The organism is Microcoleus harperi Pol14_C6, from assembly GCF_036701295.1.
GTDB lineage: Bacteria > Cyanobacteriota > Cyanobacteriia > Cyanobacteriales > Microcoleaceae > Microcoleus.
On sequence record NZ_JAUBQN010000002.1, the window covers coordinates 173,014 to 288,356 of the forward strand.

The following is a 115,343-nucleotide window of genomic DNA, read 5'->3' on the forward strand; positions in this document are numbered from 1 at the left end:
CTAGATACACCTTCCACGGCTACTGTTACCGAAGACTACATTAACAATCTGCCAGTTACTATCAACTTTGCCAGCGGCGAATCCTCCAAAACTGTATCAATTCCTATTGTGGGAGATACGATTGTCGAACCAGATGAACAGATTAAAGTGAAATTGGTGAATCCTGTAGGCAGGGTAACTTTAGGAAGTCAGCAAACAGCTAGCTTCACTATTATTAACGAGGACTTTTTGCCAACGGTCAGCATCGCTGCTATAGATGAGGCAGCATCAGAAACAGGCAACAATCCAGCCACTTTTCGCATCAGTCGCACTGGTGAGAGTCGCGGCAACTTAACAGTCAACCTAGCAATAGACGGTAGTAGCAACAATCCCACTAAACCTAGCGACTACACCCTCAGCGGTGGCGGCCTTTCTATCAACAGTTCAAATGTCAGCGTCACCATCCCGGAGGGACAAAATTTTGTAGATGTGAACCTCACCGCTGTCGATGATATCCAAGCTGAGGCACAGGAGACGCTGAAGCTGAAACTAGCAGATGGGAATTACCAAATTGATGCTAACCAAAACAATGCTACTGTCGCGATCGAAGCCAATGATACCGCAGTTGTCAATAGCAATGACAGCCTGACAGACTACAGTCTGGCAGAAGGTTCGTTTCGACAAGCATTGCTGAATGCTAACGCTTTTGCAGGGAATGATACTATTACTTTCAATCTGCCAGCCGGACCGCAGACAATCAATCTCACAGGAGTATTACCTGATATTAGCGGCGATGTCACTATTACTAATAGCACTGGTTCTAGCAACCTGACAGTGCGGCGGGATACGGGCGGAGATTACCGGATTTTCAAGGTAAACAGTGGAGTCAGCGCGACTTTTGACGGATTCACGATCGCCGATGGTTTGATAAGTGACGACGGCGCCGGCATCTATAACGGCGGTGGCACAGTCAATCTGAGTAACAGCACTCTCTCTAACAACACTGCGAAAGATGGCAGCAGCGGTGGTGGCATCTACAACAATGGCGGCACAGTAAATGCGACCAACAGCACTTTCTCTAGCAACCGTTTGAGCTATTTCTTGGACTTCACTTTGAATCCCATCCCCAGTGGTGGTGGCATCCACAATGAGGGCGGCACAGTAAATGTGACTAACAGCATTTTCTCAGGCAACAATGGCTGGGCACCAAGCAGAGGCGGTGCTGTCTCAAACAATAGCGGCACAGTAAACGTGACGAACGGCACTTTCTCAGGCAACAGCGCTACCGCAGGCGGTGGCATCTCCAACAATGGCCCCGGCACAGTCAAAGTAGCAAACAGCACTTTCTCTGACAACGTTGGAGTGCATTTTACCCTAGGGCTTCCGGCATCAGTAGATGGTGCTGCCATCTTTAACCAAGGCGGTACTGTGGAGGTGACAAACAGCACTCTTTCTGGCAACAAAGCGGGCGCTGGCCGTGGTGGCGGCATTCATAACCGTGAGGGTGGGACACTCAAAGTGACGAACAGCACTCTTTCTGGTAACACACTGCAGAGTTTTTTGGTGGGAGATTTGCTTTTGGGCGGTGGCATTTATAACGATAACGGCACAGTAGAGGTGACGAACAGCACTCTCTCTGGAAACGAAGCAACCAGCCAAGGTAGCATGGGTGCTGGCATCTATAACAAAGCTGGCACGGTAACGCTGACCAACAGCACTATCTCCGGCAACAAAGCAAACCCCAACACCGAGAACCCATTCCCGGACGTCCTTCCGGACCGTATAAGTAGCGGTGCTATCTGGAATGGCGGCACGCTGAATGTCAAAAATACGATCGTCGCTCAGAACATTGCCGCCACTAACCCTGACGTTGTCGGCAGCTTCGCCAGCGGTGGCTACAACTTAATTGGCGACGGTACTGGCAGCACTGGTTTTACGGCTGTCGGCGATCGAGTTGGCACTGCAGCAGCACCTATTGACCCCCTACTAAACCCCCTGGCAGATAACGGCGGTTCGACTCAGACTGTGGCACTGCAACCGGGTAGTCCCGCTATTAATGGTGGCGACCCAGCTTTTGTTTTAACGTCTGGACCTTTTATCGGTCCTCCCTTCTACGACCAGCGGGGTATCTCTCCTTTTAATCGCGTTAGCGGGGGAATTATTGACATCGGCGCTTACGAGTTCGAGTCTCCTCTGGTTCCTTAACCCCTGTAGGATGCGTTGCAATGCCGAGATCTGTCAACTTAAGAGTGACGGCATAGCTCACCCACAGAAAGCAACGCTATGGGCTTTGGGGCCGATCGAGAATTAAGATTTAGTAGGGTGCGTGATTCTCAATCATCTCGTTGGGAATTAAAGAACTCATAGTCACGCACCTTACTCAATTAGTCTTGGACGCAGAAACCAGTTTTTTTTAGGAAGAGACTGAACGGTTAATTTTTAACAAGAGTAAAAAAAAACGTTTATAAAGGTATTTATGCGTCCAGGACTATGAATTAAATTAAATCCGGTACTTTAGGTTTAATTCGGCGTTCGTACCAGTTCATTAGCGGGGTGGAAGTAATGCCGTGCAAAACCACAGAAATTATGATTGTTGAAAAAGTGATCCAGGCAATTCTTTCGGCGATTTCGCCTTCCAAACCCTTAGCGAAAGCATAGGTAAGGTAATATATAGAACCGACCCCACGAATGCCGAACCAACCGTAAAGCCAGCGGTTAGCGGGATGCAAAGGACTGCCGATCGTACTTATCCAAGCTCCCACAGGCCGGATTAAAAAAATTAACAATCCAGCTACTAAGAGGGAGTACCCTCCATAGGCTAACATAGGCTCTAGGCGCAAAAGTGAACCTAATAGTAAAATAGTTGCTACTTCCATTAACTTTTCAATGCGCTCGGTAAAGTGCAGTTGGGAAAGCGGTTTTTCTGGGTTGCGATAACTCCGCTGGTCCACAATTCCTGCTACAAAAACTGCGAGAAATCCGTAGCCATTGACTACTTCTGTGAGGGAATATGTGAGCAGAATTGTGCTCAGAGCAATGAAATCTTCCATTAATTGATCGGCGGGTCGATAGCGTTGGAGTTGGCGATCGATCCAGGTGACGGCTTTAGCTACTAAAATTCCCATAACGATACCTGCGGCGATCGCCCAAATCAAGTCAACTGCTACCCACTGCGAAAACCAGTTCGGCCAGTTGTTATCTTTTAGCGCATAAATGCCGAAATAAACAAAGGGAAAAGCTAAAGCATCGTTTAAACCGCCTTCCGATGTTAAACCAAAACGCAATTCATCGTGATCGTCTAGATTAGCTAACTGAACTTCTGAGGCTAAAACTGGATCGGTGGGAGCGAGAATTGCTCCTAATAAAATCGCAGCCCCCCAATCTAATTTCACGAACCAATGACCGATCACAGCCACAGCAAAAATCGAAATTGGCATTAAAAAACCGATCAGCCGCGCTGTGGAATTCCAGGCCCAAAGTTGCAGCGGGCGATTCATTTTTAAGCCGCAACTGAACAGAGAAACAATAACTACAAATTCTGTGAGTCTTTCTAAAAATTGAGCTTCGGGACGCAAGTCAATCAGCTTGACGCCATAAGGCCCTAATCCGATACCGACAATGAGATAAATTAAGGCATAAGATATAGGCAAGCGCGAAATCCATCCCGAACCCAAAGTGACTGTCAGTAGGAGGATGCCAATAACTAGCAAGTTGAGAATGTAATTATCCACAGGAGCGATCGCACTTTTAATCAGGTTGAACAAATGCGATTTTGACACGTAAAAGCTTCTGACGCATCCACCGCCCGCTAGATTCATCTATCCTCCGAAAGTTGCAGTTTTTATGCAAAATGACTAACCATTCACAACTCACAACTACTGACTGCTGACTGCTGGCTACTCACTAATGACTAATGACTGCTGACTAATGACTACTGACTTTTTTCGGTAGCGATGATGTGCAAATCTACGTGTTTGAGCTATCACACTAACTGTTGAGTCAAAGAACCCCGCAGCAGCAAATTCCAGTGGAATTGCTGGCTTTCACCTATCACAATTTGACTAATGCGATACTTTTTAGCTACCTCCGAAATCGCTTTGGCTTAGTGTCATTTACCCGCAAAAATTGCCTCTTAAATTATTGATAAAGTTTCTCACAAGTTTCAACGTGCAAGCTTTCTGCTTTTGTTAAAAATCGGTCTGGATCGTTGACTAATACAGCCTAAAATTGGGCATTCATATAGCTAGCAATCCTCGCGCCCCGCAGCAGCAGTTGCAAGGAATTCGGATAAGTCGAGATGGACATTGAAACTCGTTGGTAAATGTTGCAAAATTGACTTTTTAAAATGGCGGGATCGTCTTAAACATTGTTTGGGACTTCTCCCAGCGGGAGTTCTCGCAAAGCAATTAAATGACTGTTTGGTAGGAATTAGTGGCATTGAAGCGTGCCGCCAAATTAAACAAGTGCCTCCACAACTTCCAGTTTTAATTTTAATATATCCCGCCCAATTTTCGTTAACTTAAAGATTGATTTCAGCCATAACTCAGGGATATTGCCTTAATCGAATTGCGGCGGAAACTTTGGTTTTGGAAATTCGATAGGTAGCAGCGGGTGCTTTGTGGTCGGATAAGGCTGCAACTACGGAAATTCCTGCGGTTTTGGCTAATCCTGAACCTGTGAAAGTTGGGTCAAAATCAGAAGTTTTGGAAAATCCGCTGACGAAGCGAGAACAGGAAATATTACCTTTAGTTGCGGGGAAAAAGCAATCAGGAAATTGCTCAAATATTGTACGTTGATCGGGGTACGGTACGCGTGCACGTGCACGCGATTTTGCAAAAGTTAGAAGTCGCGATCGCACTCAAGCAGCAGTGCTTGCTATTGAGAAAAAATTGGTAGCAGAAGAACTTTTGGCGCTCGAACCTTGATAAGGCGGGTGTTGTACCGGAATTATCGGTTTTTTAAAGGAATTCTTGGCTAAACCCGCCCCTATTAAGATGCCTCTGTTGCAGGTTCATGGGAAATTAGTATTCGTCTTGATTGTTAATTTTACTGATGACATTTAATCTTTAAATTTGCTAAGGTCGATACGCCTTAATTTTCCTACGGTCATCTAACCAAAGGTGTATTATGCCAAATTTTATCAGTTCAGTTTTTAGTTCGATCGCCTTTCTCGACTCTGCCCTTCCCGACACCCAAACTCTCCGCAACGGCATCGCACCGGGGACAGAAGTAATTACCCTTGATGCGGCTGGGGATGGAGTAGCACAAATTACGGAAGTGCTAGCTAGTCGCAGCAATATTAAAAGCATTCATATCCTCTCCCACGGTCGCCCCGCGAGTTTGCTGCTAGGCGCGATCGATCTAAACTTGACAAATTTAAAAACTTATGCTATACAATTGCAGCGTTGGTCGCGATCGCTGGCAGACAGTGGAGAGATTTTGCTTTATGGGTGCGATGTAGCGGCGGGGGAGAAGGGCGCTAACTTTGTGCAGCAACTGAGTCAGCTAACCAAGGCAAAAATTGCTGCTTCTAGATAGCCGATCGGCAGTGCAGCTATGGGCGGAGATTGGGAATTAGATTATACAACGGGAGCGGTGTCATCTGGGCTGGCGATCGACCCAGCCACAATGGCCATCTATCAATTTGTGTTCGGCCTACAATTTTTGGGACTAGGAGTTCCCGCAAATACAACTTTTGGAGGAACTCAGGTAGGTGGACTGTCTGGCCTTACCTACGCGGCCCACAACAGTAAACTTTCAAGTGGTGGGGAATGACAATACTGGTTTATTCAGCGTACCACCCGCGATCAAATCTTGATGACAACTGATTTTTACGTCGGCGGGGGCTGCGATCGGCCGTGCTACTATTAGTTTAAACTTCAGAGACAATGGTGGTATAGCTAACGGCGGTATCGATACTTCGGCTACCCAGACTTTCGTCATTAACGTCACCAACCAGCAACCAGTGGCACAACCAGACACTTACAGCATTCCCCACGATCAGGTATTCAACCTGCCAGCCCCCGGAGTCTTAGCCAATGACGACAACCCCAACGGCGACCCCTTGACGGCCAAACTGGTATCAGTCCCCAACTTTGGCAAGGTCAATTTCAACCCTGATGGTTCCTTCAGCTATACTCCCAATCCCGGTTTTGCAGGCCCAGACAACTTCACCTACAGCGTCAGCAACGGGGCATCGCCGTCTCCCCCCGTTCCAGTGAACCTGAATGTCATTAACCAGCCGGTAGTGGGACAGCCAGATAGTTACAGCATTCCCCACGACAAAGTATTCAATCTGCCAGCCCCCGGAATCTTAGCCAACGACGACAACTTCGACGGCGACCCCCTGACTGCCAAACTGGTATCAGTCCCCAACTTTGGCAAGGTCAATTTCAACGCTGATGGTTCCTTCAGCTATACTCCGAATCCGGGTTTTGCAGGCCCAGACAACTTTACCTACAGCGTCAGCGATGGGGTATTGCCGTCTCCTTCCGTTCCGGTGAACCTGAATGGGCGTTGCTGAATCAAGGTATGAATACTGCTGGAACGGGAACATCCTGAAATTTTAGGTAATGTATTAATACTTTAATAGAGTGCCTGAGCATTTGGGCGCACTTAGAATAACAAAGAGTCTTGCGATGTAGTCTTGCCAGATAATGTCTCAACCTCGTATTTTCCCCTTCTAAGGAGTGTCATATAAGTCTTGCTGATGATGTGATATTCATCAGGAATAAACATCGGATAGACTGGCCATCCATCCGTGACATAAAAATAGCATTTCCAGGCACTTACCGTGTCCCACAACGATTCAAACGTCTCGGAACTATGATCTCCTAATACCCATCCTAAAATTCCTGACCGAAAGTGGTCAACGGCTGTCCACAGCCAGATTTTGTGTTTTTTTTTTCACATAAGTCTGTAATTCATCAAGCTCACCGACTTCTGGCATGACTTCGGGGTCATAAGCATCTGGTAACAGTTTTCCGACTTGTTTTATCCAATTTATTACCGTGGTATGATGAACTCCCTTAACTCGTTCTATCGCCCGTAAACCCATACCATTGACGTACATTTTTAGGCAATCACGTTTGATGCTCTCGCTATAACCTCGATGGGGTTCATACTGATTGATGAATTGACGACCACATTGGACACAAATGTGATTCTGTTTTCCTTTCTTCTTACCGTTTTTACGGATATGGGTTGATTTACATTCGGGGCATTGCATAAATTATTCCTCCTATTCATACTCTAACTCAGCAACGCCAATTCCGACTCCGACACCTGCGGAAACTCCGACCCCAATTCCGACGCCGACACCTGCGGAAACTCCGACCCCAATTCCGACGCCAATTCCGACGCCAATTCCTGCGGAAATTCCGACTCCGACACCTGCGGAAACTCCGACCCCAATTCCTGCGGAAATTCCGACTCCGACACCTGCGGAAACTCCGACCCCAATTCCGACGCCAATTTCGACGCCAATTCCTGCGGAAACTCCGACGCCTGCAAAAACTCCAATTCCGACACCGACGCTAATTCCTGGGGAAATTCCGACACCAATTCCGACGCCAATTCCGATATCTGCGGAAACTCCAATTCGGACGGCTAAACCTGGGGAAACGCCGATCGCCAATCAGAATTCGATCGCCCCAACCACATCTCCAACAACCGAAACCCCCGAACCTGCACTAATTCCTGCTGTTTCGGAAGACTGTATGTGCGATCGAATCACTTTACCCGATCACACTTCCATTTCCGGCCCCAATATCCCTGAAAATATCCTCAACGGTACTGACGGTAAAGATACTCTAACCGGCCGCGAGATTAATGACATCATCAACGGTTTCAAGGGCAGCGACTGGCTAAATGGCTTATTCGGCAACGACAATATTTACGGTGGCCTTGCTAGCCCAGTTACTGTTGGCGCGGATGCAGACAGCGACACTATATTTGGCAACGAAAATAACGACTATCTCATCGGTCACGCTGGGAATGACATTATTTATGGGGGTAAAGATCGTGATGTGGCGATCGCAGGCAAAGATAATGACGTAGTTTGGGGCGACAAAGGCAACGATACCCTACTTGGCGATGAACGTAATGACAGTTTATTTGGCGGCACCTCTGATGCGTCTGAGGGTGACTTGACAGGAAAAGATTTGCTTTTTGGCAATAACGGCAACGACGTTTTGTACGGACAAGAAAGCGAAGATACTCTAAGCGGCGGCAAGGACAACGATACCTTACACGGCGGCAAAAATAACGATATAATTTGCGGTGATTCTGGCAACGATTTGCTGTTTGGAGATTTGGGAAATGACAGCATCTGCGGTGGCGATGGCGAGGATACGATTTTCGGAGATATTGACAATATCGCGACGGATGCTAGCAGTCAACAAGATTATTTGTGCGGCGGCAGCGGGAATAATTTAATTTTTGGTAATCAAGATGCCGATCAATTGTGCGGCGGTGACGGTAGCGATACTCTGTACGGTGGTAAGAGTGATGATAATTTGATTGGGGGAATGGGCAACGACTGGTTGATGGGAGACTTCGGAAACGATACGCTGCAAGGGGGAAGCGGGCGCGATTACTTTTTATTGACTGCGGGTGAAGGCCCCGATGTAATCACTGATTTTACGCAAGGTGAAGATGTATTAATTTTAACGGGAGGGTTAACAGTCGATCGACTCAGCATATTTGAAGAAAACACTACAACTTTTATCCAAATTGCCAACACCAATCAAATCTTAGCTAGCCTCAAGGGTGTGCCAGCTAATCTCATCACTCAACAGGATTTTACAGTAATTGGGTTCCCTGGTTTGTAGATCATATCGCCTCCCTCCGGTTGTATTAGAATAATAACTAATAGGTCGTAATATTAAATGAACCGCTTTTGTCGCGTCTGATGCGAAGGAAAGGAAAGAAGAAGATGCAGTCCTTCTTTGACCCTTTACCCTACAGAATTTATAGATAAGACGACGGTTTCAACCGCGACACAAAGTTTAATCTGCGAAAAATATTTGCTTTGACGAACGTTCTTCACGGACTAAATAATTAATGGGATATCAAAGCCTGATTTGGTATTAGGTAAATAAATAACTGAAGTTCTTACTACAAACCGCACTACTTGTAGGAACGAGTTTTACCAATAATCTTTCCTTTCTCTCGCTCTATGAGACACAACTTAAATCGTTCCTATAACGTCGGCGAATAGTCCTATCGCATTGATTTATCCTATCCTATCCTATCTACAATTAAGCTACCCTGCCTTTTGAAGGCAGGCTAGGGCGATCGGGAGGAGTATGGAATCAAACACAATATTGCTACTACATTTGGGGTAAAGTTGAAACTAATGGTGCGAAATACGCACCCTAAAGTTTTTCGCTTTCCGGCTCTGAGTATTCTTTAAACTGTCAGGAGATTCGGCTCCAAAGTGGCCACTAATTTGAGATTGTACTCATCTTCAAAAAACGGCTTTTTATAATCCAAACTCCACAGTTCTAGAGCGCAATCGTCTTCGGAATTGAGCGGTTGTAGCCGCAAGTGAAACTCTCTAACTTCCGGGCGGTGTTGGCATTTAAAATCAGAAATTGCGCCTATTTGCCGCCTATCTAAAGCCACAGCCAACCGCAGAAAAGGATGCAATTTACTGACTAATTCTCGGTAATTTTTAGGAAGGATGATAAAATTTTCGTGCTTCTTTTTAGGAGGATTCTTCCGGTGATAGCGAGCCAAATTGGCAATTACTTCAATCTCTGTTTCAGTGTAGCCCAATAACTCACCATTGCGAATTAAATAGTAAGAATGCTTGTGGTGCGCTGAATGACTGACGTACAAACCGCAGTTGTGCAGAATCGCGGCAGCCCACAGCAACTCCCGTTCTTCGGTTCCCCAATTGTGTAAAATTCCTTGAGTTTGATCGAAGAAATTGAGCGCAAATGCTGCGGTTCTTTCGCTTTGTTCTAAATTGACTTGATATTTGTTAGCCATGTGCAGAATGCTGCGCTGGCGGATTGAACCTTGATAGCGCAAGCGGTTTTCAATTAAACCGTGGGCCAGCATCCAGTCAACTATTACACCTTCTCTCAGAGATCGATCGCACACAGTCAGCGATTCAATTCCTAATAGTGTCATAGCTTCCTGCAAAATCAAAGCGCCTGCCAGAATAATTTCCGCCCGCTTGTCCGACATTCCTGGAATTGCCAACCTTTCGGCATAAGAAAGTTTGCGAAAGCGATTGACTAAATCGCGTAAATCTTTTAAACTTAACTGATATCCAGCCAGCGGACTCGGAACTGTTCCCAACTTTTCGCGAGCGTTAATAGCAGCCAGAGTTTCGATGGTTCCAGCAGTGCCAATCAAGCGCAAAGTTTCGCCATCATGAAATTGGGTTCGCAATTCGTCGATCGGTCTTTCCAGCGAAATCCGAATATAAGCTTGCAAATAAGCAAACTCCTCCCTGCTAATCGGGTCAGTTTTGACAAATTGTCCTGTTAAGCGAACAGCACCAATTTTTGTACTGGTGAGACAGCGAGGCTCAGAACTGTCTCCTAAAATCAACTCCGTAGAACCGCCCCCAATATCAATAATCACCTGCGACTCATTGTTAAACTCCATCCCCGAAAGGACACCGAGATAAATTCTCCGCGCTTCTTCCTGACCGGAAATTAAACTAACATTCAGGTCTAATTCTTCAGCAACTTGTTTGAGAAAATCCCGCCCATTAGGAGCTTCCCGAACCGCACTCGTAGCCACAGCGATAATTTGTTCGGCATTGAAAGTTTTAGCAATATCTTGAAAACGGCGCAGAGTGGCGATCGCCCTTTCCATAACCTCGGACTTCAAGCACCCTGTTTTTGCCTCGCAATCGCCCAACCGAACCGTATCTTTTTCTCTAGCAATAATCGTAAAGGCGGGCAATTTCGGATCGATGCGCGCCACCACCATGTGAAACGAGTTAGTACCCATATCAATAGCAGCAATAATACGATTTGACTCCGTAGAAGCAAGTGAATTAACCATTGGAGTATCGGGGTTGACAGATATTTATGATTATTTCACGAATCCAGTGAGGCATTCTATTAAATGAGCAAAAATCTGGAACTACTGACTGGCCAAGACTTTCACCTGTTTGAAATTTGGGCAGAAGTGCGATAGGCAGCAGAGATAGTAAGTGATTGTGCCTAAAATTTGATAAAATTTAGAGTTAAAAATCTCAAATCTAGAATTGAAATGCTTAAAGAGCCCGATCGCCAACCCGAATCCACATTGCTAACCGTCGTGAGGCTTTTGAGATGGGACAAACCAGCAGGAAGGCTCATTTTAATGATTCCAGCCCTCTGGGCCGTCTTTTTAGCAGCAGACGGGAGGCCGCCCGCAGCATTGGTGGGCGTGATTGTGTTGGGTACCTTAGCCACGAGTGCGGCTGGATGCGTCATCAACGACTTGTGGGATCGCGATATCGATCCCGAAGTAGAAAGAACGCGATCGCGCCCCCTAGCATCCCGCGCCCTCACCGTGCAAACTGGAATAGGAGTTGCATTAATTTCCTTGGTATGCGCGGCGATTCTCGCTTTTTATCTCAATCCTTTAAGCTTCTGGCTGTGTGTCGCCGCCGTACCAGTAATTATCTGCTATCCCCTAGCAAAAAGATTCTTTCCAGTGCCGCAATTAGTGCTATCAATTGCCTGGGGTTTTGCAGTTTTAATTAGTTGGAGCGCTGCCGTTAACCAATTAGAATTAGCGACTTGGCTGCTGTGGGGTGCAGTCGTGCTGTGGACATTAGGATTTGATACAGTTTATGCGATGAGCGATCGGGAAGACGATTTGCGTTTGGGCGTTAATTCGAGCGCTATTTTTTTTGGGGAAAATGCTGCTAATGCTGTGGGGTTTTTCTTTGTTGGTACTGTCGGTTTATTGGCGGCAATGGGAATTAATCTGCACTTGCACATAGGTTTTTGGATGGCAATTAGTGCGGCGACGATTTTGTGGTTTTTGCAATATAGTCAACTCCGAAATACGGATATTCCAAACCCTGTTTACGGTCAAATCTTTCGCCAAAATGTTTGGGTGGGTTTTGTCATATTAGCGGGGATGATTGTTGGGGAGATTTTTTAGACTCCGGCTAAGTGGGTGACAGAAGTTAAATCAACTTGTAAGGTGCGTCAGTCATTGATTTTTCTATTTCAACAGGTTTGAATGGTCTGATGCACCCTACGTGCTATTGCAAAACTAGGTATTTGTAGAAAAAATTGTTGATTGGCAAACCGAGGTTCAAGATTGCTATTTTCTTGGAATTTTAACCCGCAGCGACTGACAATATTGCGATCGCCACGATCGATACCGGCATAAGTTTATTTCCGGCTTTCCTCTGTGGCGGTAAAATCTCCAGAATTTTGTCACAATAGGGTGCAGATAAAACCGAGAGTATTTTACCGATCCTCTGCTGCTATGAACCAATTCTTGCTGTACCTGGTCTCTGGGGTGATTACCGTGTTGGTGGGGTATTTTATCAACCAGTTACCGAATTTGCCGGATAACTTGAAACCGTGGGTTCCTTTGGCAGTGGCGGTTTTGACATTAGCGGGCTCGATTGTGCTGATTCAACAAAGCCACTCTGGGAACTCGTCAACCAAGACGGTGATTCGGGGGAATACGCTGAAGGGGAAACTGAGTAGCATCAAAGCTACGGATGCTTTGGTAGAACGAAATCAACTAACTGGAGAGAGTTCTAGCATCAGCACGAGGGATAGCGATTCGGGGACGCAACCATGACGCGCTTTGCGAATCGCACGCGGGAGTTGCACCTGTTTGACCAGATGTTGCGGCAGCAGGTGCCAGAACGGATTTTGTTGATTGAAGCACCGTCGGGTTATGGGAAAACGGGTTTGATGGGGCGGTTTGAGAGAGTGTGTTCCCCGAGAATTCATCCAGTTTTAATCGATCTCAAGGGGGCGCAAGCTGGTATCGCTATTGTGTTTTCCCGGATTCAGCGCGTACTCGGGAAACCACGCTTTCCGAAGTTTAATGCCCAGATCGATCGCTTCCTCAATTCTGGTGTTGAGATTCAGAACAATCGTTTGACGGGAGAAGGCAGCCAAATTCAGGTGATTTTGGATGTGCCACCAGAGGAACGAAAGTATCGTTTAACTCAACTTCAACAGGTTTTTTTTGAAGATTTAGAACGGTTCGATCGCCCGATCGCATTTATTCTAGATACATACAATGGTGCGACGGAAGAACTGGCAGGATGGATCGAGAGTCAGTTTTTGGCAGAAGTGGCACTCAACCCAAAGCTATTTGCGATAGTGGCAGGACAAATTATTCCCCAACCCACTATCGAATGGGAAAACTGGCATCATCGCTGCAAGCTCGATCGGATTATGGAACGCGAAGCCTGGTACGGTTACGTTAAGGACGTTGGCTTCGACTGCTTCAGTTGCCAAGAGATTGATGTTTTAATCGATGCGGTAGGAGGTGTACCGTCACAAGTCGTTGCCTTGTTAGAAGGTGCAGCACGGACGAGGCAGCAGATATGAACGCCGAGTTTTTAGCGCGATTGGTACAGGCGCAGACTGAGGAAGAAAAGGATTGGCTGCTGGCAGAACTTTCCCTGTCGGTGCTGTCGCCAGAGAGGGCAATGGCGCTGGCTGCCGCCGTGCCGCATTGGTTTGATGCCAATATCTTAGCGGCGTTACAGCCAGATTTAGCTCAACAGGCAGAGGCGCTGTATCTGGAACTCCAGCATCTGCCATTTGTGGAAGGGTTTGCCGACAGAGGACACAATATCCACGAACGGACTCGGAAGGCGATGCTTCGGCATCTCTGGGAAACGGAGGAAGAAGCGTTTAAGCAATTTTCCCAGCGTCTGGTTGACTATTTTGGTGCAGAGAATACGAATCGGATCGAACAGATTTATCACGCTGTGATGGCTGATTTTGAGGCTGGCAGCAGTCAGTTTGAGCGCTACATCAGAAGTCTAGACCATAATTTTCGTCGGGGGGAAGCGGAGGCGCTGCTAGCAGCCGTGCAGGAACTGGTTGAGGCTAAACGAGTGCCAGAGAGTTTCGCCGCAGATGTGGTGTATTGGTTCGGGCGAATCCATTTCCGATTTTATGAAGCGCAGGAGGCATTGTCCCGCTACGATACGGCTTTGAAACTCTACGAGCAAGTAGGAGACAATCTGGGCAAAGCCAATACCCTGCGTGCCATCGGCGATGTTTTGCAATTCCTCGATCGCTGTGAAGAAGCCCTAGAGCGCTACGATACGGCTTTGAAACTCTACGAGCAAGTAGGAGCCAATCTGGGCAAAGCCAATACCCTGCGTGCCATCGGCGATGTTTTGCAATTCCTCGATCGCCGTGATGAAGCCCTAAAGCGCTACGATACGGCTTTGAAACTCTACGAGCAAGTAGGAGACAATCTGGGCAAAGCCAATACCCTGCAAGCCATCGGCGATGTAGCATTAGCTAACGAGCAGTATCCGAAAGCACTTGAGCATTACCGACAGGCGTTAGCTTTACTCGAACAAATTCACGATCTATACAGCACAGCCCGCGTCTGGTATTGCATCGGCACAGCTTACGCGAAACAGGGCGACAAGCCTCAAGCAATTTCAGCTTTCACTACCGCCGCCAGCATATGTCGGAATATCAAGTTAGAGGATTTGGCTCAGTTTTGCGAAGGAGCGATCGAGGAAATAGAATAACCCCAAAAACATCAAATCGCAGGCGAATTATCCAATCCTGTATCCGCATTAATCTGCGTTCATGTGCGGTCAAAAAAGATCGAAAGCCCTTTCTAATAATTGAGAAGGGATCTCGCCCATAATTCATCAAACGAGCGATCGGCCTTCTTACATCCGCGTTAATCAGTGTCCATCTGCGGTCAAAAAAGAGCGAGATCCCTTTCTCACCCATATCCAGAGTAGATAGTGTGCAAACAAACTAGCAAGTATTAATAACACCATATCCAGCCCAAAACTATGAAAAAAATCATCATTGGCATCATGGGCCCCGGCGAAAGTGCCACATCAACCGACTTAGAAAACGCCTATCAACTCGGACAACTCATCGCCGAAGCAGGATGGATATTGCTAACTGGCGGCAGGAATGTCGGCGTCATGGATGCGGCCAACAAAGGAGCAAAATCAGCTAACGGTTTAACAGTCGGCATCCTTCCGGGAAACGACACTCGCGGCATTTCTGAAGCTGTAGATATTGCCATTGTCACCGATATGGGAAACGCCAGAAATAACATTAACATTCTTTCTTCAGATGTAATAATTGCCTGCGGTATGGGGACGGGTACTGCTTCGGAAATAGCCCTCGCTCTGAAAGCTAACAAACAAGTTATCTTGTTAAATGACAGCGCCGAAAGTCAAGTTTTTTTTAAAGGTTTAGCACAATTTAACATCTTTGTGGTAAACAATGCTGTAGAGGCGATGAATCAAGCTCGCAAAATCCTAGCAAATCCAAGATGAAATCCAAGATGAGAGTAAGTAAATTCAACAGTTGTGCGATCGGCATTTTTCTGACTTTGGGGATTTTCGTCACTACCAAAGCAGACGGAAGAATTGCACAGTTCAGTTTCCGCAACAAATCCACTCAAAAATTAGCACAGACCCTCCCTCCTCCTCCTCCTTTCGCACAGCCTGTTACCGAACAAGAAGCGCCACCTATTCGCAGCGAATCCGCGCCGGATCAAATAGCTTTAGCAACCCATTTGCAGAGCATCAAAGCTAGAATGTACGGTGCTTACTGGTGTCCTCACTGTCACGCGCAACAAGAACTTTTCGGCAAAGAAGCATTTACCGCGATTACTTACATTGAGTGCGATCCCAGAGGCAAAGATGCTCAACCGGATTTGTGCAAAGCTGCCAATATTAAAGCTTATCCCACTTGGGAAATTCGGGGGAAATATTACACGGGCAGGCAATCTTTGGAAAAACTGGCTATTTTATCTGGTTATAAAGGCAGCAGCAATTTTCTGTCGCCAGTTCCCTCTCCTTAAAACAATCTAACTGACAAGGCTAACATTCTTAGCGACAGTACCGAAACTCACCTAAATCAAATGATTTCTGATTTTAGTTGTTTTACCTCGCAAATCGACCTATGAAGCTCAACAAAAAACTCATCTGTAACTGGTAATTAAGATAAATTAGTCAGGGTAAAAGCTTCCAGATTGAGCTGTTACAGTAATTTTAAATAGAGCGAGCGCATGATAATTCTCCAAGCACATCTCTCATAATTATCATGCGCTCGCTAACTATTCATATCAAACAGCATCACAAAACGTGGCGCTCGATTTATTGCAAATTTTAATTATTTAGTATAAAATTTAGGAGGGGTAAAATCAACCATGAGATATCATTTTTTTCTCCTAAGAAACCAAAAAATATTGAGTGAGTTGCGAGCGCGATAAAATACTCAAAAACTCGATTTGTGAGTACCCCAATCATCTTTAATAGCAAAAGATAATAGGAGTATAGAACTTTTAACATGAAACAGAATTTACTTACTTTAGCTTTAACTGCGATCGCCCTCCTAGGGCTGCCCAGTTGCAGTACGACGACCAGCACTGCCACCACGACAACAGCGCCCACGACTGCCGCAACGCAAACCCAAACCTCGATTAAATTTGGGGCGTCAAGCAGCACGTTGGGTCTTATGAAGGTGCTGCAAACCAACTACGAAGCTACCGCAAAAAACGTTAAAATTACCAACCTAGAACCAGGGCAGTCCGAAAATATAATTGATGGGGTTAAACAGACATTAGTCGATGTAGGTGCAATATCGAGAACATTAAAGCCAGAAGAAAATGATGGCACTTTAGAGTCTCGTGATGTTGCCCACGATGCCCTTTTAGTGGCCACTCATTCCAGCGTCACAGGGGTGAAAAACCTTACTACTGAAGACCTCAAAGGCATTTATAGTGGCACTATTACCAACTGGAAGGAACTCGGAGGAGCCGATGCTAAAATTGTACTGCTCGATCGCCCAGAAGATGAATCTGCCAAGCGGCTCTTGCGGAAATATTACCTAGGAGCAGATTTAAAAAATTCATTAGAAGCAGTAGTCTTTCGGAAAGAAGGAGAATTGATCGACGCAATTCAAAGCACTCCTTACAGCATCGGTACCTTTTCCCTGGCTCACGCCATTTCCGATAAAATACCTGTCAACCGCCTCAGCCTCAACGGGGTTGAACCAACACTAGAAAATGTCAAAGCGGGCAAGTATCCGATGGTTCGGACAATTTCAATTCTCTGGCACAAAAAACCTTCAGAGGCTACCCAAGCGCTACTTCAATACATCTCTAGTCCGCCAGGAATCAACGCGATGGAGCAGTCTGGCTTTATTTCCGTGACCCAATCCGCCAAGAATTAAGAGCTGTGGCCATCCAATCCAGATACGCGCGGTTACCCGTTTCCGCCAAGTTGTTATCACCTCTGTTGTTGGCATTTCTGAGTCTATGGACTGTCGGAACCTTGGGCTTTGGTTATTTTGCTAGAAACAACTTAGAACAAGTGGGGCGAAGGGAGATCGTGGATCTGGCTAGTATGCTGCAGGAAACTCTAAAGCAAAGGCAAGAATCACTTCGTGTGAAAGCCCGTTCGGTGAGTGAAAATCATGATGTCATCACAGCAGTAATAAAGGGCGATCGCCCTTTATTACTGCGGACAGTATTACCAATCCAAGCGGGTTTTAAACTGGATTTGATCAGAATAGTTGACGCTGATGGTCAAGTCTTAGTGTCTTCACAGTTGGGAGCAATAAGACAGGCGAGATTGCAGGATGGCTCTGTGAACCGTGCCGCCCGAACCGGACTAGAGTTACCGGGAGTTCTCCTGGCAGAAAACTGGGCTCCGGCTTCCATGATTGGGTTAATATCCATCAAATCATCTCAAAAGATCCTAGCTGGTTTGGTTGCGGGATTAGCCATGGACGACACAGCGCTCCAGTCGCTTCGCGGCGACACATCCATACATTTGGTGGCTTTTGACGGCGAGAAGGTAACGGCTGCTACTTTGCCACTTAACCGCGATCGGTCTTGGCAATTTCCCCAGCCAGACGGGTTGCCCACTAAGATCGGGATTGCTGGTGAAGCATACCTGATCAAAACAATCAAGCTACAAAGTTTCGATGGGGCAACTCTCAAAATTGCTGTACTGCATTCTGCCAAGGACATCGAGCAAGCACAACAGCGGTTGTGGTTTGTGGTGGGTAGCTTTGGGCTATTGGGAAGTGTCCTGATCGCAGTCGTTACGATCGGAGGTTTCCGTCTGACCCAAGCTCTAAGCCATCGCATTCAAAGACTGACTAAGGCAACCCAGGAATTGGCCAGAGGCAATTTAGCCATTGCTATTCCGGTTGATAGTCAGGATGAAGTGGGGCTTTTAGCTGAGGGATTTAAGAGTATGGCAGAGCAACTGATGGCTCGCGATCGGCAACTGAACCAACAGGTGCAACAACTAGAGAGTACCCTTGAAGAACTGCACCGCACCCAGAGTCAGATGGTGCATAACGAAAAAATGTCGGCACTGGGGCAAATGGTGGCGGGAATAGCGCACGAAATCAACAACCCGGTCAGCTTTATCTACGGCAACCTGTCTCATCTCAACGATCACATCCATGACTTGCTGCGATTACTAGATGCCTATCAACAGCACTATCCCAACCCGTCCCCATCACTTCAAGATGACCTAGACGATGTGGATCTAAACTACTTAAAAGAGGATCTCGCTAAGATTCTTAAGTCGATGAAAATGGGCACCGGTCGCATTCGGGACATTGTGCTTTCGTTGCGTAGCTTTTCTCGTCTGGATCACTCGGAATTCAAGGCTGTCGATATCCATGAAGGCATTGATAACACCTTGATGATTTTAGAACATCGCCTTCAAGCCCTGCCAGAACGCCCAACCATTGAAGTAGTCAGACAATATGGCGAGTTACCGTTGGTAGAATGCTATGCAGGTCAACTTAATCAGGTGTTTATGAACTTGCTATCAAATGCGATCGATGCTTTGGAAGAGAGCAATGAAGGACGTAGTTTTGAGGAGATTGTTGACCAACCGAATCGGATTTTGATTAAGACTACCAAAACAAAAAAACAGTGGGTGCAGATTGCGATCGCCGATAACGGTACGGGCATTCCAGAGAAAGCGCGATCGCGCCTATTCGATCCCTTCTTCACTACTAAACCCGTAGGCAAGGGGACAGGATTAGGCTTATCCATTAGCTATCAGGTGGTGAAGGAAAAGCATGGAGGAAAACTCTGGTGTGATTCCACCCTGGGCAAAGGCACGAAGTTTGTGATTGAGATTCCCATAGATCGGACTCAGCCAACAAATACTTGAGAAGGGGTTTTCAGTTGTTCGACTCACTCTCAACCGTCAACCGTCAATTGTATTCTCACTAAAATACTCTTCAACAATTTTCAAAATCCGCGACGCTGCCAAACCGTCACCAAAGGGATTAATTGCCATTGCCATTGCGTTGTATGCTTCGGAATTGCTGAGCAATTGTGCCGCTGCTGTGAAAATTGTATCAGAATTCGTACCCACAAGTTTAGCTGTGCCTGCGGAAATTGCTTCTGGTCTTTCTGTGGTTTCTCGCAATACTAAAACAGGCTTGCCCAAACTAGGTGCTTCCTCTTGCAAGCCACCGGAATCTGTGAGGATTAAATGACATCTCTGAATCGCTCCTACTAATTCTGCGTAATCTAAAGGTTCTGTTAAAAATACTCTTGGATGGTCGCCCAAAAGAGCTTGCAAAGGTTCTCTAACAGTGGGATTTCGGTGCAGGGGTAGCAGTAAAGCTGTGTCGGGAAATTTATCTAAGATTTGGAGAAAGGCGTCAGCAATTCCTTGTAAGGGTTCGCCCCAATTTTCGCGGCGGTGAACTGTTGCTAAGATAATTCGATATTTGCTCCAATCTAAATTGGGAATGTTGCATTCTGGTTCGCGTTTGGCGACAGAAAGCAAAGCATCGATTACTGTGTTGCCTGTACGGTGAATTTCTCCCAAAACGCCCGATCGCCCTAAATTCTCCGCAGCCAGCTCTGTTGGGGCAAAATGCAGCCGTGTGAGCTGAGATATCAACCGTCTGTTAGCCTCTTCGGGGTAAGGATTGAATACGTCATCTGTTCGCAATCCGGCTTCTACGTGACCTACGGGTATTTTCTGGTAAAATGCAGCCAAAGTAGCGGCAAATGCAGTCGTTGTATCGCCCTGAACTAAGACGATTTCGGGCTGCAATTCTTTAAACAAGGCTTCCAAACCCTGCAAACTCCGGGATGTAATATCTGTCAAGGTTTGCTGGTGCTGCATAATTGCTAAATCCCGATCGGCTTTTAGATCGAACATTCGCATTACTTGCTCGACCATTTCTCGGTGCTGACCGGTTAAAATTACTTGGGTGTCAAAGGTTGGCGAATTTTTGAACCGTTGAATTACTGGGGCTAGTTTAATCGCTTCCGGGCGAGTTCCTAAAACGATGCAAACGCGGTGAGTGGCTTCGGGCATGGTAAAATATAGTTAAGTTTATTGATAAGCAAACTGCAGATTAAGGCAGATTAACACAGATTAAGGCAGATAATTTCAATATCTGCCAGCTATTGGCAACCCGGAGCGGGAATTGCTCGCCCGCGTACCTTACTTAATTGAGGAACGCTATACCAACTTAGTTAATATTAAAACTAGCTCGTACCTTTGGAATTTTTAATCTTTGATTTGTCATGCCCTATCGCTACATTCTATTTTACAAACCCTACGATGTTTTAACTCAGTTCACTGATAATTCGAGCGAGACTAAACGCAGCACTCTCAAAGACTATATTCCGATTCCTGACATTTATGCGGTGGGAAGGCTCGATCGCGATAGTGAAGGTTTGTTACTGTTAACGGATGATGGACAAATGCAACACCGCCTCAGTGACCCGAAATTCGCTCATCCCCGCACTTACTGGGTGCAAGTTGAACGAATTCCTGATGCAAGTGCGATCTCTGCTTTGCAGACAGGTGTCACAATTCAAGATTATCGGACTCGATCGGCAAAAGTGCAATTATTGTTAGAAGAACCCCCTTTGCCGCCCCGCGAACCGCCGATTAGATTTCGCAAAAACGTGCCCACAGCTTGGCTGGAAATGACTCTCACAGAAGGCCGGAACCGCCAAGTGCGCCGGATGACCGCAGCAGTAGGATTTCCGACGCTGCGGCTAGTCAGGTGCGCGATCGGGCATTTGCGTCTGGAAGGCCTAAAACCCGGTGAATGGCGCGAACTAACTCAAGCTGATTTTAGATTTTAGATTGGGGAATTACAGTCAACAGTCTTAACATTTAGGACATTCTTGATAACTGAAACTATTACTGTGGCTGCATTTCCCTTCTTCCTTCTTCCTTCTTCCTTCTTACTTTCGAGGGGGCAAAATAAAACTCTCGTTTCCATCCCGATCTTTTTGCACCTGAGCTCCCAACTTGACAAGAGCTTGCTTCGCCCTTTGACGCACCACCTTATCAGTTGTTTGAGCATAAACCGTACTCCAAGCAGTAAACCGCACCGGCACGCTATCGGGATCTCGGCGCAAATACTCAGCAGTTGCTCGAAACATCTGCGCCAATTTCTGCCCTTCCGACGTTTTTTCCACCCAATCAGCGGCCATTTCGTGAGAGTTAATTGACTCTGGAATATCCCCCAACAGCAGCAACTCATCAAGACCTTTAGTTCGCCACACTATCCACGATTGAGAATGAAGTTGCGGCGAAACGGCAAGGGCCCTAGTACCACGCTCTATAAAGTTAACAGCGGTTTCAGGCTTTCCTTGATAAAAAGAAATAGCTGTGGAAAGAAACAGGTAGATGTCAGCCCACCGCGGGTCGCGCTGCGTAACTATGTCAAAATAATCTTGGCTCAGATTGTAGCCCGTCACATCTCGGGCTTCGTCGTCGCCAAAATACTGCAAAAATTTTAGAAATGTCCAATCTGCAATTAAATTGTCAAATCCAAAACTAGGGATAGTTTTGACCATTTTTAGCCGCAGGGCTTCTTGCTGCGCTTCTTGCTGTGCGGCTTGCTTGAAACTGGCAGCAGACACTGCAGACAGCGGCTTTTGCCCCTGAACGCGAACTGGGGACATTCCGCCCAACTCCCCGCTCGACTGCATGGCGACGACCCCCGCCAGCGCTGCTAGACCGATAGCTCCATTAACGAGCAGGCTCAACCACTTACGTGAAAATTGTTCGATTTTAGCTTCCACGGCACTTTATAAATCCAAGTTTTAAATTAAGTTTATTGAAAGAGAGTAATAATTGGTTGGCGATCGACTATGAATCTCGTTAAACTGTCCAAAGGGATAGTGGAGCCTCCACACAATAGTTTAAGTAGTAGTTTGAGATTTTTTAGCAATATAAAATCTCACATCAAAAATCTAAAATCGAATTGAGCCAAATTCAATGAATCAAGCCCGCAAACGCTTTTCTAAATTACAGGCAGCCCTGTTCAGTGGGGCGATGGCAACAACCGCTTCGATATCTTTGCTCGTTCCCGGCCTGAGTCAATCAGTCCGCGCCGAGCTTCAAGATAGCCCCAAAGCTGTCTTAGACGAAGCTTGGCAAATTGTGAACCGAGACTATGTTGATGGCAGCTTTAACAAGACTGACTGGCAATTGACCCGCCAAGAACTGTTGAGCAAAAACTATACCTCTCGCGAAGCAGCCTATACCGCTCTCCGTAAAGCTCTAGAGAAATTAAACGACCAGTACACGCGCTTCATGGACCCGAAGCAGTACGAAGCGCTGACGAATCAAACCTCTGGGGAACTGACAGGGGTGGGGATGAGGCTCGAAGAAGACGAGAAAACGAAAGTGATTACTGTAGTCGAGCCGATGGAAAATTCCCCCGCCCTGAAGGCCGGGATTCTAGCGGGCGATAGAATTTTGGTGATAGACGGCAAAACTACCAAAGGCATGACTGTCTCGGATGCGGCTCAGATAATTCGGGGCGACGAAGGCACAAAAGTCACGCTGCGGATTGCTCGTGAGGGCAAAAGCGAATTTGATGTAACTCTGACTAGGGCGAGAATTGAGGTAGCAGCGGTTCGCTACAGCCTCAAGAAAGAAGGCGGTCAGAATGTCGGTTACATCCGTTTGCAAGAGTTTAGCTCCCATGCCGGGGAACAAATGCAGGCGGCGATTAAAAAGCTCTCGGATCAGAAAGCTGACGCTTTTGTTTTGGATTTGCGGGGCAATCCCGGCGGGTTGCTGCGAGTGAGCATTGATATCGCTCGGATGTGGATGGATAGCGGGGCGATCGTCCGTACAGTCGATCGCACGGGAGATTCTCAGGAAATGCGGGCAAACCGAACTGCAATCACTGACAAGCCTTTGGTGGTGCTCGTGGATGATAACTCGGCCAGCGCTAGCGAGATTTTGGCCGGTGCTCTGAAGGATAACAAGCGCGCAACTGTGATGGGCGGCCAAACTTTTGGCAAAGCTTTGGTGCAGTCGGTACATTCTTTGGCTGACGGTTCGGGATTGGCAGTGACGATCGCTCACTACTATACTCCCAACGGTACGGATATCAGCCACAAGGGGGTTACTCCCGATGTTAAAGTCGAAGTAACAGACGAACAAAAGCTGAAATTAGCTAACAAACCGATGTTGGTTGCGACTAAGGACGATCCTTGCTACGCGCAGGCGATCGCACTTTTGAAAACTACCGCTTCCTCGGCCCGTCCCGTTGCCGCTCATGAGGTTGTCGTTCCTCATAAGTAGTTAAAACCGTCAGTCCTTAAACAATTAGCTTTAAGATAAAACCCGCTCCGGCGGGTTTTGTTTTTGTAGTTTGATTTAGCCTCAGATTGTTAGAAAATGGTTTGTAATAACAGCCAACTATTTAATCCTACTATAATACTAGCCACTAACCAAGCTAAGGCTTTCAGCCAAAATGGATTTACAAAATCTCCCATTAAGTTGGGGTTTGAGGTAAACATTACCAAGGGAATTACTGCAAAGGGTAATTGCAAACTGAGAATCACTTGACTGAAAATCAGTAAATTAGTTGTACTACCTTCCCCAAACAAGATAATTACGATCAAAGCCGGCACAATTGCAATCAGTCGAGTTAGCAAGCGCCGCAACCAAGGTCGCAGTCGAAAATTTAGAAATCCTTCCATCACAATCTGTCCTGCTAAAGTTGCTGTCAAGGTTGAATTCTGCCCGGAAGCCAACAAAGCAAAGGCAAAAATTGCACTGGCAGAACCCACGCCCAGTACCGGAGAAAGCAGTTTGTAAGCATCTTGAATTTCTGCTACTGCTTGATAGCCGGAAAAATGAAAGCTGGCAGCAGACAAAATCAGAATAGCTGAATTAATAAACAAAGCTATTGACAGCGCTACGGTAGAATCAATTGTGCCAAATTTAATTGCTTCCCATTTTTTATCAGCAGTTTCTTCCCAAGAGCGAGTTTGCACAATCGATGAATGCAGGTAGAGATTGTGCGGCATCACAGTTGCCCCCAAAATACCAACCGCAATATAAAGCATTGCCTGATTTTGCAAAATCTCTAGGCTGGGAACATAACCGAGTAAAACTCCTCCGGCATTTGGTTTGGCAAAAATTATTTCTGCGATAAAGCAAGCGCCAATAATTGCAATAATTGTAATCACTAAAGCTTCGATATAACGAAAGCCTTTTCCTTGTAGAAATAACACCATTATCACATCTAGTGCAGTGATGCACACTCCCCAAACTAAGGGTATGCCAAATAGCAATTGCAGTCCGATGGCACTGCCAACAAGTTCAGCTAAATCGCAAGCAGAAATAGCAATTTCACAAAGTATCCACAGCAAAAAACTGACTCGTGGACTGAAATATTCTCGACAAGCTTGTGCCAAATCTCGTCCCGTTGCCACTCCTAAACGCACGCAGAGTGATTGCAGCATAATTGCCATCAAATTAGATAGCAAAATCACGCTTAATAGCGCATAGCCAAACTTTGCTCCCCCTGCTAAGTCAGTCGCCCAGTTTCCGGGGTCCATGTAACCCACTGAAACCAAATATCCAGGCCCTGCGTATGCCAGCATTTTACGCCAGAAACCTTTGCTGTTGGGAACGGGGATGCTGCGGTGGACTTCAGGAAGGCTGGGCCTATTTTCCGAGTCAGTCATTGGTTTTACCGTTCAATATTTTTCATATTTTTTTCATAATATGACAAATTCCGCTAAATTTGATCTGTCGTATAGCTCAAAATCCGGCGGAGTCACTGTATAGATTAAGTTGTGTATATTTTGAGGTTGAACTGAGGTGCGCGCGATCGACTATGATGAGGTCGATCGGCAAAAATCACTCTTATCTGCGAATACTCTATTTCAAAACTCTAGTCGCATTGAAAATAGCTGCTAAAGCCACCCCAACATCGGCAAAAACTGCTTCCCACATTGTCGCTAACCCAAAAGCACCCAAAGCAATAAATATGCCTTTGACTAACATAGCAAAAATGATATTTTGCCAAACAATATTGTGAGTTTTTCGGGCAATTTTCATGGCTTCAGCCACCTTAGACGGTGCATCTGCCATAATTACAACATCGGCAGTTTCGATCGCCGCATCGGAGCCCAAACCCCCCATCGCTATGCCCACATCAGCTCTAGCAAGCACGGGTGCATCATTAATTCCGTCCCCGACAAAGACAATTTTATCGCCTTTTTTAGATTGACCGATCAATTTTTCGATGGCCTCGACCTTTCCTTCGGGTAGTAATTCCGCTAAATAGGAATCTAAACCGAGCTTTTTCGCAACACTATCAGCTACAGATTGATTATCTCCTGTAAGCATCACGATTCGCTCAACACCAAGTTTCTTGAGGTCGCGAATAGCCTGTACAGCGTCTTCCTTCAGCTCGTCAGCAATCAAAATATAGCCAGCGTAGCGGTTGTCTACCGCTAAATGCACGATCGTACCTTCAGCATGGCAGACATCGTGAGCAATGTTTTCTCGGTGCAGCAAACGGTCATTTCCCGCCAGCACAATTTGATTATTTACTTGGGCTCTGATGCCGTGTCCCGCTATTTCTTCGTAATCTTTCACATCCGATAAATCTATCTTTCCGCCGTAAGCTTCCATAATAGATTTCGCGACTGGGTGATTTGATTGAGATTCTACTTTAGCGGCTATTTCCATTAACGCTATTTGGGAAAAACCATTCTGAGGCACAATTTGTGCTACTTGAAAAACTCCTTTTGTCAGAGTTCCTGTTTTGTCTAAAACAACTGTCTTGACTGCTGTCAGGGTATCTAAAAAAGTCGAGCCTTTAACCAAAATACCGCGCTTGGCTGCACCGCCAATTCCCCCAAAGTATCCCAGAGGAATGCTAATCACCAATCCGCAAGGACAGGAAATAACTAACAAGACAAGGGCGCGGTAAACCCATAAAAAGCGATCGGCATTAGTTGCTCCTGAAATGAACAAAGGCGGAATTAAAGCGACTGCTAGCGATGCAAATACTACAAACGGCGTGTAGTATTTGGCAAATTTGGTGATAAATTTCTCAGTTTCAGCTTTTTTGCTTCTGGCATTTTCTACTAATTCCAAAATTCGGGAGATTGAAGATTCGCCGAAGAGTTTGGTAACTTTGACGGTGAGAACTCCTGTCTGGTTAATTGTTCCTGCTAAAACTGTTTCTCCAACTTTCACGGTTCGAGGTACAGATTCTCCAGTTAGTGCAGATGTGTCAATCTGAGAGTTGCCGTCGATAATTTCACCGTCTAAGGGAATTTTTTCTCCCGGTTTGACAAGGATGATATCGCCGACAGCTACGGTTTCTGGCGAAACTTTTTTGATGTCGCCGTTGTCCTTGAGGTTGGCATAATCTGGGCGAATTTCTAAAAGCGATTTGATCGATTGACGCGATCGCCCGATCGCAAATTCTTGAAAAAGTTCTCCGATTTTGAAAAACAACATCACCCCCACTGCTTCAGGGAGTTTGTGAATAGCGACAGCGCCGAGTGTTGCTACAGTCATTAAGAAATTTTCATCAAACACTCGACCTCGCAGAATATTGCGACCCGCACTGGTTAAAACGTTCCATCCGCTTAAAAGATAGGCTGGGATGAAAACCAGATATTCAGCTATAGAATAGGGCGTGTTGTGGAGTTTTTCTTCAAAAATTAAACCGCCGACAAATAGTACAACCACCAATATCACAGGAATCAATTCTTGCTTGAGGTTAAAATCTCCGTTCCCGTGGTCGTGGTCGTGGCCGTGGTGATGGTCGTGATTATGATTCTCATGACTGTGTTCGTGGTGGTCGTCGTGACTACAGCAGCCGGAATCGCTCGACTTGGCTTTTTGCATGGTTTTTCCTGGGTTTTGGCTTACGTCTGATCGTATGAATATATATTCATATTATACTCAAAAATAAAATCTACTAGATTTTGAGTTAAAAATCTAGTAGATTTTATAAAAATATTGTTAAGTTGGTAGGGAACGTTATGAGGGATTAAGAGTAATAACTATTCTCAGTTTCCGATTGAGAGAGACAATGATTATCCACAGTCGTTAGTAATTAACTAATTAAGCCGCCGGATAAATTCTAAAGGCAAACCATCAGTATCGGCAATAAAAGCTACTTCGTAAACATTTTGCCCGATCGCCTGTTGAGTCGGTTCTAATAAAACTTTCAAAGCTTGAAACTGGTTTGGTTGGTCTTTAGCAGCTTCCTCAAACCGATCTTTCAGAGACTGCAACCAGCTAGGCAAGTCAGTTGTCGCCTCAGTTAAATCGAAAGATAAATGATAATATCCAACATAATGCTCGTCTCCGAAAGCATCCGGTGCGGGTTTTGGTTCCGGGATTTGAATGAGTTCGATGCGTCCGTTAAGACCTTCCATCCAACAGGCTAGGGTGTAACCTGTGGTAAAGCGATCGCTCACAGTAAATCCCAACTGTTCGTAAAAGGCGATCGCCCGGTGTATGTTAGCAGTGCGAATCGAGGCGTGGTGCATTCGATTTTAAATTTTAGATTTTAGATTTTAGATTTTAGATTTTAGAAGGAAAGTAGGAATTCCGGTTTGGAATTTTAGATTTTAGAGGGTAAACTCGGAAGTCGGAATTAAAAACGATCGCATCTTTAGCGCGACAGCAATAGAGCCTTCTTCCCTCTTCCCTCTTTCTTCTTCCTTCTTCCTTCTTCCCTCTTCCTTCACTTATTCACTTATTCAAACAACCGAAAATAGGGATATCTAATCGGAACTCCCGGCTCTTTTTCCAAATCAAAATTAATCACTTCCCAACAAGGGTCTTCTTGGGGATCGGGGCTAAAATCCACAGGCAAACCGTACAGCCTCGGTCGTGGCGATTCCGACTGGCCCCGCCAAGGCGTGCTGCGTTCCAAATAAGCGCTGATTAAGTCGCGATAGCGTTGGGCAACGATCACGCGAGTTGCTCGGTAGCCTTGAGTATAGAGTCGATCGAGCGCTTCGTGAATTTCAAACCGAATTCCGTCCGGGTGGGTGTGCTGGCGATACCATTCATTCTCCCAGCGGCGCCAGTGCCGCCCAGACTGAAGGTGAACCAGTTCCCCCGTTTTTGGATCTGCCTCAAATGCCCCGTGACGCGGACACAAATAGGTATCCGTGAGCGTTAGAGCCGGAATTGTTTGGCGACAGTGGGGACACTGAATTTCCGGGCCAAACATCGGGTATTGCAAGGCAACTTCAATCATTTATTTGCGTCCCAGCATATTTTCTCTGCAAAAGTCCCAAATACTTTTATTATATCCCGTATCAACAACCAGCTAATCTGCTTGAAGTATAACGATCGACCAACTAATGAGCAATCTCAACGAATCTCAGTCTGCACTTCCTTCCTATTGGCCCAGACCAGATCTATCCCAAGCGGCTTTTGTCGCTGAAGGTGCTGTTGTGATCGGCAGGGTAGAGGTGGCGGCGGGCGCTAGTATCTGGTACGGGGCGGTGGTGCGGGCGGATGTAGAGCGAATTGCGATCGGCTCAAGTACCAATATCCAAGATGGAGCAATTCTGCACGGCGATCCTGGGAAACCGACTGTTTTGGAAGATTTCGTGACCGTCGGACACCGAGCGGTGATTCACTCAGCTTACATTGAACGGGGCTGCCTGATCGGGATTGGGGCGATCGTCCTCGATGGGGTCAGGGTGGGAACAGGCTCGATCGTCGGTGCAGGGGCTGTTGTCACCAAGGACGTTCCCCCTCACACGCTAGTTGCGGGAGTGCCTGCCAAACGAATGCGGGATGTCTCTGAGGAAGAAGCTGCGGAGTTGGTGGAACACGCTAAGCGTTACGAAAAGTTGGCTTTGGTACACGCGGGGAAAGGTTCTGATTTGGGGTTTGGTGAGTTGATAGAATAAGATTTTAAGCAAAAAACTATTAGTTTCCAATGGCTTACACCGCGCAAAAAATCCTAACTTTTGAAACATTCCTCGATCGATATTGTGACAACTTTCGCTACGAGCTCGCTGACGGAGAATTAATTGACATGGAACCAACAGGCCCGCACGAAACCGTCAGCGGTAAACTAGCGACTCAAATTGGCATCGCCATCGCATCCGAAAAACTACCCTGGTTCATTCCCCGCACTTGTTTGATCCGTCCATTTTCAGATGCAGCTACTGCCCGCCGTCCTGATATTGTCGTATTAGATGAAACTGCTATTGTCAGCGAACCTCTGTGGGAAAGAGAACCTGTGATTACGCTGGGGCGATCTGTTAAATTGGTGGTAGAAGTAGTCAGCACTAATTGGGAAACAGATTACGCCCGAAAAGTTGAAGAATATGCTCTGTTAGGAATTCCCGAATATTGGATAGTTGATTATCGCGGATTGGGCGGCGTGGCTTTTATCGGTAAACCAAAACAACCTACTATCACCGTTTGCCAACTGATTGACCAAGATTACACCCAGCAGCAATTTCGCCTCGGTCAAGCGATTATTTCTCCTCTGTTAAAAAGCTTGCAACTTCGCCTGGATGATATTCTGCCCCGTTAGGCGATCACCCAACCGATTTGGGATTTGAGATTTGAGATTTGAGATTGGATAATTTATGAAGCCGGCCGCCCTAAACCCAATTGCTTTACCTCAACAATCAACAGTCAACAATAGTCGGAAATATCGGGATTAGTTCGCACAATAAAAGTTTAAACTTAAATAAAAAAAATTGTCAAGTCTCGATCGAGCGCTAAGATTAATCACATGAATAACGATCGCACATCTACTCCAAACATCCCCCCACACACCTGGAAACGTCCCATCGGCCTGGGTTGGGAGAATCCCTATACAGTCCGCTACGCAAGCAATCTCGACGACGGGCCCTGGCACGGAATGCCTCTGGGCGGGTTCGGTGCCGGCTGCATCGGGCGATCGTCCCGCGGCGACTTCAACCTCTGGCACATTGACGGCGGCGAGCACATTTTTCGCAGTTTGCCCGCTTGTCAGTTCAGCGTTTTTGAAGAAACTCAAGGCAAGAAACAAGCTTTTGCACTCTCTACAGAACCGCCTACCGATGGTAGTTTATCTAGTTGGAAATGGTATCCTTGCGAAGGAAGAAGGAAGAAGGAAGAAGGAAGAAGGGAAGAAGAAGAAAGAACCGGGGAAGAGTGTAATTCTTCGGGAAGTTATCATGCTTTGTATCCGCGCAGTTGGTTTGTTTATGAAAATGTGTTTGAGGCTAAATTAAGCTGCGAGCAATTTTCGCCAATTTTGCCTAACAATTATCAGGAAAGCAGTTACCCAGTTGCTATGTTTGAATGGGTAGCGCACAATCCTACAGATGCGCCGATTACTCTCAGCATCATGCTGACTTGGGAGAATATTGTCGGTTGGTTTACTAATGCCAATAAGTCGCCGAAAGTGATGGTGCGAGATGATGGTAGTCCATTTTATGACTATCAACCCAGGTGGGGAGAAAGTGCCGGAAATTTGAATTTGTTGGTGGAAGATTTTCACCGGATCGGTTGCGTGATGACGCGGTTGACTGCTGAGGACGAACCGCAAGAGGGGGATGGACAATGGGCGATCGCAACTATTACTAATCCGGCGGTAGAAGTATTCTATCAAACTCGCTGGAACCCGGCGGGGAACGGTGATGATATTTGGCGCAACTTTTCTGCTGAAGGTTTCTTGTTGGATGACAAAGACGAGACAGCCGCAGCAGCAGGAGAACAGTTGGCTTGTGCGATCGCAGTTCGCTTTACTATTCGACCGGGAAAAACTCGCAAAATTCCCTTTATTATAGCTTGGGATTTGCCCGTTACTGAGTTTGCATCGGGAGTTTGGTATTACCGCCGCTATACAGATTTCTTCGGCCGCAACGGCAAAAATGCTTGGCCGATTATTCGCACTGCAATGAAGCATTCCGATACTTGGCGCGAAAATATTGAAGCTTGGCAAAAACCGATTTTAGAACGGAAAGATTTGTCAGATAGTTTTAAAATGGCGCTGTTTAACGAGTTGTACGCCCTGACTGACGGCGGTACTATTTGGAGTGCGGCTGACGAACGCGATCCCAAGGGTCAATTTGCGGTTTTGGAGTGCCTTGATTACCGCTGGTACGAAAGTTTGGACGTGCGGCTTTACGGTTCTTTTGCTTTGTTGATGCTGTGGCCGGATTTGGAAAAGTCGGTGGTTTTAGCGTTCGCTAGGGCAATTTCTGCCGGAGACGATACGCCGAGAATTATTGGCTGGAATCAAGCTTCTGCTATTAGAAAAGCTGTCGGGGCGACGCCGCACGATTTGGGTGCTCCTAACGAACATCCTTGGGAGAAAACCAATTATACTAGCTATCAAGATTGCAATTTGTGGAAGGATTTGCCTTGCGATTTTGTGTTGCAGGTTTATCGTGACTTTTTGTTGACTGGCGGCACAGATTCTGAGTTTTTGAAAGAGTGTTGGCCGGCAATTGTTGAGGCTTTAGCTTATCTCAAAACTTTTGATGAGGATGGGGACGGAATTCCGGAGAATTCGGGAGCACCGGATCAGACGTTTGATGACTGGCAAATGCGGGGGATAAGTGCGTATTGCGGGGGTTTGTGGTTGGCGGCGCTGGAGGCTGCGATCGCGATCGGCGAAATCTTGGAAGATGCAGCACCGGAGATAATTCCTAACCCTCAAGCAAAGATTGCATTATATCACAGTTGGCTGATACAAGCAAGACCGAGCTATCAAGAAAAACTGTGGAACGGTCAATATTACCGTTTGGACAGCGAGAGTAATTCCGAAGTGGTGATGGCTGACCAACTGTGCGGTCAATTTTACGCGAAGCTGTTAGGATTGCCGGATATTGTGCCGCCGGAATGTGCAGCCAGTGCTCTAGAAACTGTGTACGAATCTTGCTTTTTGAAGTTCAACGATGGCGAGTTCGGTGCGGCGAATGGGGTGATGCTGAACGGTTCGCCGGAAAATCCCAATGCAACTCATCCTTTGGAAGTTTGGACGGGGATTAATTTTGGGTTGGCAGCTTTTTTGGTACAGATGGGGATGGAGGATAAAGCGTTTAAATTGACGGATGCGGTGGTGAAGCAGATTTATGAAAATGGATTGCAGTTTCGCACGCCGGAAGCGATTACGGCGGGGGGGACTTTTCGGGCGAGTCACTATTTGCGGGCGATGGCGATTTGGGCAATTTACGGAGTGTTGACCAAATTTAAATAGGGAAAAAGGTAGATAGCAATCCTTGCAGGAGTTGTAAATTTTTTACCCCACCCCCACCCTCCCCGAACCCCCTGGGAGTCCGTAATAAATTCACAAATGATGCCAGGATTGCTATATTAGCTGGTGAATCCCACTTAAATTTAAAAAAATTAAGCCTTTACCCCCATTTTTAGCAAGGAAAACGGTTAATTTAACTATCACTAAAATTGACCGTAAAAACTTTTCCGCTTCGAGGAAGACATTAACGTTTCATGATCTAATTTCAGAGTTGCTAAAATTTGAGCATGAAAAATCCCGGAGATGCGAGGGGTATCGAACTCGGCTATAAATGAGGGAGACAAAGGGTATGAGGCAATTGTTGACACCAATGCAGTCCGCACGTTGCCCGTATATAATTTGGAGCGATCGACAATTTCAAGATAAAATATAAAAATGTCAAATCCCTTACTTTCCCTCAACTACGAACCCGCCCTCGAATCCCTCGGCGGCGACTATTTTGATGAAGTCCCTGCTGCCGATTTTCCGCAGCACATTCTCCGCTTCCGCAATGACCAATTATTGCCGACATTAGGTTTAGATCCCGCACAAGTAACCGACCAACATTTCATCGAAGCGTTTGGCAAATTTCATTGTGTCCGTCCCTTTCTCGCACTGCGTTACCACGGCTATCAATTCAACGAATACAACCCGAATTTAGGTGACGGTAGAGGATTTTTGTACGGCCAAGTTCGCGGCACTGACGGCAGACTTTACGACTTCGGCACTAAAGGTTCGGGCCGCACGCCCTACTCGCGGCACGCTGATGGTAGACTCACTCTCAAAGGGGGAATTCGCGAAGTTTTAGCAGCCGAAGCTTTGCACCGATTGGGAGTTCGGACATCTCGGTGTTTTAGTTTAGTTGAAACGGGCGAGGCTTTGTGGCGGGGCGACGAACCATCACCCACGCGATCGTCCGTAATGGTGCGTTTCAGTCATTCTCACATCCGGTTTGGAACTTTTGAAAGATTGCACTATATCCGCAGACCGGATTTAACTAAAAAACTTTTAGATTTTGTTATTGAATATTACTATCCAGAACTGCATTTAGAAGCAAGCAATGCTGGTTTTTCGCCGCAGGAAAAGTATGCGCTATTTTATGCAGATTTAGTCCAGCGAGTAGCCGAATTAGTCGCTCAGTGGATGGCAGCAGGATTTTGCCACGCTGTGCTGAATACTGATAATATGTCGATTACTGGAGAAAGTTTCGATTACGGGCCTTTCGCTTTTATCCCAACTTACAAGCCGGAATTTACCGCAGCTTATTTCGACCATTACGGTCTTTATTGTTACGGCAATCAACCCTTTATTTGTAAGGGGAATTTAGAGAAGCTCCAGCAACCGCTAGCAGCAGCGATTCCTCAAGCTGATATGGATGCTGCTTTGGAAAAGTTTGGCGAGTATTATAATGCAGCTTATCGGCAGTTGATGCTAAATAGATTGGGATTTGAGCATTTGCCAGAGGCGGAGGGAGATGAGTTGTTGAAGGTGACAATTAAAATGCTGGCGGAGTCTCAAGTAGGCTATCACGATTTCTTTTTTGAACTGCGAAGACAGTTCGATCGCACTTGGCGAGATGATGCTAGTCTAATTTTTGCTGAGGCGGAACCGGCGGACTTGATAGCGCCTTGGCGGCAGTTTTATTATCACGTTTTGCAAAGTTTGTCTGCGGATGATATGGATAAAATGGCGGACAGGCTGCTCCGGCACAATCCCGAACAATCCCTGTTGAGACCGACGATTGAGGCTGTTTGGGAAGCCATAGCTATTGAGGATAATTGGGAACCGTTTTATGAGTTGGTTAAACGACTTCAAGACCCAGAAAATTGATTGATAATAGCTGGATTAATAGCTCTCCGGGGCGGGTTCACCTGCATTTTTTCTTGGTATTAAAGATTAGCGTGACCCAGCCCCGGAGCCATCTGAGATTATAAAAATCTGCCACATAAGAAATATAACACCCAGAAATAATGACTAATGACCAATGACCAATGACTAATGACTAATGACTACTTGAGCTTTTCAATCTCAAATTGTGCATCTTTGTAACCGCCAGTAAGTCCTTGATCTAGAAACATTTTGCCGGCTTTTTCTAAATCGCTAATTGCTCCTGCTTTGTCTCCCAAGGAGCGGCGAACTATGCCTCTACCGTAGTAAGCAGCAGCATAATTCGGACTGATCCGAATAGCTTGCACGTAATCGGCGATCGCACTATTGTAATTCTTTAACTCCTGATAAATCTTAGCCCGATTGGCGTAAGCTTCAGCATTGTTGGGATTGAACCCGATTGCTGCTGTAAAATCTGCGATCGCTCCCTGCGCGTCACCCCCTGCGCTGCGAGCTAAAGCACGATTGTTATAAGCATTATAATCATTCGGATTCACTTTCAGTGCTTGAGTGCAATCGGCAATTGCTTTCGGATAATCCTTCAAATTTAAATAAGCAATGCAGCGATTGTTGTAAGGAACCCCATCCTCATCGCTCAGCGAAATTGCCTGAGTGCAATCGTCAATTGCCGCTTGATGCGCTCCCAAATTCAACTGCGTACTGCAACGATTAGCGTAAGCATCTGCACTCTTCGGATCGATCGCAATTACCTGAGAATAATCCGCCAAAGATCCCTGATAATCTCCTAGGTGAAAGCGAGCTCTCCCCCGACTGTAAAAAGCATCAACATTCTTAGCATCAAGTTTAATTGCCTCAGTATAATCTCCAATCCCGCCCTGCAAATCGCCGCTTCCAGCACGAGCCAACCCCCGCGAATGATAAGCTTTAACAAGGTTCGGCTGCAACCGAATTACTTCGGTAAAATCCTGAATAGCCATCTTGTAGTCTTGCAGCTCTAAATAAGTAACTCCTCTTTCATAATATGTATCAGCATCCTTGGGCTGGAGATTCAAAGCCTGAGTGTAATCCTCAATCGCCCCGCGCTTGTCGTTAAAATCGTGACGGGCTAGCCCGCGGTTAAAATAAGCCTGAACATATTTAGGATTGAGAGCGATAGCTTGAGAATAATCCGCAATAGCTTCTTGATATTTTTTTAAATCATAATTAGCATTACCGCGCTGGTAAAAACTCTCAGCATTTTTAGGATTCAATTGAATTGACTTATTAAAAGCCTGTAAAGCTGCCTCCGCATCTTTATTGCGAGACTTTTCTACTCCCTGTTCGTAATATTCCTTAGCTTTAATCGGATTCGGGCGGCTCCAATAACTAAACAGAAATATCAGAACTATTGCCGCCCCGACGCCTGCCAAAATCAGCAACCAAAATCGACTTCCCAAACGTGAATAAAAACGCTCAGAAGACAATAAGCTGGGAGCCATAGTTTTCTTGTTAGCCGTATTCACAGGCTCTTGGCGGTGTCTCAACTTGCTGAGAGCTACCAAAACTTCCTCTGCAGATTGATAGCGCTTGGCAAATTGGTGACAAACCATTTTGTCAATTATATTTGCTAATCCCACTGAACATTGAGATCGGTTTCGCCAAACAATTTCCCCCGTATGAGAAGGACTCGGATCTTGCAATTTTGGCAAATCCGTACCGGGTAAACCAGTGATAGCTTGGACTGCCATCATCCCGACTGCATAGAGGTCACTGCTAAATTGCGGGTTGCCTTGAAATTGTTCGATCGGCATATAAGCGGGAGTTCCCGTAGCAATGGTGCGCGGAAATTCTGTATCGTAGTCACTGACGTGACTCGCAACTTCTTTAACCGAACCGAAGTCAATTAAAACTAATTTGCCGTCTGGTTTGCGACGGATTAAGTTGGAAGGATTAACATCGCGGTGAATCACTCCCTGAGAGTGTACAAAGGCGAGAACTTGTAACACTTCTTGCAACAGATCCAGCACACGTTCTTCTCGCCAAGGTTGACCGGCTACAATTTCCCTATTTAGGGCGTGTCCGGGGACAAACTCTTCGACGAGGTAGAACTGATTGGCTTCTTCAAAATAAGCTAGTAAAAATGGAATTTGATCGTGTTTTCCCAGCTTTTCTAATATTTCTGCTTCTTGTTTAAATAAGCGGTAAGCGGTTTTGAGAACTGTGGAAGTGTTGCTGGGAGGGCGCAGTTGTTTGACTACACATTGAGGGTGGCCCGGTCGGCGAGTATCGACAGCTAAATAAGTTTGTCCAAAAGCTCCTGAACTGAGAATTTGCACTACGCGATAACGCCTGTCTAAAAGTTGACCAACCATGTTCATATCTATAAGTGAGAATTGGTAACGGGGAGGTGGTAATTTGGAATTGGTAACGGGGAGTTGGTAACGAGAAGTTGGCAATTGGGAATTGGTAATTGGGTCTTTTTGTTTCTTCCTTCTTCCTTCTTCCTTCTCCCTTTTTTCTTCTTTTTTTAACATCTGAATGGTGACTAATATTTTATTTAGGGTCGTTGATTTGTGCTTGTGCGTTTTGGAAACCATCGGCTCTTCCTTGTTCTAGAAAGAGGGTTGCAGCTTTCTGAAAATCCTCGATCGCCCCGGTACGGTCTTTGAGTTGGCGGCGGACGAGGCCTCGGCTGTAAAAAGCGCTAGCATTGTTGGGGTTGAGCCGCAGCGAGTGAGCGAAATCCTCAACCGCTAAAGGGTAATTTTTTAGTTCTGAGTAAATAGTACCGCGATTGCTGTAAGCTACTGCATCGCTGGGATTGAGTCGAATTGCTTGAGTAAAATCTTCTAAAGCTCCCTGCTTGTCTCCCGAAGCCGATCGAGCTAACCCTCGATTGCTGTATGCTTTGGCATTGTTGCCGTTGAGCCCGATCGTCAAACTGCAATCTTCGCTGGCCTTTTGAAATTGTTTTAAATTCAGGTAAGCAATGCAGCGGTTGTTGTAAGCTGCTTCATCTTTTGGAGCGAGGCGAATTCCTTCGGTGCAATCTGCAATCGCTTTGTCGTAGGTGGCCAAATTCAAGTAAGCGCTGCACCGATTGGTATAAGCATCAGCGAGATCTGGTTGCAATTCGATCGCCTTAGTATAATCTTCCATCGCTCCTTGATAATCTGCCAGATTAAACCGCGCTCGACCGCGACTGTAGTATACGCCAGCTTGTTTGGGGCTAATTTGAAGGGCTTTAGTAAAATCTGCCATTGCTCCTGTTTTGTCGCCTGCAGCCGATCGAGCTAAACCCCGATTGCTGTAAGCTGTAGCATCGTTGGGACTGAGCCGAATTGCTTGAGTGTAGTCTTCAATTGCCGTGCGGTAGTCGCCCAAATCGTAGTAGGCTAAACCCCGCTGAGAGTATGCCTCACCGTCGCTGGGATTGAGTCGCACTACTTGGGTGAAATCTTCCACTGCCCCCCGCTTGTCCCCGATGTCGAGGCGGGCCATACCTCGATTGTAGAGAGCTTTGGTGTGGTTAGGATTGACTTTAATTGCTTGCGTGTAATCCTGTATTGCTTGCTCAGTTGCGCCCATGTCGTAGCGAGCGTTTGCCCGCTTGTAGTAAGTTTCCGCGTCGCTGGCATTCAGGGCGATCGCTTGAGTATAATCGGCGATCGCGCCTGTTGTGTCACCTTGCTGCGCCTTGGTAACGCCGCGGGCTAACAATTCTTTTGCCCTCGCGGGACTTTGACTCTGCCACAAGTAAATTATCAGTGCCGTGAGGATTAAAGCTGCCGCTGTTGCAGCCAAAAGCAGCAGTTTGGTTTGGCTTTGTCTTCGCGGTTGACTCATAGCGTGCGTGATGATAGTGGCTGGCGGCGGCTCAACCTCAAATTTTACGGCGATTTGTTTGAGGTCTGCTAAAACTTCGGCGGCCTCCTGATAGCGTTCCTCGCAGTCGGGGCGCACCATTCGATCGATAATATCTGCTAGGGCAGGTGAACAAGTTGCCCGGTTTCGCCAGGGAATTTGGCTTTTGTTGCTTTTTAAGGCACTCAATTCGTTGGGTGAGAGTCCCGTCACGGCAAGCTGAGCGATCGTACCTAGAGCGTAAATGTCGCTATTGTACCGGGGGTTGCCGTTCAATTGCTCGATCGGCACGTATAACTCCTGGGCCGCCAAATCCTGCTTTTTTGCCTCATGCCCTTTAACAGAATTCGGGGAAGTTTGCGACAACAAATGACAGTTAGCAAGTTCCGGGTTAATTTCTTTGTCTAAGCTAAAGTCTACCAATACAAATTTGCCGTCTGACTCCCGCCGAATCGCTCTGTCTGGTTGAATTCTGCGGTGAATGAAACCTTTCTCGTGTATGAACACCAAAATTTCTAATATTTCTGATAGCAGACCAATTACTTGGTCTTCATCCCAAGGTTGACCGGGTATTAGTTCTTGACTTAAGGGTAATCCTGCAATAAATTCTTCAATTAAGTATAAACTTTGATTTTCCTCAAAATACGCCAATAATTCGGGAATTTTGTCGTGTTTACCCAATTTTTCAATTATTTCTGCGTTTCTTTGAAATATAACTTTGACTAATTCTGGAGTTTGCGAACTTGTGCCGGGTAGCCGCATTTCTCTAACCGTGCATTGCGGATACCCGGGACGGTGAGTATCTGCTGCTAGATAAGTTTTTCCCACCTCACTTGAGTCTGTGACTTTAATGATGCGGTAACGTCTGTCTAGAAGTTGACCAATCATGCTTTGCCCTCTACCCTGTCAATGTTCCATTATCGCATGAAATCAGAATAGCCAAAATATTTGGCTGAGTAATTTAAGTTCGATCGAGCCGTGACTCCCACCCAAAAACGGATAGTTGCTTTCCCACAGGAGTCGTTAGCCTCCCCAAATTTTAGACCTGAGTTGAATATCCCCGATTCATTTGTGGAGTCAATCTAAAATCTAAAATCTCAAATCTCAAATAGACTGACTGAGCAAACGGCTGATGGGAATGGCGAGCCAAGTCCAGCGCTGTAGCCACGCTCTTCTAATATCTTAGAAAAAAAATGCTGAAATTGTTTATCCTCTCAATGAAAACTGTATAATTTAACAACCGGGGCAGAGGTGGCTCAAATGAACGTACAACTGGTTGAATCCCTAATTCAAGTTATCCTGTGTCTCCAAGCCGGCGAGCAATTAGCGATCGCAGGAAAAAGATTAAAAAATCTCCCTTGCCTTTTGACTCAGAAACTCGTACAGCTTACCCAAAAGGCCGGAAATTTATTTTTTTTGAATGACGCACCAGAATTTTATATCTTCGAATACCGAGAAGCAATTGCCTGATACTCAAAAACAGGAGATTGAGAGAACTTTTAAAGGTGTGAACAATAAAAATGTCTGAATCATTAACAAAAGGAGGAACGATCGCTGCGATCGCCACCGCCATAGTTCCCCAACAAGGCAGCGTCGGCATTGTGCGAGTTTCCGGTTCCGCAGCCTTAAAAATTGCCGAAACTCTGTTTTGCGCCCCAGGACGGCAAATGTGGGAGTCTCACCGCATTCTTTACGGCCACATCCGCCGCCCCAAAACTCAAGAATTAGTCGATGAAGCTTTGCTGCTAATCATGAAAGCACCGCGTTCTTTTACTCGCGAAGATGTGGTGGAATTTCACTGTCACGGCGGCATTATGGCGGTGCAGCAAGTCTTGCAGTTGTGTTTGGAAAATGGGGCGAGATTGGCACAGCCGGGAGAGTTTTCACTGCGGGCTTTTTTGAACGGGAGGCTGGATTTAACTCAAGCTGAAAGTATTGCAGATTTGGTGGGAGCAAAATCGCCCGCTGCTGCACAAAGTGCTTTGGCTGGTTTGCAGGGAAAATTAGCGCAGCCAATTCGCCAATTGAGAACAACTTGTTTGGACGTGCTGGCAGAAATTGAGGCGAGAATTGATTTTGAGGAAGATTTGCCGCCTTTAGATGAAGCTAAAACTTCTTGGGAAATAAGTCATGTTTTGGAGGAATTGTCAACAATTTTGGCAACCGCAGATCGTGGAGAATTGTTGAGAACAGGTTTGAAAGTAGCGATTGTCGGGCGGCCGAATGTGGGAAAATCGAGTTTGTTGAATGCGTGGAGTAAGAGCGATCGGGCGATCGTCACGGATTTGCCCGGTACGACGCGGGATGTGGTAGAGTCGCAGCTAGTTGTGGGCGGCATTCCGGTGCAGGTGCTCGATACTGCGGGAATTCGAGAAACCGAAGATAAGGTAGAAAAAATTGGCGTTGAGCGATCGCGCGCAGCAGCAAAACAAGCCGATTTAGTGTTGTTGACAATTGATGCGGAATCTGGTTGGACAGAGGGCGATTCGGAAATTTACGAACAAGTAAAGCACCGCCAGCTAATTATAATTATCAACAAAATCGACCTAGTAAACACCATCCCCGAACTACCTTTACCCCCTGAAGTTCACCCCATAGTTACCGCAGCAGCCGCCCTGGATCGAGGCATAGAAGACTTAGAAACAGCAATTTTAGATGCCGTCAGCGGGGGAAATTTGCAAGCAGCCAACTCAGACTTAGCAATCAACCAGCGGCAAGCAGCAGCCTTAACCAAAGCTAAAATTTCTCTGGAACAATGCACGGATACTATTAGCAACAAATTGCCTTTAGATTTCTGGACAATAGATTTGCGCGGGGCAATTCAAGCATTGGGGGAAGTTACGGGCGAAGAAGTGACCGAATCAGTGCTCGACAGAATATTTAGCAGGTTTTGCATTGGTAAATAGTCATAAAAAAAGAGTAAATTAAATAGGTAAGCTGTCTCGCATTTAAGTTGTATTTTTAGGGCGGGCGTCCCGCCCACCCCACAATAATTGCACTCTTTGTGGAACAGGCATCTTGCCTGTTCTTGAGAATGGTTTAAGATGTTAATTTCATCAAACTTGACTGTAAAATTTAGATGCGCCTGGGCTTAGTGAAGCAATACTACTGACAAACAACAACTAAGTCATTCTCACGATCGAGGTCTACCCAGACTTGTAATATAAAGCACAGCTTCACCTGCGGGAATACCGAGAACGTCATTGACGCGATCGTCAAAAAAGCCCCCGATACCGCTGACACCCAAACGCAGTTGCATAGCTGCTAAATTCAACCGCTGGCCCAAATGACCCGCGTCCATGTGCAAATAGCGGTAAACTCGATCGCCATATTTTGCTACAGCCCTGTTCAAATCCGCCGTGTGAAATAACAGCGCCCCCGCATCTCTGCCCAAGTCTTGCCCCAAACACAAAAAATGCAACTCCCGGCGGAAATTTTTAAACCGAATTTGCCGCAATTCTTGAGCTTTCGGAGCGTAATAGTAACAGCCTTCTTCTAACCCATTCACTCCCGAAACAGCAATAAAAGTCTCGATTAAACTTAGATCGAAATAGTCTGGAGAACCGTCTAATCCTTGGTCGATATAGTGCTGGGGCTGGTAAGTAAAATCGAGCATAGCTAGCAGTTCGCCCAAGCTCAAAGAAGCACCTGTATAAGCACGGGTAGAACGTCTTTTTAGCATAGTATTTTCTAAACTTTCCAGGTTCACTCCCCAAGGAATCGAAGGAGTGACCGTCGAAACTTTAGTACAAAATGGAAAGTTATATTTATCCTCTAATTCCCCTTCACTTTCCTCAAGTTTCCAGCCGTCTGCTCCGGTAGGGTCTGAGTCTAAATGCGTGGCTTTGTGGAGGTATTTTAACAGTTGACCGTCGGAAATTTTAGGGTAATCTGTGGTGGTGTTTCCGGGCAAAGCTGTTTTAAATTTAGGCAAGTTTTGGTCAATATCTAGCAAGTCGGCTAAAGCAACTACACAAATAGCTCCTTCTTGCTCCGAGTCAATGTACAGTAATTCATTGACAGCTTCATCGGCGAATCCTCCAATCAGGTGAGGTCGGTAATCGTTAACGGCGCAAGCTAACTCGATATTGCTCAATAAATGACCGGTGTCTAGAAAAATTCGCCTATAAGCTCGGTCTTCGTAACGCCAAGAAGAACGGAAAAAAACAGTGGTAATGGCGATCGCCAATTGGGTATTTTCTAGCGCTGGCGACTGGAAACAAGCTGCTTGCAATGATGGCCAAACTTGACTGTCCCAAAAATGAACAAGTGAATGAGTTCTGCACTGATAGTTGTAGAGTCCGGCCGGCAACTGGGCAGTGCCGCGGGAGATTAAATAAACCTCTGCTGGGTAGAGTCCACCCGCCGACGGTGCAGATCGCAAATACAGATAGCTGTCGTCTACCGTCTGCACTTTCGCCGTCAACCCGTAGCTGCACAGCAACAAGCTAGATAACCGATGCCACCAAGCGGCATCGGACTCGGCATCGGCATCCTCCGAGGGGTCTTTTAGATAAGGCTTGAGGTCAAAATACGCTCCAATTTTATATTCTTTGAAAGGCACAGGTTGCTCTGTCCAATCTAGCTGTTTACTTTTAGCAGCAATGGTTTCAGGGTCGTATTTTGTCCGTTCGTGGTAGTGCTGAGCAATGGAGAGAGGATGTTCTGGCATATTTCAGTAGAGGATTCGCTTTGGTTTCTAGATCGATCTTGACATTACTAACCGTTTACTGGTCGAGCAAGGCAGAAATTTACAAATATAAAAAAAATCTTAGAAAAAATGCGACTGTTGTTACACAAGCTTAACATAATAAGAGACATAAGTATAAATACGCAGAATAATAACCATTAATTACTGTTATGGATTGGCTGCAGTAGCTGTCGTCATGAGGAATGAAAATGCAAAAGCTAAGCGCTGAGGAATTGCTTGCTCAGTATGCTGAGGGCCAGCGAAACTTTAACGCCGTTGACTTAAGTGAACATAACTTGTTTCAAGCAGATTTAACAGAAATAAATCTTTCTGGTAGCGTTCTGAGGCGAGCTTATTTGCCCTACGGAAATTTGACTCAAGCCAATCTTTATAAAACTGATTTGCAAGATGCTGAATTGGGCGACATTCAACTTTATCAAGCTAACTTGTCGGAAGCAACTTTATCAAGAGCAAACTTATCAAGAGCAAATTTGCGTCACGCCAATTTGCAAGGTGCTAATTTGCAGAAAGCCAATTTGCAAGGTGCGGATTTGTACAATGCAGATTTGACAAATGCCGATTTGAGATATGCGGATTTGAGCCGAGCTAATTTGGAGAAAGCAAAGTTAAGCAAAGCTCAATTAGCGGGCTGCAACTTATTTCGATCGCGCTTGGTTGATTTGTCGGAAGCGGAGTGCGATCGCACGACTATCGGACCCGAAGGCTATTGATGATTTGCAGGGCTGCGGGCGATCGGCTTAATTGGTCGTGAAGCGTCGCTATCCCGTAGGGAATCGCCCTTTTTTACATTTCTTAACATCTATCGACACAGCGGAAAATGTGAGTTACAGTTGTAAAAAAATTATCGCTCCGCAACATTGACAATAAATAACACACTTTGCCACCGGCCAACCGGGTAAAATTTATGAATTCTCCCGACGAAAAAGCCAGAGAACTCCGGCACAAAGAACAAGAACTGCGGAAGCGCGAACAAGAAATTCGGCTCCGCGAACTAGAATCCGAAATCGATCGCTCCGTGCCAGAACATCTAACTAGCAAGTACCAAGAACCAGACAGCCAAGTTAACGGCAAACTCAAACAGTGGCGCCGAAAAATTATAGCAGCAGCTCAATTTACAGGCATTGTCATTGCTGTTGTTGTAGCAGTTCGCATAGCATCTTGGCTGGCAGCCGCCCTGATAGTGGGAGGCATTGCTTTGATAGCTTACAAAATGTTTATTGAAGAAGACAGAAGTTGAAAAGCCCAAGCCGGGAAATATTAGGAAATACCCATGAACCTTAAAGTAGAAACTAGCAACTTTCTAAATGATTTAGAGCGGGTAGCCGCCGTCCGCCGAGAAATTGCCGCTCGCCTCAGCAACATCGCGACAGCCATCAACCTATCAGAATTAGCAGCAGGAGAAGCATCTGGAAAACTCGGTTTAGAAACAGACAACGCTGATATCAATGTCGCCAGTAAAAAATTGCGTCAAGGAGTTTTTCGGCTGCTAGTGCTAGGCGACATGAAACGCGGAAAAAGCACTTTTCTCAATGCGTTAATCGGCGAAAACTTACTGCCCAGCGACGTAAATCCCTGTACAGCTTTACTGACGATTTTGCGCTACGGTTCAGAAAAAAAAGTCACCGTTTATTTCAATGACGGCAAAAGCCCCAAACAGCTAGATTTTAAAAGTTTTAAACAGAACTATACAATTGACCCCGCTGAGGCAAAACGCTTAGAAGAAGAAAAGAAACCAGCATTTCCAGATATCGATTGTGCCGTAGTAGAATATCCCTTACCTTTGCTGGAAAAAGGCATAGAAATAGTAGACAGTCCCGGACTGAACGATACAGAAGCCCGCAACGAATTATCTCTCGGTTATATCAACAACTGCCACGCTATTTTGTTTGTACTCAGGGCAACTCAGCCTTGCACAATGGGTGAAAGACGCTATCTAGAAAATTACATCAAAAATCGCGGATTGAGCATTTTCTTTCTGATTAATGCTTGGGATCAAGTGCGAGAAAGTTTGATTGACCCGGATGATCCTGAAGAATTGGCAGAAGCCGAAGGGAAACTGCGGCGGGTTTTTCAAGCTAATTTGGCTGAATATTGTTTAACAGAAGGGCACGATATTTACGACGAGCGAGTGTTTGCAATTTCCTCAATTAAGGCACTCAGGTTGCGGATGAAAAACCCGGATGCGGATTTGGCAGGAACTGGTTTTCCCGAGTTTATGGCCGCACTGAATACGTTTTTAACCCAGGAAAGGGCGATTTCGGAATTGCGTCCGGCGAGGACTTTGGCGCGTCAAATTTCTGCTCGCGTCCGCGAAGCTGTTGGACGCCGTTTACCATTACTCGATCGCGATGTCAATGAGTTGAAGGAAAAGATTAATTCAGTTGAGCCGGAGTTTAAAAAGCTGACTCACATTCGCGATGAATTTCAACAAGAAATTATCGAAGTTAGAGATAGTAAATCGCGGGCGATCGCAGATTCTTTCCGCGCCTACGTTCTCAACTTAGAAAATACCTTTGAAACAGACTTTTTGCGGTATCAACCGGAGCTGAGATTTCTGGATTTCTTCAGCCAAGGCAAGCGAGAAGCCTTTGAATCATCGCTAAAACGAGCATTAGAGCAGTACATCAACGACAAATTAGCAGCTTGGACTCTCACAGCAGAACAAGAGATGAATTCCGCATTTTCGCAGCTATCTAAAAGTGCGGCAAATTACGGGGCATCTTACACGAAAGTGACAGAAAAAATCACAGAAAAACTGACTGGGCAAAAAATACCAGCAGCAGTCAGCAACTCCAACGAAGATAACTCGCCCGCTTGGGCAAAATGGGCGATGGGATTGTTCTCTTTAACGACCGGAAATCTGGCGGGCGTAGCAATGGCAGGAGCGGGTTTTGATTGGAAAAATATCCTGCTTAATTTAATCACTGTGTTAAGCGTTAGTACAATTCTTGCTAGTTTGACGGGGATTGTTTTGGGACCGTTGTACTTGGCTTTATTGGGGATGGGTGTTGGGTTTTTGCAAGCAGACGGAGCTCGCAAAGAGTTGGTGAAAGCCGCGAAAAAAGAGCTGGTGAAATATCTGCCGCAGGTGGCTCAAGAGCAGTGGCAACCGATTCACGATGCTGTGAAAGAGTGCTTTGATGTTTACGGGCGGGAAGTGGGCGATCGCATGAATGCGGATATTAATTCTCGGAAAGCTGAGTTAGATAATTTGCTGGAACAAAAGGAATCTCGCGAGATTAATTGTCAGGCTGAATCTGAGCGGTTGAAAAAATTGGAGGCTGATGTTTCTGCCGAGTCGCAGAGTATTGAATCGCTATATCAAGCTTTCCTAGCATCCGCTAAATGAAATAAAACAGCAATATGCAACAACCCGAAATTTATCAAAACCTGACCGACTATCTCAAATCAGCACTCGGTATTCTCGAACTTGACAAAAACTCCCAACTGTATCGAGATACCACCTCAATTTGCGACTATCTCGCCAAACCAACTTTTCAAATTGCTGTCTTTGGCCCGTTTAATTACGGCAAGTCAACTTTGCTCAATGCTTTGCTGGGAAATCGTGCTTTGCCGATCGACCTTGTGCCCACTACCGGTGCTGCCATTTATGTCAACTATGGCGAGGAATTGCGCGCAAAAATTACCCTGAAAGACGGCACGGAAGTTAGCGAAGCGGGGACTGATGTTTTGAAACGCTACGCCATCCTTGACGACGCGAGACAAATGCGGGATGATGTGGCCGCTGTTAATGTTTACTGTCCCCATCCATTTCTGCAAACGGGTGTGGAATTGCTGGATTTGCCGGGAACCAATGATCGGGAAGAACAGGATAATTTGGTTCGGGATAAATTGCTAACGGCTGATTTGGTTGTGCAGGTTTTAGATGCTCGCAAATTGATGACTTTAGGGGAACGGGAGAACTTGAGAGATTGGTTGAGCGATCGCCACATCAACACTGTCGTCTTTGTTGCCAATTTTCTCAATCTACTCGAGCCAGACGACCAAAAACAAGTTTACAATCGGTTGTTGTTTGTTGCCGAAAGTTTTCGCTCGAACTTGCCGAACAATATTAGCAATATCTACCGCGTCGATGCTTTACCGGCTTTGAGGGCGAGGCTGAAAGGAGATGTGGCTGCAGCCCAAACTACAGGAATTGCGATGTTTGAATCGGCTTTGCAAAGTATTGTAGCTGCTCAACAGGAACAACTAGCAGTTAAGTTGCCCAGAATTGAAGCTATAGCTACTAAAATGTGCCAATCTCTCCGAGCCAAATCTGAAAATGTCGCCGCAGAAATAGCCGCAGCTCAACAAAAGCACAAGCACAGAATTGAAATTAAACAAAAAGCAGAAAAATTGATATCAAAAGGCTTTCAAGCCAGCGTTTCCGATTTCGAGATTTGGCTTTACCAGCCCACACTGTTGCAGCGGTATCAATCGGAAATGGCGCTGTCGCTTCAGGAAGGGAGTTTTGATGCGTGGAAGCTAAAATTTCAGCGAGAGGCGTTACATCAGCAGCAAACCATCGCAGAATGGGTAAATAAAGCTTGCGAATTCTTTGAGAAAGAACAGCCGATCGCACTTTTGATTTCGTTTCCTCCATCCCCGCAAGTCAGTTTACCGGAGCCGCCACCACCTCCCGCTCAAAAGTCGAACGACAGTGAAGTGGCTCCTGTGGCGATCGCAACAGGTTTAGGTTGGCTGCTGGGCGGGCCTGTGGGAGCAGCAGTAGTCGGCGGTGCTAGCTATATTTTGAATAAAAGAACTGGGTATGAAAAGCCGCCTGAATCGTCAGAAGCTTATCTAAATCAAGTAACGGAAATTTGCAGCGAGGCTGCTAAAAACTACCTCGCTCGCTTCAGCACCGATACTTTTTCCATGGTGCAACACTACAAGGAAATCGCCGGAAAAGTTATCTGTTTTCAAGACAGCAAAGAGCCGCTACAGACAAATATTCAGCAATACCAGATACAGTTAATCAATAATTTGTTAGAAAATATCGAATCCTGCCTTCAAATGACCAAATCTGTAATTAACGGCAAATGATCCGAACCGAAATTAGGGCTAGTATTAATTTTGAGAATACCAATTTATTGGCTGAGCAGAAAGCGAGTGCTGGGAATATAAATCAGCAGCATAAACGTTTGTCAAGTCGGTAAAAAATGAGATGTTGCACCATTATTGCACGGGAGAGATCACCATCGCTTTGGAAGCTGTGTCGGGCTAACTTCCACACGGACTATATAACCACAAGTTACACTAGACATCGTGCAAAATTCTATGTTTCTATGTGTTTTAAACACTTTGCATTAGGGCTTTTGTATTCCCGAACACATGGAGACTTAGCAGTGATTTATTCCTTTAGACAGTTGGATAACTCAAGCACCTCCGACCAAGGTTAGAGAAAAAATTGCTTCTAGCTCTTTAGGATTATTTCTGTGACCTACTTTGATAGAGGTTTTTTGCATCTGTTCCTCTAATACTGTGAGTAAGTCCTAGTTATTTCTTAAAGGAGACATTTATGGGTATCAGCAGACGCGATTTGTTAAAAGTAACTTCTGCTTCGGGTTTGGTTGCAGCAGGACTCGCTGCTTCCGAAGGGTTTTTCAAACCTTTGTTAGCTCAAGATGAACCGACCCAAGCCACTTCTCAAAGTGAAGTTGCCCAAGGTCAGACTCAAAGCGGCCAGATGAGTTACAGGACGCTGGGACGCACGGGAGAGCGAGTGTCTGCCATTGGCTTGGGGGGACACCATATCGGACGGCTTCGAGAGGAGCAAGAAAGTATTAAGCTCATTCGCAGTGCGATCGACCGCGGCATCAATTTCATGGACAATTCCTGGGACTATCACAACGGGCGCAGCCACCGCTGGATGGGTGCAGCGCTCAAGGATGGCTACCGACAAAAGGTTTTTTTGATGACCAAGATCGACGGTCGCACCAAGGGTGCTGCCATGATGCAGATTGACGAGTCGTTGAAGGCGTTGCAGACCGATCGCATCGACCTGATGCAGCATCATGAAGTTATTCGGATGGAAGACCCCGATCGCATCTTTGCTCCCGGCGGGGCAATGGAGGCTCTGGTGGAAGCGCAGAAAGCGGGCAAGATTCGCTACATCGGGTTTACGGGACACAAAGACCCTTTAGTTCACCTGCGAATGCTGGAACTTGCCGCTCAAAACAATTTTCGTTTCGACGCGGTACAGATGCCGCTGAATGTGATGGATGGTCATTTTAGAAGTTTTGAGCAACAAGTTCTACCCGTGTTGGTGAAGAACCAAATCGGTGTATTGGGGATGAAATCTATGGGCGACTCGTACGTGCTTAGAAGCAATACTGTCACCCCGATCGAATGTCTCCACTATGCGATGAATCTGCCTACTTCAGTTGTGATTACTGGCATTGATAGCATGCAACTCCTCGATCAAGCGTTTGAGGCCGCTCGCACGTTTAAGCCGATGGATCGAGCACAAGTTGCCGCGATGATGAATCGCACTCGCGAGGCGGCGGCAAAAGGGCAATACGAACTGTATAAAACTAGCAACCAATTTGACAGTACCGCAATGAACCCATCGTGGCTAGGATAAGTGCTTTTGTATTCATCAGCACATCTAGACTTGAGGCCGAGCAAACGCAGCCTAGTGGCGAGCACTTGGGAAATCTTCCCCAATTTTTTTCGCATCTGGCTGCGATCGGGGCTGCCTAAAATTTAGATAAAGCACTACAAAGTTTATGAATAAGGCTCCTATCCAAGTGCAAAAAATCCGAGCCATTGGATTGACTGTGACAGATGCCGATCGCTCCAAGAATTTCTATACGAAAGCCCTCTCGTTTGAACCTGTTTCGGATATTACGGTTGAAGGGCAAAATTACAGCTATCTCGAAGGCGTTGATGGGGCAAAAATCCGCATTGTTACTTTGCAGCTTGGAAATGAACTGATTGAGCTGATGGAGTATCTTAACGTTGAGGGAAAACCCATCCCAAAAGACTCCCAAAGTAATGATTTGTGGTTTCAACACCTGGCAATTGTGGTCAGTGACATCGATCGCGCCTATGCACACCTGTGTTCTTTTCCCATTGACCCCATCTCCACTGAACCGCAGACAATACCGCCTGAAAATAAAGAAGCTGCTGGCGTGCGAGCTTTTAAATTTAAAGACATTGACGGCCACAATTTAGAGCTAATTTGGTTTCCTCCCGACAAAGGACAAGACAAGTGGCATCAAAAGCGCGATCGCTCCTTTTTAGGAATCGATCACAGCGCGATCGCGATTAGCAACACCGAGCAAAGTCTCAAGTTTTACCGCGACTTACTGGGAATGCAAGTTGATGGAGGCAGCCTCAACCAAGGGGAAACGCAAGTTCGCCTCGATAATTTGCCAGAAGCTAAAGTCAAAATTACCGCACTACGACCGATTCAAGGCGGTTTAGGAATTGAACTATTAGACTATCTAGTTACTCCAAAAGGCCGCCCCATACCGAGGGATTGGAAAAGTTGCGATATTGCCCATATGCAAGTGGAACTAATTGTTAACGATCTCGAGCAACTATTGGAAAAGTTGCGACAAAATGGGGTTGAGTTTGTCTCGCCTGGACTTGTGCATTTCTCAGATAATTCCAGTTCTTATCGCCAATGTTTTCTGGTCAAAGATCCTAACGGACACGCAATCTTACTGACATCCCAAGTAGCCAATTATGGCACTTATAATCACGACTGACAAATTAGATTTTTTCCCAAATTTTCTGAACTTGAGCCCCTAAATATCTGTCTTGTCTTTGTTATCTCCTAACATTTGCATCAATTTTCTAGCGACGACAAGACCGACTACTGCACCGCCGACCCATTTAATAACCTCCCCAGTTTGAATCGGGTGCAACTGCTGCTCAAAAATTTCATCTTTTAACCATTCCCTTGTTACTTTAAAATTATGAATTGGAGTAGGTAATAACTCTAAATAAGTACCTTGGCGGATTAAGTGACCGACTTCGCCGGCAACTTCAAAGCTATTGTAAATGTTAGCCACGCTTTCTTCTATCCCAAGTTTGAGCAGCGTTCCTCGCAGGTTAACTTCAGCAGGTTTTAGGCTATTTCCTAAAGCGAGAGCTTTCAAATTGTGAGCAATTGCAGCTCCCTGCTGATAAGCAACTTGAGCGGTGGCAGGTAAAGAATTGCCTTGAACTGTTGCACAATCACCGGCTGCAAAAACTTCTGGAAAATCTAGCAGTTGTAGTGTAGCGTTCACTAAAGGATTGCCGTGTTTGTCTCGGCTTTCCTCAGAAATTGCTAAACCTTTAATAAGCGAGTTAATGTTAGTCCCTGTCGTCCAAATTACTGTTGATGTAGGTAAGGTTTCTCTCTGTTCGTGGCGCTGATATTCAACTTCGTTGACGCGAATAGCAGTCGCTTTTGCCTCCATCATAAATTCTACGGGTACAGTGCGCTTTTGCAGAGCATTTTTCGCAGTTTCGCGGAGGTGACTATTAATATCGTTGTCAAGAATTTCCTTGCCGTGATTGAGTAAAACGACCCGTACTTCTGCTGAATTGCCACCCATTGCAGCAAACCAATTAGGTAGTAAATCGCCTAATGTACCTGCCATTTCCACACCGGAAGCTCCAGCACCTACTACGGTGACTGTCAGGAATTTGCGACGCTGTTCTGCATCTGGAATCTGAAGAGCTTGCTGGAAGCAATCGCGTAGGTGTTTATCAATGGCGATCGCATCTTCTCCGGTACGGAAAGGGAACGCATTTTCTTGAGCTCCCTCTATACCAAAATATCCTGTAACGCTGCCTAAAGCTAAAACTAAATTGCTGTAATTGTAAGAATCCCCTGATGTTACTTTCACTTCGCGCTCGTGCAAATCAATGGATTGAACGGCATCTTTAACAAAGATGACACCGCTACCTTTTAGCAATTCATCATAGCGCGGCCAAACTTCTTCTGCACCCATCTCCCCGCTAAAATATTCATAAAGTAACGGCTTAAAGCAAAAGCGATCCTCTTTTTCTATCAAAATTACAGAACGGGGATAGTGTTGATGGCTCAAGTGCAAAGCTGTAAATAGCCCCGCAAAGCCGCCACCTACAATTACAGTTTGATAGATTGTGTTGTTCATAATACTGTTCGTTAAGCTTGATAATTCTTGACGTAATAAAATTGTAGTTTCGGTAAAAACGGAGGAATCTGTTAACCAATTTAGTGCTTTTAAAACAAAATTTTTCCGCCTGACAAGCTGTTTTATAAAGTCGGATAAAAACCGTCTTTTGACAGAAAATTTTTATTTTAACACCCTTACTATTTATTCCTCAATTATACAAAAAGGCAACTAAATTATAACTAATTTTAACGTAGAGGTAATGATTATTCAGAAGCATCTGTCTTAAGAAAGAGATAAATTTAACAAATATACTTCTTAAGATAGAAATATATTTTTTTGCCAAATGACTAGACGGTATAATTAGCAAGAGTTTGAACTAAATAAATGTATATTAGCTACATTGGTCACAACTTTGACACAAACTTGTTATCAACTTGACAAGTAAAATCTCTAGAAGTGTAAAATAAATAAAAAAAATGACGGAGAAAAAATTATGAGCTTTTCCCCTGAGCTTCTGAAAGGCCAAAAAGCTCTCGTAACGGGCGCAAGTTCTGGTATCGGCGAAGCGATCGCTCGTTCTCTAGCTGCTGCCGGTGCATCTGTTGCAGTCAATTACCACTCGGAAGCTGAAGCGGCGCAGAAAATTGTGGCCGACATTAAAGCTGCGGGCACAGAAGCGATCGCTCTTGGTGCCGATGTCAGCAAAGAAGATGAAGTTAAAACTATGTTCAGCCAGATGTTCAAGGAATTTGGTACGATCGACATCTTGGTTAATAACGCAGGTCTGCAAAAAGATTCGTCCTTAGTAGATATGACAATCGATCACTGGAACATGGTGATTGGAGTGAACCTAACGGGACAGTTTTTATGTGCCCGCGAAGCTGCCAAAGAATTTATGCGGCGGGGCGTACAACCCCATATTTCATCGGCTGCTGGGAAAATTATTTGCATGAGTTCAGTACATGAGGTAATTCCTTGGGCGGGTCACGTCAACTATGCTGCTAGTAAAGGCGGTATTAATATGATGATGCGGAGTATGGCTCAAGAACTCGCACCCCATAGAATCCGAGTCAATAGTATTGCGCCAGGGGCTATCAAAACCCCCATCAATAAATCAGCATGGGAGACGCCAGAAGCCGAAGCAAAGTTATTAAAACTGATTCCTTACGGTCGAGTAGGGGAAGTAGAAGATATCGCTAAAACTGCTGTTTGGCTGGCTTCTGATGACTCGGATTATGTTTGCGGTGCGACGTTGTTTGTGGATGGCGGGATGACATTGTATCCAGGCTTTGCCACAGGTGGCTAATCGAGATTCTGGAATCTGAAATTGGGTGGGATCAGTTAAATGGATGCTGAACAGAAACGAATTCAAGAAAATGCTGAAATGAAAGCCCATTGGAACCGCTGGGGCTCTTATTTAAGCGATCGCCAGTGGGGAACAGTCCGCGAAGATTATTCGCCCTACGGTACGGCTTGGGAGTATTTCCCTCACGATATGGCGCGATCGCGTGCCTACCGATGGGGTGAAGACGGGTTAGGGGGATTTTGCGATCGCCACGGTCAAATTTGTTTCGCCCTAGCACTGTGGAACGGCAAAGATCCCATTTTGAAAGAGCGTTTTTTTGGGCTTACGAACAGTCAAGGAAATCACGGAGAGGATGTCAAAGAATACTACTTTTATTTAGACAATACGCCAACTCATTCTTATATGCGCTGGCTGTACAAATATCCCCAGCAAGAATATCCTTATACTTTGTTGGTTGAGGAAAATGCGAGGCGCGACAAATCTCAACCTGAATTTGAGTTGCTGGATACAGGAATTTTTGAGGGCGATCGCTACTTCGATATCGTTGCTGAATATGCCAAAGCCTCCCCAGAAGATATTTGCATCCGCATCAGCGCCACTAACCGAAGTTCGGAAACAGCAACCCTTAACTTATTGCCGACTTTATGGTTTCGCAATACTTGGTCATGGACGGGTAGCGAAAAACAAGCGCAGGTTTCTCAAGTAGCCGATGGAATTATTAAAGCTCACCATCAAAAATATGGCGATCGCTGGCTGTTTTGTCAAGGTCGTCCCCCCCTGTTATTTACAGAAAATGAGACTAATCTACAGCGTCTCTACAGTGTCGCCAATACCTCACCGTATGTTAAAGATGCTTTCCACGAATTGATCGTTCACAATCGCAAAGATGCTGTCAATCCCGCTCAGATTGGCACGAAAGCGGCCGCGCACTATCACCTAGAAATCGGTCGAGGAGAAACGGCAGTTATCCAACTCAGATTTACGGATTCTTACACCGAGAATCCTTTTAGCCAAGAGTTTGCAGACACATTCATTCAAAGGCAAAAAGAAGCCGATGAATTTTACGAGTCGCTGACTCCAAATCTTGATGAAGATGTCCGCAACGTACAGCGTCAAGCCTTTGCGGGATTATTGTGGACTAAACAGTTTTATGCCTACGATGTCCGCACTTGGTTGCATGGCGATCGCGCAGAACCCACACCCTCAGCTCAGCGTTTTAATAGTCGCAATGCTGACTGGCGAAATTTATATGCAGAAGAAGTCATTTCCATGCCCGATAAATGGGAATATCCTTGGTTTGCGGCCTGGGATTTGGCATTTCACTGCATTCCGATGGCCTTAATTGATGCTGATTTTGCCAAGCGGCAATTGCTACTGCTAACTCGCGAGTGGTATATGCACCCAAATGGTCAAATTCCAGCTTATGAATGGGCATTTGGAGATGTCAACCCACCCGTGCAAGCTTGGGCCGCCTGGCGAGTTTATAAAATTGAACAAAAGCGAGTAGGTAAAGGCGATCGCGACTTCCTCGAACGGATGTTTCACAGACTGCTGCTCAATTTTATTTGGTGGGTAAACCGCAAAGATCCTCAAGGTGCAAACCTCTTTCAAGGCGGCTTTTTAGGTTTAGATAATATTGGGGTATTTGACCGCAGCAAACCCTTGCCAACTGGCGGCTATTTAGAACAAGCAGACGGGACTGCTTGGATGGGAATGTTTGCACTGAATATGTTAGCGATCGCCTTAGAACTTGCCAGGGAAGATCGAGTTTACTCGGATATGGCGCTCAAATTTTTTGAACACTTCCTCTATATAGCTGATGCTGTTAACCATGTCGGCCCAGAACAAATTGCTTTATGGGACGATGAAGATGGATTTTACTACGATGCTCTGTCCCAGCCTAACGGTCAATGTTGCTTGCTAAAAGTCCGTTCAATGGTAGGGATGACGCTGCTATTTGCTGTCGATACTCTGGAAGCTGACTTATTAGAAACAGTGCCCGGATTTAAAGAGCAAATCGATTGGTTTTTCAAGAACCGCCCCGAACTCGCCAAGAATATTGCTAGTATGGAAATTAAAGGAGTGGGTCAGCGGCGGCTGCTTTCAATTACCACCCCCGAAGCATTGCAGCGCGTCCTCAAAAGGCTGCTTGATGAAAACGAATTTCTCTCGCCCTACGGCATCCGCTCCCTCTCTCGCTATCACTTAGAACATCCGTTTATCTTTGAGTGGGATGGCACTAAATATCAGGTAGACTATGAGCCTGCTGAGTCTACGACAGAGCAATTTGGTGGCAATTCTAACTGGCGCGGCCCGATCTGGTTTCCGTTAAATTTCTTATTAATTGAATCGTTGCAAAAATACTACCATTATTTCGGCGATGATTTCAAAGTAGAATTTCCTACGGGTTCTGGAGTTATGCTGAATTTATGGGAAGTTGCCTTGCAACTAGAGCAGCGGCTAAACAGCATTTTTATGAGAGGTAAAGATGGTAAAAGACCTGTTTATTGCGGTTTGGAAAAGTTTCAAAACGATCCTCACTGGCACGATCTGATTTTGTTTCACGAATACTTTCACGGCGACAATGGTGCAGGATTGGGCGCGTCCCACCAGACGGGATGGACTGCACTGGTAGCAAAACTGATTCAGCAAGTGAGTGAAAAGCCATGAAACTGATACAATTTTGTTTTATATAGCAGGTCTCAATGAGTTGTGTGCATCGTAGTGTGACCATCTTGTTCGCGGTACAATTGCATGAATGATTTAGACGCACTGAATCAATCTTTAGATAGATATCAAAGTGGCAATTCTCAGCGAATAGTTATTAGCAAGATGAACTAAATTTTGCCGTGGCTATATAAAGTAACCGTAACGCCTTGATGCCGTAAGGAAAAAGTAATGCCTGCTCTACCTCTAAATAGCGAAAATCTACCTTACCCGGATCCGATCCATCCGATTATTGTTCACTTTGTAATTGCGATGGTGTTTTTCTCGTTTTTCTGCGACGTTACTGGCTATTTTACCAGCAATCACCGCTTGTTTGAGGTGAGTTTTTGGAATTTGTTTGTCGCCGCGGTTTCCATCTTTATAGCTGTCATTTTCGGTCAATTTGAAGCTGGTTTGGCACAACCTTATGAGGTAGCTAAGCCTGTACTAGATTTGCACACAATTACTGGCTGGTCACTGGCGGCAATCCTTGCCGCCATTGCGGGTTGGCGTTTCGTAATTCGCAGGCGCGACCCATTAAAAGTACCGGCTGCTTATCTGGGTGCGGCAACATTTTTGAGCTGCTTGGTTTTCTTCCAAACATATTTGGGAACTCGGCTGGTTTGGGTGTACGGGTTGCACGTAGAACCGATCGTTGAAGCGACGAAAAGAGGAATTTTACAATGAACTCCCAACTTGTGCAGCAACTTGTCGATCAGTTGGGGTTCAAGCTAGGTGCAAATAGACTACCCTACGAAGTGCCAATTCATCCGAATTTTGTGCATTTCACGCTGGGTTTGTTTATCATTGCGATCTTATTTGATATAGCAGGAAATCTTTTTCCCTTAGAAAGACCAATCTTGAAATTTTTGGCTCTCCCTGCAATCCGATCAAGCTTTTATGATGTGGGCTGGTACAATTTGGTCGCCAGTGCGATCGTCACATTTTTTACTGTAGCAGCGGGCTTTTTCGAGATTATGCTCGCAGATCCGCCAGCGAATGTCAAGAGCGCGTGGGGATTGGGAGCAGCGCCGACGATGATCTTGCACGGTTTGGGCGGAGTTTTGCTGTTGGGGGCGATCGTTGCCATGACTGTGTGGAGGGGGTTTCAGCGCTACCGCTGGCGCCAAGAAGCCACCAGGCAAGTACAGTGGAGCTATTTGCTAGCAGGCGTGGTCATGCTGGGTTTCCTATTCGTTCACGGGACGCTGGGAGCACACATGGGAGCTCAGTTTGGGATTCACAATACCGCTGCGGGTTTGCTCCGACAGGGGGGGAATCCTAGTTCTGCGCTCAAGTAAATAGGTAAACAAATTAACTGTTTTCAGTTAGAATACGCATCTTTAAGGTTTCTACCCGTTTTTCTGATGAAAGTTTTTAAGGCCTTGCTATTAGCTATTGCGATCGCGGTGGATATGGTCGCCAGCCACTGGGTGGGACAGCAGGCCTATTCTTGGATGCCCAGTCAGGGAACAGCAGAAGCAAAACAAGTTGACAATCTGTTTAGCTTCCTGGTGTCGATCGGAGCGTTTATTTTTGTGGGAATTGTGGGCATTATCCTATATTCGATCCTCACTTGCCGAGCACCGAAAGGAGACTTCAGTCATGGGCATCCAGCGAGGGGAAATTGGAAAATTGAGATCCTTTGGACAGTACTTCCGGTGATGTTAGTATCTTGGATCGCCACTCAAAGCTACATCATTTATCAGCAAATCAACATCCAGGGTTTGACACCGATCGCACACTTGCACCTGCCTCTAGAAGAACCTGTGTATGCCGCCAATAAACCCAGTGAAAACAACAACAATTCAAAACCAGTTAGTGAAGAAATTGAGGTAATTTCTAAACAGTGGTCTTGGTCTTTCCGCTATCCGCGCCGGAATGTTACCAGTACAGAATTGCACCTCCCCGTCAATCAAAATGTGCGGCTGACCTTGCAATCCCAGGATGTTCTTCACGGTTTTTATGTTCCTGAGTTCCGCATCAAGCAGGACATTATCCCTAACCGCACTCTTAACTTTGTGTTCGCGCCGATCCGAGAAGGCAAATATCGGTTGAGGGATTCTCAATTCAGCGGCACTTACTTTGCATTGATGGAGGCGGATGTGTACGTTGAATCCCCGGAAGCTTACGATCGCTGGCTGGCCCAAGCTGCGGCACAATCGCCAACTCCTGCAAGCAATCAGGCGCTTTCTGAACACACAAATCAAGTCCAGAAAGCCAGAGGTAGTTTCTGGCCGACTGTTTTGCCGGCTCAGCCTCCTGTTGTAAATCATCCCAACTGATCGCAGCATCGGCAAAAAACAAAATTTCCTGTTTATTAATAATTAACAACTGACAGATGACCAATAACTCGATTGAAAACATTGCCGGTGGTAATAATTCTGAAAGCGATCGCACTGAAAATCCGATTGCTTGGGGGCGCTACCTCAGATTCAGTAAAGATCACAAAGTTATCGGCATTCAATACCTAATCACTGCCTTTATCTTCTTCCTGATCGCGGGTTTATTCTCGATGATTATTCGCGCCGAACTGATCCAACCGCAATTAAATCTAGTCGATCGCCCTCTCTACAATGGCTTGTTCACGATGCACGGCACGATGATGATCTTCCTGTGGGTGTTCCCGTGTCTGGTGGGTTTAGCTAACTATCTGATACCGCTGATGATTGGGGCGCGGGACATGGCGTTTCCTCTCCTCAATGCCATCTCCTTCTGGATAGTTCCCCCGGCGGGCTTGCTACTGCTGTCGAGCTTTTTGCTGCCCAGCGGTACCGCCCAGGCTGGCTGGTGGTCTTACCCGCCGGTTAGTATCCAGAACCCGTCGGGTCATTTAATCAACGGTCAACTGATCTGGCTTGTGAGTATCGCGCTGCTGGGCATCTCCTCGATTATGGGGGGAGTTAACTTCGTGACGACGATACTCAGGATGCGGGCACCGGGCATGACGTGGTTTCGGATGCCCATCTTCGTCTGGACGGTTTTGAGTGCTCAGTTGCTGCAACTTTTTTGCCTGCCTGCCCTCACTGCGGCTGCGGTGCTGCTGTTGTTCGATTTGGCGCTGGGGACGACCTTTTTCGATCCCTTTAACGATGGCAGTCCGATTCTTTATCAGCACTTATTCTGGTTTTACTCACATCCAGCAGTTTACGTGATGGCGCTGCCTGCCTTTGGCATCTTCTCGGAGATACTGCCGGCTTTTTCCCGCAACCCTTTGTTTGGCTATAAATCAGTCGCGATCGCATCCTTTGCCATTTCTGTAGTCAGCATATTCGTCTGGGTACACCACCTGTTTGCCAGCGGCACTCCTGGCTGGATGCGGATGTTGTTCATGTTCTCCACGATGTTGGTGGCCGTACCGACTGGTGTCAAGGTATTCGCTTGGACTGCTACTGTCTGGGGCGGAAAGCTGCACCTAGAAACGCCGATGTTGTTTGCCTTGGGAGGTGTGGTGATGTTTCTTTTCGGTGGCATCACTGGTGTCATGCTGGGGGCAGTGCCGTTTGACCTGCACGTAAATAACACCTATTTCGTAGTCGGCCACTTCCACTACATTGTCTTCAACACTGTAACAATTGCGATTTTTGGAGCAATTTACTACTGGTTTCCCAAGATGACGGGGCGGATGTATGCCGAGGGCTGGGGTAAAATCCACTTCTGGCTGACTTTTATCGGGGCTAATCTCACTTTCTTTCCGATGCACCCGTTGGGCTTGCAAGGGATGGTACGCCGAGTGGCTTCCTATGACCCGCAATACCAAGGGTTGAACGTCATTGCCAGTTTGGGGGGATTTCTGCTGGGGGTGGCGACGCTGCCTTTTATCGTCAATATGGTGGTTTCCGCGTTGCAGGGCCCGAAAGCCACTAATAATCCTTGGCACGCTACGGGGTTGGAGTGGACGGTTTCTTCGCCGCCGCCTGTTGAGAATTTTGCCCAGATTCCGGTTGTGACTTTGCCGCCTTACCACTACGTCGATTCTCCAGATCCGATCGCCCAGGCTTCTGCTCAAGAATAGCTGCAATTTCAACCGCTGATGTCAGGCAGATAAACACAGATTAACGCAGATAATTTCAAGAATTGAGATCGATTGAATGCTAGAGGTATTTTCTTCCTGATGACTGATGACCAATGACTGATGATTTCTTCTTTCTTCACTTATGGCAAATCCTACGCATTCAGGGCGATCGCGCCACTCCTCGCCCAAAGGAAGCAAGCAAAATTCTCAAGAGCACGGAAACGCGATGTTTGGCTTTACCGCGTTCTTGCTTTCGGAGAGCATGGTCTTCCTCAGTTTTTTCGCCGCCTACATCATCTTGCGGCAGACAACTCCTAACTGGCTGCCTCCAGGTGTTCCGAAATTAGAGGTGCTTAAACCTGCGATTAGCACGGCGGTACTGGTTTCCAGCAGTTTTGTCATTTACTTTGCAGAACGCGCCCTCGAGCGCCGGAAACTGGCGCAATTTCGCTTGCTTTGGCTGCTGGCATCCTTGATGGGAACTTACTTTTTAGTTAATCAGGCGATCGAGTGGAACCACCTATCTTTTGGGCTGACGACGGGGTTATTTGGCGCGACATTTTATCTGCTGACGGGGTTTCACGGTTTGCACGTTTTTGTCGGGATTATTTTGCAGCTAATTATGCTTGTCCGTTCTTTCATTCCGGGCAATTACAATGCCGGTCACTTCGGCGTGAGTGCAGCTTCTTTGTTTTGGCACTTCGTTGATGTGATTTGGATTGTTTTGTTCTCGCTGGTTTATCTGTGGTAGTTCTATTTCTTTGCCCAAACCCTACCCTTGCGGTTTTGATAGTGCTTGTAATTCTTCCCAATTGTAATGTTTGGGCAATTCAACTGGCTTAGCATTAGCGCCTAAGCCTAACCCGCTCGCAGGCTGAATTTCGGCGATCGCCTCTGAAGCAACATCAGCCACCGCATTGCCGGCAATCCCGCCCGCGATCGCTCCTGCAATGCTACCAATGGCAGCACCAACCTTTCCCCCAACAGAATTACCAATGGCTGCACCGGCTACACTGCCGCCGACTGCGCCCAATCCTGTGGCGATCGGATGATTATCGGGATTCTTTTGACGATCGTTGAGATGTTTGTCGTCAGATTCAGATTGCTGCTTGTCATTCATCGTCGTAACCTCCTTAAAACTTGGAACTTTAGATTTTGGAAATCATGTACGCAATCCAGCCAATTGTTGCTGCCATTATTTGAGCAAGGCTCAGCCTTCGCATAGTGTTCGTACCGTGCTGGGGATCTAGGTAAATTAGAAACGCACTAGAAGCAAGGGAGGCAATTGACAACTCCCCGCCGTAAAACGGCGGAGATTCTTCCTTCATCCAACGTTGCCTCTAAAAGCAGTGCCTTTAGATGGTCTTACACGTTGTCCAGAAGCGTTAGCGAGATGCCCTCCCGCCAAAAGTCGTAAACCTTCCTCGCGGATATTCATGGCGGCGTTAATGTCTCTGTCATGTATCGTTTGACATTTGGGACATTGCCAGCTACGAATATCTAAACTCAGGTTATCTAGTTGATGTAAGCAGTTACTACAAGTTTTTGAACTGGGAAAAAATCTATCGATTTCGATGTAGATTCTTCCCTCCCACTCTGACTTGTACTTCAACATGGTGCAAAATTGACCCCATCCAGCATCACTGATTGATTTAGCTAGTTTGGAATTTTTTACCATGTTTCTAACTGCCAGATTTTCTACAACTATGACTTGGTTTTCGTCAACTAATTTACGACTTAGTTTTTGGAGAAAATCTTCACGACATCTGGTGATTTTTTCATGCACTTTAGCAACTTTAATCCGTGCTTTGTTACGATTGCTCGACCCTTTTTGTTTGAGCCTAAGTTGCTTTTGTCTCTTGGCTAGTTTAACTTCATATTTACGGTAATATTTGGGGTTGCCATGCTTAGTCCCGTCGGACGTAATTGCATAATGATTTATCCCCATGTCTACACCAATAGCTTTTCCCTCTGACGATGAAACAGGCTTATCTTTACCATCATCGTAGAGACAAGCGGCGTAGTATTCACCTGAGGGATTTAGCGATACGGTAACAGATTTTAACTTTCCTTCGAGCAATCGAGATACTTTGCAGTAAACCTTACCTAGTTTTGGCAACGTGAGATAGTCGCCATCTAATTTAATTCCTTGTGGGAATCGGATAGATTGCTTTTGTCCCTTTTTCTTGAAATTTGGGTATTTAGCCCGTTTCTCAAAAAAGTTCAAAAAACCACTCGACAAATCCAATGCTACTTGCTGTAAACATTGTGAAGGTGGTTCTGTTAACCATTCATATTCTTTTTTCAGCGAAGGTAACAAATTAATGATGTCGTTTCGACTTAAACCCTTACCTGTTGCTTTGTAAGTTTCACTGGTTAGGTTAAGCGCAAAATTGTAAAACCACCGTACACATCCAAACGACTTAGCAAGCAATATAGATTGCTCTTGAGTCGGATAGATTCTGTACTTGCAGGCTTTTAACATTGTACTTACCAAACTATACTTGCTATGGTAACATAAAGTGAAACAAAAGTAAAGTCCCCCTAGAAGGGGGAGGTTTTAAACCCAATTTTTCGATAAAAGGCGTTGGCGACTTAGCACTTCGACCAAAGCGAATACGCCCAACACAATTGCAGTGGGTGCTACCGCCAATGCGAGCTCACCCTTGAGAGTTAACCTGCGCCTTATGGATCGATTTGCACCTTCTATTGGTTTTAAGCTGGAACGATTTCCACTCATGCTTCCTTTGCGATGGCGCTCTTCTCATTGACACGGCGCTGCTCTCCCTGCCTGATCTCACGCTCTAAGAAATAGTTCAACAGCGTTCGCAGCAGAACGATCGCCCCTAAATTCAAAATATCCTGGCGGGTTGGTGCAACTGCGGTACGCAGGATATCACTCGCTACGGTAAATTCCAGCCCCAATGCCAGCACTCGTCCCAGTTTCAGACGAATACCTTCAGTTGCATCTACATGGTATCTCGAACGCAATAACAACTGATGCAGATACTCCCAAATTCCCCGAATGATACCCAGGCCAATGACAATTGCAGCCGCAATTTCTGCTCCTGCTGCCAAATAGCCCACGATTAGCTTGAGCCAGGACTCCAAAGGAATAGCTGCACTTTCTACTGGCGCCCCTGATCCAACATTGAGGCTCAACAGAAGTACCAGCCCAAAAATCAGGCCCAGAGGCAATAACAGGTTGATGAGTGATTCGATGAAAAGCTCTTGTTTCATTAACTGTTAGTTATCTCGCCATAAACAACGAATCTGCCCGTTGCTACTTCAGTTTTTGCGCTAGGCGATCGCCAACGCGCAGCGCATTTGCCATAATTGTCAGCGTCGGGTTAACGCCTGAATTGGACGGGAAAAAACTGCCATCCACAACGTAGAGATTATCAACATCATGGGTGCGGCAATTCAGGTCAAGGACTGAGGTTTTGGAGTCTGTGCCAAACCGACAAGTACCGCATTGATGACCAACTGATTGTACCGGCATCTGGGCACGGGGATACAGGCTAAAGGGAATGACGTGCTTGGCACAACAACGGTTTAGGGATTTGAGTACAGATGTCCAGCGGTGAATTAGGCGATCGCCTGCTTCGGTATTGTTCGGCGTATAATCGAGGTTAATCTTGTCGCCCGCCACCCGCACGCGATTATTTGGATCGGGCAAATCTTCTGTCTGCAACCACCAACCAACTGAGCGCTCAGCAATCAAATGCCGCTCATATTCAGGAATCAATTTTACCAACGGAGCCATGAGCGCAGGAGCCTCAGCCGGCAGCATATCAGCTAACACATTGCCAGTATTTTGTACCATGCCCATTGGGTAAGGAAAATCCGGCTCTCCCCAATAATAATCGTTGACAGCAATTGTTTTTTGAAAGCTAGCTTGATTCACTTCTAGGTGCATGGAAACTAGAGCGGTTGCCAGATGTTTCATCAAATTCCGCCCCACCATATCGGAACTATTTGCTAATCCATTGGGGTGCTGTTCGTTAGCAGATTGCAATAACAAGACAGCCGAATTAATCGCACCGCAGGAAACCACCACAATATCGCCTGTAAACTGCTGCCGCTCCCCTAAAATTTCTGTTTCTACCCCCGTCACCTCTCGCCCTGACTTGCTGGTATGCAGTCGCAGGACTTTTGCATTAGTTATTAGGGTAAAATTGGCATACTTTTCGCGGGTAGGACTAATTGCATTCACATCCGCATCGGCTTTCGCGCCTACTAAACAAGGATAGCCGTCAAATGTATCGCAGCGAATGCAAGGGCTTTTTGTGCGATCGCCTTCATTCAGCTTTAATCCTAATGGCAAATTAAACGGATTGTAGCCAAGTTCTCGAATATCATTTGCGATCGCCTGTATATCAGGTTCGTGGCTGACAGCAGGATAAGGATAAGGTTGGCTGCACGGCGGTTCCGTTGGATCGGTTCCTCGCTCTCCATGAACGTCATAGAGTGCTTCTGCTTGCGTGTAATATTGCTCAAAATCTGCGTATTTGAGCGGCCATTCTGGAGAAATTCCTCCCTTATGAATTACGCGCTCAAAATCTCGTTCTCGAAGCCGCAAAAGAGCCGCACCATAAACTTTTGTATTGCCGCCAACCCAATAGCCTGTCTGGGGTCTAAACTCCTTACCTTCCCTGTCGTACCAGCGCTCGTCCGTGTGATAGCGCTCTTTTTGATAAACTTCTAGCGCACTCCAATTAGCTTTTTCCCTGGGCAAAAAGTCGCCTCGTTCTAGCACTAAAATCTTTTTACCAGTAGGTGCGAGACGGTGAGCGAGCGTACCTCCACCCGCACCGGTGCCAATAATGATGATATCGTAGTGATTCGCAGGATTTACCATTGCCAACTTTTTGCCAAATTGTGCTGGTTTGAGAATAATTTTACCTTAGCTCACGGGTTCAATCTTACCCAGAGATTCAGGAATCAAAACAGTATCAATGATGTGAATTACACCGTTATCTGCTTCCACATCTGGCGTGACTACCTTAGCATCGTTTACCTTAACTCCATCAGAGGTATTAATCTTGAGCGTTGAACCTTCGGAGGTGGTGACAGAATCAGTTTTGCCAATTTCTGCTGCTGTGATTTTTTGGTCGGGAATGACATGGTAGGTTAAAACTTTAATTAGATCCGGGATATTTTCTAGCAAAGCTTCTACAGTTCCCGATGGCAGTTTAGAAAACGCTTCATCAGTTGGTGCAAAGACGGTAAACGGGCCTTCTGCTTTTAAACCCTCTGCTAAGCCAGCAACATTGAGAGCTGTTACTAAAGTAGCGAAAGTACCGGCATTGATTGCAGTATCTACAACGTCAGGCATTGTCAATCTCCTTAATATTTACAGGGAGTTTTACAGTTAAACTTGAAATTACCAACGTGATTTTAGTGGCGCTCTAGCAAGACTTGCCCTGCATCAATTCGGATGCGAAATAGGCTGTAAGGTTTCTCGCGAAAGTCTTGCCCATTATGATAGCTGGGGTTCCTATTCCACTGATCTACAGTAAAGTAGAGATAGCCATCTTGGGCAACAAAAAGGCAATTCGGCCAAAGCATTCGCGCATCGTGTGCGACTGTTTCCAACGTACCATCCGGTAGGCGGCGCAAAATCGAATTGTTTTCGTAGTTCGTCACGTAAAGGCGATTTTTTGCATCGGAAACCATGCCACCGGAAGCGCCTTTTTCACCGTGATCTATGACTGTGGCGGCAACCTCTTCATCAGGTAGATTTTGATTAACTAATGCTTCAATGCTGACGCTGTAAAGGTGCCGACTTGCCAGGGGACAATAGAACAGTCTTTGACCGTCACCGCTGAGGGCAATGCCATCGCTACCGGTGTGAATGTGTTTGGGCGGTTGGCCTGGGTGGCGCACCATCATCGGTTGACCTTCGACTACTGGCAAAAAGCCTGGAATTGGTTTAGTTGAAGGATGGTCATTGAGTTTGCGCCAACTGTTTCCAGAGGCTAAATCTACGACAACAATGCCGTTAGGCCCTTCTTCCGATGAGTCGGTAATAAAGGCAATTCCTTCTTCTCCCCAGCGCAGATCGACGCGCACATCATTGAGGGTAGAACTGGCAGAGGCGACGGATTCGGGAAAGAGAATTTTTTTGACAATGCGATCGCTTTCCAGGTCAATTCCCACCAGTTTCGGGCCGCCGGGAGGAACTGAATTTTGTTTGATTTTTGCGTGGTCTAACAGCCAAAGGCGATCGCGCGCGTCGATGGTCATGCCTTGTACACAAAGCAACCGTTCTGAGGGCGAAGCTGAATCTAACTTGTGGATTTCTGCATTGGGATAGGGAACGGGATTGCCGTTTTTTTCTTGCGGCTGTTTGAGTTCCGCAACGGTGAATTCTACATCGTCAACCAGACGGGGGTAACTGATGAAAATTCGCCCTTGCTTGGATACCGCAACACCGATGGGCATGGCACCATCGAATAGCGTTATTAGCTCTAGATTGCCAGCGGATTTGTCAGCAGGCAATGAAGGCATAGCGGCCAAAGGTTCGGTTGCGACCAAGTTCGCCATTGCACTAATCCTATTGAGATTATGAATGATTTAAAGAAGCAGAAATTTAGATTTTAATTATATCTAAAAAAGGTCTAGGCTGCTATGTAGTTAACAAAGCACAACAACTTTTTTGGATATTTTGCTCGGTTTAAGTTAACATTGTAGATCGAATTTTAATATCTATCTAATGGCTTAAGTGAGATTTATATCTAAAGACTGATTTGTATTTGACTAATCATGGTTTCAGGATATAAATGACCTTTAAAATGGTAGAAAATACTAATGCTTGAAGGTATCAATATTTATGACGATCGCATGAAATCGCTCCTGCGTCCTGGTGCTTCACTCCAGAAGGTTGCCAGTGGTGCAGTCTGGAGCGAAGGCCCGGTTTATTTCCATGAAGATGATAGCGTGGTGTGGAGTGACGCTCACGGCAACCGCTTGCTGCGCTGGAGTCCCAGTGAGGGAGTGAGCGTTTTGCGCGACCCGTCCGACTATCAAGGTGGCAATTACCGCGATCGCGAAGGTCGCCTTGTCTCGTGTTCGTCGGGTTTGCGCGCGATCGTCCGGCGCGAACACAGCGGCGAATGGCAGGTGTTAGTCGATCGCTATCAAGGCAAGCGCCTCAACAGCCCGAATGACCTGGTAGTGAAGAGTGACGGCACGATCTGGTTTACTGACCCCCCCTACGGCCTCACGCAGCCAAACCAGGGATACGGCGGCGAACAGGAACAGCCTGGATGTTTTGTGTACCGCTTCGATCCGGCGACGGGTGCGATCGATGCGGTGGTGACGGATATGTTGCGCCCCAACGGTCTCGCCTTCAATCCAGACGAAAGCATCTTGTATGTGTCGGATAGTTCCGCTTTCAATATGCCCCAGGGGTATCACCACATCCGCGCCTATGATGTTGTAGGCGATCGCGATGTACACAATGGCCGCGTGTTCGCAGTCATAGATCCTGGTGAACCCGACGGGTTGCGAACGGACGAACACGGCAATATCTTTACCAGTTCCAAAGATAGCGTGCAAGTGTACGCGCCCGACGGTACTCGCTTGGGCAAAATTCCGCTACCGGAGACGTGCGCTAACCTGACTTTTGGGGGAGCCCAGCGCGATCGCCTTTTGATTGCGGCTGGCACCTCTTTGTATGCGATCGATCTCAACACTCGCGGGGTGCAGTAAGTAGAAGGCAAAAGGCTGTATAGCCGACTATTTACGAATCTGTACTTGACGTTTCATCATGTCCAGTTTGGAATATCTCAATAGATTGGAAATGACAAAATGATTTATAAATTTGCTCTTGGCGTGGCGATCGCGCTTTTATTCGCTCAAGTTTCACCTCATCTGCCAGAACTAAGTTTCAAACTGCTTAGTTCACTCAATCCCATCTTTCTGGCAGACCTTCCCGGCTGGGCACTTTTATTGTTGAGAGTGGGTGTCGGCGGCTTATTCCTGCTGCACGGCTACCCAAAAGTAACACATCTTCGAGAGTGGTCTGATGCTCTAAAAATGCCGCTGTTTCTGTGCTTTCTCTCAGCAGCTTCCATGTTAGCTGGCGGAGTTTGCCTGATTCTGGGATTTCTCACACTATTGGCAAGTCTGCCGATTATCGGTTCAATGCTATTCGCTATCTATTTAGATATATCCAAACGGTTGCCTTTTGTTGCCAGCGATCCGTATTTAATTCCTGAAGGGCAGTATGAAGGGCCCAATGGCAAGGGCGAACCGCCAAGCTGGGAAAAAGCGTTTATGTACTGCTTGATGCTGATTGCGATCGCGGTTTTAGGACCTGGTGCATATTCGCTGGATGCTTTAATTTTTAGAGAGTAAATTATTCTTGGCAGCCCGTTAGCTTCGACTATTTGCATTTTGCGATCGCTCTTTACCTATTGTGCGATCGCAGTTTTGGCCTAAAGCGAGGCTGACTCTGCTAAATAAATAGTAACCTGAGCAAATAAAGATTAACAAATATATAAAAGACTGAATCAAGTTCTTGCCAGGATAGAAAGAATCTTAAAACACGCCTCCAAAGAAGTATTATCATCAAAACCATCAATCATTAATTAAATAACTAAAAAATGATGAAATAGCCTTAATTAAAAGCCAATGTAATTACTGTGCTGTATTAATAGATGTAATTAAACTCAATGATTTTGTCGAAGAAGGAATAAAAATTCCAATTAAAGAAAATAATTCGAGTAATAAATATATATTTCGATCTCAATATCATGCCTGAATTAAAAGAAAACTTTAGAGAAACTATTGAGCGGGGAATCAATTGGAGAGAGGGACTATGTAAACCTGGAGAATTACGCTTGAGAGCAAAAAAATATTTTCCTGACAGCCGGAACACTATTATCCGTTGACTTGATGAGATTATGGCTTATTTTGATAATAGGAATACAACTGTTGTTGTTGAGGGTATCAACAACAAACTCAAGTTAATAAAACGTTTTGGTTAGGGTTGAAGAAAATTTGAAAACTACTCTCGTTAAATCTTTGCTTACTGGGCACTTTAATTGTTAGTTTTGCCTATCAACTAATCAAGAGCCTAGTTAATCAATAAGTTATGATAAAATATAGCATCCTGCCTTCAAATGACCAAATCTGTAATTAATGGCAAATGATCCGAACCGACATTTCGGCCAGTACGAATCTTTAAAACACCAATTTCTTTGCTGACTAGAAAGTGATCTATCGGAATATAAGCTAGCGGCATAAAAGTCGGCCAAGTCGGTAAAATGCCAAACCCCGATCGCGCATTTCGCAGGTTTCCGGTTTTTACCATATTTTTGTAGAACGGCGACCACATTGTGGTATTGAAATCTCCAACCACAATTAGCGGATTTTTTACTTGGGCGGCATACTCGCCGATGCCGGCTAGCTGTCGGTTGCGATCGATAAAACTCTCCTGTTTGACTGGCACAGTCGGATGAGCAAGAATCAGAGAAATGATTTTACCTTGAAATTTAACCTCCGCCGACAAGCTCTTTCTTCGATTTGAAAAAGCTTTAACAGAGGAATTTTCTAAAGGCAGCTTGCTGTATATTGCACTGCCAAATCTCTCAGATTCTTGCTGGGTAGAAGAGTAAGGAAAAATCTCGCTTAAAACCGATAATTCTTTTGCCCAAGTTGAGTTGACTTCTACAAAAACCGCGATATCAGGTTGTTCTGCTTTAACCAGCGAGATCACCTCAGAATATCGCCGATTACTCCTTAAAACATTTGAATGCAAAATCCGCAAGTTGTGTCCGGGAGTTACTGCGGCAACTGCTGGCGCTGGAAAATACCAAGGCACAATTTCGGCCAAATTAATGATAATGCAAAATGCGCTCACCAGCAACCATATTTTTTTTGAGCGCACGAGAGCGAAAAATATAAAAGTAGAGAAACCAACCACCAAGTATTGTAGTTTAAAATGAGAACTCAATTCCCAAAAAATGTTGAATTGTCCTAAATAACCGACTATTGACAGTACGACATTTACAGTTGCTGCGATAATAAACCATTTTAAAATTATGTGTTTTAAACTAAGGTTTTTGTTGGGAATGCTGTGTATCACCGCCCATTTAAGCTTGATTTTAAGGTCGTTAGTAATCGGCAATTTATCAATTTCTCTTACCAGTTGTTCTTCCTGTTCCAACTCTCGCCGCTTTTGATAAAATCTCACCAGCAAGCTATCTATCACAAAATAACTAAACGAATTGGCAACAAATCCTACAAATACCAACACACCTAAGCCGATCAGCATACCAAAGGAACCGCCGACTTTGACCAAACCCGACCAAACGGCGGCATCACCTGTTTTTCCTGTAGCTAATATGGCGATAAATAGCATTAAAGTAGGCAATCCTACGGTGATTGTGTTTCTGATGATAGAGTCCATTGTTTATCTTCTCTGCTAACCTTTTTTAGATTGGGCGGTTGCTTTAAATTTCATAAATTTCTAAGGGTAACTTGTCGGGATCTCGAAAAAATGTAAACCGTTTTTCTGTAATCTCGTCAAGGCGAATTTCTTCTACTTCTACTCGTTGAGATTTTAAGTATGCAACTGATTCTTCGATGTCATCAACTGCAAAAGCTAAATGTCTCAAACCGCAAGCTTCAGGATTGTTAATTCTTTCAGGAGGATGGGGAAATGAGAAAAGCTCAATGGTGTCGCCGTTTCCGACTCGCAAATCTAGTTTGTAAGAATTCCTCTGGGTTCGGAAAGTTTCTTTGATAATGGAACATCCCAATACTTCTACATAAAAATTTTTCGAGGCTTGGTAATCAGAGCAAATAATTGCCACATGATGTATTGCTTTTATTTTCATTTCAAAAAAGTTAGTTAGTTGCGTTTTTCTGAGATGTTGCACCATTCTCAATAAGCTTTTTATGAACAGGATTTCTGGCCTGTTCCACAAAGAGTGAATTTTCTTGGGGAACAGGCTAGAAATCCTGTTCTTGAGAATCGTCGAAAATGTGAGGTTTTTTCAAATGCACAGCACGCTATTAACAATTATATTTGACGATCGCAGACTCGGCGAAAAACGCTGCTAAATTCAGCGCGATCGGTCTTTATTTTCCCCCGCACAAATCTTAATCGAAAAAATTATGTAAAAAAAGTACCCTACTTTGATAAAATGAGAGTTTTGCAGTCAATCACTCAATTTGCATCTCAGGAAACAAGCACTATGGCCCGTATGTATTACGACACCGACGCGAACCTAGACCTCTTAGCCAACAAAACGATTGCTATCATCGGCTACGGTTCCCAAGGACACGCCCACGCCCTCAACCTCAAAGACAGCGGCATGAATGTCGTTGTTGGTTTGTATCCCGGTAGCAAATCGGCAGCCAAAGCAACCGATGCGGGTTTAACAGTTCACCCGGTAGACAAAGCAGCCGCCGCCGCTGACTTCATCATGATTTTATTGCCCGATGAAGTTCAAAAAACTATTTACAAAGAACAAATCGAACCGAACCTTTCTGAAGGAAATGTTTTAGCATTTGCTCACGGTTTTAACATTCACTTCGGCCAAGTTGTTCCCCCTGCCAATGTAGACGTAGTAATGGTTGCCCCCAAAGGCCCCGGACACTTGGTGCGGCGGACTTACGAACAAGGGGAAGGCGTTCCGAGTTTGTTTGCAGTATATCAAGATGCTTCCGGTCAAGCGCGCGATCGGGCAATGGCCTATGCTAAAGGTATCGGCGGCACCAGAGCTGGCATTCTGGAAACTACTTTCCGCGAAGAAACAGAAACGGATCTTTTTGGCGAACAAGTAGTTTTGTGCGGCGGTTTGAGCGCCTTAATTAAAGCTGGATTTGAAACTTTAGTTGACGCCGGATACCAACCGGAATTAGCTTATTTTGAATGTTTGCACGAAGTTAAACTTATCGTTGACTTAGTAGTAGAAGGAGGCCTCGCCAAAATGCGCGACAGCATTTCCAATACCGCAGAATACGGCGATTTAACTCGCGGCCCCCGCATCGTCACGGATCAAACCCGCGCCGAAATGCGGAAAATTCTCAGCGAAATTCAATCCGGCCAATTTGCCCGCGAATTCGTGCTCGAAAACCAAGCCGGCAAACCGGGCTTTACCTCCATGCGCCGTCAGGAAGCAGAACATCCTATTGAAGAAGTTGGTAAAGATTTGCGAGCTATGTTTAGCTGGTTGAAAAAGCACGCCTAATCAATTTTAGATTTTAGATTTTAGATTTTAGATGGGAAAACCAATCTAAAACAGTCCTGGAGGCATAACCTCTATCTGTAGGGTGTGCAATGCACACCTTACTGCTTTGAGGAAAATCTAAAATCTCAAGTTTAATCGATTTGAGATTGGAGGAAAAATCTAAAATCTACAATCTCAAATCTTCATGTTTGATTGTGCTTCGCTTAACCTAACCTACAATACAATGGCTAAGTATTGTTAGAGAAACCGGGTTTCTCGCTGGTAGCTCAAAACTATCGACTGGGACTAGGACTTTTTTGCAATTTATCAATATCCTGTTGCCTTTTCTCGTTGAAATCTCTCGGCCTCAACCAATCTGGCCACAACCCCACGAAGAACTTTCGACTTGCCACGCTAGTATCTCTTACAGGTTTGGGGAGAAAAGTTAAGGTGTCGCCGTAAAGGGTAAACAGGGCTGCAAACAGCAGCAAAAGCGGGATAAGATTTTTTTTAAGCATCGCAGTTTGGGAGTAGAGTTTGTGAAAGTGCTTTGTTATATTTTGCCCTTGCACGGACAAAATATATCAGAGACGGCTTAAGAAGAAAAATACACCCTTCGGGGCTACGCGGCCGCGCAGAGAAAAGGAAAGACTGCTGCTCACAATATGATGTTCTCTCAAACGACCACTACAAACACTTTTATTATAGGTGTTGGACCGGACATCAAATTATTAGCTAATGACTAATAGCCTTAAGGTGCGCAGTGCGCACCCTACCTAATTATTTTCGAGGTCTAGAACTGTAGAAGATCCTAGGTTTTTGGGCGCTTACCTACTTAATTATTAATGACTACTTATTTCCTTGAATAAAAGTTTGCACTACTTCATTAATTTCAGGGGAAATTTCTGTTACCAGCCGCACCGGGATTTCATTTGTAGAGGCAAATTGTGCGTATTCGGGCGTGAGAAAAACTGCATATTTGTCAGCTTCTGGAGTTAGTTGAGCGGCGGTAGCTAAACTTACAGCTTTTATATAATTGCGTATGCTAGCAGCTTGGTCGCCGACAACTTCATCCCCGGTAATTACTGTGCTAGGTCTGCGAACTTGGTTTAAAGTTGTACTGGGATCTTTGACGCTTAAGTGGGTTCCTCCTACAAAACCGACTAGCCATTTGGGAGATGGAATCTTTGGGAAGCCAGCAATTTGTTCGGCTAAGGCGGGAGTGGTTTTGTCCGCAGAAGATGCTACTATTAATGTAGGAATTTCAATTGAACTCAAACCCATTTCTCCAAATAGTAATGATGTGATAGGATTCATAGCGATCGCCCTTTTAATCCTCGCATCCCGCAATTGATACCGTTCTTCGGGCAATCCGGCTGCCGCGCACTGAATGCCTTCGCCCAAGCTGAACCCAATCAAATCCCCCTGACACCGCTGTTTGAGTCCGCTCAATTGCAGTTCGGCGCCGGCCACGGACAAGGCTGTGGCGCCGCCGAAAGAATAGCCAATTATTACCGATGGGTCGATCGCCATTTTCCCCTGCAAGTTATCATCAGTTTGGTTCAATTTTGTCAGTTCGTCGAGTACAAAACTGATGTCTTTGGGACGGTCTAAAAACTCTTGAGGAGCTAGCAAGGGACACTTCCCCGCCATCGCAGCATTGGTATTCGTTTCGTTGCTGCCCGGATGTTCTAAAGCTGCTACTACATAGCCGTGAGACGCCAAATGCTCGGCTAAGTAGCGCAAATCCGTGCGGACGGAACCCAACCCGTGAGAAAAGACGATCGTCGGTTTGTCGGCTGTTGCAGCTTTCGACCAATACACATCCACCGGAATAGCTCGATTGCGGGCGCTATCGTTCAAATCTAGCGCCCGTACCTGCACCGAATTAGGGCCGGGCTGGGTTGGATCGAAAGGCAGGTTAAACACGGGTTTAACCGGTGCTAACTGAGGTGCGATCGCCGCCATAAAGCGCTGAGTTTGCCAAAAACTTGCGTTCATATTTCCCAAAACTGTGAAAGCTCGATCGAGATCTACCACGACCCGCGAGCTTGGATAAGATTCAATGAAACTCAATACCGATAAGCCTTCGGGCGCGTTGGCTCCCTGCAGCAGAGCCGCTCGCAGCGCTTCCACACCCCCACCGTCGCGCCTGGGTATCACTGTAGTCAAATCCGTCAGGATGGCAGTGCCGATGCCCGTATTTAGCAAGTTGCTCAGGCCGACTACATTTAAGGGAATTTTCGCTTGCAGCGCCCGAAAAATTTTACTCCGCTGTTCGGAGGACAGGAGATTGGCATAAGCTTGCAGTTTTGCCGGGACATTTCCTGTTTCTGCGAGTTCGCGCAAATCTGCAACCGATATTGAAGATTCTAAAATACCTTTGCGGACAACAACCGTTTCTGCAGCTTTTACAGGAGATGTCACGTCGCTGAAAGGATTAATCGAAATCGAACCCAAAACACTCGCCACCGAAGAAAACCATCTGAAATTTGGTCTGATGCTCATTTTTACCTTATTGAACTAGAGGGGGTAGATCACCATATTCTCAAAATTCTCCCAGATACCGAGAAATTGTCCTAGATGCCGAGAAATTGTCTTCATCGGGGTGCGATCGGCAAAGCATCTACGCATATTTACTTGCCGATCGCACATTCGGTACCTAAGTGCACTTCTTGTGCGGGTGCTAACGATGATGAGTTGAAGGATTTTTTAACCGACCGCCGAAAAAATACAAACTTCACGAGTGAAAAGAGCGATCTGCTCGCCAGATTAATTTTCCGGAAACTGCGTGGCACGTGTCCTGACTGGGGGTAATATTAATTCTGATGATACCGGATTTGATATTTCTTAAGGCACTAAGCCAAATTGCGGTAAGGGAAAGATTCAAAATAGGGTCTATCGATTAGCTATCAAAGTTTTGCCTAAAAACTATGTACGGCGCTCTAGTGTATTTCAGAGTCGCACAGCGGAAATTTTGCTAGCAATTCCGTTGGATTAGGATTAAATATAGGACTTACACAATTGTCATAAATAGGGAGGTTAAATTTTAGGTATGTAGTTGCGCTTGTGCGCTCTTAGCTTAGGAAATAGCGAGTCGAGCGCAACTACATACCTTTGTTTAATTTGCCACTTGGCTTTAGTCCTAAAACATTAACCGCAGATGAATGCAGATGCCTAACATCATCTGCGGTTAATGTTTTCCTCAAGATACAGGAAAATAAACAACAAGCATCGAAATATTTTGGTGAGTCCGGGCGATCGCTTCCGGTTCTTTGAGAACTCCCGGTTGCTCCCACAAATGCTGTTGCTGAGAAATTGTTGTTAAAATCAGCAAATCGTGTTCTAACAAATTATGCGAAACTAGCTTGATAAAATTTCCCCGCACCCGATTTACTGGTATCTCAGAAAGAATTTCCACCTCCGCCGCACTTTTGTTGCTTTTTTCCCGTTGTGTCGCCACCAACAACACTTGCAAAGTCGCCTTAAGTTCCGCAGCCAAACTCTTCGCAATCTCCACGGTTTCCTGAAATCCAAACCGAGTCAACTCGCTGTCAGTTACCGCCAAAATAACTCTGGCTGTATTCTGGAGAGGATCGGGAAATCGAGCAATCAGTACGGGTACTGGCGATCGCCTGATCACTGTGTCAATGATGCTGCCAAAAAAATTGTCGCGAGTCGTAGAAAATCCCTTCCAACCGCAAACTATTAAACTAGCCTCGCGTTCGGTTGCACTCCGAAGGATTCCCCGATCGATCGCATCATCTATCCTCGCGATCGGTTCAACCGCACAAGCAGCAGCATGGGCCACAGTTTCCGCAGCCGTCAAAAGTTGAGTTTGCTGCATTTTATCGGCCGGTGAAATTGCTTCGCCGCGATCGGACAAAATATGCAGCGGCAGCAAAGTTCCCTGAGATGTTTTTGCTAAAATCAAAGCCAAACGTAGCAAATTATCTTCCGTATTGGGATTAGCAACAGGCACTAAAACTCGATGTCCCCATGAATGCTTTCCCGAAGTAGCAGCCGGCAAACTCGACCCCGGCTGCTGCATTTGTTGACCCCACCGAGATACAATCCAAGGAGAAGCAACACAAGTTACTAAAATCATGGCAATGATGCCGTTCACCGTTACGCGATCGACCAATTTAATGTCAAAAGCAACCGTAATCGCCGCCAAAGTAGAAGCAGCTTGAGCAACAGATAGACCGAACATTACCATAATGCTGGGAAACTCAAAACGAAATAATTTCCCCGGTATCCAAGCTGCCAAAAACTTGCTCACCACCTCTGCTAAAATCATCACCGCCGCCACCAACAAAGACTGCGGCTGCTTTACCAAAATTAGCGGGTCAATTAACATCCCCACCGAAATCAGAAAAAACGGCACAAACAGCGTATTGCCAATAAACTCAATCCGATTCATCAGCGGACTCATTTTGGGGATAATTTGAGTGATGGCAATTCCCGATAAAAATGCACCAATAATTGCCTCAATTTCAATTAGTTCGGCTGCGTAAGAAACTAGAAACAGGGTCGCCAATACAAATATAAATTCGGCATTTTCGTCGTGTCCGAATTTCTTAAAAAACCAGCGACCGATTTTGGGGACTCCCCACAAAGTAGCAAAAGTGTAGATAGCAAGAGATGGAATGAGAAATAGCCAAAAATCGAGAGTGAGATTTCCTTTGAAAGCTTTGACAACAATTGCCAGCACCAACAGTCCCAACACATTCGTAATTAACGTCCCCCCCAAAGTCGCAGTAATAGTCTGAGTTCGCATCAATCCCAATTTGGTGAGAATTGGCAGCGCTAAAAGCGTGTGCGTAGCGAAACAAGAAGCGACTAAAATTGCAGCCAGCCAGCTATACCCCAACAGCAGCATTGCTCCTGTTCCCAATATCATCGGTAGCGAAAAAGTAGCCAGCCCAAATATGACAGCTTTGTCCGCATTGAGTTTGAGGTCGTCGAGGCTAGTTTCCAGTCCCGCTAGGAACATCAAAAATAGCAATCCTACTGTACCTAACAAAACAATAGTAGCGTCTCGTTGCAGCAAATTTAGACCGTTTGGTCCGACAATTACGCCCGCAATAATTAACCCGACTATTCCCGGTAGTCGCAAGCGCTCAAATAACAGAGGCGCGAGTAGCATGATTGCTAAAAGAACTAGAAAAACGGGAACGGGAGCGGTAATCGGCCCGGAAGTTAACATAAATTTCACCCTAACTATTGGCAGCGAACTGCTACCATTTTTAAAACAAAATAAGCACAATATCTATCAATCTAAAGAGGTATTATCAATTAATTTCAGCGTAATTGGTAATAAGTAAGACTGGGCGGTAGCAACTCGGTTTATAGGGAAAATATGGGTTTGATGACTATAAATTGGGTGCATCACGAACTCCGATAAAAAACTATCTTTTTCAGTCCTGGAGGCACAAAAACCCGGTTAAAATTCAAAATAACAGGTTGTGAGCGATCGACGTTAACGTCGAAACCTGGTTTTTGATCCTATTTGCGTCCACCACTATTTAGGTATCAAATGCAGGGAGACACAGACATATATCCCAAGATGGAGCTTGGCAAACTCGGTCTAATTCAGAAACCCGGTTTCTTAAAAAAACCGGGTTTTTTACCACAATAGACAATTTCAATGGGTTAGTCTTGGACGCGAAAAAACCCGGTTTCTACGCAACGTACTTAACCGTACCCTTACGGTAGCTAAGTATGTATTTGTTGTCAAGTTTTGTTCATCTAATTTTCAATGATAGGCTAAGCAAGCGACACAATACTAGCTCGCTCGTAAGGCAATCTGTTAGTCGGCAAAACCTCCAAATTCATTTGCAACGAATCCAAAGCAGGATTTTCGGCTAGCAGCTTTTGCGTCAAACTCTTATTAAGAATTTCCCAGAAATCCGTTTCATTGGGATAATTAGTCAAGAAACTGTCGATGCTTTTGTAAATTGGCACAAAGTCTGGATACTGCTCCTGCGTAATTCCTGGTTTGTACTGATATTGGACATCAATATTGAGGTTATTCAAACCCTGGTGATCGAGCGAGTAATTAGGAAGCTTGAACTCCCATGCTTCGCCTAATTTACCATCTTGAGTGCGAGTAACGGTACTGCTGCGCTCGTAAGGCAATTGGTTCGTTGGTAAAACCTCCAAATTAACCGTCACAGACGAAATTGCCGAATTGTCAGCAAGCACTTTTTCTGTCAGATTTTTGTTGACAATTTCCCAAAAATCGGTTTCGTTCGGGTAATTAACTAAAAGATTGTCAATGCTCTTGTAAATAGGCACAAAATCAGGATACTGATAATTTTGAATCCCGTCTTTGTACTTATAATTTACATCAATATTCAGGTTGTTTAACCCTTGATGATTAATTGGGTAATTTGCCAATGTAAAATTCCATTTCTGCGTCAGTTGAGCATCGGACGGAAAGAAAGCAATTCCTATTGGACGCTGTAGCTTGCTGTCGGGAGGGACAAAAATAGAACTGTTACTCGACCCAGGATTTCCCGATATTGGCAGCGGTTCGTCAGTCTTGCCATTGTACCGCAAAACAGCGCCGGCACCGTTAGCATTGGCGCGGTTGTCAAAGCCAACTGCAAACAAATTGCCGATCGGCGAAAAAGCCAAACTACCTACATAATTGCTACTGGGCGAAGTATCAGTATAATTGGTAGATAAAACCTTGACCAATTCCCCACTTTTTAAATTGTAGCGCCTGATATCGTTAGCAAAATCGCTGACATAAAGGTCGCCGTCAGCGGGCCCGATTGCCATTCCCAAAAGACTTGCAAATCCCTGACCCCGAGGCGAAGGATCGGGCGAAGCAAAGATACTTGACTGCCGGGTTTGGGGGTTGTAACGCAGCACCTGACTGGGGAAACTTGCGCTAAAATCAGCTTGACCGTTGCTCGCAACACTCCCCTCCGTTGTCACATACAAATTGCCCTCAGGAGCAAACAGTAAACCGTTCGGGCCATTCAATCCTCCTGCTTGCTGATTTCCCGAAGCAAATACATCAATAAACTGTCCTGTTTTGCCGTTATATCGAAGAATTTGGTCACTCAAAAAACTGCTGACATAAAAATTACCGTCAGGGCCAAAAGCTAAACCGTAAGGGCGAAACAATCCGCCAGTTTCATCGACCGCCGTGTTCGGATTATCGCCGACAAACTTGTCAATAAATGCGCCACTAATTCCGTCATACCGCAATACCGCCGATGCTGTTGGTTCTCCCGAATTTCCGGGCTTGTCGCCGCTACTAACGTAAATGTCCGACTTATCATCGCCATTGCCATCTGGCCCAAAAACGATCGTATCTGGATTGGACAAACCGCCGCTTCCCGGTGGAATAAATTCGCCTATAAAATTGCCGGTATTGCCGTCAAACCGAAGTATATTATTTCCCCTGCTATTGCCAACTAGGAAAGTTCCTTGAGGATTGCTGGGTTGAGTGCGAGTAACTTTGCTGGTGCGGTTGTAGGGCAAGGTTTGGCTTGGCAGAACGTTGAAATCTATATTAATTGCCGCCAAGGCAGGATTTTCGTTGAGGATATTTTCAGCCAAGTTTTTATTGACAACTTCCCAAAAATCAGTTTCGTTCGGATATGTGGTTAAAAAGTTATCAATGCTCTTGTAGATTGGCACAAAATCGGGATATTCATTGGGAGCGATTTCCGGCTTGTACTGGTAATCTATATCGAGATTGAGCTTGTTCAATCCTTGGTGATTGATTGCGTAGTCTTTGACTGAAAAATTCCAATCTTCCGTGATTTTGCCCGATTGACTGCGGAAAACTGTACTGGCGCGATCGTAGGGCAATATCTCCGTTGGCAAAACTTCAAGTTGAATCGTAACATCTGTCAATACCGGATTTTCATTAAGCAGCTTTTCCGTCAAATTTTTGTTAACAATTTCCCAAAAATCCGTTTCGTTCGGGTAGTTAACTAGGAAGTTATCAATACTTTGGTAAATGGGCACAAAATCGGGATATTCGTTCTGGGTAATTCCCGGTTTTAATCCGTAACCTACTTTGAGGTTTATGGTGTTTAAACCTTGGTGCTCGATGGTGTAATCTTTAAAATTGAAAGCCCAGTTTTCATCAGGAAATAGGGAAGAAGTTTGGGATAGGGTGAGTTCTGGCCCGCCACCACTATCACCAACAGCAAAATCCATGCCTGTCAGTTCGTCTGTCTGAAGTTGAGTGGAGACAGCGGTCTGGGATTTTACACTACTATCAACTTTAAGATTATCGCCTCCTGACGATTGGAAACCGCTGTCGGTGGATGGCCCAAAAAGGTCGATCGCACTACCAGTCGCAGCAGCCGCCCAATCGGGTTTTTGAGTCAAATCGTAGCTGGTATCAAATAAACCATAGGTATCGCCGACGGCAATTTTGCCGATCCGATTTAAGCGATCGAAATTACTGAATAAGTCTAGTTTTTCCGCTGGAACACCCACAACATTTCCCAGAATCTGATTTTCTTCAAACAGTCCTGCTTTGTTAAACATAAGTTATTTTTTTAGATACACCCGCCACCGGGAATTAATTTGAAAGGATTATACCCTACTTACCAAAAAAGTCAAGTAGTTTAAGAAGTATTTTATATTTTACAAAAACTCAACCTAAAATTTGTCCCCTTTCTCAATCCTCTCGTTTCCCGTTGCATCGGTATTGTTCAAAGGCCAAACAGTCAACAGTCAATAGAAATTTCTGCCAAAAAGCGGATTTCTTGTTGCCCGCGCACAAGTCCTGATTTGGCATACCCATAAAAAAGGCAAACGTGCTTTTATCCCTTGCTCTTGTCTATTTAAAATCTAAAACCGGGAAAGGTTTAGCCGCTTCCATCTGCGCCGCTAAAGCAATTAAAGTTGCTTCCGCCGCCGGCCGCCCGATAATTTGAATTCCAACGGGCAAACCGTTGTTATCTAAAATGGCAGGAAGTGCGATCGCAGGCAAACCGCTAGCATTAAACGGCGGACAAGGAGCTACCCAATTAATAATGCGCTGCAAAGTTTCTTCAAAACTCAAATCCGCCCACTCCCCAACCCTGATGGGGGAGTGCATATAAGTCGGCAAAACTAACACATCAAATTTTTCAAAGAATCCCACAATCCGCCGTGAAATCACCTGCATTTGATTCACCGCCCGCAAATATTCCCCAGCCGAAATAGTTCTTTCTAAGAGCCAGCGATTCATCGGTTCCAAAGCAGGGCCTGGAATGCCACTTGCAGCCGCCCCCGACTGCCAAATTGCGATAAACGGTTCGATTAAACCCGTAAAATCCGGGCATCCAGGTTCGACATCATGTCCCAAATCAGTCAATAATTTTACTGTTTCGAGTACCGCTTGCTGACAGATAGCCGAAGCCTCGCCCACAGGGGAAATAGTCGTAGAAAACGCAATTCGCAGCTTACCCTGCTTTTGACGGGAAGCCTCTAAAAATGTCGGATTTGAATCTGGTAGCCAGTACGGATCGCCTGTTGTGTAGCCTGACATCACATCCAAAAGTGCGGCGGCGTCAGCTACAGTGCGCGCCAGGGGGCCGTTGGCAGAAATGCCGCTGAGGTAATCTCCGACAGGTGCCCAGGAAACTCGCCCCCGCGAGGGTTTAATGCCCACTAAACCGCAGCAGGAAGCTGGGCCTCGAATCGAACCGCCGCCGTCTGAACCTTGGGCGATCGCGCACAAACCTGCTGCTACAGCAGCCGCTGAGCCGCCGCTGGAACCTCCGGGGGTATAGTCTAAATTCCAGGGATTGCGGGCGGGCGGGAAACCTTCTGGTTCGGTGTAAGGTAATGAGCCAATTTGAGAGGTCGCTGTTTTGCCCAGAATGTTAAATCCCGCTGCTTTGATCCGCCATACTACTGACTCGTCATAGGCAGAGATGTTACCCAGCAAAGCCTGGGTGCCGTAAGTACAGGGAACGCCTGTAACTGGTGTCAAGTCTTTAATGGCGATCGGCACTCCGAAAAAAGGTGGCAATTCCTGTGGCTTGTTTAACCCCGCTAGTTTTTCGGTTTGAGATTTAGCTAAGGCGATCGCCCGCTCTGCCGTTACCGTAAAATAACTGCCCAGCTCAGGGTTTAATCGATCGATCCGTTCCAAGTACAGATTGACAATTTCTAAAGGCGACACTTCCAGGGTGCGGATCGACTCCGCTAACTCCAGAGCTGGAGTAAAAGCCCGATCGACAGAATTCATCGGTTTAAGTCCTTAATTGTTGGATGAAGTATCAATTTATACTGCTTGAGTGCGGAAAACTCTTTCCATTAAAAAATTTATCCAAAAATGTGGAAAATACCTATTTGGGCGTAGAGAAAGAGTGAGCGCATCCTCCTATTGGCAGAATATTTCCTTTGTATTACACCAGCAGAACCTGATCTTGCGATAGACTGAGGAGAGCAGTTAAGCTTTTGTGCAAGAGACGCTCTTCGGGCGCTCGGCATTGTCCAACTCCCACAAATCATCTGTTCGAGTCAGCCTTCTCACCAACTTAAGGTAGCGCATATGACACAGCAGCATCCGCCAGCTCCTCGCCCGCCCGTACCCGGAGCTCCCCCACTGCCAGGAATACCCCGCCCTCCAGCTCCAGGGATGCCCCCCAGAGCAGCAGGAATGCCGCCAGCACCGCCGCCCGCACCAGCACCAGCACCAGCACCGCCGCCGCAATCCTTCGCCACACCTAAAAACCCGATTTCTAGCAGTGGCGGAGTTCCGAGTTTGAAAGAGCTAGTCATCCGAGCCAAAGAAGAAGGAGTATCCGACCTTCACCTCGGAGTAAACGAAGTTCCCCGCTTCCGCACGCGGGGCGAGATTGCCGACATCGGCTATCCACCGACGGATTTAGATACGTTTTTTGGCTGGTTGCGCGAGTGCATGAGCGATGAAGAAATTGAAATTTTCCAAAAAACCTTAGACTTTGACGGCGCTTTCGACTTCGGGTTCGTCCGCATTCGGATCAGTTGCATGGACTCCTTGGCCGGCCCGGCAATGGTGCTGCGGCTAATTCCTGCCAAAATAATGACTCTGGAGGAATTGAAACTGCCGGAGGTATTTAGGAAAATATGTGGCTACCACAAAGGGCTGATTTTGGTGACAGGCCCGACAGGTTCGGGTAAGTCTACCACCTTGGCCGCGATGATTGACTACATCAATAAGAATAAAGCCTACAACATCATTACGATCGAAGACCCCGTAGAATTCGTACACGAAAGCAAAAAATCCTTGATTAAGCACCGGGAAGTCGGCAGGCACACCCTCAAGTTTATGAGCGCTCTCAAAGGCGCTCTGCGACAAGACCCGGATATGCTGCTAGTAGGAGAAATTCGGGACAGAGAGACGGTGGAAATCGCCCTCAAAGCCTCTCAAACCGGTCACTTAGTTGCAGGAACCCTGCACACCAACAGTGCGGTTAAGACCCTGAACCGGATTCTTGATATGTTCGGGGCGGAAGAACAGGATGCCATACGGGTTTCAATTTCCGAATCCCTAGTGGCGATTATTGCTCAACTGCTGTGCAAAACCACAGACGGAAAGCGGGCTGCTTTCCACGACGTTATGATCAATACCGACGTGGTTAAGGAATACATTCTGAAGGGCCAGAATGAGGAAATTAATCAAATCATGATCAAAGATACTTATGAAGGCATGACGACGATGAATAAGTCGCTCTACGGCCTTTATCAAGAAGGTCGGATTACTGAAGAACTTTGTGTAGAGAACTCGCCGTTCCCGAACGAAATGGCTCAGATGCTGCGAGGTCGAGTCTAAAGGTGGAGTGTTAACAGTTAACTGTTAACAGTTAACTGTTAACTTTTATTGGTGTACTGAATTGAAAGTCGATCGCCCGATTTTGCCAGAAATTTTCAAAGGCATTGCGCTGTTTACACCAGGGGGAGACTTAATCTATTGCATAGACCCCCGCAAGCAAAGTCGGTGGCATTTGCAGTTGTGCGTAGCTCTACAGGAGATCCTCGGTTTGTCGGAACCGCCGCATTTTCTGATACCTTGCTACACGGCAACCGTTGACTCCTGGCTCGATCCAGGCGATCGGCAGGTACGGGTTGCTGCCGAGGCTTACCCCCCCGTGCTGCGACATCAAACGCTGCTGAACGCCATTTTTGGGACTGGCGACTTAGTGTGGCATCCCCGGAGTGAAGAAATGTGCGAACCGATGGCGATCGCTACTTATCACCAACAATTTCCCGAACTTTGGGAAAATCACGACTTAGTTGTACAGTATGCCAGCCCCGAAGCTCGATCGGGCTGGAGCAGTTCGATCGTAACTCCCTTGGATATTCCGCCATCGCAGCAGACTCGGCTGCCCAAACCAACAGCACTCACCCCACCGCCACAAACTCAAGGGTATGTTTTGCGTCTGTTTGTTTCCGGCAGCAACCCCAGCACCGAACGCACCCTGGAAACTTTACACCAGTTTTTAGAGAAATGCCTCGATCGTCCCTACACTTTAAAAGTAATTGATGTTTTGAAACATCCAGACCAAGCTGAGGCAGATCAGATTTCAGCAACTCCTACTTTGATTAAAATCTGGCCGAAACCGGTGCGACGAATTGTCGGGGAGTTGAACGATGATGAAAAAATAGTGCGACTGCTGAGCTATTCGGAATTTTAGATTGGGGCGAGGATGTTTGCGATTATTTACTACTGGCGATCGCGGTTTTAGTAGCGCTGGAATTAACAACATTTAGTAATTCAGTCTTAGACGCAAAAAGTGGTTTGGCGTTCTACTTATATCGGTTAGGTGTTTTTGGGCAGTACACCCTAAATATAGAGGTTCTGCATCCAGAAGTGAATTGCGGGTGAGGTACTGCACTCACCGCGAATAATTAGGGTAACTTACTTGGCTTGCAAATTGTGGTAAGGTGCGCCGAAGAGCACCTTACTTTACCACAATCAATCTGGCAATCAGGAGAATTGAGACCCGTGCCTGAAGTCAAAAAAGTTGATCGGCTTAATCAGGAAGACAAACATCCGGAGCGCACAAATTGGGGAAATCCAAAGTTGTGACTTCCAGCGTATCCAACTCAACTCTCCGAATTACATGATTGTTCGTATCAGCAACAAACAAGTGAGGCCCGATCGCACTCAACCCTGAAGGTTCAAAAAATCGAGCCTTGAGACCTTTAGCATCAACCAAACCTGCTGTACCATCTCCAATCATGGTTCTGCACGTACCGCCCCGGTGGTCGATCCGCTTAATTTTGTGATTGTAAGTATCAGCCACCCAGAGGTAATTTTGAGCGTATTCAACACCCAAACAGTGCTGCAACCTGACCTCATCACCGCGACCATCTTTATCCCCAAAACCAAACAATTCACCGCTACCGCAAACAGTGCGAACCTTCGGGTCTTCATCTATACCCACAGCACGAATCGAACTAATTTCGCTGTCGGCAACAAACAACTCCGATCGATCCGTAGCGAGGCCGCTCGGCTGAGAAAAAGCAGATTCTGCAAGATTCCCGTCCACACAGGATTCTCGACCAATACCCGCATAAGTGCCGATCGTGCCAGTGTCTAACTGCATTTCCCAAATTTGGTGCGAACCCGCCATTGCAATAAAAAGTCTGTTTCCAACTCTTTCTAAATCCCAAGGCGAATTCAATTGCGTTTCTAAAGCCTTGCCGCTGGGGGGTGAAATTTCGTGACTTTGTTCGCCGGTACCAGCAACAGTTTCTACCCGTTGAGTCGTAAAATCAATCTTTCTGATAGCATGATTTTCCGTATCAGCAACATATAGAATTTGACTTTCTGCATCAAAAGCCATACCTTGAGGTGCAAAAAACTCAGCCTCTTCAAAGTCCCCATCAGTTAAACCCGGTTTACCACTACCGATGACGTGCAGCACCTCACCTTCGAGGGTGCTGACCACAATCCTATTGTGTCCTGAATCGGCAATAAATAAGCAAGAACCGACTAAGTTTTGTATGACAGAATTAGCAGGCCCGGGCAATACAGTTTCATCTACAGATTCATTTTCCTGGCTCATTTCGCCCAAAAGCGCGACCTGTTGGTGAAGATGTTTTGCCTCCGTTGCAGCGATCGCAAATGCCAGCACTTTACCGGGAAAAGCCAGCGGTGTTGATACAGGTTTGCGCTGTTTTTCTAAGCTAAAACGGAGTTGTTTAAATTTGAGTGCATTTTTATCTTTGTATTCAGCAATTAACTTGCCAACTAACTCGTCAAGTGCTTCTCTATTGCCTTCGCCGGAAACAAAGCCGACGACATAACTTTCAGGATCGATCACCATTAAAGTCGGCCAAGCGCGAACCGCATAGCTTTGCCAAACTTTCATGCCGCTATCTACAATTACCGGATGTTCGATATCGTAGCGGAGGATAGCTTGGCGGATGTTTTCTACTTCTTTTTCGTTTTCAAATTTAGCCGAGTGAACGCCGATAACCGTGAGGGAATCTTTATATTTTTGTTCGAGGTATTTTAAGTCGGGGAGGACGTGCAAGCAGTTGATGCAGCAGTATGTCCAAAAGTCGAGGAGGACGACGCGCCCTTTTAAGGATTCAATGGATAAAGGTTTCTCGGTGTTTAACCAGGGGTAGTTTCCGGGGAATTCTGGTGCTCTGACGCGGGGCATGGCATCTCCTGGGTAGGATGTGAATGATTTTTTTACTTCTTTAATTTAGCGGGAAGTTTGGCAGGATGGGAAGAAAGCTTACTAAACCGGGGCTTTTGGAGACAGCGAAGATGGCTGTGTCACAAGACGGGGGTCAGGGAGGATGTTAAAACAGACACGAAGTCAAAACGGTTTTTGCTTTTATAAATTACATAACCAGCGACAAATAGATGCAACTTGATTCTCCTCATTCAGATTGGCAGCATTAGTGAGAGTCCCGTTTTCCAGTTGATGCAAAATTTCACCCGCCATCCTTGTCGCCACCGCTGAACCCACAAAGAAAGTCAGAGGTGAATGTCCAACCCGGAAAAAAGCTTCGCGTATGCGATTTAGTGCCGCTTGTGCCGTTTTCCAATGCTCATCTGCACCGGCAGAATCGATTCCGCCTTTAAGTTCGCCCAATGCAATAACATAAGGTGCCACCATAGATGGGTCAATTGCGCTGCATTGACTGGCTACCAACTCCGTCGGGGCAAGATTAAATAAACATAAATCCACATTGCTCCTGACTAGCGGAACAGTTAGGTTATAAATCAATGTGCGATTACCCAGCTCGCTCTCCCAACTTATCCCACGTAAAGACAACTCAATTTCTGTGTCATCATTTGTCATGGCTATCCACTTTTTTGTGTTTGAGTGTTGCCAGTAATATCTCTTACCAGCAATGGTGAGAGTCGAGAGGATAGCACGAGTTAGTTTTCTTTGTGCTAATGCTCCGCCAACATTACGCATTGAGCCACCAAGCGTGTCACCACGAGTCAGTAGAAATCTAAAGACCAATTCCTCCACAAAACTTGTGCCTGCTGGCTCAAGAAAATTCCTGATTAGACCATTGATAGCTTCAATTTTATCATTTGGCATCAAATGAGCAAGAGACTTGTCAGATAATCCTGCTGCAGTCAATAATCCCATTTCAATGCCCTTAACATTTAACAAATCAGTAGGACTCTCAGCTTGACCCGCAGCTTCTTGAAGTGCTCTTGCTTGGGCAACGTAAATATCTCTTACCAGCAATGGTGAGAGTCGAGAGGATAGCACGAGTTAGTTTTCTTTGTGCTAATGCTCCGCCAACATTACGCATTGAGCCACCAAGCGTGTCACCACGAGTCAGTAGAAATCTAAAGACCAATTCCTCCACAAAACTTGTGCCTGCTGGCTCAAGAAAATTCCTGATTAGACCATTGATAGCTTCAATTTTATCATTTGGCATCAAATGAGCAAGAGACTTGTCAGATAATCCTGCTGCAGTCAATAATCCCATTTCAATGCCCTTAACATTTAACAAATCAGTAGGACTCTCAGCTTGACCCGCAGCTTCTTGAAGTGCTCTTGCTTGGGCAACGTAAGGTGTAGCGCGTCGATTTTTTTCAAGGGCAAGTGCAACAAAACCCGCACGAGTGTCTTCATAGGTTGTGACAAGATCGTCACTGGATTGAAGATGGTTACGATAAACACACATAGGCTTCGAGTTATTGTTTTTTCCATACATAAACGCACTTCCTCAAAGGAGCGCGTCCATAATTTCCCATTTGTTGACTACTATTCCCCTTATCACCCGGTAAGACTAGAATATTTTCAGTAATAAAGCCGAGTTTTTCAGCAAAATCAGAAAGAATCATGTCCACTGAAATGCTTATACCTGCGTAGCGCACATTGTCATTAACCATAAACAAAAATGCCCCAGGTTTAAGGATACGAAAGCTTTCTTGTATTACGCAAGCCATTTCATAGAAATATCCTCTTACCATTCTTGGTATACCATTGTTGTTCAATATACCTTGTGACTTTTGGCTGTCCAAATATCTTAATATAGCCTGCACTAGAGTTTGCGAATTAGCAATACTTAAAGCTACTTCCCAACCCGGATTGATAGCCAATAAATCTTTGGGGTGATTCTCAACCGTACAGCTTAGCATTTCCTGACGCAGATTAATTAATTCCTTTTCAGAAATGCCTAGTAAAGCTAGCTCTAGTGCATAGGTGCGAGTATAGTCATATCGATTGCAGTAAGGTGGAGATGTAATGATTGCATCGTATGTAGAGTCCGGCAAATCGGGCATTATCTTCAGACAAGAACCTTGATGCAAATTAATTTTGCCTTGATTATTCTGAGTTTGAAAAAGCTCAAGTTGTTGTGTAGGAGGTTCTAAGTCGTTAACAAGTTCATTGAATTTTTGGGTAATAGCTTTACTGAACTCAAGAACCTCACCTTTATTGAAGGACTTCTTTGACTGGCCATGATCTGAACGGTAATCCCAACGAAGATACTGTCCATCTTTGCGTGTATAGCTTACGGATTCTAAAACACACAGTAAAATCAAGACTAAAACTGATTGAAGCTTAATATTTTCTTGATAACAAGCTCCAAGATATTGCTCAATTTCTATTTTATTTTTTTCGGAGTAAGCTCCTTTAGTGATTCTCAATTCTGGCAGAGTGACTTGGTCCTCAAATTGTTTCCATATTTGCCCATTAAACCATGTCTTTAGCCGCTCAAAATCATCAAAAGTGAATGCAGTGTCTAAAAGGATTTTGGTATTAATTATATGTTGACCGATAGGTAACAATTCAATACCCTCACCATCTATTCCCAAGTCACTAGCAGCAAATAAAGCAGTTCCACTACCTGTAAAAGGATCTAAAATCTTGCCTTGAATGACTTGATATTTTTGGAATAAAAACTCGACAATAGAAGCGGAGAAAGCTTCCTTATACTTGTACCACCTATAAATGGGTCTAGTTTTGTTAGCCTGAAAACTAACCAAAAGTCTGGTCAGGGAGGGCTGGACTACAAACTTGTCTTGAAAGCGATCGTGTAATTGCCTGTCAAGGTTATCAATCTCTCCCAGAAAGTCACTTTCCACTTCAGAGGCCATATTGGAGATGCTTGACATATTTACCATGACTACAAATTATTAAATAACTAACTGTCGATCGTAGTATACCAGTATCTCCAATCAAAGAACGGACAGATGCCGCCACCCTTGTTAATTGTCTCTGAAGAACCAGATAATTAACAGCTCCAGAAATTTGCCTTTCTTGCTTATCCCAAATTTTATCTTTGATTTTCCCGGCTGTTATTTTCCAAACTAACCAATACACCGTTAATTTTATTCGGGTCGATCGCAATTGCGATCGACCCGAATAAAATCTAACAGCAACCGCCGCCGTTATAATGCCAAGTCGAATCCGTAATTAACACCTTATCTGGCATTAATCCGCCCAACTTCCCAGCAGTTTTATCGCACACGGCCGCCGGAACTCCTCGCTGCAAAACGTGACCCACCCCGTCATCAAACAGCTCTTCAGACCCCGTATAAATCGCCGTCTTGCCCGTGAAAATGCAAGCTCCGTCATCCGGTACATCCACTTTGAAAGACACCGAATCCAGGCTTTCTAACAGCAAATCCGCCTCTAACTGATAATTGTGTTTGTCCAGCAATCGGTAAGGACGGCGCGCCCGCACTTCGACTTGCCCGAAACCAACGTCTACAAGGTGTTGAACGTATTCTGCGTATGTCAAAGCGCCGGACAAACACAAGGCCCGCAAGCGTTGGTCTTCTTTCAAATGCTGCGGAATGGGGCGAGTTGCGATCGGATCGCTCATCAACAACCTGCCACCGGGTTTTAATACCCGATAAGTCTCTTTTAATGCTTTAGCTAAATCCGCAGGTTCAAATATATTAAACAAGCAGTTTTGGGCGACAACATCTACAGAAGCATCCGGCACTGGCAACGCAAAAGCATCGCCTTCACAAATTTCTACAAAACTCGGATCAAACCAATCATTTTCGTGGGCCGCAATTTGCAAGTTTCGTGCAGCCGCATCTCGCATTGCTGGAACCGGATCTACGGCAATAACCGCTCCTTTGTGTCTAGAAAAATATGCAAATTGTAGTGCTTCTAGGCCGCCGCCGACGCCTACATAAAGCACGAATGGATTGCCGACAAGTTCGGCGGCGTGAACGGTTGTGCCGCAGCCATAATTCATTTCTTGCATTTGTTCGGGAATTTTTAATCCTGGCAATTGCAAGGGACTGCTTTGGACGCAGCAAAGTCCGATTTGGGGTGTTTCGGCAACATCGCTGTAGAATTTTGCTGCTGTTTCGAGGTAGGTCATTTTTTAGTGTCCTAATTTTTGATTTTTGACCGCCGATGTAGGCAGATTTACGCGGGTGAACGCAGATGAATGCAGAAAGTTTTTGTTAGGTGGCAAATTCGACTTTTTGTTCGGATTTGGGCGGATTTTCGGGTTCGGAAACAGTTGTTTTAGGATCTGCTAATTCGGTGGTTGGCTGGCTAGGAGTTTCAGCCGCAACTGGTGGCGTTGGCGGAACAAGATTGGGAGACTCTTCTGGTATCGCGGGAGCGACTACTTTTGGTACTGGAGCTTTTTCTGTGATTTCTGGCAGGGTTGGCGGATATGAAGGATTAGCAGGTTGCGGTTCTTCACGCAAGAAGTTGCGGAACCGATTGTAGTATCCTTTATATTCCTGTTTTTTTGTTTGGGGAGATGCTGTTGGGGTCGGTTCTATTACTTGTATTGGTGCAACAACTTTCGGGGTTTCTAACGGTGGAGATGCTTTCGGTGTCGGTTCTATTACTTGAACTGGTTCTACAACTTTCGGCGCTTCGAGTGGGGGGGTTGCTGTCGGTGTCGGTTCTATTACTTGAATTGGTTCTACAACTTTCGGCGCTTCGAGCTGGGGGGTTGCTGTCGGTGTCGGTTCTATTACTTGAATGGGAGCAAGTTCGGGAGCGATTGTTGGCTCTAAGCTCGGTTGAGTAACAGGGGTTTCTGGAACCGCTGGTGAGGGTGGGACAACTGGTGTTTTTTCTAATGCAGGTGTCGGTGTCGCTTCGGGGGTTGGGGTTGGTGGCGGTTCGGGGGCTTGGTAGCTACGATCGACTATACCGCGAGTTTCTGCAGCTGTTAGTCCGCCCCGCACTAATTTTGAAAGAGGATCTTGACCGAGCGGTTGGAAATTTATCAGTCTGACTGTATTATTAAAGGCGTTTTTGACAATTTTTCCCCGTTCGTCAATTAATTCTAGCTGTACCCAGTTTTTCCCTGGTTTGAATCCTTTAAGATATATAGGTTGCCACTGGTCGATCGCAAAGCTTTGGCCGTTGACTGTGGCTCGAATTTTCCAATCGAGTATTTCATCTTGAGAATTTTCTTGCGCCACTTCGTGCGGGGGGGCATTTGTCAAGTAAAAGTCGAGCAGGATGGGTTCTGCCCCGTAGCTGCCTTGGGGGCTGTTGTACGTTAATAGGGGCAATGTTCGATCGGGATTATTGTCATCTGTTTTGGTAAAAACGTGAAAAGTGGTTTGAGCAGCGGCACCTTCGTTTTTAAAGCTTTCTTCCCAAGGGCGAGTGGCGAACACCTGGAGGGTATGGGTTCCGGGTTCTAAGTCGGAGAGCGTTAAAGGTTGGTTGATGTCGTAAACTGCTGCGTAAGGTTGGTTGTCTAATAAAACTTGTAGATGGGGGCCCAAACCCAAGTTTGCATCTTTGAAAATGGGCAAGTCCTTCACTTGGAACTGAACAGACACATTTATATCCTGAAGCACTTCGTCAGGTTTTGGATTCAAAATACTAATTTGAGGCTGGTAGATTTCTAGAGCCTGACGCAGTTGTTGAATGGCTTCTGGGGGAGAAACCTCTGAGATTTTGTTTACCTGGGCGGTAGCTGAGCCGCTCTTGTTCCCTGATTTGGGCAATTCGGAATGGCCCGCGCCACAACTTGCTAAACCCAAAATTAATACTGCTACTGCGAACAATGCCAGCAGCCTGCCTGCAACCGTTCTGTGCCAATTGATCCCAATCACGCAACCATACTCCTAGAAGCCTTCTCATAGGGAACTATAGCCCAAAAATGAATTTAGTATTGGGGAATTGCCGCTCATGAATTCCAAAGGCTCCTAGGAGGCAGGATTGAGGCAGCAGCGGGCAACCCATCCTCTCCGACTATTAATTCGCGCAGATGTTTTCCAAAACATATATCTACTATCTACAAATGAGTATTCCTAAATTACTTTATCTTTGAGTTTTGTAAAGTTAATGGCAGTACCCCTTGACTTTTTTGAGGGACTGTGGAATTTAAAGGCGTTATTACATCAAGAATTGAACCTTTTTTAAGTATTGTTAACAAGCGATTAATACTTCTCTAGCAAGCTTATAATTCATAAAACTCCCTCAAAAGGAGCAGCCGTATCAAGTCTGAATCAAGGACGCGATCGGTGGCTCATCTGGCGAGAAGAGTTGGCAGTACCCAGTCACATTGTTAGCGACACTGGGAAACTGGCTTCTTCAAAGAAGCAAAATGCTTGGGGAGACGATGCACCTGCGTTTAGCTCTGCAAAGAGTAAAGTGTAGTGCAGTGTCGGCTTTTTCGAGAATCCCCCGCCTAATCAAGCGCGGGGAGTGTCCGGTACAGTATTCAGTTCTCGTTCCTTGTCTTACCGAGAGGAGAGTCTTCATGACCATTAGTCCTCCAGAGCGAGAGGTAAAAGCTAGGGTAGTAGTCGATAAGAATCCGGTTCCAACTTCTTTCGAGAAGTGGTCAAAACCCGGTCATTTTGATCGCACTCTAGCTAAGGGGCCAAAAACCACCACTTGGATTTGGAACCTCCACGCTAACGCTCACGACTTTGACAGTCATACAAGTGACTTAGAAGACGTTTCGCGCAAAATCTTTAGCGCTCACTTCGGCCACTTGGCAGTAATCTTCGTGTGGATCAGTGGCGCATATTTCCACGGCGCTAAATTTTCCAATTACGAAGCTTGGCTGACAAATCCTACAGCCATCAAGCCCAGCGCTCAAGTGGTCTGGCCGATTTTTGGTCAAGAAATTTTAAATGCAGATGTAGGCGGCGGCTTTCACGGAATTCAGATCACCTCTGGTCTATTCCAGTGGTGGCGCGCCAACGGCATCACTAACTCATACCAGCTATATTGCACTGCGATCGGCGCCCTGGTAATGGCAGCTTTGATGCTATTTGCCGGTTGGTTCCACTATCACGTCCGCGCTCCGAAACTGGAATGGTTCCAGAACGTGGAATCGATGATGAACCACCACTTGGCTGTGTTGTTGGGCTGCGGCTGCTTGGGCTACGCGGGACAGCAAATTCACGTGTCGCTGCCAATCAACGCTTGCATGGACGCGATCGATGCAGGTGCACCGCTGACAGTGGGCGGCAAGCTGATCAAAACAGTTGCCGACATCCCCCTGCCGCACGAGTGGATTTTGACACCGGGCTTGATGGCTGACATCTACCCGAGTTTCGCTAAAGGTTTAACCCCCTTCTTCACCCTCAACTGGGGCGCATACACAGACTTCCTGACCTTCAAAGGCGGTCTGAACCCCACCACAGGCGGTTTGTGGCTGACTGATACAACACACCACCACTTAGCTTTGGCAGTGCTGTTCATCGTCGCTGGTCATATGTACCGGACGAACTGGGGCATCGGCCACAGCATGAAAGAAATCTTAGAGAACCACAAAGGCCCCTTCACTGGTGAAGGTCACAAAGGTCTCTACGAAATCCTGACTAATTCTTGGCACGCGCAACTGTCGATTAACTTGGCACTGATGGGCTCTCTGAGCATCATCGTCGCCCACCACATGTATGCGATGCCTCCGTATCCGTACATCGCGACCGACTACCCGACTCAGCTATCCCTGTTCACCCACCACATGTGGATTGGCGGATTCCTGATTGTTGGAGCAGCGGCTCACGGAGCAATCTTCATGGTTCGGGATTACGAACCCGCTGGAAATGTCAACAATTTGTTGGATCGCGTGATCCGGCATCGGGATGCGATCATTTCCCACCTGAACTGGGTTTGTATTTTCTTGGGCTTCCACAGCTTCGGTCTGTACGTTCACAACGACACGATGCGGGCTTTCGGTCGTCCTCAAGATTTGTTCTCGGATACCGGGATTCAGTTGCGTCCGATATTTGCCCAGTGGGTGCAAAACATCCACGCCTTGGCTCCGGGCACAACAGCGCCTAATGCTACCGAAATCGTCAGCCACGCTTTTGGCGGCGGTGCAGTAGTAGTCGCCGGCAAAGTAGCGATGATGCCGATCGAGTTGGGTACGGCGGATTTCATGATCCACCACATCCACGCTTTCACTATTCACGTTACAGTCCTGATTCTTTTGAAGGGCGTGTTGTTTGCACGCAGTTCTCGCTTGGTTCCTGACAAAGGCAACTTGGGCTTCCGGTTCCCTTGCGACGGCCCTGGCCGGGGCGGCACCTGCCAAGTTTCTGGTTGGGATCACGTCTTCCTAGGCTTGTTCTGGATGTACAACTGCATCTCGATCGTGATTTTCCACTTTAGCTGGAAAATGCAGTCGGACGTGTGGGGAACAGTATCGCCAGACGGCACAATTTCTCACATTACCGGTGGCAACTTCGCACAAAGTGCGCTCACGATTAACGGGTGGCTGCGGGACTTCCTCTGGGCGCAAGCTTCTCAGGTGATTCAGTCCTACGGTTCGGCACTGTCGGCCTACGGTCTGATGTTCCTAGCTGGACACTTCGTCTTCGCCTTCAGCTTGATGTTCCTGTTCAGTGGCCGTGGCTACTGGCAAGAACTGATTGAGTCGATTGTTTGGGCTCACAACAAGCTCAAGGTAGCTCCGTCGATTCAGCCTCGTGCTCTGAGCATTATTCAGGGTCGGGCTGTGGGTGTAGCTCACTACCTCCTAGGAGGAATTGTCACTACGTGGGCATTTTTCCTAGCGCGAATCATTTCGGTAGGGTAAACTACCCCTAGGTTTTGGATTCTCGATTTGGGAGGAATCTCAAATCGAGAATCCAAACTCCGAACCGAATCCCTTCAATTTTGTTCAGGATTCAGGATTAATCAAGGCTTATGGCAACGAAATTTCCAAAATTTAGCCAAGACCTTGCCCAAGACCCGACCACACGGCGGATCTGGTACGGGATTGCCACAGCACACGACTTTGAAAGCCACGATGGCATGACCGAAGAAAATCTTTACCAAAAGATTTTTGCTTCTCACTTCGGCCACCTAGCAATCATTTTCTTGTGGACTTCGGGCAGCCTGTTCCACGTAGCATGGCAAGGTAACTTTGAACAGTGGATTAAAGACCCCCTAAACGTCCGCCCGATCGCTCACGCGATTTGGGACCCGCAATTCGGCGCTCCTGCTGTAGAAGCTTTCACTCAAGGGGGCGCTTCTAACCCGGTGGATATCTCTTACTCTGGTGTCTACCATTGGTGGTTCACCCAAGGGATTCGGACAAACGCCGACCTGTATCAAGGAGCTATCTTCTTGTTACTACTGGCGGCTGTCTTCCTGTTCGCAGGTTGGTTGCACCTCCAGCCCAAGTACCGCCCCAGCTTGTCTTGGTTCAAAAATGCTGAATCTCGCCTCAACCACCACTTGGCTGGTTTGTTCGGTGTCAGCTCTTTGGCTTGGACTGGTCACATGGTTCACGTTGCTATCCCCGAATCTCGCGGACAGCACGTAGGTTGGGACAACTTCTTGTCTACCCCGCCTCACCCGGCCGGTTTGGCTCCGTTCTTCACTGGTAACTGGGGCGTATACGCCGAGAATCCAGATGCAGCGAACCATGTCTTCGGTACTTCCGAAGGCGCTGGAACCGCAATTCTGACTTTCTTGGGTGGCTTCCACCCTCAAACAGAATCCCTGTGGCTGACAGACATCGCTCACCACCACTTGGCGATCGCAGTTCTGTTTATCGTTGCCGGTCATATGTACCGGACTAACTTCGGTATCGGTCACAGCATCAAAGAGATGTTGGATTCTAAGGCTGGTTTGGTCGGCGGCAAGAGTGAAGGGCAGTTCAACTTGCCTCACCAAGGCTTGTATGAAACCTACAACAACTCGCTGCACTTCCAACTGGCATTTCACCTCGCTGCTTTGGGCGTAATTACCTCCCTGGTAGCACAGCATATGTACGCGATGCCCCCCTACGCTTTTATAGGTAAGGACTTCACGACTCAGGCTGCGCTTTACACCCACCACCAGTACATTGCTGGATTCATCATGGTCGGCGCTTTCGCCCACGGAGCTATCTTCTTGGTGCGGGACTACGATCCTGAAGCAAACAAAGGCAACGTGCTCGATCGCGTGTTGCAGCACAAAGAAGCGATTATCTCTCACTTGAGCTGGGTGTCGCTGTTCTTGGGCTTCCACACTCTCGGCTTGTACGTTCACAATGACGTTGTAGTCGCTTTCGGAACTCCTGAAAAGCAAATCTTGATTGAACCAGTGTTCGCACAGTTCATCCAAGCTGCTCACGGAAAAGCTCTCTACGGCATGGACGTGCTGTTGTCTAACCCTGACAGCATTGCTTCTACCGCTTGGCCCAACTACGGCAACGTATGGCTCCCTGGCTGGTTGGATGCGATTAACAGCGGTACTAATTCTCTGTTCTTGGCAATCGGACCTGGCGATTTCTTGGTTCACCACGCGATCGCACTAGGCTTGCACACCACCACCTTGATCTTGGTCAAGGGCGCTCTGGATGCACGCGGTTCTAAGCTGATGCCGGACAAAAAAGACTTCGGTTATGCTTTCCCTTGCGACGGCCCCGGCCGTGGCGGTACTTGCGACATCTCTGCTTGGGACGCCATGTACCTGTCTGTATTCTGGATGTTGAACACCCTAGCTTGGGTAACGTTCTACTGGCACTGGAAGCACCTGGGCATCTGGCAAGGTAACGTGGCTCAGTTCAATGAGTCTTCTACCTACCTGATGGGCTGGTTCCGCGATTACCTCTGGCTGTATTCTTCTCAGTTGATCAACGGTTACAACCCGTATGGTACTAACAACTTGTCAGTCTGGGCTTGGATGTTCTTATTCGGACACCTCGTTTGGGCAACTGGTTTCATGTTCCTGATCTCTTGGAGAGGTTACTGGCAAGAGTTGATCGAGACTTTGGTTTGGGCTCACGAGCGCACTCCTTTGGCTAACTTGGTTCGCTGGAAAGACAAGCCTGTTGCTTTGTCGATCGTCCAAGGTCGTTTGGTTGGCTTAGTTCACTTTACTGTGGGCAACGTCCTCACTTACGCGGCCTTTGTAATTGCCTCGACAGCCGGGAAATTCGGGTAACTCTGAACTCTGGTTTCTAGGTAATTAAATGAAATCCCCTGCCTTCTGGTGGGGGATTTTTTTAGGTATTTGGGTTAACTGTTGAGAGTGAAAAGTATTTTTATATGGCAAAGTTACCACAGGAAACAATTACTACAATGCCGATGCTTTTACAGCAAGCCTTGGGATATTTTTATCATGATTAGCAGTGATGTCAGTCCCAAAATAAAAACCCCTAAGCTTAGGAGATAAATTCCCACAAGTGGGTAAATACTACATTGATAAAAAAAACTTTGTATACATTCATTAGCCAGTCCATACCGTGCGTATCAGAGAAAAATTCTCGGCTTAATTCCTCCTCTCTATTGTTGAAGTCAAGGTCTTTTGATGATTGCCAGAAAAAGCTAGACCAAGAAAAGCCCATACATTTTGCTTTTACACCATATTGATTAACTTCTCTACTATTGTAATTAAACAATCCTGGAACTCCACTCACCGTCCCCTGGAATTTCATAGCAAATTCTCGGAATTTATCATAATATTGGCTCCCGGTTCCAGAATAATCTTCTGTCTCTGGCATGGTTCCCAAGTGGCTGACAAAAGCTGTGAAATTGAATCCATCCATCAACAGTACAATAAATGAAGTGGCGCTATCCGGTGTCTCTGGATCCTCATCTCCGCCAATTTGGATAATTGCTATTACATTATCTTCGTAGCGTTCAACCAGACTTTTTAAGACCCAGATGCCTTAACTAACTCCGTTGCTCGAAACAGGTAAAACAGTCAGCATGGCAATGTTTCTCCTTCTTGCTCGTTGAGATTCAGCAGTTTTCTATTTTCTATTTTAGAGGACAACTCGATCTCATAAGTGACTTTAGAGTCGATCGCCCCGAACCTCACGTCACCACAAGCCCGATCGCCCTTATCACTCAAATCTCCCCATTCACCTGCATCTGATGCACCCTATCAGCCAATTATTGCAAGCGTTTTTCGTCCAACTCGTCAATCGCCAGCATCCCGACAGAGATAATTTCTTTCAGCCTTAGTCAGGTTGCTAGCGCCTTTTTCTGCACAAGTTTCTTAATTATGGGGCTGACTGCAATGGCGACACTGGCTCTGGTCACAAAACTAACCGGAGATTAACAACTTCGATTAAATCTTAGCACTTTTAACCTGAGCTTTTAGCTGCGATGCAACTTGTTTAACCGCATTTTGACAATATCCAACACGATGTGAAGTCAATCAATCAGCAAATGCTGACTTATCTAAGAAATATTACAAAACCTACCGTAAGATGATTTGATGGTAAAGTTATCAATTGATGTGGAGAGCGATCGCTCTTTCCCATTGCCTCTTTACGATCGCACAGAGCGAAAGACTAACTTTAGTTGGGCTTATACTTCGGCGGCAGGCATCTTAAGCCTATGTATCTGTATGACTTAGTGCTGAAGATTCAATTAACCATATTACCATCACAATTGGAAATTTTTCAATGAAACTCAGTAAATCTTTGGCAATGTTGTTGACATTAATTTGTATGACAGTCATAGTAGTGACTACTTTCAGATTAAGCCCTAGTTTCGCTCGTTCTACGCCGGCGATGTCAGCACAAGAATCAGCAGAAAAAGTAACTACAGATCTGATTGCACAAGGTTCTTCAGGAAGCTCTCTCTACACTAGGCTAGGAGGCTACAACGCGATCGCAAAGGTCATTGATGATTCAGCAACTTTCATATTCGCTGACCCAGTAATTGGTAAATACTTTATTGGCTTGGGAACAAACTCACAACAGAGGCTGCGTCAGTTGTTAGTGGATCAATTCTGCCAAGCAGCAGGTGGGCCTTGTGTTTATACAGGGCGGACTATGAAGCTTTCCCATAGTGGAATGGATGGAGGTCTGACGGACAGTGAATTTAATGCTTTTGCTAATGATATATCCCAAGCTCTCGATAAAAATAGGGTCAATCCACCAGATAAAGCCGAAGTGCTGGGATTTGTCAATAGTCTGAGAAACAAGATTGTCGAAAAGTAATATGAAACACTCGAATCTCCTCCTGCTTTCGGTTGCATTTCTGCTACTGTCAGGAATGGTAACGGCCGACGCAGCCCGTGCAAAACCATCAGAGCCAACCACCGAGATGAAAGTTCCAGTATCCCCAATGGCGAGGCAGTCTTCTGAGCGCTTTTCCATGCCGGCCATTTTTTCTCCACCCCAGGTTCAATCGAATGATCGACCTTTTTGTTTTTATCAGCGCTCTGATAGCACGATAGTTGATTTGAGCAGACTGTGTGGGGCTAAGAGCGTCGAAACGGGTACAAATACTAGATGGGAAAACGCTCCTGTTGAGGAGAAGAAGACCCCAATTTATTGGTAAAAAAATGAGAATTTGTTTCAGTAGACGAATTCCATAGGAGCGCCCTTGCCTTACTTCCCTCGAAGTGTGTGAAGCGTAGCTATCCCGTAGGAAATCGCCCTCATCGCCTCAAATTTCCCCATTCACCTGCATCTGATGCACCTTGTCAGCCAACTCTTGGCGGCTTTCCTTATCGAGTGCATTAATTGCCAGCATTCCCAAATACACGACTTCCTTTTGAGTTAGTCTTGTAGCTTGGGCTTGTTTTTGAATGACTTCCTTTATCACGGAACTGACCGCGATCGCAGTATTAGTTTTAGCTACGAAGAATAATCAACTATTAATAACTTTCCTTAATGTTATCATCCTCAATCCGATTAACTACAATAATGTTTGACTAGCTACAGTTAATCATCCTATAGTGTAAAACATACAAAAAAGCGATCGCCGCCTGTCTAGACAACTAAAGGCCGATCGACCTATTCCTCCAAAACCTCAACCAAATCCTCAATCATCACATCAAAAGTGCGAGCTAACTTCCGCAGGCAAGTAAAGTCAACCATTGCCATTTCAGGACGACGAGCATAGCTTCTGACAGTGCTATAAATTACCCCAGAACGATCGGATACTTCCTTAAGCGTCCAGCCCTTCTCCGCCGCTAGTTCCCGAATTTTTAGCCTGACTAAACCCATGCTTGACAGTTGATGCAATTGCGTCGTACAATTTTATATGTAAAGAGCGATCGCCCCCCGGCCTGGAAAACTAAAGGGCGATCGTCTGTAAAACCTCATCTGGACAGATTATTTCTTTCTATCAAAAAGTGCATTTGCCATATCCAGAAGTCTACTAACCATATCCAGAGGTGTACTAGCCATGATATCAGAAACTCCGGCAAAATCGCGGACGATCGCAGAATCCCGAATAATTCACAAATCGCCAATCCTGCATCCGCTGGCGAGATTCGTTACCGAAGAAACAGTCGCACTCCTGTTCAATATCACACCAGACGAGATTTACCGCATTGAATGCTGTCGCTACATGGTTTACGTGCACGCCAAAGGCATCAGCCGGTTTGTCAGCTACGCCGATTTTCCCCCTATTTTAGAAGTAAAGCCGATCGCAGCTCAAGATTTTGGCAGATGGTACAAACGCTGGAAAAGCAAGCAAGCACCAGCATTTTGGACGAAATTCTACACCCACAAGTTCAAAAAAGCTGTTTCAGTTGACAGCTTGCTGGAGTGGGGCAAACTGGTAGCTACTGTTAAATCGGTCATTTCTGGGGTGGCGCTGCAACAGCTACGAAATGTCTATGCCCAAGAAAAAGATTTGATGGGTAAGTTTTAAAGTGCTATCTCGCCGGCAACCAACTGCAAGAATGGGCCAAGGAAAAATTAAAATAAATGGCTAAGTGAGAAAAGGGAGGTAGAAAATGGACAATCACCATGCCTAGAAAAATTCGCGAGTTAAAAGCTCAGATTACGCGTGAGGGCTTTATTTATTTGCCAAAACGCGGAAAAGGCAGCCCTGAGAGATGGCAGCATCGTTTATTGGGAAGACATTAACAATTCCAGGCAAAGACGGAGATGATGTGCCACGCTATTTAGAGAAGCAGTTGGCCATATTGTTAGCCGAACTCGACGAGTTAAAGGAGGAAGATTCATGAATCGATACAGTATGATCGTCCAATGGTCTGACGAGGATCAACTTTTCCTCGTGACGATTCCAGAGTTTGCCGATCGCGTTGTCATGCCCTGTACCCACGGCCAAACCGGCGAAGAAGCCATCCGACATGGCGAAGAAGTGCTCGAAATGTATCTAGAAGCTTGGCAGGAAGAAGGTGAACCCATCCCCGCACCTAGCATTCTTCAAATCGCCTAGAACACCTCATCTTCGATTCCCAGCCACCATTCCCCCAGATTCATTAAATCTTTGTGAAGGTCAGTAAGTTCTGTCATATACTCTTCAGCAGAAATCTCGGATCGCCTTTCTTGCAATTTTTTCAGCCGCAGTTGCACTAACAGCCAAGGTTTGGAAATCCCGTCCTTTGCTTCGATATATTTGGCTAGATCGTTGCTGTCCATACTTATGGGTTATTTGTTATTGGTTATATCATTGCCGGTTGTATCGGAATGATATAACCGCAGAGAACGCAGAGAAATCAGAGTAAAAGAAGAGAGAGAGAGCAATAATTACGAGGCCAAGTGGCTTAATATTATAGGACTTTTGAAACGATTTAAAAAAGCTCTGATTTTTCCCACTCGGTTTCAACCGACTTGAGCTTTGAGCCAGGGGTTTCAACCCCTGGCGGACTAACAGACTGGCGGACTTGGAAGCTAAGATGCCTCCCGCAAACATCCTTTACCTATAATCCGAAGTCTGAATATTCTTGAGCTTCGCAGCATATTTCATGCCGTATTCCGGGCGACAGAAGCGATCGAGCTGAGCCTCAAAGAAAGCCCGATTTGCCTTCAAATGCTTGGGATTCGGGTCATCTAAAGGATACAAAAGAGCAGTCCGCAACGCTTGAATCACCGCCGAAGTAACGCAGTACATCGATCGCTGAAATGTCACCCCAATTTGATTGAGGATATCATCTTCGCCGCGACAGCGCTGTTTGTAGAAATCCATCAAATACGGCGGCAGGAAATGCAGCATATCTTGTGCTAGCAAAGTCGGCGGAATCCCCGCCGTACCTACCGGGAATTTGTCTGCATACAAAACTCCGTAGTGGAAGTCTTTTTGATCTTCAGGAACTTCCTTAGCTTGAGCGTTGTAAGATTTGGTGCCTCGGAATGGCGAAGTGCGATAAAATACAGATTCCACGTAAGGTAACGCTGCTTCGTAAAGCCAAGTAAAACCCTTAGATTTGGGGATGATTTCGTACTTCTCGCCGTCGATGTAAACGTGGTGGTAAATGGGGCGTCCGGCGATCGCAAATATGCCATTTACTAGGAAATCCATCGCCTGCGGGACTGTCGTAACTTTCCCTTCGTCGTACAAGTCGGAAACCTCAAAAAACACAGGCGCCATGACTTCCCAGAATAAACCGAGATTGCTGTAATAAGACATTTGGCGGCACTGTTCTAAAAACATTTCTGGAAATGCTTTGTGAAGTGCCAGCATGAACGGGTCTTTTTTGAAGTAAGCTTTAATTGCCCGATCGGCATTAGCCTTATATTCGTCACTGTCCAAATAAGGATCGAATTGATTGGTAGGCACGTACAAGCCCCGGTGCCAAAGCATTGACCTCATGCACTCTTCCGCAAATTCCATGTTAATGCGATCGTGCCACAAATGGTGAAAAAGCCGCGGCAATTTGCCTGTTTCTCCCTTCTCCATGAACTCCAAAAGTTCGGGGTGAACACTTCCAGTCCCGCGCCATATCCGCAAATCTGCACCGTCGCCTGCATAGTGATTTTGTAAATCTAAATACTCTTGGGGTAAAAAGTATTTAAAGAAGGGAAGTGGGTGCAAAAATACTCGTTCGGCGATGTAAAGCAAATCCCGCCAGTAAAAGTCCATCGGCACTGCGTAAGCTTTCCAAATAGCGATGATTTGCATCAGATTTTCCGGCGTATCTGGAATCATAGCGCCGCCAGCTTCCAGCCTGTGAATTACTTCCGCAAATTCGTGCTTGGAAGGAGGTAGTTTAGTTGCTGGTTTATTAGGGGTTTGTACCATGGTTTTTTCCTTTGATTGACTGAATCTAAATATTTTGAATTATTGCAAAAAGCTGCAATTCTTTAACTGGTTCTCCGGCTTTGCTTGGGAACCGATATCCATGCCTGAACTGGAAAATTGGAGGCTTAGCCTCCGGATTTGCGTTACCAGGCTCTGCCTGGTAACAAGTAGATTCTCTTAGTTAGCGTCGGCGGACTTTGTTTGTTGTGTAGACGCGATGGAAATCGCCGAATGTTCAACGGGATAGCTAATAGCTACTTGGGCATTTCTGTCCGCCGGCAGGGTAGCAACGATTGCATTTGTAGTAGATTCGCTCCACTTGAGCAGCCAAGCAGGTTGAATTCCCAACACAAAAATGATGCCCGCCAAAACTAGCGCAGGCATATTTTCAGCAAACGTAACTGGAGGGTAGTAAGCCGTGGCATTATCCAACTTCCCAAAACAGGTGCGGTTGAGCAGAATTACAAAGTAAACTGCTGTTAACCCGGAGGCTAAAATGCACAGTAAGGTTGGAATGGGAAATGCTGAAAAACTACCTTGAAATACTAAAAATTCGGCAATAAAACCCACTAAACCGGGAATTCCGGCGCTTGCCATACCGCCCAAAACTAACAGGGAACTGGCAGTGGGTAAACCCCGCATCGGGTTCATCAAACCGTTGAGTACATCCAAATCCCGCGTGCCGACTTTGGCTTCGATGATGCCTACCAAATAAAACAGCAAAGCTAAAATTAAGCCGTGGCTTACCATTTGCCCGACAGCACCAATTAAGGCGAGTTTTGTGCCGGCGGCGCAGGCAACGAGAATGTAGCCCATGTGTCCGATCGAACTATAGGCTACCATGCGCTTGATGTCTTTTTGGGCGATCGCGCTCAAAGCACCGTACATCACGCTCACAGTCCCGATAATCGCTAAACCGGGAGCTATAATCGACCAAGTTTCGGGAAACAACTGCAAGCAGAACCGCACTAAACCGTAAGTTCCCAACTTCGCCAGAATCCCTCCCAGCAAAATTGCTGTTGCTGGCGAAGCTTCCACGTAAGCATCCGGCAGCCAAGTGTGGAGTGGCACTAAAGGAATTTTAATTCCCAACCCAATTAGTACAATTGTTAGCAGGATCAATTGCGTGTTCAAGGGCAATTCTTGAGTGGTAATCGCAGTGTAATCGAAATTTAAAGACCCACTCAGCCAAGCAACACCCAAAAATCCTGCTAAAACTAAAAGTCCCGAAACTGCCGTGTAAATCAAAAACTTCATGGCAGCGTATTCCCGCTGCTTTCCGCCCCAAATTGCAATCAACAGGTAAAAAGGAATTAATTCTACTTCGTAAAAAAGTACAAACAGCAGCAAATTTTGAGACATCAAAGCTCCGGCAATACCAGCATTGATCAGCAAAATCAAAGCATAGTAAAGCTGGGGCCGAGCCATCCCTTCGCCAGTGCCATAAATGACTAATAGCGTCAGCAAAGCACTTAAAACCAGCAGCGGCAAGGACAAGCCGTCAATACCCAAGTTGTAGCTCAAACCTAATTGTGGAATCCAGGGCAAATATTCTTGAAATTGCAGTCCCGAATTTGCTGGATCGAATTGAGTCAAAAGCCAGATATTCAAAAGGAAAATAGCTGCCGCAAAAGCCGAGGCTATTGAACGCAGACGCATCCCATTGATATTTCCGGGCAGGAACCCGACTACCGCAGCGCCCAACGCGGGCAACCAGAGCAAGGCACTAAGCATAATGTGTGAAGTGAAGAGTGAAGAGTGAACAATCAATTTTGCAGCCTCTTGTCTTTGATAATTTGAGAGTTTATATGTTAAACTTTTTCCCAATTATCAATTCCAAAATTCATCACGACTCAGAAACAATAGTGACTCGACCAGTGTCTAAATCGTAATACCCACCAACAACTTTCAGTTTATTCTCCGCAATTAACTTAGAGATAACTGGAGATGCTTTTAACCTGCTAGCTTGCAGCATAACATTCGCTTTGACGGCATTTTCTAGACGATCGCCCGCTTGGTCTTTCGAGCTTTCTACCGCCGGCTTAATGGCGTCGATCAAACTGCCAATTTGACCGGGAACTTGAGCTCCTTTGATGGTTGCGTCTACCGCACCGCACCTTTCATGCCCGACTACCACAAGCACTTTTGCTCCCAGTACCAGCGTGCCAAATTCCAGGCTGCCCATTTCTTCTGAGGTAACAACATTTCCGGCCACGCGACAGACAAATAAATCTCCCAATCCTTGATCGAAGATAATCTCGGAAGGAAAGCGGGAATCTGCACAGCCCAGAATAGCAGCAAAGGGTTTTTGAGTTTTGGCAACTTCGGTGAGGCGCCCAAAGTCTTGGTGGGGATTTTGGCGTTTGCTTTCAACAAACCGTTTGTTCCCGTCCATTAACTGTTTCAGAGCTGCATCGGGAGTCAAGTCATTTTGAGCAATTGCTGGTTCGGGTGCAGCCAAATCAGCGCCTGCTCCTACTGCGAGTATCCCTGTACCAATAGCACCTGCGACAAATTTGAGGGAATTGCGCCGGGAAAGATTGAATTGTCTGTGGTCTGAGTTCATTTATGCTGCCTTATCGGAACGAGTTTGAAATCTTTGTTCAAGACTTCATGTTTTTAAGATTTTAGATGAAAACTGTCACCTAAAATCTTCAAGCTTATATTTCTTTACCCGCCCACAATCAGCGACAAGCGAGCTAGAAGTGGCCAGCTTATGAGCAGTCCCAAAACTGCCACTCCGAACAGAATTGTCAAGGCGTAAAACTGAGTTTGACCGTTAACGTTGTATTTGAGGCTTTGCCCGCCAAAAACCGTTGCAAAACCGATTAAGTTCACGAATCCGTCAACAATATTGCGATCGAACCAGGAGATGATTTGGGAAACCAAACCAACTGCAAATATCACTGTCACGCGGTAAAGTTGGGCGGTGTAAAAGTCGTAAGCAAAAAAGTCTTGCAGGGCTTGAGAACCGATTCGCACCGGTTTTTCCCATTTCTCGTTTAGGTAAACCAATGCTCCTGCACCGATGCCGATCGCGGTTGACAAAACTAGCAGTCCAGTGGCGGTATAATTCAAACTTGCCCCAGGCAAGACCTGCCACGTCGCCAGCAAGTGCGGAACGTGCAAAGTAAAGCCCATTAAAACAGTCATCGGCAAGATAAAAGGCCAGTGAACTTCCGGCGCACGTTCGGTCATTTGCTTTGGTTTGCCACCGAAAACTAAACCGAAGACGCGCACCAAGCCAAAAGCAGTGACGCCGTTTACAAACAGCACTATTCCTAACAAGAAAGGGTGAGTTTGCCAAAGCCCTGATGTGAAGTCTTCTAAAGCCCAGAAACAGCCGAAGGGCGGCAGTCCCACCAATCCAGCGCTACCGACAATAAACGATATCGCTGATATTGGCCGCTTTCCCCACAAACCGCCGAGAGATCGGACATCCTGAGTGATGCTGTTCCAAACTACCGAACCGATGCTCATCACCAGCAAACCCATTGCTAAGGTGTAGGCAAATATCAATGTCAGGGCTGTCTGGGCTTGTCCGGTGCCGACGGCGATAAATACTAAGCCCATGTATGAGCTGACTATATAGGAAAGCGTGCGCTTGATGTCAATTTGGGCGATCGCAATTAATGAAGCACCAACCGCCGTCGCAGCACCTACAATAATAGTTGTCGTCATCCCCATGGGCGACAAAGCAATCACTGGCTGCAACTTAATCAAAATCCAAGCACCAGTTTCCACAACTACGGTGTTCCGCAAAATCGTCGCCGGCAGCGGGCCTTCCATCGCCTCATCCAGCCACAGGTGCAAGGGAAACTGAGCACATTTACCCATCGGACCGGCAATCAAAGCTAAAGTCAGCAGTGTCGCTACAGTGGGGTCAAGCTTTGCAGTCTGGGCCCAAGCCGCCAACTCGTCAAAGTTCCAAGTTCCAGCCAGCGGCAGAATGGCGACTACTCCCATCAGCAGGAATAAGTCACCCACCCGCTTTGTTAAGAAAGCGTCGCGGGCTCCTGTCACCACCAAAGACTGATTGAACCACAGCCCGACTAGCAGGTAAGTACCCAAAGTCAGAACTTCCAAAATCATGTAGCTGAAGAACAGGGAATTGCACAGTACCAAGCCACACATCCCAGCTTCAAACAGCCCCATCAGAGAAAAGAACCGAGCCCAGCCCCAGTCCATTTCCATGTAACCGAAAGCATAAATCTGCGCTAGCAAGTTCAGTCCGGTAATCAAAACAGTCGCCCCGACGGTGACAGCAGAGATTTCAACAGGAATGGTTAAGTCTAAACCTGCTACATTCAGCCAGGGAATCAACTCGTGTTGCGCCGGTTGGTTCCAGATAGCTGTCAGGGCTATGACACCGTGTAAAAAAGCGAACAAGGTTAATATGGCGTTCACGTAACCGGATGGTCTTGGTCCCGTGCGGCGGGTAACTGCTGGAAACCACAGCATGGACAGAACTCCGCCGATGAGTGGATAGCAAGGTATAAACCAAACCGTCTGGAGTAAGATTTGAGCCATGGGCATTACCTGTAAAGGTTACAAAAATTTAAAAATCTGAGAATAATTTTGATCGCGCTGACGACAGCACTCAAAAGCCACAAGGCAGAAGTAAAGAAAATTTGGGAATTTGCCTCTGAGTTGGTTCCCGTCGTCAAACCGAGCGCTTCAGAATTGACTTATTAATTTTATATTAAGTATTGCATTAAATTTTCATATTTCTGATTCAGGATATTTATCTGTACCGATAAACTATACTTATACGTATATAGAGGGGCGGATTGCATACAAAGGAATATTTGTCGATCGCAAGTGCGATCGAACAATCATTAATTGTCTAAAATATTAAAACCGCTCAATGTCCCAAGCGGCTAAAGGAAGTTTGGCTTGGCGCTGTCCGATCGCCCTTGCCCTAACATTCACTAGACCGATCGGCGTATTAAACAAATCTACCATATCGGCTCGGTCGATCCTCTTCGAGGGCTTCGCTAACGCAATTTTGGCAGCAGCAACCGGAAATTCCTTGAACAGCCATCTAGCAAGCCGATAACAATATTCTCCTGTTGTGAATTCTCGCATCAAATCGACACCGTGGAGTTCGTGCAAATATTTATTAGATTCGCCGTAGCGATACCATTGACTTTGCAACTGTTTTATTGTATTTCTGTGGCGGTGTCTGACGATCGCATTTTCGGCAAAATACATTTTATAGGATGTTTCCCGCAAAATCCGCCAACACAAGTCAGCATCGCCGCCACTGGTAAGGTAAGGGCGAAATAATCCTATTTGTTGTAAAACTAGCCTCCGTACAGCTAAATTTGCGGTTTGGGTGTAGGGACAAAAAGGGTGAGCGAGAGTATGTTTTTGAGATAAAGTATTTTGGCGATCGGCGTGTTGTTCTAAGATAGTTTTACCGGGCAGTGCGAGTATTTCCCCAGCACTAATTCCTATTTCTAAGTCAACGAATGGCTTAACTAAATTTTCCAGCCAGTCAGATTCCGGGCGACAGTCTGCATCGGTAAATGCAATGATTTCGCCTGTGGATGCGAGAATTCCTTGATTGCGGGCGGCGTAGGAACTTTGAATCTGATTTTCGGTGAGGTGGCGAATGGTTATTTGATTGAAATTGCTTCCCTCCCTTACCAAGGGGGGGACTGAGGGGGGGTTAGGGTTTGCTGCTGTTTGGAGAATGGTTGAAGTGCGATCGCGGCTGTTGTTGTCTACTAATAGATATTCTACTCTGTGTGGCGGATAAGTTTGCGATCGCAGGCAATCGATTAACTCCGGCAAATCCATCTCGCCGTTGTAAACAGGCACAACCACCGAAACCTCCGGTAAAAACGTTTTAGTCATTCACAAACAACCGTAAACGATAGCATAACTAATATTGAGTAAGATTAAACGAACCGCGAAGGCGCTAAGGAGGCTAAGGAAGATAAATAAGCAAATGTAGTTCTTCCTTTGTGCTATAAGCCTCTTCCCGGTTCTTCAAATAATTAAAAAGCGTTACTAAGTTCCCTTGCATTAACGGAGATATATATTGTCAAAATTATAACTTCCGAGCCTTAAACAGGCAAGATGCCTGTTCCACAACTGCCTTCGGTTCTTGTGGAACAGGCATCTTGCCTGTTTCTTTCAAATAGTAGAAAATATCTCTTACATCCCCTGTGCAATCCGTCACGCAATCCCTTCTCAACTGTTTCTTGTCAACATCAGAATCATTAACACTAACGCCCCATTAGTTAAATAAAAAATGCCAACAACCTGAGTTTCCAACCAGCCGCACAACTCTAAATGATGGTGCAGTGGAGCCATTCTTAACAGACGCTTGCCGATTCCATCCGGTCCTTTTGTAGCTTTGTAATAACCTACTTGAGCAATTACTGACAGCGTTTCTACAAAGAAAATCCCGCTGATAATTAATAATATCCAAAGGCTGTTTGTTAATAAAGCTACCGCACCCAACGCACCGCCCAAAGCTAAAGCCCCTGTATCGCCCATAAACACACTGGCTGGGTTGCGGTTGTGTGCTAAGAAACCGAAACAACTGCCGCTGATGCAAGCGCAAAAAATCATTAACTCTGGCGAAGTAGAGGCTACAGATGCACCTAATCCCAAAAGTGCGATCGCGCCCAAACCGCCCATCAATCCGTCCACACCATCGGTAAGATTAGTAGCATTGCTTTCGGCAACTAGCACAAAACCCGCCAGCGGCCAGAACAGCAAACCTAAGGGCAATACCCAACCGAAAGGCAAAGCAATGCTGGTAGAAATACCAGGTTCACGAAACATCATCCACAGACAAAATAGAGCGGCAAAACCTATTTGCAAAGCCAATTTCATCCGAGGGGAAATACCTTTGTTCGACTTGCGCCGCAGAATTTGCCAGTCATCGATCCAGCCAATGAAACCGTAAGCTAAAGTTAAAGCCGATACGGCAACAACATCTGAGTTAAACTTAGACCAAAGTAAAGCGACTGCTACCCCTGCAGGTACAAAAAAGATGCCTCCCATTGTCGGCGTTCCCGCCTTTTTTAAATGAGCTTGGGGGCCGTCTTCGCGAATTATTTGTCCTGCTTTTAGTTGCTGGAGTACGGGCACAACTGCATAGCCCAACCCCGACGCAACTAAAGCACAAACAACTAGCGGCATAAATAGCGATGCAGGTAAGTTCAAAAATCTACCCGCTGCTACATCTAAACCGATCGCTAAAAGGCAGAGCCCCAAACCCAGCAGCAGGAATAAATTCTTGCCTGTAAGTTTGAAAGGCAGACTAAAAGGGATTTTCTCATCCAAAAAGTTATCCATAACACTCCTCACCACACACTATTTGAGAATAAGCAATTGACAATGGGGAATAGGGTGCGATACAGGAGATTGAGAAATCTCTTAGTTTTTCTTCCCTGTTTCCGGTTGATTTCTTCACCCTTCTACCCGTTATTCTTCGCCTACACTCACATCCTCTTCTACTTCCTCTTCTAAATCATCGTAAGGACTGTCGTCAACTGCCATAAGTTCAGAAATTTCTTCTTCGTGCAGATAGTCGGGTTCTTGGACATCCCTTGCTAACAGGCGATTGTTAGATTCCAACCAGTCTAAAAGAGAAGATTGCTGCTTTAATGGAATTACATCCGCAGGCAAGTGGCGAGGTATTTGACGCAGAGATGGGTTGTACATGATTCTCGGTTTTTAAAGACAAAGACGCGATCGAGTAGAAGTAACGTTTTGCCGACGAACTGCTCATTTGATCAAGCACTTGCAAATCGGGTATTTAGCAAGGCTAAAGCATTATACCACAGGCACTGTTTGGTTCCGGATCGGATAAGATGGGAGACCCAAAAGGCGATCGCCCCCAAGCATGGGCATGAGGATAACACTAAAATCCGCTCTTGCCAATCCTTCTTTAGCCGTAAGCATTGTAATCTAAGACGATCGTCTTTAAGATATCGCGGGACACGCCGCGATCGTATTCTGCAAGCTTGCCTAACGCCAACCGATTGATTCAGAACAGTCTCCTGATTTTTCATCAAAGCCTTATCCCGAAAGCGCTCTGGCTTCCTCAGTCAACTCTCAAGCAATAAATCTCAGAATGGATATAACGGCAGCAGTTTTATACAACAAAGAGGGTTACCACACCGGAGGCAAAAAACTTCTGGGGCGTCATTCAGCCGGAGAAGGGTTTCTCAAAAGCTTAGTCCAACACGGAACCGCTGACTCTCTCTACTGTTGCGCCGATAGCGAAACAACCTTTAAGGAGTTTTGTTCGCATATCCAACCTTGGCTGCAAAAACCTCGGAAAGTCCGCTGGATTCCGATGGAACGACCGGATTTGCTATCTCAACCAGGCACAATTTACCGACCCGATCCGGTTCTGTCGCAGATGGTTTGGACCCGCAGATTTGTCGATCAGCGGGCCTACAGCGTTTGTGGCGTTACTCACACGATCGGTACAAAATACATCATGGGGGCGATCGGCGATTTGATCACCGCACCCATGCAGCCTTGGGACGCCCTGATCTGCACCTCTGCAGCCGTGAAAACAGCAGTAGAAGGAGTTATGAGGGAGTGGTCTGAATATTTAGCCCAGCGCAACGGCGGTAAACCGGAAATTCTGGTCAAATTCCCCGTTATTCCCCTAGGAGTCGATTGCAGCGCGTTTCCGCAGGGTGTGGAAGCCGTTAATAGTCGCCGCCAACTGCGACAAGAACTCGACATTTCTCCCGAAGATATTGTTGTGTTATTTGTCGGTCGATTGACTTTTTCTGCAAAAGCTCATCCGGTACCCATGTACATCGCCCTAGAACGGGCATCACAACAGACAAAAGCCAAAATCCACTTAATTCAAGCCGGTTGGATCGAAGATCCGAGAGAGGAACCCGACTTTAAAAATAGCGCCCAAATATTTTGTCCCTCGGTAAATGCTATTTTTTTAGATGGGAGACAGCCGGAAATTAGAATAAATATTTGGTCGGCGGCAGACATTTTCATTTCGCTTTCCGACAACATTCAAGAATCCTTCGGACTGACACCAATAGAAGCCATGGCGAACGGACTGCCGGCCATAGTCTCCGATTGGAACGGATACAAAGAATCTGTACGCCACGAAATAGACGGCTTCCGCATTCCCACACTCATCCCGCCCCCGGAATCTTGTTTAGATTTAGCCCTAAATTATCTTGACGGCAGCTTAAATTGGCCGACTTACATGGGTCACACTTCCCTCGCCACAGCAGTTGACATTGATGCTTGCACCCTGGCGTTGTGCCAATTAATTGAAAACCCCGAATTGAGAAAGCGGATGGGGGAAAATGCCAGACAAAGGGCGAGGGAAATTTATGATTGGAAAGTAGTAATTGCTGCTTACGAACAATTGTGGCGGGAATTAGCAGAAATTCGCCTTGCGGCACCGGAGTCAGCACCTTTAAAACCCGGGAACCCGCCTTATCCCCTAGGCGACGATCCGTTTCGGGTATTGGGTAATTATGCGACTAGAAGTTTAAGCAATGAGATGATACTGAGTCTGGGTGCGATCGCCACACCAGAACTTTTAAAGCAGGTACAGACAATTAGGTTTACCAGTTTTGGTGAGGATAGGAGAAGATCTGTTAGCATTCAGATGGAGATATTGGATACAATTAAGCAGGAAGGTGCGATCAGCGTGGGGGAAGTTATCCAGCGCTACGTTAAAAACGAGCAAGAATTAGCCTACCTGTATCGGACTCTGCTTTATTTGGTGAAATTTGATATCTTAGTGATTAGTTCTTAGTCCTCGGCGATTGAAATCGCGTCTCCACAAACTTTCGTCCCTCTCGCTTGAGAATAAAGAGAATATCGGTCTGAATTTTGCCTCAAGTGCGATAATTAATCACTGTATCCCTGTCCAAATCGGTGTCGTGCTTTCATTATAAAAAAACTATGCTTAGAAAATCTGCACTATTAGAGATAATTGCTGGTAAGAATCGCGGTTTGCTGGCGACTCCCAGCGACAAACAAGCGATTTTAAGTGCGATCGCCCAATTGGAAGATTACAACCCCACATCACGGCCTGTCGAAGCTGCAGAGCTTTTAAATGGTGACTGGCGGTTATTGTACACCACCAGCCGCGACCTGCTGAATCTTGACAGTTTTCCCTTGGTAAAATTGGGTCAAATTTATCAATCGATCCGCGTCAAAGAATCTAAAATTTATAACATTGGCGAACTTTACGGCTTGCCTTATTTGGAAGGGATTGTCAGTGTAGCCGCAAGATTTGAGCCAACTTCCGAACGGCGAGTGCAGGTGAAGTTTGAGCGGTCTATAGTAGGTTTAAGCAGGTTGATTGGCTATGAATCTCCGGGGAAGTTTATCAATGAGATTGAGTCGGGTAAAAAGTTCGCTGCTGTAGATTTCGGGCTGGATACTCGCGAACAGCGGGGATGGCTGGACATCACTTATTTGGATAAAGATTTGCGGATTGGACGGGGGAATAAAGACAGTGTTTTTGTCTTGACAAAAGAGTGATTTTGTAATGTGTGATTAAGTGCGATCGCCCCTTAACTCCTAATCAATTCATCTTTCCTTCATCCGCGTTTATCCGCGTTAATTTGCGGTTGCAAATAAAAGATATATCACTTTTGCCAACAATTCAAAACTTACTAAAACCCTTAAATCAACAGCCGATCAAAGCCTTCAGATAGGATAAGCGTTAAAACTTAGCGTTAAGAAGTGACAATAGACAATTGTTGTGATGAGTCCTTGAATTTTAATGGAAAAGACGTTAGTACATTCCCGCCAAAAAACTTACTAACGCTTTTTGTATACTCACCTATTAATCCCATAAGTTTATGCAGCATTAACGTATTATCATGCTCATCAAGAAGAGATTGATACAGATTTAGCTGAGAAGAAGCCTACGAACAGTTAGCAGAGTTACACGACAAAAACCTCAAGGCAAATCCATGAATTCGCACTTTGGCAAAAAAAGTGCGATTCCCTACGGGATAGCTACGCTTCACGCAGTCTCCTCCAAAAACGCGATCGCCCTAACTTATCTGCGTCCATCTGCGTCCATCTGCCCACATCTGCGGTTAAAAAAAGATCGATACCCCTTACAAGCATAAAAAATCTAAAATCTAAAATAATA

At 46.0% G+C, this 115,343-nt stretch carries 93 protein-coding genes and 2 pseudogenes (1 of these 95 running past the window's edge); 50 read left to right on the forward strand and 45 right to left on the reverse strand.

Annotated elements, in window-relative coordinates; translation table 11 throughout:
- Positions 1-2,184: the 3' portion of a choice-of-anchor Q domain-containing protein gene (locus QUA27_RS02420; RefSeq protein ID WP_333066118.1), read on the forward strand. 804 nt of this gene lie to the left of the window's left edge; 2,184 of the gene's 2,988 nt are visible here — the last part of the coding sequence; the start codon falls outside the window, past its left edge; the stop codon is at positions 2,182-2,184.
- A 290-nt stretch (positions 2,185-2,474) separates the two neighbouring features.
- On the opposite strand, the gene QUA27_RS02425 is transcribed toward QUA27_RS02420, so the two are convergent.
- On the reverse strand, positions 2,475-3,797 hold the full coding sequence (locus QUA27_RS02425) for a cation:proton antiporter (RefSeq protein WP_333066119.1): 1,323 nt from the start codon (positions 3,795-3,797) through the stop codon (positions 2,475-2,477).
- Positions 3,798-4,595: 798 nt separating this feature from the next.
- On the opposite strand from QUA27_RS02425, the gene QUA27_RS02430 reads away from it, so the two are divergent.
- The 3 genes and pseudogenes from QUA27_RS02430 (at position 4,596) to QUA27_RS02440 (ending at position 5,754) form a co-directional block, all read left to right on the forward strand.
- Positions 4,596-4,775, forward strand: coding sequence for a hypothetical protein (locus QUA27_RS02430; protein ID WP_333066120.1), 180 nt, complete (start codon positions 4,596-4,598; stop codon positions 4,773-4,775).
- Positions 4,765-4,875 (forward strand): hypothetical protein, encoded by a 111-nt coding sequence (locus tag QUA27_RS02435; protein ID WP_333066121.1) that lies wholly within the window; start codon positions 4,765-4,767, stop codon positions 4,873-4,875. Before QUA27_RS02430 ends, QUA27_RS02435 begins: the two co-directional genes overlap by 11 nt.
- A gap of 231 nt (positions 4,876-5,106) precedes the next feature.
- Positions 5,107-5,754, forward strand: a pseudogene (locus QUA27_RS02440) (DUF4347 domain-containing protein).
- Here QUA27_RS02440 and QUA27_RS02445 read toward each other — a convergent pair.
- Positions 5,737-5,922, reverse strand: coding sequence for a hypothetical protein (locus QUA27_RS02445; protein ID WP_333066122.1), 186 nt, complete (start codon positions 5,920-5,922; stop codon positions 5,737-5,739). The pseudogene QUA27_RS02440 and the gene QUA27_RS02445 overlap by 18 nt on opposite strands.
- Here QUA27_RS02445 and QUA27_RS02450 point away from each other — a divergent pair.
- On the forward strand, positions 5,921-6,502 hold the full coding sequence (locus QUA27_RS02450; protein WP_445251464.1) for an Ig-like domain-containing protein: 582 nt from the start codon (positions 5,921-5,923) through the stop codon (positions 6,500-6,502). The two genes, QUA27_RS02445 and QUA27_RS02450, sit on opposite strands and share 2 nt — an antisense overlap.
- Position 6,503: 1 nt before the next feature.
- Here QUA27_RS02450 and QUA27_RS02455 read toward each other — a convergent pair.
- Both QUA27_RS02455 and QUA27_RS02460 read right to left on the reverse strand, forming a co-directional pair.
- Positions 6,504-7,207 (reverse strand): annotated as a pseudogene (locus QUA27_RS02455) (IS1 family transposase).
- 12 nt (positions 7,208-7,219) lie between these two features.
- Positions 7,220-7,615 carry a hypothetical protein gene (locus tag QUA27_RS02460; RefSeq protein WP_333066124.1) on the reverse strand — a complete coding sequence of 132 codons (396 nt, stop codon included), beginning with the start codon at positions 7,613-7,615 and terminating at the stop codon, positions 7,220-7,222.
- Between the two features lie 82 nt (positions 7,616-7,697).
- Here QUA27_RS02460 and QUA27_RS02465 point away from each other — a divergent pair, with 82 nt between their 5' ends.
- Positions 7,698-8,810 carry a calcium-binding protein gene (locus QUA27_RS02465; protein WP_333066126.1) on the forward strand — a complete coding sequence of 371 codons (1,113 nt, stop codon included), beginning with the start codon at positions 7,698-7,700 and terminating at the stop codon, positions 8,808-8,810.
- Positions 8,811-9,390: 580 nt separating this feature from the next.
- Here the strand turns inward: QUA27_RS02465 and QUA27_RS02470 are convergent.
- Positions 9,391-11,007 carry a Ppx/GppA phosphatase family protein gene (locus QUA27_RS02470; protein ID WP_333066128.1) on the reverse strand — a complete coding sequence of 539 codons (1,617 nt, stop codon included), beginning with the start codon at positions 11,005-11,007 and terminating at the stop codon, positions 9,391-9,393.
- A 210-nt stretch (positions 11,008-11,217) separates the two neighbouring features.
- Between QUA27_RS02470 and QUA27_RS02475 the strand changes: the two genes are divergently transcribed.
- The 8 genes from QUA27_RS02475 (at position 11,218) to QUA27_RS02510 (ending at position 19,339) form a co-directional block, all read left to right on the forward strand.
- Positions 11,218-12,102 carry a 4-hydroxybenzoate solanesyltransferase gene (locus QUA27_RS02475; protein ID WP_333066129.1) on the forward strand — a complete coding sequence of 295 codons (885 nt, stop codon included), beginning with the start codon at positions 11,218-11,220 and terminating at the stop codon, positions 12,100-12,102.
- A gap of 333 nt (positions 12,103-12,435) precedes the next feature.
- Positions 12,436-12,759 (forward strand): hypothetical protein, encoded by a 324-nt coding sequence (locus QUA27_RS02480; protein ID WP_333066130.1) that lies wholly within the window; start codon positions 12,436-12,438, stop codon positions 12,757-12,759.
- The gene (locus tag QUA27_RS02485) at positions 12,756-13,523 is read left to right on the forward strand and encodes a hypothetical protein (RefSeq protein ID WP_333066131.1); all 768 of its coding nucleotides are present in this window, start codon (positions 12,756-12,758) and stop codon (positions 13,521-13,523) included. The genes QUA27_RS02480 and QUA27_RS02485 overlap by 4 nt, the downstream gene beginning before the upstream one ends.
- A complete protein-coding gene (locus tag QUA27_RS02490; RefSeq protein WP_333066132.1) occupies positions 13,520-14,692 on the forward strand; it encodes a tetratricopeptide repeat protein in 1,173 nt (390 codons plus the stop codon). Before QUA27_RS02485 ends, QUA27_RS02490 begins: the two co-directional genes overlap by 4 nt.
- A 276-nt stretch (positions 14,693-14,968) precedes the next feature.
- Entirely contained in the window at positions 14,969-15,466 is a 498-nt protein-coding gene (locus QUA27_RS02495) for a TIGR00725 family protein (RefSeq protein WP_333066134.1), read from the forward strand.
- An 8-nt stretch (positions 15,467-15,474) separates the two neighbouring features.
- Positions 15,475-15,996: a hypothetical protein gene (locus QUA27_RS02500; RefSeq protein WP_333066135.1), complete on the forward strand. Its 522-nt coding sequence runs from the start codon at positions 15,475-15,477 to the stop codon at positions 15,994-15,996.
- A gap of 488 nt (positions 15,997-16,484) precedes the next feature.
- Positions 16,485-17,369, forward strand: coding sequence for a substrate-binding domain-containing protein (locus QUA27_RS02505; protein WP_333066136.1), 885 nt, complete (start codon positions 16,485-16,487; stop codon positions 17,367-17,369).
- A gap of 173 nt (positions 17,370-17,542) precedes the next feature.
- Positions 17,543-19,339 carry a sensor histidine kinase gene (locus QUA27_RS02510; protein ID WP_333066137.1) on the forward strand — a complete coding sequence of 599 codons (1,797 nt, stop codon included), beginning with the start codon at positions 17,543-17,545 and terminating at the stop codon, positions 19,337-19,339.
- 36 nt (positions 19,340-19,375) lie between these two features.
- On the opposite strand, the gene wecB is transcribed toward QUA27_RS02510, so the two are convergent.
- The gene (gene wecB, locus QUA27_RS02515) at positions 19,376-20,506 is read right to left on the reverse strand and encodes a non-hydrolyzing UDP-N-acetylglucosamine 2-epimerase (RefSeq protein WP_333066138.1); all 1,131 of its coding nucleotides are present in this window, start codon (positions 20,504-20,506) and stop codon (positions 19,376-19,378) included.
- A gap of 212 nt (positions 20,507-20,718) precedes the next feature.
- Between wecB and QUA27_RS02520 the strand changes: the two genes are divergently transcribed.
- Complete coding sequence (locus QUA27_RS02520; RefSeq protein WP_333066140.1) at positions 20,719-21,288, forward strand: pseudouridine synthase; 570 nt, start codon at positions 20,719-20,721, stop codon at positions 21,286-21,288.
- Between the two features lie 102 nt (positions 21,289-21,390).
- Here QUA27_RS02520 and QUA27_RS02525 read toward each other — a convergent pair whose 3' ends face one another.
- Complete coding sequence (locus QUA27_RS02525; RefSeq protein ID WP_333066141.1) at positions 21,391-22,236, reverse strand: hypothetical protein; 846 nt, start codon at positions 22,234-22,236, stop codon at positions 21,391-21,393.
- A 196-nt stretch (positions 22,237-22,432) separates the two neighbouring features.
- On the opposite strand from QUA27_RS02525, the gene ctpB reads away from it, so the two are divergent.
- Positions 22,433-23,752 (forward strand): carboxyl-terminal processing protease CtpB, encoded by a 1,320-nt coding sequence (ctpB, locus tag QUA27_RS02530; RefSeq protein WP_333066143.1) that lies wholly within the window; start codon positions 22,433-22,435, stop codon positions 23,750-23,752.
- 89 nt (positions 23,753-23,841) lie between these two features.
- On the opposite strand, the gene QUA27_RS02535 is transcribed toward ctpB, so the two are convergent.
- The 4 genes from QUA27_RS02535 to QUA27_RS02550 all read right to left on the reverse strand — a co-directional run bounded on the left by QUA27_RS02535 (position 23,842) and on the right by QUA27_RS02550 (position 28,700).
- Positions 23,842-25,146 (reverse strand): Nramp family divalent metal transporter, encoded by a 1,305-nt coding sequence (locus tag QUA27_RS02535; protein WP_333066144.1) that lies wholly within the window; start codon positions 25,144-25,146, stop codon positions 23,842-23,844.
- Positions 25,147-25,342: 196 nt separating this feature from the next.
- Positions 25,343-27,331 carry a heavy metal translocating P-type ATPase gene (locus QUA27_RS02540; RefSeq protein WP_333066145.1) on the reverse strand — a complete coding sequence of 663 codons (1,989 nt, stop codon included), beginning with the start codon at positions 27,329-27,331 and terminating at the stop codon, positions 25,343-25,345.
- A gap of 215 nt (positions 27,332-27,546) precedes the next feature.
- A complete protein-coding gene (locus tag QUA27_RS02545) occupies positions 27,547-27,981 on the reverse strand; it encodes a VOC family protein (protein ID WP_333066146.1) in 435 nt (144 codons plus the stop codon).
- A gap of 209 nt (positions 27,982-28,190) precedes the next feature.
- Positions 28,191-28,700 carry a TIGR02652 family protein gene (locus QUA27_RS02550; RefSeq protein ID WP_006631343.1) on the reverse strand — a complete coding sequence of 170 codons (510 nt, stop codon included), beginning with the start codon at positions 28,698-28,700 and terminating at the stop codon, positions 28,191-28,193.
- A gap of 106 nt (positions 28,701-28,806) precedes the next feature.
- Between QUA27_RS02550 and QUA27_RS02555 the strand changes: the two genes are divergently transcribed.
- The 4 genes from QUA27_RS02555 to QUA27_RS02570 all read left to right on the forward strand — a co-directional run bounded on the left by QUA27_RS02555 (position 28,807) and on the right by QUA27_RS02570 (position 34,526).
- Positions 28,807-29,364, forward strand: coding sequence for a gamma carbonic anhydrase family protein (locus QUA27_RS02555; protein ID WP_333066147.1), 558 nt, complete (start codon positions 28,807-28,809; stop codon positions 29,362-29,364).
- Positions 29,365-29,393: 29 nt separating this feature from the next.
- Positions 29,394-29,999: a Uma2 family endonuclease gene (locus QUA27_RS02560; protein ID WP_333066148.1), complete on the forward strand. Its 606-nt coding sequence runs from the start codon at positions 29,394-29,396 to the stop codon at positions 29,997-29,999.
- A gap of 204 nt (positions 30,000-30,203) precedes the next feature.
- Complete coding sequence (locus tag QUA27_RS02565; RefSeq protein WP_333066149.1) at positions 30,204-32,660, forward strand: GH116 family glycosyl hydrolase; 2,457 nt, start codon at positions 30,204-30,206, stop codon at positions 32,658-32,660.
- A gap of 432 nt (positions 32,661-33,092) precedes the next feature.
- Positions 33,093-34,526 (forward strand): protein adenylyltransferase SelO, encoded by a 1,434-nt coding sequence (locus QUA27_RS02570; protein ID WP_333066150.1) that lies wholly within the window; start codon positions 33,093-33,095, stop codon positions 34,524-34,526.
- A 179-nt stretch (positions 34,527-34,705) separates the two neighbouring features.
- Here the strand turns inward: QUA27_RS02570 and QUA27_RS02575 are convergent, their stop codons facing one another.
- On the reverse strand, positions 34,706-37,120 hold the full coding sequence (locus QUA27_RS02575; protein WP_333066151.1) for a tetratricopeptide repeat protein: 2,415 nt from the start codon (positions 37,118-37,120) through the stop codon (positions 34,706-34,708).
- On the reverse strand, positions 37,077-39,275 hold the full coding sequence (locus tag QUA27_RS02580) for a tetratricopeptide repeat protein (RefSeq protein WP_333066153.1): 2,199 nt from the start codon (positions 39,273-39,275) through the stop codon (positions 37,077-37,079). The genes QUA27_RS02575 and QUA27_RS02580 overlap by 44 nt, the downstream gene beginning before the upstream one ends.
- Before the next feature lie 372 nt (positions 39,276-39,647).
- Between QUA27_RS02580 and QUA27_RS02585 the strand changes: the two genes are divergently transcribed.
- Together QUA27_RS02585 and mnmE are read left to right on the forward strand one after the other, a co-directional pair.
- Positions 39,648-39,857, forward strand: coding sequence for a hypothetical protein (locus tag QUA27_RS02585; protein WP_333066155.1), 210 nt, complete (start codon positions 39,648-39,650; stop codon positions 39,855-39,857).
- A 50-nt stretch (positions 39,858-39,907) separates the two neighbouring features.
- The gene (mnmE, locus tag QUA27_RS02590) at positions 39,908-41,293 is read left to right on the forward strand and encodes a tRNA uridine-5-carboxymethylaminomethyl(34) synthesis GTPase MnmE (protein WP_333066156.1); all 1,386 of its coding nucleotides are present in this window, start codon (positions 39,908-39,910) and stop codon (positions 41,291-41,293) included.
- Between the two features lie 227 nt (positions 41,294-41,520).
- On the opposite strand, the gene QUA27_RS02595 is transcribed toward mnmE, so the two are convergent.
- Positions 41,521-43,059 carry a SagB/ThcOx family dehydrogenase gene (locus QUA27_RS02595; RefSeq protein ID WP_333066157.1) on the reverse strand — a complete coding sequence of 513 codons (1,539 nt, stop codon included), beginning with the start codon at positions 43,057-43,059 and terminating at the stop codon, positions 41,521-41,523.
- A 227-nt stretch (positions 43,060-43,286) separates the two neighbouring features.
- Between QUA27_RS02595 and QUA27_RS02600 the strand changes: the two genes are divergently transcribed.
- From QUA27_RS02600 to QUA27_RS02625, 6 genes are all read left to right on the forward strand, one after another.
- Positions 43,287-43,808 (forward strand): pentapeptide repeat-containing protein, encoded by a 522-nt coding sequence (locus QUA27_RS02600; RefSeq protein ID WP_333040082.1) that lies wholly within the window; start codon positions 43,287-43,289, stop codon positions 43,806-43,808.
- Between the two features lie 194 nt (positions 43,809-44,002).
- On the forward strand, positions 44,003-44,335 hold the full coding sequence (locus QUA27_RS02605) for a hypothetical protein (protein WP_333066158.1): 333 nt from the start codon (positions 44,003-44,005) through the stop codon (positions 44,333-44,335).
- 33 nt (positions 44,336-44,368) lie between these two features.
- Entirely contained in the window at positions 44,369-46,447 is a 2,079-nt protein-coding gene (locus QUA27_RS02610) for a dynamin family protein (protein ID WP_333066159.1), read from the forward strand.
- 14 nt (positions 46,448-46,461) lie between these two features.
- Complete coding sequence (locus QUA27_RS02615) at positions 46,462-48,144, forward strand: dynamin family protein (protein WP_333066160.1); 1,683 nt, start codon at positions 46,462-46,464, stop codon at positions 48,142-48,144.
- A gap of 475 nt (positions 48,145-48,619) precedes the next feature.
- A complete protein-coding gene (locus QUA27_RS02620; RefSeq protein WP_333066161.1) occupies positions 48,620-49,684 on the forward strand; it encodes an aldo/keto reductase in 1,065 nt (354 codons plus the stop codon).
- Between the two features lie 145 nt (positions 49,685-49,829).
- Positions 49,830-50,816 (forward strand): VOC family protein, encoded by a 987-nt coding sequence (locus QUA27_RS02625; RefSeq protein WP_333066162.1) that lies wholly within the window; start codon positions 49,830-49,832, stop codon positions 50,814-50,816.
- A gap of 39 nt (positions 50,817-50,855) precedes the next feature.
- Here the strand turns inward: QUA27_RS02625 and QUA27_RS02630 are convergent, their stop codons facing one another.
- Positions 50,856-52,217, reverse strand: coding sequence for an NAD(P)/FAD-dependent oxidoreductase (locus QUA27_RS02630; protein WP_333066164.1), 1,362 nt, complete (start codon positions 52,215-52,217; stop codon positions 50,856-50,858).
- Positions 52,218-52,692: 475 nt separating this feature from the next.
- Here QUA27_RS02630 and QUA27_RS02635 point away from each other — a divergent pair, with 475 nt between their 5' ends.
- The 7 genes from QUA27_RS02635 (at position 52,693) to QUA27_RS02665 (ending at position 60,977) form a co-directional block, all read left to right on the forward strand.
- Entirely contained in the window at positions 52,693-53,505 is an 813-nt protein-coding gene (locus QUA27_RS02635; protein WP_333066165.1) for an SDR family oxidoreductase, read from the forward strand.
- A gap of 39 nt (positions 53,506-53,544) precedes the next feature.
- The gene (locus QUA27_RS02640) at positions 53,545-56,175 is read left to right on the forward strand and encodes an MGH1-like glycoside hydrolase domain-containing protein (RefSeq protein ID WP_333066168.1); all 2,631 of its coding nucleotides are present in this window, start codon (positions 53,545-53,547) and stop codon (positions 56,173-56,175) included.
- A gap of 228 nt (positions 56,176-56,403) precedes the next feature.
- A complete protein-coding gene (locus QUA27_RS02645; protein WP_333066170.1) occupies positions 56,404-56,898 on the forward strand; it encodes a DUF2231 domain-containing protein in 495 nt (164 codons plus the stop codon).
- Positions 56,895-57,512, forward strand: coding sequence for a DUF2231 domain-containing protein (locus QUA27_RS02650; RefSeq protein ID WP_333066172.1), 618 nt, complete (start codon positions 56,895-56,897; stop codon positions 57,510-57,512). The genes QUA27_RS02645 and QUA27_RS02650 overlap by 4 nt, the downstream gene beginning before the upstream one ends.
- Before the next feature lie 66 nt (positions 57,513-57,578).
- Positions 57,579-58,496: a cytochrome c oxidase subunit II gene (locus QUA27_RS02655; RefSeq protein WP_333066173.1), complete on the forward strand. Its 918-nt coding sequence runs from the start codon at positions 57,579-57,581 to the stop codon at positions 58,494-58,496.
- 56 nt (positions 58,497-58,552) lie between these two features.
- A complete protein-coding gene (ctaD, locus tag QUA27_RS02660; RefSeq protein WP_333066175.1) occupies positions 58,553-60,226 on the forward strand; it encodes a cytochrome c oxidase subunit I in 1,674 nt (557 codons plus the stop codon).
- Positions 60,227-60,368: 142 nt separating this feature from the next.
- Positions 60,369-60,977, forward strand: coding sequence for a cytochrome c oxidase subunit 3 (locus QUA27_RS02665; protein WP_333066176.1), 609 nt, complete (start codon positions 60,369-60,371; stop codon positions 60,975-60,977).
- 21 nt (positions 60,978-60,998) lie between these two features.
- Here QUA27_RS02665 and QUA27_RS02670 read toward each other — a convergent pair whose 3' ends face one another.
- From QUA27_RS02670 to QUA27_RS02700, 7 genes are all read right to left on the reverse strand, one after another.
- Positions 60,999-61,346, reverse strand: a complete 348-nt coding sequence (locus QUA27_RS02670; RefSeq protein ID WP_333066177.1) for a colicin V family bacteriocin — start codon at positions 61,344-61,346, stop codon at positions 60,999-61,001.
- Positions 61,347-61,374: 28 nt separating this feature from the next.
- A complete protein-coding gene (locus QUA27_RS02675) occupies positions 61,375-61,554 on the reverse strand; it encodes a hypothetical protein (RefSeq protein ID WP_333066178.1) in 180 nt (59 codons plus the stop codon).
- Positions 61,551-62,711, reverse strand: a complete 1,161-nt coding sequence (locus QUA27_RS02680; protein ID WP_333066180.1) for an RNA-guided endonuclease TnpB family protein — start codon at positions 62,709-62,711, stop codon at positions 61,551-61,553. Before QUA27_RS02680 ends, QUA27_RS02675 begins: the two co-directional genes overlap by 4 nt.
- 251 nt (positions 62,712-62,962) lie before the next feature.
- Positions 62,963-63,466 (reverse strand): DUF1622 domain-containing protein, encoded by a 504-nt coding sequence (locus QUA27_RS02685; RefSeq protein WP_333066182.1) that lies wholly within the window; start codon positions 63,464-63,466, stop codon positions 62,963-62,965.
- 43 nt (positions 63,467-63,509) lie between these two features.
- Entirely contained in the window at positions 63,510-65,087 is a 1,578-nt protein-coding gene (locus QUA27_RS02690) for a GMC oxidoreductase (protein WP_333066183.1), read from the reverse strand.
- Between the two features lie 45 nt (positions 65,088-65,132).
- Complete coding sequence (locus tag QUA27_RS02695) at positions 65,133-65,564, reverse strand: fasciclin domain-containing protein (RefSeq protein ID WP_333066184.1); 432 nt, start codon at positions 65,562-65,564, stop codon at positions 65,133-65,135.
- Between the two features lie 62 nt (positions 65,565-65,626).
- On the reverse strand, positions 65,627-66,775 hold the full coding sequence (locus tag QUA27_RS02700; protein WP_333066185.1) for an L-dopachrome tautomerase-related protein: 1,149 nt from the start codon (positions 66,773-66,775) through the stop codon (positions 65,627-65,629).
- 264 nt (positions 66,776-67,039) lie between these two features.
- Between QUA27_RS02700 and QUA27_RS02705 the strand changes: the two genes are divergently transcribed.
- The 3 genes from QUA27_RS02705 to QUA27_RS27265 all read left to right on the forward strand — a co-directional run bounded on the left by QUA27_RS02705 (position 67,040) and on the right by QUA27_RS27265 (position 69,222).
- Complete coding sequence (locus QUA27_RS02705) at positions 67,040-67,942, forward strand: SMP-30/gluconolactonase/LRE family protein (protein WP_333066186.1); 903 nt, start codon at positions 67,040-67,042, stop codon at positions 67,940-67,942.
- Between the two features lie 99 nt (positions 67,943-68,041).
- On the forward strand, positions 68,042-68,590 hold the full coding sequence (locus QUA27_RS02710) for a DoxX family protein (RefSeq protein ID WP_333066187.1): 549 nt from the start codon (positions 68,042-68,044) through the stop codon (positions 68,588-68,590).
- A gap of 548 nt (positions 68,591-69,138) precedes the next feature.
- Positions 69,139-69,222, forward strand: a complete 84-nt coding sequence (locus tag QUA27_RS27265) for a hypothetical protein (RefSeq protein WP_445251465.1) — start codon at positions 69,139-69,141, stop codon at positions 69,220-69,222.
- A gap of 131 nt (positions 69,223-69,353) precedes the next feature.
- Here QUA27_RS27265 and QUA27_RS02720 read toward each other — a convergent pair whose 3' ends face one another.
- Positions 69,354-70,646: an endonuclease/exonuclease/phosphatase family protein gene (locus QUA27_RS02720; protein ID WP_333066189.1), complete on the reverse strand. Its 1,293-nt coding sequence runs from the start codon at positions 70,644-70,646 to the stop codon at positions 69,354-69,356.
- Between the two features lie 43 nt (positions 70,647-70,689).
- Positions 70,690-71,076: an SMU1112c/YaeR family gloxylase I-like metalloprotein gene (gene gloA2 / locus QUA27_RS02725; protein ID WP_333066191.1), complete on the reverse strand. Its 387-nt coding sequence runs from the start codon at positions 71,074-71,076 to the stop codon at positions 70,690-70,692.
- Positions 71,077-71,385: 309 nt separating this feature from the next.
- On the opposite strand from gloA2, the gene ilvC reads away from it, so the two are divergent.
- Complete coding sequence (gene ilvC, locus QUA27_RS02730; RefSeq protein WP_333040067.1) at positions 71,386-72,435, forward strand: ketol-acid reductoisomerase; 1,050 nt, start codon at positions 71,386-71,388, stop codon at positions 72,433-72,435.
- Positions 72,436-73,263: 828 nt separating this feature from the next.
- Here the strand turns inward: ilvC and QUA27_RS02735 are convergent.
- The 4 genes from QUA27_RS02735 to QUA27_RS02750 form a co-directional block, all read right to left on the reverse strand.
- Positions 73,264-74,922, reverse strand: a complete 1,659-nt coding sequence (locus tag QUA27_RS02735; RefSeq protein ID WP_333066192.1) for an alpha/beta hydrolase — start codon at positions 74,920-74,922, stop codon at positions 73,264-73,266.
- A 697-nt stretch (positions 74,923-75,619) separates the two neighbouring features.
- Positions 75,620-77,623 carry a cation:proton antiporter domain-containing protein gene (locus QUA27_RS02740; RefSeq protein WP_333066193.1) on the reverse strand — a complete coding sequence of 668 codons (2,004 nt, stop codon included), beginning with the start codon at positions 77,621-77,623 and terminating at the stop codon, positions 75,620-75,622.
- 560 nt (positions 77,624-78,183) lie between these two features.
- Positions 78,184-80,937 carry a Vgb family protein gene (locus QUA27_RS02745; RefSeq protein ID WP_333066194.1) on the reverse strand — a complete coding sequence of 918 codons (2,754 nt, stop codon included), beginning with the start codon at positions 80,935-80,937 and terminating at the stop codon, positions 78,184-78,186.
- A gap of 295 nt (positions 80,938-81,232) precedes the next feature.
- Positions 81,233-82,630, reverse strand: a complete 1,398-nt coding sequence (locus QUA27_RS02750; RefSeq protein WP_333066195.1) for an amidase — start codon at positions 82,628-82,630, stop codon at positions 81,233-81,235.
- A gap of 306 nt (positions 82,631-82,936) precedes the next feature.
- Here QUA27_RS02750 and QUA27_RS02755 point away from each other — a divergent pair, with 306 nt between their 5' ends.
- Together QUA27_RS02755 and QUA27_RS02760 are read left to right on the forward strand one after the other, a co-directional pair.
- Positions 82,937-84,199, forward strand: coding sequence for a type IV pilus twitching motility protein PilT (locus tag QUA27_RS02755; protein WP_190659923.1), 1,263 nt, complete (start codon positions 82,937-82,939; stop codon positions 84,197-84,199).
- 61 nt (positions 84,200-84,260) lie between these two features.
- Positions 84,261-85,061, forward strand: a complete 801-nt coding sequence (locus QUA27_RS02760) for a circadian clock KaiB family protein (RefSeq protein ID WP_333066196.1) — start codon at positions 84,261-84,263, stop codon at positions 85,059-85,061.
- A gap of 339 nt (positions 85,062-85,400) precedes the next feature.
- On the opposite strand, the gene QUA27_RS02765 is transcribed toward QUA27_RS02760, so the two are convergent.
- The 6 genes from QUA27_RS02765 to QUA27_RS02790 form a co-directional block, all read right to left on the reverse strand.
- Positions 85,401-87,041: a thioredoxin-like domain-containing protein gene (locus tag QUA27_RS02765; protein WP_333066197.1), complete on the reverse strand. Its 1,641-nt coding sequence runs from the start codon at positions 87,039-87,041 to the stop codon at positions 85,401-85,403.
- A 180-nt stretch (positions 87,042-87,221) separates the two neighbouring features.
- Positions 87,222-88,094, reverse strand: a complete 873-nt coding sequence (locus QUA27_RS02770) for an AvaI/BsoBI family type II restriction endonuclease (RefSeq protein WP_333066198.1) — start codon at positions 88,092-88,094, stop codon at positions 87,222-87,224.
- Entirely contained in the window at positions 88,030-88,569 is a 540-nt protein-coding gene (locus QUA27_RS02775; protein ID WP_333066199.1) for an AvaI/BsoBI family type II restriction endonuclease, read from the reverse strand. Before QUA27_RS02775 ends, QUA27_RS02770 begins: the two co-directional genes overlap by 65 nt.
- The gene (locus QUA27_RS02780) at positions 88,550-89,983 is read right to left on the reverse strand and encodes a site-specific DNA-methyltransferase (RefSeq protein WP_333066200.1); all 1,434 of its coding nucleotides are present in this window, start codon (positions 89,981-89,983) and stop codon (positions 88,550-88,552) included. Before QUA27_RS02780 ends, QUA27_RS02775 begins: the two co-directional genes overlap by 20 nt.
- 248 nt (positions 89,984-90,231) lie before the next feature.
- Positions 90,232-91,200, reverse strand: coding sequence for an arsenosugar biosynthesis arsenite methyltransferase ArsM (gene arsM, locus QUA27_RS02785; RefSeq protein ID WP_333066202.1), 969 nt, complete (start codon positions 91,198-91,200; stop codon positions 90,232-90,234).
- An 85-nt stretch (positions 91,201-91,285) separates the two neighbouring features.
- Positions 91,286-92,914 carry a hypothetical protein gene (locus QUA27_RS02790; protein ID WP_333066203.1) on the reverse strand — a complete coding sequence of 543 codons (1,629 nt, stop codon included), beginning with the start codon at positions 92,912-92,914 and terminating at the stop codon, positions 91,286-91,288.
- 650 nt (positions 92,915-93,564) lie between these two features.
- On the opposite strand from QUA27_RS02790, the gene psaA reads away from it, so the two are divergent.
- Together psaA and psaB are read left to right on the forward strand one after the other, a co-directional pair.
- Positions 93,565-95,859 (forward strand): photosystem I core protein PsaA, encoded by a 2,295-nt coding sequence (gene psaA, locus QUA27_RS02795; protein WP_333066204.1) that lies wholly within the window; start codon positions 93,565-93,567, stop codon positions 95,857-95,859.
- A 110-nt stretch (positions 95,860-95,969) separates the two neighbouring features.
- A complete protein-coding gene (gene psaB / locus QUA27_RS02800; RefSeq protein ID WP_333064854.1) occupies positions 95,970-98,198 on the forward strand; it encodes a photosystem I core protein PsaB in 2,229 nt (742 codons plus the stop codon).
- Between the two features lie 220 nt (positions 98,199-98,418).
- Here psaB and QUA27_RS02805 read toward each other — a convergent pair whose 3' ends face one another.
- Complete coding sequence (locus QUA27_RS02805) at positions 98,419-98,757, reverse strand: hypothetical protein (protein WP_333066205.1); 339 nt, start codon at positions 98,755-98,757, stop codon at positions 98,419-98,421.
- A 722-nt stretch (positions 98,758-99,479) separates the two neighbouring features.
- On the opposite strand from QUA27_RS02805, the gene QUA27_RS02810 reads away from it, so the two are divergent.
- Both QUA27_RS02810 and QUA27_RS02815 read left to right on the forward strand, forming a co-directional pair.
- A complete protein-coding gene (locus QUA27_RS02810) occupies positions 99,480-99,620 on the forward strand; it encodes a hypothetical protein (protein WP_333066206.1) in 141 nt (46 codons plus the stop codon).
- 157 nt (positions 99,621-99,777) lie between these two features.
- Positions 99,778-100,209 (forward strand): group I truncated hemoglobin, encoded by a 432-nt coding sequence (locus QUA27_RS02815; RefSeq protein WP_333066207.1) that lies wholly within the window; start codon positions 99,778-99,780, stop codon positions 100,207-100,209.
- Between the two features lie 451 nt (positions 100,210-100,660).
- On the opposite strand, the gene QUA27_RS02820 is transcribed toward QUA27_RS02815, so the two are convergent.
- Together QUA27_RS02820 and QUA27_RS02825 are read right to left on the reverse strand one after the other, a co-directional pair.
- A complete protein-coding gene (locus tag QUA27_RS02820) occupies positions 100,661-100,819 on the reverse strand; it encodes a hypothetical protein (protein ID WP_333066209.1) in 159 nt (52 codons plus the stop codon).
- A gap of 191 nt (positions 100,820-101,010) precedes the next feature.
- The gene (locus tag QUA27_RS02825) at positions 101,011-101,223 is read right to left on the reverse strand and encodes a helix-turn-helix domain-containing protein (protein ID WP_006631307.1); all 213 of its coding nucleotides are present in this window, start codon (positions 101,221-101,223) and stop codon (positions 101,011-101,013) included.
- A 181-nt stretch (positions 101,224-101,404) separates the two neighbouring features.
- Here QUA27_RS02825 and QUA27_RS02830 point away from each other — a divergent pair, with 181 nt between their 5' ends.
- The 3 genes from QUA27_RS02830 (at position 101,405) to QUA27_RS02840 (ending at position 102,409) form a co-directional block, all read left to right on the forward strand.
- Positions 101,405-101,875 (forward strand): hypothetical protein, encoded by a 471-nt coding sequence (locus QUA27_RS02830; protein WP_333066210.1) that lies wholly within the window; start codon positions 101,405-101,407, stop codon positions 101,873-101,875.
- A 187-nt stretch (positions 101,876-102,062) separates the two neighbouring features.
- Positions 102,063-102,194: a hypothetical protein gene (locus QUA27_RS02835; RefSeq protein WP_333066211.1), complete on the forward strand. Its 132-nt coding sequence runs from the start codon at positions 102,063-102,065 to the stop codon at positions 102,192-102,194.
- Positions 102,191-102,409: a type II toxin-antitoxin system HicB family antitoxin gene (locus tag QUA27_RS02840; protein ID WP_333066212.1), complete on the forward strand. Its 219-nt coding sequence runs from the start codon at positions 102,191-102,193 to the stop codon at positions 102,407-102,409. Before QUA27_RS02835 ends, QUA27_RS02840 begins: the two co-directional genes overlap by 4 nt.
- On the opposite strand, the gene QUA27_RS02845 is transcribed toward QUA27_RS02840, so the two are convergent.
- The 8 genes from QUA27_RS02845 to QUA27_RS02880 all read right to left on the reverse strand — a co-directional run bounded on the left by QUA27_RS02845 (position 102,406) and on the right by QUA27_RS02880 (position 111,898).
- A complete protein-coding gene (locus tag QUA27_RS02845) occupies positions 102,406-102,612 on the reverse strand; it encodes a hypothetical protein (RefSeq protein ID WP_333037052.1) in 207 nt (68 codons plus the stop codon). The genes QUA27_RS02840 and QUA27_RS02845 overlap by 4 nt on opposite strands.
- 277 nt (positions 102,613-102,889) lie before the next feature.
- Positions 102,890-104,212: a CO2 hydration protein CupA gene (locus tag QUA27_RS02850; protein ID WP_333066213.1), complete on the reverse strand. Its 1,323-nt coding sequence runs from the start codon at positions 104,210-104,212 to the stop codon at positions 102,890-102,892.
- Positions 104,213-104,389: 177 nt separating this feature from the next.
- Entirely contained in the window at positions 104,390-105,946 is a 1,557-nt protein-coding gene (locus QUA27_RS02855) for an NADH-quinone oxidoreductase subunit M (protein ID WP_333066214.1), read from the reverse strand.
- Positions 105,947-106,058: 112 nt separating this feature from the next.
- Complete coding sequence (locus tag QUA27_RS02860) at positions 106,059-106,778, reverse strand: carbonic anhydrase (protein WP_333066215.1); 720 nt, start codon at positions 106,776-106,778, stop codon at positions 106,059-106,061.
- 104 nt (positions 106,779-106,882) lie between these two features.
- The gene (locus tag QUA27_RS02865; RefSeq protein ID WP_333066216.1) at positions 106,883-108,742 is read right to left on the reverse strand and encodes an NAD(P)H-quinone oxidoreductase subunit F; all 1,860 of its coding nucleotides are present in this window, start codon (positions 108,740-108,742) and stop codon (positions 106,883-106,885) included.
- Between the two features lie 324 nt (positions 108,743-109,066).
- Positions 109,067-110,074 (reverse strand): glycosyltransferase family 2 protein, encoded by a 1,008-nt coding sequence (locus QUA27_RS02870; protein WP_333066217.1) that lies wholly within the window; start codon positions 110,072-110,074, stop codon positions 109,067-109,069.
- 339 nt (positions 110,075-110,413) lie between these two features.
- Positions 110,414-111,529, reverse strand: a complete 1,116-nt coding sequence (mraY, locus tag QUA27_RS02875) for a phospho-N-acetylmuramoyl-pentapeptide-transferase (protein ID WP_333066218.1) — start codon at positions 111,527-111,529, stop codon at positions 110,414-110,416.
- 129 nt (positions 111,530-111,658) lie between these two features.
- A complete protein-coding gene (locus QUA27_RS02880) occupies positions 111,659-111,898 on the reverse strand; it encodes a DUF3134 domain-containing protein (RefSeq protein ID WP_006631296.1) in 240 nt (79 codons plus the stop codon).
- Between the two features lie 412 nt (positions 111,899-112,310).
- Here QUA27_RS02880 and QUA27_RS02885 point away from each other — a divergent pair, with 412 nt between their 5' ends.
- Together QUA27_RS02885 and QUA27_RS02890 are read left to right on the forward strand one after the other, a co-directional pair.
- The gene (locus QUA27_RS02885) at positions 112,311-113,987 is read left to right on the forward strand and encodes a glycosyltransferase family 4 protein (RefSeq protein ID WP_333066219.1); all 1,677 of its coding nucleotides are present in this window, start codon (positions 112,311-112,313) and stop codon (positions 113,985-113,987) included.
- A 149-nt stretch (positions 113,988-114,136) separates the two neighbouring features.
- Positions 114,137-114,721: a PAP/fibrillin family protein gene (locus QUA27_RS02890; protein WP_333066220.1), complete on the forward strand. Its 585-nt coding sequence runs from the start codon at positions 114,137-114,139 to the stop codon at positions 114,719-114,721.
- Positions 114,722-115,343: the final 622 nt, after the last annotated feature.

What these genes read in the sequence shown, in the direction of transcription:
- QUA27_RS02630 (WP_333066164.1), bottom strand. Translation starts at nt 52,217, where the DNA reads ATGAACAACACAATCTATCAAACTGTAATTGTAGGTGGCGGCTTTGCG.
- psaB (WP_333064854.1), top strand. Translation starts at nt 95,970, where the DNA reads ATGGCAACGAAATTTCCAAAATTTAGCCAAGACCTTGCCCAAGACCCG.
- QUA27_RS02775 (WP_333066199.1), bottom strand. Translation starts at nt 88,569, where the DNA reads ATGTATGGAAAAAACAATAACTCGAAGCCTATGTGTGTTTATCGTAAC.
- QUA27_RS02540 (WP_333066145.1), bottom strand. Translation starts at nt 27,331, where the DNA reads ATGCAAAAAGCCAAGTCGAGCGATTCCGGCTGCTGTAGTCACGACGAC.
- QUA27_RS02680 (WP_333066180.1), bottom strand. Translation starts at nt 62,711, where the DNA reads ATGTTAAAAGCCTGCAAGTACAGAATCTATCCGACTCAAGAGCAATCT.
- QUA27_RS02835 (WP_333066211.1), top strand. Translation starts at nt 102,063, where the DNA reads ATGGCAGCATCGTTTATTGGGAAGACATTAACAATTCCAGGCAAAGAC.
- QUA27_RS02845 (WP_333037052.1), bottom strand. Translation starts at nt 102,612, where the DNA reads ATGGACAGCAACGATCTAGCCAAATATATCGAAGCAAAGGACGGGATT.
- QUA27_RS02780 (WP_333066200.1), bottom strand. Translation starts at nt 89,983, where the DNA reads ATGGTAAATATGTCAAGCATCTCCAATATGGCCTCTGAAGTGGAAAGT.
- QUA27_RS02505 (WP_333066136.1), top strand. Translation starts at nt 16,485, where the DNA reads ATGAAACAGAATTTACTTACTTTAGCTTTAACTGCGATCGCCCTCCTA.
- QUA27_RS02595 (WP_333066157.1), bottom strand. Translation starts at nt 43,059, where the DNA reads ATGCCAGAACATCCTCTCTCCATTGCTCAGCACTACCACGAACGGACA.
- QUA27_RS02850 (WP_333066213.1), bottom strand. Translation starts at nt 104,212, where the DNA reads ATGGTACAAACCCCTAATAAACCAGCAACTAAACTACCTCCTTCCAAG.
- QUA27_RS02740 (WP_333066193.1), bottom strand. Translation starts at nt 77,623, where the DNA reads ATGTTAACTTCCGGGCCGATTACCGCTCCCGTTCCCGTTTTTCTAGTT.
- QUA27_RS02575 (WP_333066151.1), bottom strand. Translation starts at nt 37,120, where the DNA reads ATGGTTTCCAAAACGCACAAGCACAAATCAACGACCCTAAATAAAATA.
- QUA27_RS02490 (WP_333066132.1), top strand. Translation starts at nt 13,520, where the DNA reads ATGAACGCCGAGTTTTTAGCGCGATTGGTACAGGCGCAGACTGAGGAA.
- QUA27_RS02480 (WP_333066130.1), top strand. Translation starts at nt 12,436, where the DNA reads ATGAACCAATTCTTGCTGTACCTGGTCTCTGGGGTGATTACCGTGTTG.
- QUA27_RS02425 (WP_333066119.1), bottom strand. Translation starts at nt 3,797, where the DNA reads ATGAATCTAGCGGGCGGTGGATGCGTCAGAAGCTTTTACGTGTCAAAA.
- QUA27_RS02810 (WP_333066206.1), top strand. Translation starts at nt 99,480, where the DNA reads ATGGTAAAGTTATCAATTGATGTGGAGAGCGATCGCTCTTTCCCATTG.
- QUA27_RS02605 (WP_333066158.1), top strand. Translation starts at nt 44,003, where the DNA reads ATGAATTCTCCCGACGAAAAAGCCAGAGAACTCCGGCACAAAGAACAA.
- QUA27_RS02510 (WP_333066137.1), top strand. Translation starts at nt 17,543, where the DNA reads ATGCTGCAGGAAACTCTAAAGCAAAGGCAAGAATCACTTCGTGTGAAA.
- QUA27_RS02745 (WP_333066194.1), bottom strand. Translation starts at nt 80,937, where the DNA reads ATGTTTAACAAAGCAGGACTGTTTGAAGAAAATCAGATTCTGGGAAAT.
- QUA27_RS02625 (WP_333066162.1), top strand. Translation starts at nt 49,830, where the DNA reads ATGAATAAGGCTCCTATCCAAGTGCAAAAAATCCGAGCCATTGGATTG.
- QUA27_RS02535 (WP_333066144.1), bottom strand. Translation starts at nt 25,146, where the DNA reads ATGACTGACTCGGAAAATAGGCCCAGCCTTCCTGAAGTCCACCGCAGC.
- QUA27_RS02615 (WP_333066160.1), top strand. Translation starts at nt 46,462, where the DNA reads ATGCAACAACCCGAAATTTATCAAAACCTGACCGACTATCTCAAATCA.
- QUA27_RS02600 (WP_333040082.1), top strand. Translation starts at nt 43,287, where the DNA reads ATGCAAAAGCTAAGCGCTGAGGAATTGCTTGCTCAGTATGCTGAGGGC.
- QUA27_RS02620 (WP_333066161.1), top strand. Translation starts at nt 48,620, where the DNA reads ATGGGTATCAGCAGACGCGATTTGTTAAAAGTAACTTCTGCTTCGGGT.
- wecB (WP_333066138.1), bottom strand. Translation starts at nt 20,506, where the DNA reads ATGCCCGAAGCCACTCACCGCGTTTGCATCGTTTTAGGAACTCGCCCG.
- QUA27_RS02565 (WP_333066149.1), top strand. Translation starts at nt 30,204, where the DNA reads ATGAATAACGATCGCACATCTACTCCAAACATCCCCCCACACACCTGG.
- QUA27_RS02560 (WP_333066148.1), top strand. Translation starts at nt 29,394, where the DNA reads ATGGCTTACACCGCGCAAAAAATCCTAACTTTTGAAACATTCCTCGAT.
- QUA27_RS02690 (WP_333066183.1), bottom strand. Translation starts at nt 65,087, where the DNA reads ATGGTAAATCCTGCGAATCACTACGATATCATCATTATTGGCACCGGT.
- QUA27_RS02815 (WP_333066207.1), top strand. Translation starts at nt 99,778, where the DNA reads ATGTCAGCACAAGAATCAGCAGAAAAAGTAACTACAGATCTGATTGCA.
- QUA27_RS02485 (WP_333066131.1), top strand. Translation starts at nt 12,756, where the DNA reads ATGACGCGCTTTGCGAATCGCACGCGGGAGTTGCACCTGTTTGACCAG.
- QUA27_RS02665 (WP_333066176.1), top strand. Translation starts at nt 60,369, where the DNA reads ATGGCAAATCCTACGCATTCAGGGCGATCGCGCCACTCCTCGCCCAAA.
- QUA27_RS02470 (WP_333066128.1), bottom strand. Translation starts at nt 11,007, where the DNA reads ATGGTTAATTCACTTGCTTCTACGGAGTCAAATCGTATTATTGCTGCT.
- QUA27_RS02610 (WP_333066159.1), top strand. Translation starts at nt 44,369, where the DNA reads ATGAACCTTAAAGTAGAAACTAGCAACTTTCTAAATGATTTAGAGCGG.
- QUA27_RS02720 (WP_333066189.1), bottom strand. Translation starts at nt 70,646, where the DNA reads ATGGACTCTATCATCAGAAACACAATCACCGTAGGATTGCCTACTTTA.
- QUA27_RS02880 (WP_006631296.1), bottom strand. Translation starts at nt 111,898, where the DNA reads ATGTACAACCCATCTCTGCGTCAAATACCTCGCCACTTGCCTGCGGAT.
- QUA27_RS02635 (WP_333066165.1), top strand. Translation starts at nt 52,693, where the DNA reads ATGAGCTTTTCCCCTGAGCTTCTGAAAGGCCAAAAAGCTCTCGTAACG.
- QUA27_RS02585 (WP_333066155.1), top strand. Translation starts at nt 39,648, where the DNA reads ATGAACGTACAACTGGTTGAATCCCTAATTCAAGTTATCCTGTGTCTC.
- QUA27_RS02500 (WP_333066135.1), top strand. Translation starts at nt 15,475, where the DNA reads ATGAGAGTAAGTAAATTCAACAGTTGTGCGATCGGCATTTTTCTGACT.
- mraY (WP_333066218.1), bottom strand. Translation starts at nt 111,529, where the DNA reads ATGGATAACTTTTTGGATGAGAAAATCCCTTTTAGTCTGCCTTTCAAA.
- QUA27_RS02545 (WP_333066146.1), bottom strand. Translation starts at nt 27,981, where the DNA reads ATGCACCACGCCTCGATTCGCACTGCTAACATACACCGGGCGATCGCC.
- QUA27_RS02520 (WP_333066140.1), top strand. Translation starts at nt 20,719, where the DNA reads ATGCCCTATCGCTACATTCTATTTTACAAACCCTACGATGTTTTAACT.
- ctpB (WP_333066143.1), top strand. Translation starts at nt 22,433, where the DNA reads ATGAATCAAGCCCGCAAACGCTTTTCTAAATTACAGGCAGCCCTGTTC.
- QUA27_RS02670 (WP_333066177.1), bottom strand. Translation starts at nt 61,346, where the DNA reads ATGAATGACAAGCAGCAATCTGAATCTGACGACAAACATCTCAACGAT.
- QUA27_RS02885 (WP_333066219.1), top strand. Translation starts at nt 112,311, where the DNA reads ATGGATATAACGGCAGCAGTTTTATACAACAAAGAGGGTTACCACACC.
- QUA27_RS02860 (WP_333066215.1), bottom strand. Translation starts at nt 106,778, where the DNA reads ATGAACTCAGACCACAGACAATTCAATCTTTCCCGGCGCAATTCCCTC.
- QUA27_RS02570 (WP_333066150.1), top strand. Translation starts at nt 33,093, where the DNA reads ATGTCAAATCCCTTACTTTCCCTCAACTACGAACCCGCCCTCGAATCC.
- QUA27_RS02870 (WP_333066217.1), bottom strand. Translation starts at nt 110,074, where the DNA reads ATGACTAAAACGTTTTTACCGGAGGTTTCGGTGGTTGTGCCTGTTTAC.
- QUA27_RS02755 (WP_190659923.1), top strand. Translation starts at nt 82,937, where the DNA reads ATGACACAGCAGCATCCGCCAGCTCCTCGCCCGCCCGTACCCGGAGCT.
- ctaD (WP_333066175.1), top strand. Translation starts at nt 58,553, where the DNA reads ATGACCAATAACTCGATTGAAAACATTGCCGGTGGTAATAATTCTGAA.
- arsM (WP_333066202.1), bottom strand. Translation starts at nt 91,200, where the DNA reads ATGACCTACCTCGAAACAGCAGCAAAATTCTACAGCGATGTTGCCGAA.
- QUA27_RS02750 (WP_333066195.1), bottom strand. Translation starts at nt 82,630, where the DNA reads ATGAATTCTGTCGATCGGGCTTTTACTCCAGCTCTGGAGTTAGCGGAG.
- QUA27_RS02475 (WP_333066129.1), top strand. Translation starts at nt 11,218, where the DNA reads ATGCTTAAAGAGCCCGATCGCCAACCCGAATCCACATTGCTAACCGTC.
- QUA27_RS02735 (WP_333066192.1), bottom strand. Translation starts at nt 74,922, where the DNA reads ATGAGCATCAGACCAAATTTCAGATGGTTTTCTTCGGTGGCGAGTGTT.
- QUA27_RS02805 (WP_333066205.1), bottom strand. Translation starts at nt 98,757, where the DNA reads ATGCCAGAGACAGAAGATTATTCTGGAACCGGGAGCCAATATTATGAT.
- QUA27_RS02840 (WP_333066212.1), top strand. Translation starts at nt 102,191, where the DNA reads ATGAATCGATACAGTATGATCGTCCAATGGTCTGACGAGGATCAACTT.
- QUA27_RS02465 (WP_333066126.1), top strand. Translation starts at nt 7,698, where the DNA reads ATGTGCGATCGAATCACTTTACCCGATCACACTTCCATTTCCGGCCCC.
- QUA27_RS02705 (WP_333066186.1), top strand. Translation starts at nt 67,040, where the DNA reads ATGCTTGAAGGTATCAATATTTATGACGATCGCATGAAATCGCTCCTG.
- QUA27_RS02865 (WP_333066216.1), bottom strand. Translation starts at nt 108,742, where the DNA reads ATGGCTCAAATCTTACTCCAGACGGTTTGGTTTATACCTTGCTATCCA.
- QUA27_RS02825 (WP_006631307.1), bottom strand. Translation starts at nt 101,223, where the DNA reads ATGGGTTTAGTCAGGCTAAAAATTCGGGAACTAGCGGCGGAGAAGGGC.
- QUA27_RS02830 (WP_333066210.1), top strand. Translation starts at nt 101,405, where the DNA reads ATGATATCAGAAACTCCGGCAAAATCGCGGACGATCGCAGAATCCCGA.
- QUA27_RS02645 (WP_333066170.1), top strand. Translation starts at nt 56,404, where the DNA reads ATGCCTGCTCTACCTCTAAATAGCGAAAATCTACCTTACCCGGATCCG.
- QUA27_RS02855 (WP_333066214.1), bottom strand. Translation starts at nt 105,946, where the DNA reads ATGCTTAGTGCCTTGCTCTGGTTGCCCGCGTTGGGCGCTGCGGTAGTC.
- QUA27_RS02710 (WP_333066187.1), top strand. Translation starts at nt 68,042, where the DNA reads ATGATTTATAAATTTGCTCTTGGCGTGGCGATCGCGCTTTTATTCGCT.
- ilvC (WP_333040067.1), top strand. Translation starts at nt 71,386, where the DNA reads ATGAGAGTTTTGCAGTCAATCACTCAATTTGCATCTCAGGAAACAAGC.
- QUA27_RS27265 (WP_445251465.1), top strand. Translation starts at nt 69,139, where the DNA reads ATGGCTTATTTTGATAATAGGAATACAACTGTTGTTGTTGAGGGTATC.
- gloA2 (WP_333066191.1), bottom strand. Translation starts at nt 71,076, where the DNA reads ATGAAAATAAAAGCAATACATCATGTGGCAATTATTTGCTCTGATTAC.
- QUA27_RS02890 (WP_333066220.1), top strand. Translation starts at nt 114,137, where the DNA reads ATGCTTAGAAAATCTGCACTATTAGAGATAATTGCTGGTAAGAATCGC.
- QUA27_RS02550 (WP_006631343.1), bottom strand. Translation starts at nt 28,700, where the DNA reads ATGATTGAAGTTGCCTTGCAATACCCGATGTTTGGCCCGGAAATTCAG.
- QUA27_RS02555 (WP_333066147.1), top strand. Translation starts at nt 28,807, where the DNA reads ATGAGCAATCTCAACGAATCTCAGTCTGCACTTCCTTCCTATTGGCCC.
- QUA27_RS02495 (WP_333066134.1), top strand. Translation starts at nt 14,969, where the DNA reads ATGAAAAAAATCATCATTGGCATCATGGGCCCCGGCGAAAGTGCCACA.
- mnmE (WP_333066156.1), top strand. Translation starts at nt 39,908, where the DNA reads ATGTCTGAATCATTAACAAAAGGAGGAACGATCGCTGCGATCGCCACC.
- psaA (WP_333066204.1), top strand. Translation starts at nt 93,565, where the DNA reads ATGACCATTAGTCCTCCAGAGCGAGAGGTAAAAGCTAGGGTAGTAGTC.
- QUA27_RS02640 (WP_333066168.1), top strand. Translation starts at nt 53,545, where the DNA reads ATGGATGCTGAACAGAAACGAATTCAAGAAAATGCTGAAATGAAAGCC.
- QUA27_RS02765 (WP_333066197.1), bottom strand. Translation starts at nt 87,041, where the DNA reads ATGCCCCGCGTCAGAGCACCAGAATTCCCCGGAAACTACCCCTGGTTA.
- QUA27_RS02700 (WP_333066185.1), bottom strand. Translation starts at nt 66,775, where the DNA reads ATGGCGAACTTGGTCGCAACCGAACCTTTGGCCGCTATGCCTTCATTG.
- QUA27_RS02580 (WP_333066153.1), bottom strand. Translation starts at nt 39,275, where the DNA reads ATGATTGGTCAACTTCTAGACAGACGTTACCGCATCATTAAAGTCACA.
- QUA27_RS02655 (WP_333066173.1), top strand. Translation starts at nt 57,579, where the DNA reads ATGAAAGTTTTTAAGGCCTTGCTATTAGCTATTGCGATCGCGGTGGAT.
- QUA27_RS02445 (WP_333066122.1), bottom strand. Translation starts at nt 5,922, where the DNA reads ATGACGAAAGTCTGGGTAGCCGAAGTATCGATACCGCCGTTAGCTATA.
- QUA27_RS02675 (WP_333066178.1), bottom strand. Translation starts at nt 61,554, where the DNA reads ATGAAGGAAGAATCTCCGCCGTTTTACGGCGGGGAGTTGTCAATTGCC.
- QUA27_RS02695 (WP_333066184.1), bottom strand. Translation starts at nt 65,564, where the DNA reads ATGCCTGACGTTGTAGATACTGCAATCAATGCCGGTACTTTCGCTACT.
- QUA27_RS02685 (WP_333066182.1), bottom strand. Translation starts at nt 63,466, where the DNA reads ATGAAACAAGAGCTTTTCATCGAATCACTCATCAACCTGTTATTGCCT.
- QUA27_RS02650 (WP_333066172.1), top strand. Translation starts at nt 56,895, where the DNA reads ATGAACTCCCAACTTGTGCAGCAACTTGTCGATCAGTTGGGGTTCAAG.